The sequence below is a fragment of the Curtobacterium sp. YR515 genome, assembly GCF_900113095.1.
Classification (GTDB): Bacteria; Actinomycetota; Actinomycetes; order Actinomycetales; family Microbacteriaceae; genus Curtobacterium.
On sequence record NZ_FOOD01000001.1, the window covers coordinates 569,097 to 680,766 of the forward strand.

The 111,670-nt window shown below is 71.5% G+C and carries 114 protein-coding genes, 1 tRNA gene and 2 pseudogenes (2 of these 117 only partly in view); 45 read left to right on the forward strand and 72 right to left on the reverse strand.

All coding sequences use genetic code 11. The features are described from left to right. Together BM028_RS02655 and BM028_RS02660 are read left to right on the forward strand one after the other, a co-directional pair. A protein-coding gene (locus BM028_RS02655; RefSeq protein ID WP_092384379.1) for a DUF7507 domain-containing protein crosses the window boundary here: on the forward strand, positions 1 to 265 show its final stretch. The gene continues 1,586 nt to the left of window position 1, outside the view; only the last 265 of its 1,851 coding nucleotides appear in the window; its start codon lies beyond the left edge, outside the window; the stop codon is at positions 263 to 265. Between the two features lie 165 nt (positions 266 to 430). Continuing rightward, the gene (locus BM028_RS02660) at positions 431 to 1,420 is read left to right on the forward strand and encodes a carboxypeptidase-like regulatory domain-containing protein (protein WP_092384381.1); all 990 of its coding nucleotides are present in this window, start codon (positions 431 to 433) and stop codon (positions 1,418 to 1,420) included. A 13-nt stretch (positions 1,421 to 1,433) separates the two neighbouring features. Here BM028_RS02660 and BM028_RS02665 read toward each other — a convergent pair whose 3' ends face one another. After that, positions 1,434 to 1,937 (reverse strand): AAA family ATPase, encoded by a 504-nt coding sequence (locus BM028_RS02665; protein ID WP_217647216.1) that lies wholly within the window; start codon positions 1,935 to 1,937, stop codon positions 1,434 to 1,436. A gap of 78 nt (positions 1,938 to 2,015) precedes the next feature. On the opposite strand from BM028_RS02665, the gene BM028_RS02670 reads away from it, so the two are divergent. Beyond that, a complete protein-coding gene (locus tag BM028_RS02670; protein ID WP_092384383.1) occupies positions 2,016 to 3,263 on the forward strand; it encodes an MFS transporter in 1,248 nt (415 codons plus the stop codon). Positions 3,264 to 3,289: 26 nt separating this feature from the next. Here the strand turns inward: BM028_RS02670 and BM028_RS02675 are convergent, their stop codons facing one another. The 7 genes from BM028_RS02675 to BM028_RS02705 all read right to left on the reverse strand — a co-directional run bounded on the left by BM028_RS02675 (position 3,290) and on the right by BM028_RS02705 (position 10,397). Further along, positions 3,290 to 3,793 carry a pyridoxine/pyridoxamine 5'-phosphate oxidase gene (locus BM028_RS02675; protein WP_083414033.1) on the reverse strand — a complete coding sequence of 168 codons (504 nt, stop codon included), beginning with the start codon at positions 3,791 to 3,793 and terminating at the stop codon, positions 3,290 to 3,292. Positions 3,794 to 3,891: 98 nt separating this feature from the next. Continuing rightward, positions 3,892 to 4,722 (reverse strand): creatininase family protein, encoded by an 831-nt coding sequence (locus BM028_RS02680; protein ID WP_070416832.1) that lies wholly within the window; start codon positions 4,720 to 4,722, stop codon positions 3,892 to 3,894. Positions 4,723 to 4,730: 8 nt separating this feature from the next. Then, positions 4,731 to 6,095, reverse strand: coding sequence for an FAD-binding oxidoreductase (locus BM028_RS02685; protein WP_092384385.1), 1,365 nt, complete (start codon positions 6,093 to 6,095; stop codon positions 4,731 to 4,733). A gap of 86 nt (positions 6,096 to 6,181) precedes the next feature. Then, entirely contained in the window at positions 6,182 to 7,369 is a 1,188-nt protein-coding gene (locus tag BM028_RS02690) for a nitrate ABC transporter substrate-binding protein (protein ID WP_071303113.1), read from the reverse strand. 70 nt (positions 7,370 to 7,439) lie between these two features. Beyond that, positions 7,440 to 8,309 (reverse strand): ABC transporter permease, encoded by an 870-nt coding sequence (locus tag BM028_RS02695; protein WP_071295296.1) that lies wholly within the window; start codon positions 8,307 to 8,309, stop codon positions 7,440 to 7,442. Continuing rightward, a complete protein-coding gene (locus BM028_RS02700; protein ID WP_254789361.1) occupies positions 8,309 to 9,076 on the reverse strand; it encodes an ABC transporter ATP-binding protein in 768 nt (255 codons plus the stop codon). The genes BM028_RS02695 and BM028_RS02700 overlap by 1 nt, the downstream gene beginning before the upstream one ends. A gap of 37 nt (positions 9,077 to 9,113) precedes the next feature. Next, entirely contained in the window at positions 9,114 to 10,397 is a 1,284-nt protein-coding gene (locus BM028_RS02705) for an amidohydrolase family protein (RefSeq protein WP_092384386.1), read from the reverse strand. Positions 10,398 to 10,584: 187 nt separating this feature from the next. Between BM028_RS02705 and BM028_RS02710 the strand changes: the two genes are divergently transcribed. After that, positions 10,585 to 11,202: a helix-turn-helix domain-containing protein gene (locus tag BM028_RS02710; protein ID WP_071295298.1), complete on the forward strand. Its 618-nt coding sequence runs from the start codon at positions 10,585 to 10,587 to the stop codon at positions 11,200 to 11,202. Continuing rightward, positions 11,199 to 12,152: a PDR/VanB family oxidoreductase gene (locus BM028_RS02715; RefSeq protein ID WP_092384388.1), complete on the forward strand. Its 954-nt coding sequence runs from the start codon at positions 11,199 to 11,201 to the stop codon at positions 12,150 to 12,152. Before BM028_RS02710 ends, BM028_RS02715 begins: the two co-directional genes overlap by 4 nt. A gap of 9 nt (positions 12,153 to 12,161) precedes the next feature. On the opposite strand, the gene BM028_RS02720 is transcribed toward BM028_RS02715, so the two are convergent. After that, on the reverse strand, positions 12,162 to 13,559 hold the full coding sequence (locus BM028_RS02720) for an amidohydrolase family protein (RefSeq protein ID WP_092384390.1): 1,398 nt from the start codon (positions 13,557 to 13,559) through the stop codon (positions 12,162 to 12,164). A 169-nt stretch (positions 13,560 to 13,728) separates the two neighbouring features. On the opposite strand from BM028_RS02720, the gene BM028_RS02725 reads away from it, so the two are divergent. Further along, positions 13,729 to 15,027: an amidohydrolase family protein gene (locus BM028_RS02725; protein WP_092384392.1), complete on the forward strand. Its 1,299-nt coding sequence runs from the start codon at positions 13,729 to 13,731 to the stop codon at positions 15,025 to 15,027. Positions 15,028 to 15,047: 20 nt separating this feature from the next. Here BM028_RS02725 and BM028_RS02730 read toward each other — a convergent pair whose 3' ends face one another. The 3 genes from BM028_RS02730 to BM028_RS02740 are packed head-to-tail and all read right to left on the reverse strand — an operon-like array spanning position 15,048 to position 19,632. Next, a complete protein-coding gene (locus BM028_RS02730) occupies positions 15,048 to 16,040 on the reverse strand; it encodes an XdhC family protein (RefSeq protein ID WP_092384394.1) in 993 nt (330 codons plus the stop codon). Beyond that, positions 16,040 to 18,817, reverse strand: a complete 2,778-nt coding sequence (locus BM028_RS02735; protein ID WP_092384396.1) for a molybdopterin-dependent oxidoreductase — start codon at positions 18,815 to 18,817, stop codon at positions 16,040 to 16,042. Before BM028_RS02735 ends, BM028_RS02730 begins: the two co-directional genes overlap by 1 nt. Next, a complete protein-coding gene (locus tag BM028_RS02740; protein ID WP_092384398.1) occupies positions 18,814 to 19,632 on the reverse strand; it encodes an FAD binding domain-containing protein in 819 nt (272 codons plus the stop codon). Before BM028_RS02740 ends, BM028_RS02735 begins: the two co-directional genes overlap by 4 nt. A gap of 284 nt (positions 19,633 to 19,916) precedes the next feature. Between BM028_RS02740 and pucL the strand changes: the two genes are divergently transcribed. Together pucL and BM028_RS02750 are read left to right on the forward strand one after the other, a co-directional pair. Continuing rightward, on the forward strand, positions 19,917 to 20,861 hold the full coding sequence (pucL, locus tag BM028_RS02745; protein ID WP_092384929.1) for a factor-independent urate hydroxylase: 945 nt from the start codon (positions 19,917 to 19,919) through the stop codon (positions 20,859 to 20,861). 14 nt (positions 20,862 to 20,875) lie between these two features. After that, the gene (locus BM028_RS02750; RefSeq protein WP_092384931.1) at positions 20,876 to 21,427 is read left to right on the forward strand and encodes a nucleotidyltransferase family protein; all 552 of its coding nucleotides are present in this window, start codon (positions 20,876 to 20,878) and stop codon (positions 21,425 to 21,427) included. 26 nt (positions 21,428 to 21,453) lie between these two features. On the opposite strand, the gene BM028_RS02755 is transcribed toward BM028_RS02750, so the two are convergent. From BM028_RS02755 to BM028_RS02775, 5 genes are all read right to left on the reverse strand, one after another. Beyond that, positions 21,454 to 21,975 carry a hypothetical protein gene (locus BM028_RS02755; protein WP_139219730.1) on the reverse strand — a complete coding sequence of 174 codons (522 nt, stop codon included), beginning with the start codon at positions 21,973 to 21,975 and terminating at the stop codon, positions 21,454 to 21,456. Between the two features lie 97 nt (positions 21,976 to 22,072). Continuing rightward, positions 22,073 to 24,583 (reverse strand): OpgC domain-containing protein, encoded by a 2,511-nt coding sequence (opgC, locus tag BM028_RS02760; protein WP_092384933.1) that lies wholly within the window; start codon positions 24,581 to 24,583, stop codon positions 22,073 to 22,075. Beyond that, the gene (locus BM028_RS02765; RefSeq protein ID WP_175495967.1) at positions 24,580 to 24,993 is read right to left on the reverse strand and encodes an ATP-binding protein; all 414 of its coding nucleotides are present in this window, start codon (positions 24,991 to 24,993) and stop codon (positions 24,580 to 24,582) included. The genes opgC and BM028_RS02765 overlap by 4 nt, the downstream gene beginning before the upstream one ends. Further along, entirely contained in the window at positions 24,990 to 27,011 is a 2,022-nt protein-coding gene (locus BM028_RS02770; protein ID WP_071295305.1) for a glycosyltransferase, read from the reverse strand. The genes BM028_RS02765 and BM028_RS02770 overlap by 4 nt, the downstream gene beginning before the upstream one ends. Positions 27,012 to 27,308: 297 nt before the next feature. Beyond that, the gene (locus BM028_RS02775) at positions 27,309 to 28,028 is read right to left on the reverse strand and encodes a TetR/AcrR family transcriptional regulator (protein ID WP_071295306.1); all 720 of its coding nucleotides are present in this window, start codon (positions 28,026 to 28,028) and stop codon (positions 27,309 to 27,311) included. A gap of 125 nt (positions 28,029 to 28,153) precedes the next feature. Here BM028_RS02775 and BM028_RS02780 point away from each other — a divergent pair, with 125 nt between their 5' ends. Continuing rightward, a complete protein-coding gene (locus BM028_RS02780; RefSeq protein WP_092384404.1) occupies positions 28,154 to 29,080 on the forward strand; it encodes an NAD-dependent epimerase/dehydratase family protein in 927 nt (308 codons plus the stop codon). Between the two features lie 80 nt (positions 29,081 to 29,160). On the opposite strand, the gene BM028_RS02785 is transcribed toward BM028_RS02780, so the two are convergent. The 3 genes from BM028_RS02785 to BM028_RS02795 form a co-directional block, all read right to left on the reverse strand. Beyond that, complete coding sequence (locus BM028_RS02785; protein WP_175495968.1) at positions 29,161 to 30,477, reverse strand: fibronectin type III domain-containing protein; 1,317 nt, start codon at positions 30,475 to 30,477, stop codon at positions 29,161 to 29,163. 336 nt (positions 30,478 to 30,813) lie between these two features. After that, positions 30,814 to 32,658: a DEAD/DEAH box helicase gene (locus BM028_RS02790; RefSeq protein ID WP_070416850.1), complete on the reverse strand. Its 1,845-nt coding sequence runs from the start codon at positions 32,656 to 32,658 to the stop codon at positions 30,814 to 30,816. A gap of 114 nt (positions 32,659 to 32,772) precedes the next feature. Then, complete coding sequence (locus BM028_RS02795; RefSeq protein ID WP_071303102.1) at positions 32,773 to 33,249, reverse strand: MarR family winged helix-turn-helix transcriptional regulator; 477 nt, start codon at positions 33,247 to 33,249, stop codon at positions 32,773 to 32,775. Positions 33,250 to 33,359: 110 nt separating this feature from the next. On the opposite strand from BM028_RS02795, the gene BM028_RS02800 reads away from it, so the two are divergent. Both BM028_RS02800 and BM028_RS02805 read left to right on the forward strand, forming a co-directional pair. After that, positions 33,360 to 35,459, forward strand: coding sequence for an MDR family MFS transporter (locus BM028_RS02800; RefSeq protein WP_175495969.1), 2,100 nt, complete (start codon positions 33,360 to 33,362; stop codon positions 35,457 to 35,459). A gap of 71 nt (positions 35,460 to 35,530) precedes the next feature. Beyond that, positions 35,531 to 36,121, forward strand: a complete 591-nt coding sequence (locus BM028_RS02805) for a TetR/AcrR family transcriptional regulator (protein WP_092384408.1) — start codon at positions 35,531 to 35,533, stop codon at positions 36,119 to 36,121. Between the two features lie 304 nt (positions 36,122 to 36,425). Here BM028_RS02805 and BM028_RS02810 read toward each other — a convergent pair whose 3' ends face one another. After that, positions 36,426 to 37,277: an SDR family NAD(P)-dependent oxidoreductase gene (locus tag BM028_RS02810; RefSeq protein ID WP_092384410.1), complete on the reverse strand. Its 852-nt coding sequence runs from the start codon at positions 37,275 to 37,277 to the stop codon at positions 36,426 to 36,428. A gap of 88 nt (positions 37,278 to 37,365) precedes the next feature. Here BM028_RS02810 and BM028_RS02815 point away from each other — a divergent pair, with 88 nt between their 5' ends. After that, entirely contained in the window at positions 37,366 to 37,938 is a 573-nt protein-coding gene (locus BM028_RS02815; RefSeq protein WP_254789362.1) for a TetR/AcrR family transcriptional regulator, read from the forward strand. 16 nt (positions 37,939 to 37,954) lie between these two features. Here the strand turns inward: BM028_RS02815 and BM028_RS02820 are convergent, their stop codons facing one another. The 8 genes from BM028_RS02820 to BM028_RS02850 form a co-directional block, all read right to left on the reverse strand. Further along, the gene (locus tag BM028_RS02820; RefSeq protein ID WP_092384412.1) at positions 37,955 to 38,191 is read right to left on the reverse strand and encodes a hypothetical protein; all 237 of its coding nucleotides are present in this window, start codon (positions 38,189 to 38,191) and stop codon (positions 37,955 to 37,957) included. 156 nt (positions 38,192 to 38,347) lie between these two features. Next, on the reverse strand, positions 38,348 to 38,530 hold the full coding sequence (locus BM028_RS02825; protein WP_092384413.1) for a hypothetical protein: 183 nt from the start codon (positions 38,528 to 38,530) through the stop codon (positions 38,348 to 38,350). Between the two features lie 52 nt (positions 38,531 to 38,582). After that, positions 38,583 to 38,798: a hypothetical protein gene (locus BM028_RS02830; protein WP_092384415.1), complete on the reverse strand. Its 216-nt coding sequence runs from the start codon at positions 38,796 to 38,798 to the stop codon at positions 38,583 to 38,585. Positions 38,799 to 39,093: 295 nt separating this feature from the next. Beyond that, entirely contained in the window at positions 39,094 to 39,690 is a 597-nt protein-coding gene (locus tag BM028_RS02835; protein ID WP_092384417.1) for a recombinase family protein, read from the reverse strand. Between the two features lie 6 nt (positions 39,691 to 39,696). Then, positions 39,697 to 40,503, reverse strand: a complete 807-nt coding sequence (locus BM028_RS02840) for a Fic/DOC family protein (protein ID WP_254789363.1) — start codon at positions 40,501 to 40,503, stop codon at positions 39,697 to 39,699. Between the two features lie 43 nt (positions 40,504 to 40,546). Further along, positions 40,547 to 40,747, reverse strand: a complete 201-nt coding sequence (locus BM028_RS02845; RefSeq protein ID WP_254789364.1) for a hypothetical protein — start codon at positions 40,745 to 40,747, stop codon at positions 40,547 to 40,549. Positions 40,748 to 41,037: 290 nt separating this feature from the next. After that, positions 41,038 to 41,229: a hypothetical protein gene (locus BM028_RS18150; protein WP_139219731.1), complete on the reverse strand. Its 192-nt coding sequence runs from the start codon at positions 41,227 to 41,229 to the stop codon at positions 41,038 to 41,040. 12 nt (positions 41,230 to 41,241) lie between these two features. Continuing rightward, positions 41,242 to 44,229 carry an RHS repeat domain-containing protein gene (locus tag BM028_RS02850; RefSeq protein WP_092384419.1) on the reverse strand — a complete coding sequence of 996 codons (2,988 nt, stop codon included), beginning with the start codon at positions 44,227 to 44,229 and terminating at the stop codon, positions 41,242 to 41,244. 747 nt (positions 44,230 to 44,976) lie between these two features. Here BM028_RS02850 and BM028_RS02855 point away from each other — a divergent pair. The 6 genes from BM028_RS02855 to eno all read left to right on the forward strand — a co-directional run bounded on the left by BM028_RS02855 (position 44,977) and on the right by eno (position 49,092). After that, positions 44,977 to 45,483, forward strand: a complete 507-nt coding sequence (locus BM028_RS02855; protein ID WP_055950132.1) for a universal stress protein — start codon at positions 44,977 to 44,979, stop codon at positions 45,481 to 45,483. Then, complete coding sequence (locus BM028_RS02860) at positions 45,468 to 46,223, forward strand: 2,3-bisphosphoglycerate-dependent phosphoglycerate mutase (protein ID WP_082473850.1); 756 nt, start codon at positions 45,468 to 45,470, stop codon at positions 46,221 to 46,223. The genes BM028_RS02855 and BM028_RS02860 overlap by 16 nt, the downstream gene beginning before the upstream one ends. 89 nt (positions 46,224 to 46,312) lie before the next feature. Next, complete coding sequence (locus BM028_RS02865) at positions 46,313 to 46,723, forward strand: FluC/FEX family fluoride channel (protein WP_055950235.1); 411 nt, start codon at positions 46,313 to 46,315, stop codon at positions 46,721 to 46,723. Next, positions 46,720 to 47,091 (forward strand): fluoride efflux transporter FluC, encoded by a 372-nt coding sequence (locus tag BM028_RS02870; RefSeq protein WP_055950129.1) that lies wholly within the window; start codon positions 46,720 to 46,722, stop codon positions 47,089 to 47,091. Before BM028_RS02865 ends, BM028_RS02870 begins: the two co-directional genes overlap by 4 nt. Beyond that, positions 47,088 to 47,603 carry an inorganic diphosphatase gene (locus BM028_RS02875; protein WP_435081088.1) on the forward strand — a complete coding sequence of 172 codons (516 nt, stop codon included), beginning with the start codon at positions 47,088 to 47,090 and terminating at the stop codon, positions 47,601 to 47,603. The genes BM028_RS02870 and BM028_RS02875 overlap by 4 nt, the downstream gene beginning before the upstream one ends. A gap of 154 nt (positions 47,604 to 47,757) precedes the next feature. Beyond that, positions 47,758 to 49,092 (forward strand): phosphopyruvate hydratase, encoded by a 1,335-nt coding sequence (gene eno, locus BM028_RS02880; protein ID WP_082473849.1) that lies wholly within the window; start codon positions 47,758 to 47,760, stop codon positions 49,090 to 49,092. Here the strand turns inward: eno and BM028_RS02885 are convergent. Beyond that, on the reverse strand, positions 49,077 to 50,003 hold the full coding sequence (locus BM028_RS02885) for a LysR family transcriptional regulator (RefSeq protein ID WP_055950124.1): 927 nt from the start codon (positions 50,001 to 50,003) through the stop codon (positions 49,077 to 49,079). The two genes, eno and BM028_RS02885, sit on opposite strands and share 16 nt — an antisense overlap. 69 nt (positions 50,004 to 50,072) lie before the next feature. On the opposite strand from BM028_RS02885, the gene BM028_RS02890 reads away from it, so the two are divergent. From BM028_RS02890 to BM028_RS02910, 5 genes are all read left to right on the forward strand, one after another. After that, on the forward strand, positions 50,073 to 51,239 hold the full coding sequence (locus tag BM028_RS02890; RefSeq protein ID WP_254789365.1) for a TDT family transporter: 1,167 nt from the start codon (positions 50,073 to 50,075) through the stop codon (positions 51,237 to 51,239). Then, positions 51,236 to 51,808 (forward strand): uracil-DNA glycosylase family protein, encoded by a 573-nt coding sequence (locus BM028_RS02895; RefSeq protein WP_055950118.1) that lies wholly within the window; start codon positions 51,236 to 51,238, stop codon positions 51,806 to 51,808. Before BM028_RS02890 ends, BM028_RS02895 begins: the two co-directional genes overlap by 4 nt. Positions 51,809 to 51,948: 140 nt before the next feature. After that, positions 51,949 to 52,551 carry a recombinase family protein gene (locus BM028_RS02900; protein ID WP_092384421.1) on the forward strand — a complete coding sequence of 201 codons (603 nt, stop codon included), beginning with the start codon at positions 51,949 to 51,951 and terminating at the stop codon, positions 52,549 to 52,551. A 6-nt stretch (positions 52,552 to 52,557) separates the two neighbouring features. Continuing rightward, on the forward strand, positions 52,558 to 53,949 hold the full coding sequence (locus tag BM028_RS02905; protein WP_092384423.1) for a Mu transposase C-terminal domain-containing protein: 1,392 nt from the start codon (positions 52,558 to 52,560) through the stop codon (positions 53,947 to 53,949). Next, on the forward strand, positions 53,946 to 54,758 hold the full coding sequence (locus BM028_RS02910; protein ID WP_055950112.1) for an AAA family ATPase: 813 nt from the start codon (positions 53,946 to 53,948) through the stop codon (positions 54,756 to 54,758). Before BM028_RS02905 ends, BM028_RS02910 begins: the two co-directional genes overlap by 4 nt. A 362-nt stretch (positions 54,759 to 55,120) precedes the next feature. On the opposite strand, the gene BM028_RS02915 is transcribed toward BM028_RS02910, so the two are convergent. The 11 genes from BM028_RS02915 to BM028_RS02965 form a co-directional block, all read right to left on the reverse strand. Further along, on the reverse strand, positions 55,121 to 55,627 hold the full coding sequence (locus tag BM028_RS02915; RefSeq protein ID WP_092384425.1) for a flavin reductase family protein: 507 nt from the start codon (positions 55,625 to 55,627) through the stop codon (positions 55,121 to 55,123). A gap of 39 nt (positions 55,628 to 55,666) precedes the next feature. Further along, a complete protein-coding gene (locus BM028_RS02920) occupies positions 55,667 to 57,388 on the reverse strand; it encodes an MFS transporter (RefSeq protein WP_254789366.1) in 1,722 nt (573 codons plus the stop codon). 1 nt (position 57,389) lies between these two features. Next, positions 57,390 to 58,715 carry an NtaA/DmoA family FMN-dependent monooxygenase gene (locus BM028_RS02925; RefSeq protein WP_254789398.1) on the reverse strand — a complete coding sequence of 442 codons (1,326 nt, stop codon included), beginning with the start codon at positions 58,713 to 58,715 and terminating at the stop codon, positions 57,390 to 57,392. Positions 58,716 to 58,720: 5 nt separating this feature from the next. Then, positions 58,721 to 59,410, reverse strand: a complete 690-nt coding sequence (locus tag BM028_RS02930; RefSeq protein ID WP_092384427.1) for a cysteine hydrolase family protein — start codon at positions 59,408 to 59,410, stop codon at positions 58,721 to 58,723. Beyond that, positions 59,407 to 60,471 (reverse strand): LLM class flavin-dependent oxidoreductase, encoded by a 1,065-nt coding sequence (locus BM028_RS02935; protein WP_092384429.1) that lies wholly within the window; start codon positions 60,469 to 60,471, stop codon positions 59,407 to 59,409. Before BM028_RS02935 ends, BM028_RS02930 begins: the two co-directional genes overlap by 4 nt. An 80-nt stretch (positions 60,472 to 60,551) precedes the next feature. Then, positions 60,552 to 61,694 (reverse strand): ABC transporter substrate-binding protein, encoded by a 1,143-nt coding sequence (locus BM028_RS02940; RefSeq protein WP_092384431.1) that lies wholly within the window; start codon positions 61,692 to 61,694, stop codon positions 60,552 to 60,554. Between the two features lie 225 nt (positions 61,695 to 61,919). Next, entirely contained in the window at positions 61,920 to 62,765 is an 846-nt protein-coding gene (locus BM028_RS02945; RefSeq protein WP_083295048.1) for an ABC transporter permease, read from the reverse strand. 13 nt (positions 62,766 to 62,778) lie between these two features. Further along, a complete protein-coding gene (locus BM028_RS02950; RefSeq protein ID WP_092384951.1) occupies positions 62,779 to 63,606 on the reverse strand; it encodes an ABC transporter ATP-binding protein in 828 nt (275 codons plus the stop codon). Between the two features lie 175 nt (positions 63,607 to 63,781). Then, positions 63,782 to 64,195 carry a hypothetical protein gene (locus BM028_RS02955; protein WP_092384433.1) on the reverse strand — a complete coding sequence of 138 codons (414 nt, stop codon included), beginning with the start codon at positions 64,193 to 64,195 and terminating at the stop codon, positions 63,782 to 63,784. 21 nt (positions 64,196 to 64,216) lie between these two features. Then, entirely contained in the window at positions 64,217 to 64,645 is a 429-nt protein-coding gene (locus BM028_RS02960) for a hypothetical protein (RefSeq protein ID WP_092384435.1), read from the reverse strand. Further along, positions 64,642 to 65,220, reverse strand: a complete 579-nt coding sequence (locus BM028_RS02965) for a nucleotidyltransferase domain-containing protein (protein WP_175495970.1) — start codon at positions 65,218 to 65,220, stop codon at positions 64,642 to 64,644. The genes BM028_RS02960 and BM028_RS02965 overlap by 4 nt, the downstream gene beginning before the upstream one ends. A gap of 240 nt (positions 65,221 to 65,460) precedes the next feature. Here BM028_RS02965 and BM028_RS02970 point away from each other — a divergent pair, with 240 nt between their 5' ends. Beyond that, entirely contained in the window at positions 65,461 to 66,609 is a 1,149-nt protein-coding gene (locus BM028_RS02970) for an ATP-binding protein (protein WP_092384439.1), read from the forward strand. 29 nt (positions 66,610 to 66,638) lie between these two features. Here BM028_RS02970 and BM028_RS02975 read toward each other — a convergent pair whose 3' ends face one another. Continuing rightward, the gene (locus tag BM028_RS02975; protein ID WP_070416862.1) at positions 66,639 to 67,406 is read right to left on the reverse strand and encodes an SDR family NAD(P)-dependent oxidoreductase; all 768 of its coding nucleotides are present in this window, start codon (positions 67,404 to 67,406) and stop codon (positions 66,639 to 66,641) included. Positions 67,407 to 67,474: 68 nt separating this feature from the next. Here BM028_RS02975 and BM028_RS02980 point away from each other — a divergent pair, with 68 nt between their 5' ends. Then, the gene (locus BM028_RS02980; RefSeq protein WP_092384441.1) at positions 67,475 to 68,053 is read left to right on the forward strand and encodes a TetR family transcriptional regulator; all 579 of its coding nucleotides are present in this window, start codon (positions 67,475 to 67,477) and stop codon (positions 68,051 to 68,053) included. A 77-nt stretch (positions 68,054 to 68,130) separates the two neighbouring features. Here BM028_RS02980 and BM028_RS02985 read toward each other — a convergent pair whose 3' ends face one another. Beyond that, on the reverse strand, positions 68,131 to 69,078 hold the full coding sequence (locus BM028_RS02985) for an aldo/keto reductase (protein WP_092384443.1): 948 nt from the start codon (positions 69,076 to 69,078) through the stop codon (positions 68,131 to 68,133). Between the two features lie 105 nt (positions 69,079 to 69,183). On the opposite strand from BM028_RS02985, the gene BM028_RS02990 reads away from it, so the two are divergent. Genes BM028_RS02990 through BM028_RS03000 form a run of 3 tightly spaced genes read left to right on the forward strand, consistent with a single transcriptional unit; the run spans position 69,184 to position 70,609 of the window. Further along, complete coding sequence (locus tag BM028_RS02990; RefSeq protein WP_254789367.1) at positions 69,184 to 69,783, forward strand: acyl-CoA-like ligand-binding transcription factor; 600 nt, start codon at positions 69,184 to 69,186, stop codon at positions 69,781 to 69,783. A gap of 17 nt (positions 69,784 to 69,800) precedes the next feature. Further along, positions 69,801 to 70,217, forward strand: coding sequence for a VOC family protein (locus BM028_RS02995; RefSeq protein ID WP_175495971.1), 417 nt, complete (start codon positions 69,801 to 69,803; stop codon positions 70,215 to 70,217). Then, entirely contained in the window at positions 70,214 to 70,609 is a 396-nt protein-coding gene (locus BM028_RS03000; protein ID WP_092384447.1) for an arsenate reductase ArsC, read from the forward strand. Before BM028_RS02995 ends, BM028_RS03000 begins: the two co-directional genes overlap by 4 nt. 15 nt (positions 70,610 to 70,624) lie before the next feature. On the opposite strand, the gene BM028_RS03005 is transcribed toward BM028_RS03000, so the two are convergent. The 11 genes and pseudogenes from BM028_RS03005 to BM028_RS03055 all read right to left on the reverse strand — a co-directional run bounded on the left by BM028_RS03005 (position 70,625) and on the right by BM028_RS03055 (position 81,281). Next, the gene (locus tag BM028_RS03005) at positions 70,625 to 70,894 is read right to left on the reverse strand and encodes a hypothetical protein (protein WP_070416867.1); all 270 of its coding nucleotides are present in this window, start codon (positions 70,892 to 70,894) and stop codon (positions 70,625 to 70,627) included. Between the two features lie 25 nt (positions 70,895 to 70,919). Next, the gene (locus BM028_RS03010) at positions 70,920 to 71,423 is read right to left on the reverse strand and encodes a flavin reductase family protein (protein ID WP_071295318.1); all 504 of its coding nucleotides are present in this window, start codon (positions 71,421 to 71,423) and stop codon (positions 70,920 to 70,922) included. Then, entirely contained in the window at positions 71,420 to 71,938 is a 519-nt protein-coding gene (locus BM028_RS03015; RefSeq protein ID WP_092384449.1) for an NADPH-dependent FMN reductase, read from the reverse strand. The genes BM028_RS03010 and BM028_RS03015 overlap by 4 nt, the downstream gene beginning before the upstream one ends. Before the next feature lie 159 nt (positions 71,939 to 72,097). Beyond that, positions 72,098 to 73,273 (reverse strand): annotated as a pseudogene (locus BM028_RS18720) (NtaA/DmoA family FMN-dependent monooxygenase); the annotation flags it as partial. Continuing rightward, the gene (locus BM028_RS03025) at positions 73,252 to 74,520 is read right to left on the reverse strand and encodes an NADH:flavin oxidoreductase/NADH oxidase (RefSeq protein ID WP_217647218.1); all 1,269 of its coding nucleotides are present in this window, start codon (positions 74,518 to 74,520) and stop codon (positions 73,252 to 73,254) included. The gene BM028_RS03025 and the pseudogene BM028_RS18720, both read right to left, overlap by 22 nt. Beyond that, positions 74,520 to 75,854, reverse strand: a complete 1,335-nt coding sequence (locus BM028_RS03030) for an NtaA/DmoA family FMN-dependent monooxygenase (RefSeq protein ID WP_022907949.1) — start codon at positions 75,852 to 75,854, stop codon at positions 74,520 to 74,522. Before BM028_RS03030 ends, BM028_RS03025 begins: the two co-directional genes overlap by 1 nt. Positions 75,855 to 75,896: 42 nt before the next feature. After that, complete coding sequence (locus BM028_RS03035; protein WP_092384453.1) at positions 75,897 to 76,673, reverse strand: ABC transporter ATP-binding protein; 777 nt, start codon at positions 76,671 to 76,673, stop codon at positions 75,897 to 75,899. After that, positions 76,670 to 77,518, reverse strand: coding sequence for an ABC transporter ATP-binding protein (locus tag BM028_RS03040; RefSeq protein WP_092384455.1), 849 nt, complete (start codon positions 77,516 to 77,518; stop codon positions 76,670 to 76,672). The genes BM028_RS03035 and BM028_RS03040 overlap by 4 nt, the downstream gene beginning before the upstream one ends. A 19-nt stretch (positions 77,519 to 77,537) precedes the next feature. Further along, the gene (locus tag BM028_RS03045) at positions 77,538 to 79,160 is read right to left on the reverse strand and encodes an ABC transporter substrate-binding protein (protein WP_092384457.1); all 1,623 of its coding nucleotides are present in this window, start codon (positions 79,158 to 79,160) and stop codon (positions 77,538 to 77,540) included. 85 nt (positions 79,161 to 79,245) lie between these two features. After that, complete coding sequence (locus BM028_RS03050) at positions 79,246 to 80,151, reverse strand: ABC transporter permease (RefSeq protein WP_092384458.1); 906 nt, start codon at positions 80,149 to 80,151, stop codon at positions 79,246 to 79,248. Continuing rightward, positions 80,151 to 81,281 carry an ABC transporter permease gene (locus BM028_RS03055; RefSeq protein WP_022907944.1) on the reverse strand — a complete coding sequence of 377 codons (1,131 nt, stop codon included), beginning with the start codon at positions 81,279 to 81,281 and terminating at the stop codon, positions 80,151 to 80,153. Before BM028_RS03055 ends, BM028_RS03050 begins: the two co-directional genes overlap by 1 nt. A gap of 254 nt (positions 81,282 to 81,535) precedes the next feature. Between BM028_RS03055 and BM028_RS03060 the strand changes: the two genes are divergently transcribed. From BM028_RS03060 to BM028_RS03070, 3 genes are all read left to right on the forward strand, one after another. Next, positions 81,536 to 82,264, forward strand: a complete 729-nt coding sequence (locus BM028_RS03060) for a GntR family transcriptional regulator (protein WP_022907943.1) — start codon at positions 81,536 to 81,538, stop codon at positions 82,262 to 82,264. A gap of 89 nt (positions 82,265 to 82,353) precedes the next feature. Further along, positions 82,354 to 83,163: an Ltp family lipoprotein gene (locus BM028_RS03065; RefSeq protein WP_083295050.1), complete on the forward strand. Its 810-nt coding sequence runs from the start codon at positions 82,354 to 82,356 to the stop codon at positions 83,161 to 83,163. Positions 83,164 to 83,223: 60 nt separating this feature from the next. Then, positions 83,224 to 83,658 (forward strand): VOC family protein, encoded by a 435-nt coding sequence (locus tag BM028_RS03070; RefSeq protein WP_092384460.1) that lies wholly within the window; start codon positions 83,224 to 83,226, stop codon positions 83,656 to 83,658. 6 nt (positions 83,659 to 83,664) lie between these two features. Here BM028_RS03070 and BM028_RS03075 read toward each other — a convergent pair whose 3' ends face one another. After that, on the reverse strand, positions 83,665 to 84,618 hold the full coding sequence (locus BM028_RS03075) for a manganese catalase family protein (protein ID WP_092384462.1): 954 nt from the start codon (positions 84,616 to 84,618) through the stop codon (positions 83,665 to 83,667). A gap of 166 nt (positions 84,619 to 84,784) precedes the next feature. Between BM028_RS03075 and BM028_RS03080 the strand changes: the two genes are divergently transcribed. Further along, a complete protein-coding gene (locus tag BM028_RS03080; protein WP_139219732.1) occupies positions 84,785 to 85,753 on the forward strand; it encodes a helix-turn-helix transcriptional regulator in 969 nt (322 codons plus the stop codon). Positions 85,754 to 85,762: 9 nt separating this feature from the next. Further along, a complete protein-coding gene (locus BM028_RS03085) occupies positions 85,763 to 86,638 on the forward strand; it encodes a DUF808 family protein (protein ID WP_092384466.1) in 876 nt (291 codons plus the stop codon). 51 nt (positions 86,639 to 86,689) lie between these two features. Here the strand turns inward: BM028_RS03085 and BM028_RS03090 are convergent, their stop codons facing one another. Then, a complete protein-coding gene (locus tag BM028_RS03090; RefSeq protein ID WP_070416879.1) occupies positions 86,690 to 87,529 on the reverse strand; it encodes a glycoside hydrolase family 16 protein in 840 nt (279 codons plus the stop codon). Between the two features lie 187 nt (positions 87,530 to 87,716). Between BM028_RS03090 and cmtR the strand changes: the two genes are divergently transcribed. Together cmtR and BM028_RS03100 are read left to right on the forward strand one after the other, a co-directional pair. Next, a complete protein-coding gene (gene cmtR / locus BM028_RS03095) occupies positions 87,717 to 88,070 on the forward strand; it encodes a Cd(II)/Pb(II)-sensing metalloregulatory transcriptional regulator CmtR (RefSeq protein WP_071295328.1) in 354 nt (117 codons plus the stop codon). After that, positions 88,067 to 88,750, forward strand: coding sequence for a cation diffusion facilitator family transporter (locus tag BM028_RS03100; RefSeq protein WP_071301769.1), 684 nt, complete (start codon positions 88,067 to 88,069; stop codon positions 88,748 to 88,750). The genes cmtR and BM028_RS03100 overlap by 4 nt, the downstream gene beginning before the upstream one ends. A gap of 15 nt (positions 88,751 to 88,765) precedes the next feature. Here BM028_RS03100 and BM028_RS03105 read toward each other — a convergent pair whose 3' ends face one another. The 3 genes from BM028_RS03105 to BM028_RS03115 form a co-directional block, all read right to left on the reverse strand. Then, complete coding sequence (locus tag BM028_RS03105; protein ID WP_254789368.1) at positions 88,766 to 90,727, reverse strand: potassium transporter Kup; 1,962 nt, start codon at positions 90,725 to 90,727, stop codon at positions 88,766 to 88,768. Between the two features lie 401 nt (positions 90,728 to 91,128). Continuing rightward, the gene (locus BM028_RS03110; RefSeq protein ID WP_092384468.1) at positions 91,129 to 92,016 is read right to left on the reverse strand and encodes a serine hydrolase domain-containing protein; all 888 of its coding nucleotides are present in this window, start codon (positions 92,014 to 92,016) and stop codon (positions 91,129 to 91,131) included. 156 nt (positions 92,017 to 92,172) lie between these two features. Continuing rightward, entirely contained in the window at positions 92,173 to 92,577 is a 405-nt protein-coding gene (locus tag BM028_RS03115; protein WP_070416883.1) for a hypothetical protein, read from the reverse strand. A 141-nt stretch (positions 92,578 to 92,718) separates the two neighbouring features. On the opposite strand from BM028_RS03115, the gene ppk2 reads away from it, so the two are divergent. The 5 genes from ppk2 to BM028_RS03140 all read left to right on the forward strand — a co-directional run bounded on the left by ppk2 (position 92,719) and on the right by BM028_RS03140 (position 96,831). Next, entirely contained in the window at positions 92,719 to 93,627 is a 909-nt protein-coding gene (gene ppk2, locus BM028_RS03120; protein WP_070416884.1) for a polyphosphate kinase 2, read from the forward strand. 72 nt (positions 93,628 to 93,699) lie between these two features. Then, entirely contained in the window at positions 93,700 to 94,515 is an 816-nt protein-coding gene (locus BM028_RS03125) for a glycosyltransferase family 2 protein (RefSeq protein WP_092384470.1), read from the forward strand. After that, positions 94,512 to 95,348 (forward strand): endonuclease/exonuclease/phosphatase family protein, encoded by an 837-nt coding sequence (locus BM028_RS03130; RefSeq protein ID WP_175495972.1) that lies wholly within the window; start codon positions 94,512 to 94,514, stop codon positions 95,346 to 95,348. Before BM028_RS03125 ends, BM028_RS03130 begins: the two co-directional genes overlap by 4 nt. After that, entirely contained in the window at positions 95,345 to 95,968 is a 624-nt protein-coding gene (locus tag BM028_RS03135) for a DUF2238 domain-containing protein (protein ID WP_092384474.1), read from the forward strand. Before BM028_RS03130 ends, BM028_RS03135 begins: the two co-directional genes overlap by 4 nt. Positions 95,969 to 96,066: 98 nt before the next feature. Further along, entirely contained in the window at positions 96,067 to 96,831 is a 765-nt protein-coding gene (locus tag BM028_RS03140) for a carboxymuconolactone decarboxylase family protein (protein WP_092384476.1), read from the forward strand. A 100-nt stretch (positions 96,832 to 96,931) separates the two neighbouring features. Here the strand turns inward: BM028_RS03140 and BM028_RS03145 are convergent, their stop codons facing one another. From BM028_RS03145 to BM028_RS03160, 4 genes are all read right to left on the reverse strand, one after another. Beyond that, positions 96,932 to 97,768 carry an alpha/beta fold hydrolase gene (locus tag BM028_RS03145; RefSeq protein WP_092384478.1) on the reverse strand — a complete coding sequence of 279 codons (837 nt, stop codon included), beginning with the start codon at positions 97,766 to 97,768 and terminating at the stop codon, positions 96,932 to 96,934. A 60-nt stretch (positions 97,769 to 97,828) separates the two neighbouring features. Further along, the gene (locus tag BM028_RS03150) at positions 97,829 to 98,545 is read right to left on the reverse strand and encodes an alpha/beta fold hydrolase (protein ID WP_071295148.1); all 717 of its coding nucleotides are present in this window, start codon (positions 98,543 to 98,545) and stop codon (positions 97,829 to 97,831) included. Positions 98,546 to 98,683: 138 nt separating this feature from the next. Beyond that, positions 98,684 to 101,407, reverse strand: coding sequence for an AAA family ATPase (locus BM028_RS03155; RefSeq protein WP_092384480.1), 2,724 nt, complete (start codon positions 101,405 to 101,407; stop codon positions 98,684 to 98,686). Positions 101,408 to 101,531: 124 nt separating this feature from the next. Next, a complete protein-coding gene (locus BM028_RS03160; RefSeq protein ID WP_092384482.1) occupies positions 101,532 to 102,275 on the reverse strand; it encodes an IclR family transcriptional regulator in 744 nt (247 codons plus the stop codon). Positions 102,276 to 102,376: 101 nt separating this feature from the next. On the opposite strand from BM028_RS03160, the gene BM028_RS03165 reads away from it, so the two are divergent. Next, entirely contained in the window at positions 102,377 to 102,991 is a 615-nt protein-coding gene (locus BM028_RS03165; protein WP_092384484.1) for a nuclear transport factor 2 family protein, read from the forward strand. Continuing rightward, complete coding sequence (locus BM028_RS03170) at positions 102,988 to 104,439, forward strand: amidohydrolase family protein (protein ID WP_092384486.1); 1,452 nt, start codon at positions 102,988 to 102,990, stop codon at positions 104,437 to 104,439. The genes BM028_RS03165 and BM028_RS03170 overlap by 4 nt, the downstream gene beginning before the upstream one ends. A 25-nt stretch (positions 104,440 to 104,464) precedes the next feature. On the opposite strand, the gene BM028_RS03175 is transcribed toward BM028_RS03170, so the two are convergent. Further along, positions 104,465 to 104,536: transfer RNA gene (locus BM028_RS03175), tRNA-Gln, on the reverse strand. An 80-nt stretch (positions 104,537 to 104,616) separates the two neighbouring features. Between BM028_RS03175 and BM028_RS03180 the strand changes: the two genes are divergently transcribed. The 3 genes from BM028_RS03180 to BM028_RS03190 all read left to right on the forward strand — a co-directional run bounded on the left by BM028_RS03180 (position 104,617) and on the right by BM028_RS03190 (position 107,011). Then, positions 104,617 to 105,111: a MarR family winged helix-turn-helix transcriptional regulator gene (locus BM028_RS03180; RefSeq protein WP_070416944.1), complete on the forward strand. Its 495-nt coding sequence runs from the start codon at positions 104,617 to 104,619 to the stop codon at positions 105,109 to 105,111. 123 nt (positions 105,112 to 105,234) lie between these two features. Next, positions 105,235 to 106,560, forward strand: coding sequence for a D-alanyl-D-alanine carboxypeptidase/D-alanyl-D-alanine-endopeptidase (locus BM028_RS03185; protein ID WP_254789369.1), 1,326 nt, complete (start codon positions 105,235 to 105,237; stop codon positions 106,558 to 106,560). A 10-nt stretch (positions 106,561 to 106,570) separates the two neighbouring features. Further along, positions 106,571 to 107,011: a VOC family protein gene (locus BM028_RS03190; RefSeq protein WP_092384490.1), complete on the forward strand. Its 441-nt coding sequence runs from the start codon at positions 106,571 to 106,573 to the stop codon at positions 107,009 to 107,011. A gap of 6 nt (positions 107,012 to 107,017) precedes the next feature. Here the strand turns inward: BM028_RS03190 and BM028_RS03195 are convergent, their stop codons facing one another. The 8 genes and pseudogenes from BM028_RS03195 to BM028_RS03225 all read right to left on the reverse strand — a co-directional run. Continuing rightward, positions 107,018 to 108,364: an ABC-F family ATP-binding cassette domain-containing protein gene (locus BM028_RS03195; RefSeq protein ID WP_441294439.1), complete on the reverse strand. Its 1,347-nt coding sequence runs from the start codon at positions 108,362 to 108,364 to the stop codon at positions 107,018 to 107,020. A 56-nt stretch (positions 108,365 to 108,420) separates the two neighbouring features. Further along, positions 108,421 to 108,889: pseudogene (locus tag BM028_RS18915) on the reverse strand (ATP-binding cassette domain-containing protein); the annotation flags it as partial. Between the two features lie 157 nt (positions 108,890 to 109,046). Then, on the reverse strand, positions 109,047 to 109,445 hold the full coding sequence (locus tag BM028_RS03200; protein WP_070416948.1) for a PLDc N-terminal domain-containing protein: 399 nt from the start codon (positions 109,443 to 109,445) through the stop codon (positions 109,047 to 109,049). 22 nt (positions 109,446 to 109,467) lie between these two features. Continuing rightward, entirely contained in the window at positions 109,468 to 110,112 is a 645-nt protein-coding gene (locus BM028_RS03205) for a hypothetical protein (protein WP_092384494.1), read from the reverse strand. Between the two features lie 34 nt (positions 110,113 to 110,146). Beyond that, positions 110,147 to 110,590 (reverse strand): molybdenum cofactor biosynthesis protein MoaE, encoded by a 444-nt coding sequence (locus tag BM028_RS03210; protein ID WP_092384496.1) that lies wholly within the window; start codon positions 110,588 to 110,590, stop codon positions 110,147 to 110,149. Next, the gene (locus BM028_RS03215) at positions 110,587 to 111,099 is read right to left on the reverse strand and encodes a molybdopterin-binding protein (protein WP_092384498.1); all 513 of its coding nucleotides are present in this window, start codon (positions 111,097 to 111,099) and stop codon (positions 110,587 to 110,589) included. Before BM028_RS03215 ends, BM028_RS03210 begins: the two co-directional genes overlap by 4 nt. Further along, positions 111,096 to 111,590, reverse strand: a complete 495-nt coding sequence (gene moaC, locus BM028_RS03220) for a cyclic pyranopterin monophosphate synthase MoaC (RefSeq protein ID WP_092384500.1) — start codon at positions 111,588 to 111,590, stop codon at positions 111,096 to 111,098. Before moaC ends, BM028_RS03215 begins: the two co-directional genes overlap by 4 nt. After that, positions 111,587 to 111,670, reverse strand: partial view of a molybdopterin molybdotransferase MoeA gene (locus BM028_RS03225; protein ID WP_254789370.1) — the 3' end only. The gene runs 1,146 nt beyond the window's last position; only the last 84 of its 1,230 coding nucleotides appear in the window; its start codon lies off the right edge, out of view; its stop codon occupies positions 111,587 to 111,589. Before BM028_RS03225 ends, moaC begins: the two co-directional genes overlap by 4 nt.

Here is a 111,670-nt window from a genome sequence, read left to right on the forward strand (position 1 = left end):
CGGCGAAGCCGACGGCGGACAGTCGTCCGGCTCGGGCCGACCGGGTGACAGCAGCGCGACACCGGGTGTCGTCGTGGGGTCCGCGGACGCCGCGCAGTCCGGTGCCGACCGCTCCCCGGACGCGGCGGACGGGCGCGACACCGGCTCGGACGTCGGCGCGCTCGCCTACACCGGCGCGGAGCTGCTGCCGCTCGCCGTCGGGAGCGTGCTCGTCCTCGTCGCGGGACTCGGCATCTGGACGGCGGCGCGTCGGCGACGCGCCTGATCCGGCCGCCGGGTCGCGCCGTGTGACGCGATCCGGTCCAGGAGGCGCGGTGCGGCTCGCGACGCGACCGTCGCGCCGGGCGCGGTGCGGGTCGGACCCGCACCGCGCCTCCCGTGCGCGTACAGTCCCACGCAACACGTGGCTGGCGGGCGATCGGGGAACGCGATGCGACAGATCATCGGGACGACACTGGTCGTGGCGCTCGCAACGGCCGCGCTGATCGGTGTGGCGCCGCCGGCGAACGCGGCCGCGTCGGGCACGATCGCCGTGCAGCTCGCGACGCCGGACGGCACCCCGATCCGGCTGGCGGACGTCGAACTCGCCGCGATCGGCACCGACGCCGTCGTCGGGACCGCCACCACCGACGCCGACGGCACCGCGACGTTCGCCGGCATCCCCGCCCCGGACACCGTGACGGTCACCACACGGCAACTCCCGCCGCGCGGAACGGAGACCTACGCCCCCGGACTCCGTTCGGACATCGCGGTCCGTGGTGGCACGACGGTCGCGGTGACCGTGCCGCTCGTCCGTGGCGCCACCGTGCAGGGTGGGGTGGTCGGCCCCTCGGGTCCCGCTGCCGGACGGCTGATGTACGCGTGGAACGAGGACACCTCGCAGGTGTTCCGGACGACCTCGGACAGCGCGGGACGGTACCGGTTCCTCGGGTTGAGCACCGGTCAGTACCGCATCGAGGCGTACGCCAGCGGCACGGCGTCGCCCGCCGTGTGGAAGACGCGGGTGTACCAGCAGCGGGGGACGCTCCCGGCGTCGCAGGTGACGTTGTCGCAGCACTACGCGCACAGCGACTACGACCTGGCCGTCTTCGCGAACACGGCGTCCCGCACCCCGTCGCCACAGCTCAGCGGCGCGAACGTCGTGGTGACGGAGGCGACGAGCGGGGCGTCCTTCTCGACCCGGTTCTCGACCCTGCTCGACGACGAGCAGACGGCCCAGTTCCAGATCCCCTCCGGGCAGTACGTGGTCGAGCTCCGGACGACGGCGACGACCACGACGCCGGCGGGTTCCCTGTGGCTCGGCCGTCCGGGAGGCGTGTACCGGTACGTGACCGACCGGGCGCAGGCCGTCCCGGTGAAGGTCGTGTTCGGCGGGTTCAACGGGTGGGGTGGAACGGTGCCGGAGGCAGCGTCGCGCTGACCGGCGACGTTCGTCAGCCGGACGCGCTCGCGGACGACGCGATGGCGATCAGGTCGGACACCACCTCGTGCAGCGGTCGAGCCGCGTCGAGTTCGTGCGTGCATCCGGCGCGGAGGAGCGGCTCCACCTCGACGAGATCCGCCTCGATCATGCGGCGCTCGAGCGCGGTCTTCCCGTAGGGGTTCGTCGTACGGCGCGCGACCCGATCGAGCATCACCTCGAGCGGAGCGCTCAGGAGCACGATCGCATCGAACCGGTCGGAGAACTCGGACTGGTTCCGGACGCATCCCTGGACGAAGAGCGAGCGGTCGTCCACCGCGTCCAGGAGCCCGGAGATCTTCGCCTCGACCCACATCCACTCGCCCTGGTGCGCTTCGTCGGGTGGGTCCGGCAGCGCCCGGTACTCGCGCCACCCGGGTTCATCGGTGTCCACGACCCGGTAGCCGTGCGTCGCGAGCTCGATCAGCGCGGACGACTTCCCGGTTCCCGACATCCCGGTGATCAGCACCTTCGACACAGCACCACACTAGGACCACGGTCGAGCGCTGACGGCTGTGCCCTTGCTCACGGTGTCACGGTCTGACAGCGTTGGCACATGGGCGACGACGTGACCACGCTCCGTCGGGTGCCGGGCTTCCTCCCCTACTGGTCGGCCGCGACCGTCTCGTCGTTCGGATCAGCCGTGAGCGCGGTCGCCGTGCCGGTCCTCGTGGTGACGGTGCTGCATGCCAGCCCGTTCGAGCTCGGTCTCGTGAACGCTGCCCAGTTCCTCCCGTACGCCGTGTTCGGTCTGGTCGTCGGCGCGTCCGTCGACCGCTTCCGGCGGAAGCCGCTGCTGATCTGGGCGAGTATCGGTCGCGGCGTGAGCCTCGGTGCGATCCCGGTGCTGTGGTCCACCGGGCTCCTGAACCTGTGGGCGACTGCGGCGGTGCTGTTCCTGTTCGGCATCCTGTCCGTCGTGGGGTTCGCGGCAACGCAGTCGCTCCTCCCCAGGATCGTGCCGCGCCCGCTCCTCCTTGCGGCGAACGCGCGGGTGGACCAGAGCGACGCGGCGGCGCAGACGGCGGGCCCGGCGCTCGGCGGGGTCCTGGTCAGCATCGTGACGGCGCCGGTCGCGATCGCGCTCGACGCGGTGAGCTACTTCGTCGACGCGTTCCTCATCGCCCGGGTCCGCGTCGTCGAGCACCAGCCGGCGCGGCCGGCCAGGACGAGCCTCCGGAGTGACATCGTGGACGGTCTGCGCTGGACGTACGGCAACGCAGTGCTCAGACCGCTGGCCCTGTCCACCCACGTCTGGTTCCTCGCCAACGCCGCCGGCCTGACGGTGTTCGCGACCCTCGCCCTCCGCACGCTCGCGCTCCCCGCAGCGCTGTACGGGGCCGTCATCGCCGTCAGTGGGATCGCGATGCTCGTCGGCGCGACCGCTGCGACACGCCTCGGCACCCGGTTCGGCGCCGGCCGGACGATCATCGCCGCACGAGCCGCCTACCCGATCGCCTGGGCGGCCATCACGCTCGTGACGCTCGGTACCGGCGGTGCAGCACGGCCGACGACGGTCGTGGTCCTGTTCGTCGCCTTCGCCCTGCACGGTGCCGCAGCAGGCTGCGAGAACGCGAACGAGATGGTCCTCCGCCAGACCGTCACACCGGATGCCCTCCTCGGCCGGGTGAACGGCACGATGCGCAGCGCGAACCGGACGCTCGCCGCGGTGGGAGCAGTGGGCGGGGGTGCCCTCGTGACCCTGACCGGGGACGGCTTCGCGCTGCTCGCCGTGACGGTCGTGTTCGCGGCCGCCGTCGTCGTCGCTGCGTGGTCTCCACTGCCCAGCGCCACCGTTCGCTAGGAAGGTTCCACCCGACACAGGGGTGGTCACCCCGGCCAGGACTCCCGCGACCACGACCCGTCCGGGCGCCGGTGGTAGGCGAGCCGGTTGCTCGCCGCGTCCGTCGCCCCGCGCCAGAACACCATCCGAACCGGTGTGAGTGCGAACCCAGCCCACGTGCTCGGCGGCTCGAGGTCCGTGCCGGCCCGTTCGCGGCCGAACGCCGCCCAGGCCTCCCGGCGCCGGGCCGGTGTGTCCGCAGCGGACGCGTGGTCGTTGACCCACGCGAGCACCTGCAGGTACCGCGTCCTGGCCGCGTAGGCCGCACGGGCCTCGTGGTCGGAGACGGGCGCCACGTCACCGACCACGACGAGCTGTCGCGCGGCCTCGGGCCAGTGCAGGGTCACCGCGGCACGGGGCACCGCCGCGAGTTCGGCGGCCTTGCGGCTGCGCGAGTCGGTGTGGAAGTGCAGGCGCTCCCCGTCGAACAGGGAGAGCAGGACCGTCCGGGCGTCGGGGTAGCCGTCGAGCCCGACGGTGGAGAGGGTCATGGTCGGACCCGGGGCGTCCGCCGCCGCAGGGAGCCAGGATGCCGCGAGGGCCAACGGGTCCGTCGGCACGGGCTCATCGTCGACACCTCGCGGCACGGTCACGAGACCGCAGCGTCGGCGGGGCGGGCCACCGCCGGACGGCTCACCGCCGGGTCGAACCGTGCGATCTCGTGCAGCGACGCCACGGCCTCGGCGACGGAGTGCTCCCAGAGGACGGCACCGTACGACGCCGTCGCCCGGCTGGCGTCGCCGACGACCCCGGGGGTCCCGAAGTCGTCGGACAACCACCCGAACGACACCGGGCCGCCGTTGAACGCGATCTTCTCGAAGCCGGCGATGTGCTCCGGCACCCATCGCTCCGCGAGCGACATGTCGACCAGGTCCGGGCGCAGGTGCAGGATCATCGACGTCTCCGCGGCGCCGCCGTGGATCCCCAGCCCGAGCTCGTCCGCGTCCTCGCCGTCCGGGCCGGGGACGCGCGCGAGGGTCGGCATGAGGAACGTCTTCAACCCGTAGCGCTTCCGGATCTCACGCAGGGCGACCTGCAGCAGCGCGACGTTGCCGCCGTGCCCGTTGGCGAACACCAGGGTGCCGGCACCGGTGAGGGCGACCGCGCGGCCGATCTGCACGGCGGTGTCGAACATCGTGTCGCTGTCGAGCCACACCGTGCCGGGCGCCCAGCTGTGTTCGTCGGACTTCGTGAACGACAGCGTCGGGAGCTGCCAGACGTCCAGTCCCTCGGCAGCGGCCTGCTCGACCGCCGCCCCGCCGATGTGCTCGGCGAGCAGGTGGTCGGTCAGGAGCGGCAGGTGCGGGCCGTGGTGCTCGACGGCGCCGGTGGGCTGCACGACGATCGTGTCCGGCCCGAAGCCCGCCGCGACGGCCGGACCGGACAGTTCCGCGAGCCGACGCGAGCGGACCGTACTCACTCCGGCGCTCACTTGCCGAACCCCGGGACGACGGGCTGCGCGGACGCGGTGGAGCCACCGCTGACCACGAGCGACGGGTCGATGACGTGCCCGGGGTTGAGCAGCCCCGCGGGGTCGGTGCGCTGCTTCAGCGCCACGAGCTCCTCGACGCCGTGGTCGACGTAGTACTGGTGCGGGCTGTGCACCCGGACGCCGAGTTCGCGGAGCACCGGGTAGCCGGCGTAGACGTCCTCGGCCCCGGTGTACGGCGCGGTGAGCATCCCGATCGGTCCGACGTGCGCAGCCTCGATGTGGAGCATGCCGCCGGGGTAGACGGCCTCGACCTCGGCGATCCGGTCGATGAGCGCCTCGCCGCCGACCTCGACGTGGAAGTACTCGGTGTCGCTCGTGTTCCGCTTCAGCCACCAGATCGGGTGGTTGTACGACAGCATCGACACCTTCGTGGTCTGCTGCAGGCCCTCGCGGACGTCCAGGACCTCACCGCCGGCGGCCTCGATGCGTGCTCGGGCCTCGTCGAGCACGACGTCGTCGATGATCGCTCGCAGGCTCGCACGGTCGTCGGGGACGGCCAGGTCGGACGGCAGCGTCGCGGCGATCTCGGCGCGGTCGGCGCTCACGAGCCGCGGCACCGGGTCGAGTCCGCGCAGCGTGCGGACAGCGACGAGCGCGTCCTCGAAGGTGGGGAACGCCGCGTAGACGGCTCGCCACTCCTGCAGCGGCTCGAGCCGGACGGTGGCGCGGGCGATGACGCCGGCGGTGCCGTAGGTGTGCACGAACGGCTGCGCCTCGTCGCCCTCGACGTGCAGCAGCACGTCGGCGCCGGGGAGCGCGACGTCGAGCGCCGTGACGAAGCCCTGCCAGTTCGACCCGTGCGCGATCGACCCGGTGCCGCCGGAACCGCCGGACAGGAAGCCGCCGATGGTCGACTGCGCGGTGGACGGGTACATCCAGAGCTGCTGGCCCGTGGCAGCGGCCGCCTGTTCCAGGGCGACCATGGACGCGCCGGCCTCGGCGGTGATCCAGCCGTCGCCGACCTCGACGACGGCGCGTGCCCGCGACGTGTCGAGGACCAGGCCGCCGTGCAGCGGGATGCCCTGGCCGTAGTTGCCGGTGCCCTTCCCGCGGGTGGTGACGGGGACGCCGTGCCGGACCGCGACCTGCAGGGTGGCGGCGATGTCGTCGGCGCTGGCCGGCGACGCGACGAGGTCGGCGAGGCCGAGGGGCAGCTGCTCGCTGAGGATGGGACTCATGGTGGCCTCGTCGACGGAGGCGCGGGCCCGCGTGCGCTCGTCGGCGCTCACGCCGCGCTCACCGAGCAGTGCGACGAGCTCGGCGCGCAGCGCCTCGACGGAGGTGGGGGTGACGGTGGTCATGCTCACTCCTGGTGGGTGGGTGGTGCGGGGACGACGGACGGGAGGCGCGGGGCGGCGTGGCACCGCGCCTCCCGTCCGCTTGTTGGTCAGGAACCCAGACCGATGGACTTGTCGAGGAACTCGTTCGTGTACAGGTCGGAGGGCTTCAGGCCGCTCTTGACGTCACCGGTGCCGGCGAAGACGGGCGTCGCCTTGGCGATGAAGTCCTGCATGCGCTGTTCGTCCATCGACCCGATGTAGCCGTCGGTGTCCTTCGCGAGACCGAGCTTCACCATCTGGGCCGCGGCGAACGCGCCGACCTTCGAGTCGTAGGTCCAGCCGTTGTTGTACTGCTGCACGAGCTTCGTGATGAGGTCGTTCGTGGCGCCCGGGGACTTCAGGTAGTCCACGTCGGCCTGCTGCATGACCGGCACGAGCTTCTGCAGGCACGGCTCGAGCTTCTTCAGGTCACCGGTGCGGACCGACATCGCCTCGGGGTAGGGGTTCCACCCCGTGCTCGAGACGAGCGCGTAGTCGACCTTCTTGCCCCAGGCCGCGACCTGGTTCTGGTAGATGTACGGCTCGGCGGTCGCGAAGCCCTGCTGGGCGTCCTTGCCGCCTGCGGACACGAACTTCGACGGGGTGCCGTCGTAGCTGCCGTCGAGGACCTTCTTCGGCAGGATCCCGGACTGCTCCAGGTAGGTCATGTACGCCGCACCGTTGAAGTAGCGGACGACGCCGCCGTCCTTCTCGAGGGCCTTGCCGAGGCCCTTGATGCTGTCGACCTCCGGGTACGTCTTCGGGTCCCACATGATCGACATCGGAGACTGGTCGTTCTCGGCGAACACCGCCGTGGTGGGCAGGTTGCCGGAGAACTGCACCTGCTCGTCCGTGGACATGTACCCGAGGGTGATGTCCTTGTCCTGGTACATCTGCGACGCGACCTTGGTGTAGCCGATCGCCGGGCCGCCGGCACGGATCTCGAGCTTGACGCCGGTGCTCTTGCCGTTGGCGTAGAGGTCGCCGGTGACGGTCTTGCCGGAGGAGTCGATCACCGGGTTCGGGCCGAGCATCTGGTAGAGGTGGCCGTGCTCGCCCTCGGGGTTCCAGTCGGTCTGGACGACGACGGTCGCGGGGCACGCGCCGGCGAGGTCGACCTTCGGCCCGGAGGCGGTCGACGAGGTCGCGGCGGTCGTCCCGGTGCTGCCGGACGACCCCGCCGCGCAGCCGGTGAGGGCGATGGCGGTGGCGGCGAGGGCGGCGGTGGCGACGCCGAGGCGGGAGGTGGTGCGCATGGAGGCTCCGTTCGTGGTGCGGGTCTCGTGGTGCTGTGGTGGGAAGGGGTGTGGGTTCTGGGGGGGGGGATCAGCTGAAGTCGTGCCAGCGGCCGACGGCCAGACGGCCGATCAGGCCGAACACGAGGAAGACGGCGACGCCGTAGAGCGAGGCGATCAGGATGGTCGCGTACAGCTCGGGGCCCATCAGGCGCGATGCGGTCACCTGGATGAGGACGCCGAGCCCGGGGTTGCCGCGCTGGAAGAACTGGTCGCCGACGATCGCCCCGATGACGCTCAGCCCGGCGGAGGTGCGCAGGCCGACGAAGATCGACGGCAGCGCGGCGGGGAACTGCAGCTTCACGAGCTGGGCGAACCGGCCGGCGCGCTGCAGCTGGAACAGCTCACGCTGCGCGCGGTCGGCGGACTGCAGTCCGAACAGCGTGTTCGACACCATCGGGAACAGCGCGATCATCACGGTGACGATCACGCGGCTGACGAACTCGTAGCCGAACAGGGCGCCGATGAGCGGCACGAGGGCGAGGATCGGCACGCACTGCAGCACCACCGCGTACGGGTACAGCGAGTTCTCGAGCCACTTCGCCTGCGCCATCGCCATCGCCCAGACGACGCCGATCACGATCGCGAAACCGAGGCCGGTGAGCGAGACGACGGTGGTGCGTCCGAGGGCGGACCAGAGGTCGGAGCCGAACGTGGACGGCGACCCGTCCGGCATCGTCGGCGCGACGATCGCCTTCGCCACGAGGTGCGGGTACGGCACGAGGAAGGCCAGGCCGCGGACGTGGTCGTAGTACGCGGCCGCCGCGTACCAGATGCCGACGAGCACGGCGAGGACGACGACGGGTTGCCACCACGCGATGCCGCGGCGGGCCCGAGGAGCGGCGCGACGGGCCGCGGCGCGGACCGCGCGGGTCTCGGCGGCCTCCTGCAGGGTGACCATCAGCGGTGTCCTTCCCGGAGCGCGTGCGAGACCTCGCCGACCAGTTCGGCGAACTCGGGTGTGAAGCGGATGTCGGGGTCGCGGGGCATCGGGAACGGCACGTCGAACCGGCCGACGATGCTGCCGGGGCGCCCGGACATCACGATCACCTCGGTGGAGAGGTACACGGCCTCGGACACGGAGTGCGTGATGAAGAGCCCGGCGAACTGCTGCTCGACGAAGAGCCGGAGGAGCTCGTCGTTGAGGCGTTCGCGGGTGATCTCGTCGAGGGCACCGAACGGCTCGTCGAACAGGAAGAGCTCCGGGTCGAGGGTGAGCGACCGGGCGAGCGAGACCCGCATCCGCATGCCGCCGGACAGCTGCTTCGGCAGGTTCGTCTCGAAGCCGTTCAGGCCGACGAGCTCGATGGCGTGGGCGGCCTTGGCGGCTCGCTCGGCCTTCGGCACGTGTCCGAGCTCGGCGAGCAGCTCGACGTTGCCCTGCACGGTGCGCCAGGGCAGGAGCGTGGCGTCCTGGAAGACGTAGCCGATGCGGTCGGCCGCGACACCGGCCGACCCGTCCGACGCGGTCTCGAGGCCGGAGGCGATGCGGAGCAGCGTGGACTTGCCGCAGCCGGACGGGCCGACGACCGAGACGAACTGGCCGCGGTCCACGGTGAGGTCGACGCCCTGCAGGGCGATGGTGCCGTTCGGGAAGGTCATCTCGACGTTGCGGAAGTCGAGCAGCGTGTCCGTCGTGGCGACGGGTGGCGGGGCGGTGGTGGTCACGATCACCTCGGGTTCTCGGTGCGGGCGGGCGGAGGGGTCAGGCGGGGACGGCGGCCGCGGCTGCGGCCGGCGCGGCGACGGTCCGTCGCACCTCGGTGCGGGCGACGAGTCGTCCGCGGGACAGGACGATGCGGTCGGCGGGGGCGTTCGCGACGGCGTCGGTGACGCTCGTCGCGGCCACGGCGAGCAGGTCGGCGCGCCGCCCGGGGACGGGACCGGCGGCCGGGAGGCCCATCACGCTCCGGGCGGTGTCGCTCACCATCGCGTACGCCTGGTCCGGCGTCACGTGGCCGGCGGAGACGAGCAGCGATGCGGTCTCGAAGGCGTCGCTCCGGCCGACCGGGTTGAAGGGGTCGCGGACGTTGTCCGCCCCAGCGGCGACGCGGACGCCGGCGTCGAGGAGCGCCTGGATGGCGGTCAGTCCCCGCGGCGTGGCGACCGGGTACTGCCAGCCCTGCAGGTACAGGTTCGTGATCGGCAGCGTGATCACCCCGAGGTCGGCTGCGGCGACGTCGGCGACCACCTCGGCGAGCCGCTCCGGCCCCAGGGTGCCGAGCCGGACGCAGTGCCCGGCGGAGTACTGCCGGTCCCGTCGCAGCGAGCGGGATGCCCGGGCGTAGTGGTCGAGGGTCACCGGGCCGTCGAGGCTCTCGTCGGCGTGCAGGTCGACGCCGAGGCCCCGTCGGTGGGCGATGGCGAGGAGCCGGTCGACGTCCGCGAGGGGGTCCTCGGCGAGGTGCGGGGCGCCGCCGACCAGGTCCACGCCGAGGTCGAGCACCGCCTCGACTTGCTCGTCGGGGGCGAGCGGGCCGGCGAGGGCGACGAGCTCGATGTCCATCAGGCCGGCGAGTTCGTCGCGGACCTGCACGAGGGCACGGGCGCCGCGCAGGGCCTGCTCCGTGGTGGCGGGCCGGTCGGCCGCGCTGTGTCGGCCGCTGAGGACGTCGACGTGACTCCGGACGGCCGTGGTGCCGGCGGCGAGCAGCGTGAGGGCGGCGGTCCGGGCCCGGTCGGCGATGTCCTCGACGGTCATGGTCGTCGCGTGCGCGGTCCACGAGACGATCGCGGCACCGAGGTCGCCGAGCGGCGGCCGGATGACGTCGGCGCTGAGGGCCTTGTCGAGGTGGGCGTGCGGTTCTGCCGGTGCGGTCAGGAGCAGCCGGCCGCCGAGGTCGATCGTCTCCTCCGCCGGCGCCGCGAGGGTGCCGGCCGGGGCCACGGCGGAGACGGTCTCGCCGTCGATCGCGACGTCGACCGACCGGCCGTCCGGCAGCAGCGCGGAGCGCAGGAGGGCGATCGGGCGGGGCACTGACGAGTCCATCCGGAGCCTCTCGATCGTGTGTGAGAATGTTGATCGCATCAACATCTCCGATGCTAGGGCGGCAGTGTTTCCCTCTCGTTTCGAGGCGGTTGCCGTGTGTGACGCCCGCCCCGACGCGACCGGGAGCGGGAACGAGCGTTCCGGCCGAGCGGTCGGGACGGCCCCACCGAGGACGAGAGGAGCGCGCGTGAGCACCGGCACCACCACCGAGACCGACCGCGTCGTCGACGACCAGACCCAGCGGATCGGTGAGCACATCCGTGCCCGTCGACGCGCCGCACGACTGACGCTCGTCCAGGTCGCCGAACTGACCGGGCTGTCGCACCCGTTCCTCAGCCAGGTCGAGCGCGGGCACTCCCGCGCCAGCATGGTGTCCCTCGAGAAGATCGCCGCGGCGCTCGGCACGACCCAGGTCGAACTGCTCGCCGCCGGTGCCCCCGAGCGACCGGAGCACGAGGTCCGCCTGCCCGAGGTCATCCGTGCCGGCGAAGGCGCCCGCGGACCGTTCTCGAGCGGCGAGGCCCGGCTGCTCGTGCACGCCGGCCCGCACGCGTTCGAGCCGCTGGAGTGGGTCGGCGACAACACGGACCTCGGCGAGTACTTCGAGCACCACGAGGACGAGTTCCTCACCGTGCTCGCCGGCCGCGTGCACCTCGACCTGCGCGGACGGGAACCGCTCGACCTCGGGCCCGGCGACTCGGCGTACTACCGCGGCGGCACCGGCCACCGGTGGTGCAGCGCGGACGGCAGCCGCTTCCACATGATCGTGGTCAAGGAGACCCCGCGCGCCGGAGCGATCGCGTGAACGCCGTGCCGGAGCGTCGGCGGCTGCGCGTCGCCGCCCGCCACCAGGTCGCCACGGACGTCGTCGCACTCGACCTCGCCCCGGTCGACGGCCCGGCACTGCCGGACTGGGAACCCGGAGCGCACGTCGACCTCGAGGTCTCCCCCGGGACCGAGCGCCAGTACTCGCTCGTCACGACGACCGCCGACGGGCACTGGCGCATCGCCGTGCTCCGCGAGCCCGACGGCCGCGGCGGATCGGTCGCCGTGCACGAGGGGCTGGCGGTCGGCGACGAGGTCGTGGTGGCCGGGCCGCGGAACCACTTCGGCCACGACCCGGCGCGCCCCGCGGTCTTCGTCGCCGGGGGCATCGGGATCACGCCGATCCGGTCGATGATCGCCGCCGCCGAACGCGCCGGCACCCCGTGGGAGCTCCACTACGCGGGGCGGTCCCGCGACCGCATGGCGTTCGTGCACGAGCTCGTCGCCGCGCACCCCGACCGGGTCGTCGTGGCGGCGGCCGACGAGGGCGTCCGGCTCGACGTCGACGCGCTCCTCGCCGCACCGCGCGACGCGGTCGTGTACTGCTGCGGGCCGCGCGGGCTCATGGACGCGGTCGAGGCCGCCGCCGCGCACTGGCCGGCGGGCAGCGTCCGCGTCGAGCGCTTCGAGCCCGCCGCGGACGTCGACGCCCCCGGCGAGGCCTTCGAGGTCGAGCTCACGGTCACCGGCGTCACCGTGACGGTTCCAGCCGACCGGACCCTGCTCGAGGTCGCGGAGGACGCCGGCGCCTTCGTGCTCTCGTCCTGCCGGGAGGGCACGTGCGGCACCTGCGAGACCCCGGTGCTCGAGGGCGCGGTCGAGCACCGGGACACCGTGCTCAGCCCCGAGGAGCAGGCCGACGACCGCACCATGATGGTCTGCGTGTCCCGCGCCCGGCGCGGCTGCCCGCGACTGGTGCTCGAACTCTGACCGGACGGACTACGGACGCTCGGTGCCGTCGAGCGGGCCGCCGGTGAGCGCGGACAGGCGCTCCAGGCCCGCTTCGGCCACGAGCTGCCGGGCGAGCGGACGCGCCCGTTCGACCGCCTCACGCACGTCCACCCGGGTGACGTCGCCGTCCGCGACGCTCAGCTCGCCGTCCACCCAGACGTCGCGGACCTCGCGGCTGCCGGCGACGAAGACCACCGCCTGGTAGGGGTCGTGGACGTTCGCGAGGGTCGGGGAGTCGCCGTCGAGGACGACCAGGTCCGCGCGCTTGCCCGGCTCCAGCGAGCCGATCTCGTCCTCCATGCGCAGGGCACGGGCGCCGCCGATCGTCCCCATCTCGAAGGCCTCGCGGGCGCTCATCGCGGTGGCCTGCAGGTCCCGCACCCGAGCGAGCAGCGCGGCCGTCTTCATCGCCTGCAGGAAGTCCTGGGAGTCGTTCGACGCCGGGCCGTCGACCCCGATGCCCACCGGGACGCCGAGCGCACGGAGTTCCGCGATCGGGGCGATGCCGCTGGCGAGGATCCCGTTCGCGACCGGGTTGTGGGCCACGCCGACGCCGTTGGCCGCGTACCGCTCCCGGTCCTCGCGGTCCACCCAGACGCTGTGCGCGGCGATCACCGGGACCTGGAACATGCCCGTCGCCTCGGCGTGCCCGATGGCCGTCCGTCCGGTGCGCTGCCGGGCCGCGGTGACCTCCTCGCGCACCTCGTGGAAGTGCACGTGCACGCCGTGGCCGCCGGCGACCGCGTAGTCGACGTGCTCCTGCCAGGTGTCGTCCGTGTACCGCCCGATCGACGAGACGCCGACCCGGAACGTGCTGTACCGGCTGGCGGCGGCGGCCTCGCGTAGGGCCTCGAACTCCTCCAGGATGGGCGTCGCGCCGAAGTCGCGGTCGACGTCGCCGGAGCCGAACGACACGACCCCGCGCAGCCCGAGGTCCTCGAGCGCCTGCACCACACCGGGCGTCGCCGGTTCGTCCGGCACCGGGTCGGCGCAGAACATGTCGTTCGCCGTCGTCACCCCGCTCCGGAGCAGCTGGATGCCCTGCAGCACCGTGCCCGCGTACGCCTTGTCCCGGGTCATCACCGGGTTGACCCGCCCGATCAACGCCGTGAGCCACTCCCACAGCGTGTACTGCGAACCGATCCCGGTGATGAGCCCCTCGCTGAAGTGGCCGTGGGTGTTCACGAAGCCGGGCGTGACGATGTCGTACGCACTGCCGCGCACCGGTGCGTCCGGGTGGGCCGCGGCGAGGTCGGCGTACGTGCCGACCGCGGCGATCCGGTCGCCGTCGAGGAGCACGGCTCCGTCGCGGATCGCGGCGGACGTGGCAGCGCCGTCGGGTGCTGCGGTGAGCACCCATCCGGCGCGGATCAGGGTCTGCGTCATGGGGCGAACCTACGGTCCGCGTGTTCCCCGGGTGTTTCCGCCCGGTTACCCCGCGATGCCGACCGAGGGTCCTGGAACGCCGGGACCGAGCAGCCACGCCGTCCGTGCGCACCCCGTCCGAGCGCACCCCGTCACGGACCGGAAACAGGGGACTGCTAGAAACACCACCATGCTGACCGTCACCGGAGCCCTCCGCGTCCTCGTCGACCCCCGGACCGAACGGGAGGGCGACGTCGTCGTCGACGACGGCAGTGACCTCGTCACCACCCTCGACGCATCCGGGTGCGTCGTCACGGCCGGTCTCGTCAACGCGCACCACCACCTCCTCCAGACCGCGTTCCGCACCCTGCCCGGGACCCGCGGCGTGCCGATGGCGGACTGGCTCCCGACCATGGCCGCGGCGTACGGACGGGTGGGGCACGACCCCGAGCTGTACGCACTGGCGGCGTCCGCCGGAGCCGCGGAGGGCCTCCTGTCCGGCGTCACGACGATCGCCGACCACCACCTGAACTGGCCCGCGGAGGCGACCTCGGACGACACCGTCGCGCTCGCCGCGGCCACCGTGGGCGCGGTCCGCGGTCTCGGCGGTCGGGTCGTCTTCGTCCGCGGCTCGGCACGGGACGACCCGGACCGCGCGGCGGCCTCGGCGGACGCGATCGCGTCACGACTGCTGCACGACGACGCCGTCGGCGGCGTGGACCCGGACGGCGGGCTCCAGGTCGCCGTCGGTCCGGCCGGCGTGCACTCCGACGGCGAGGCGACCTTCCGCGCGCTCGGCGAGGTGGCGGCGCGACACGGACTCCGCCGGCGGACCCAGGCCAACGAACAGGTCGACACCGCGATCGCGCTCGAGCGCTACGGCCGTCGGCCGCTCGACCTGCTCGAGGAGTGGGGGTGGCTCGCGCCGGACGTCACGATCGCGCACCTCTGCGACGTCACCGACGACGAGATCGCCCGGCTCGCGGCAGCGGGCGTCACCGCCACGCACGCACCCGGGTGCGACGTGCCGATGGGCTGGGGCATCGCTCCCGTCGCACGGCTCGCCGCGGCCGGGGTCCCGGTCGGTCTCGGCACGAGCGGTGGCGGCAGCAACGACGCCGGACACCTGCTCGCGGACGCCCGGCTCGCCATGCAGGTGTCGGCGCTCGTCGGGCCGCAGCTGCCGGCGCGGCAGGTGCTCGGCGCGGCGACGGAGGGTTCCGCGGCGGGGCTCGGGCGCCCGGAGCTCGGGCACCTCGGCGCCGGGAGCGCGGGCGACCTGTGCGTGTGGGACGTCTCCGGGGTGGCGGACGCGGGAGTCGCCGACCCCGTCGCGGGACTCCTCTGGGCCGCCCCCGGGCGGCGGCCCCGACACGTCGTCGTGGGTGGGCGCGTGGTGGTGCGCGACGGGGCGCTCGTCGGGGCGGACGAGCGGGAGATCGCCGCGCGGCTCGCCGAGCGACTGGCCCGGACACCCGCCGTCGCCTGACCCGATCGTGCGCCGCCGGCTCAGCTCGCGGACACCGCCCGGCGGTGGATGGGACCGGCACCGTCGACGAGCGCCCCGCCGCCGGCGCCCGTCCGGACCGCGATCACCTCGGCCATGATCGCGACCGCCATCTCCGCCGGCGTCGTCGCACCGATGTCGAGCCCGATCGGGGACCGCAGCCGGTCGGTGTCCGGCGTCCCGAGCGCCCGCAGCTCCGCCATCCGGCGCGCGTTGGTCGTGCGGGAGCCCATCGCCCCGACGTACCCGGCACCCCGTCGGAGCGCCGAGTCGACCACAGCCGCGTCGAACCGGTCGTCGTGCGAGAGCACCACGACGGCGGTGGTCGCGTCCACCGGCAACGCCTCGACCACACGCGTCGGCCAGCCCACGATGCGTTCGTCGGCGGCCGGGAAGCGCTCGTCGGTCAGGAACACCGGCCGCGGGTCGACGACCGTCACGGCGTAGCCGAGCACCGCCGCCGTGTTCGTCAGGGCCACGGCGAACTCCACCGCGCCCACCACGATGCACCGCGGCCGGACGTCGGCGCGCTCGACGAAGAGCCGGCCGCCGCAGCCGTCGGGGACGTGCACGACCGCGCCGAGCGTCGCCGGGTCGAGCGAGAGGCCGAGTGACGTCGGCACCCCGGACGCCGCGCGCCGGAGCGCGTCCACGACGTCGGCGTCGTCGGGACGGACGCGACGGACCAGGACCTCGACACGACCGCCGCAGCGGAGCGCCGGTGCCCACATCGCGTCGACGTCGTCCGGGTCGTCGTCGAACCCGAAGCGTTCGAGCACCGCCTCGCCGGTCTCGAGGACCTGCTCCGCCGTGTCGAACAGCGCCCCCTCGACGCACCCGCCGGAGATGGTGCCGACGACCTGGCCGCCGGGCAGGACGGCCATCGACGAGCCGACGCCGGTCGGCGCGCTGCCCGTCATCGCGACGGCCGTCGCGACGACCACGGGGTCCCCCGCGTCGAGGGCGGCCAGGAGGCGCGGTGCCAGTTCGAACATCACGCACCTCCGGCGTCGGTCGCGTCCTGGAGCATCGCCCAGACCCGGTCGCGCGTCATCGGCAACCGGTGGGGGCGCACGCCGACGGCGTCGCGCACCGCGTTCGCGACGGCTGGCGCGACCGGGTTGTACGGCGCCTCGCTCATCGACTTCGCGCCGAGGGGGCCGAGCGGGTCGTGCGTGTCGGCGAAGCGCACCTCGGTGCGGGGCACGTCGGAGATCTTCGGCACCCGGTACGCCCGGAACGCGTCGGTCGTCACCCGGCCGGTCTCGTCCAGCACGACCTCCTCGTAGAGCGCCGAGCCGATCGCCTGCGCGGCGCCGCCCTCCACCTGGCCGCGGAGCTGTTCGGGGTTCAGGACGGTGCCGGCGTCCACCGCCTGCACGCTGTGCAGCACGCGGACCTCACCCGTCGGCCGGTGCACCGCCACCCGGGCGCCGTGCACGGTGAACGCGAGCGACCGTGGCGTGCCGTCGTGGCTGCCGTGCGCGACGAGCGGGCCGTCGGCGAGCAGCTCGGCGTGCCCGACGAGCTCCTCGCCGACGCGGACGCCGTCCGGCCCGATCGAGACCGCCGGCCCGAGCGGACCCGACGCGGTCCGGGGCGTCCGGGCGGCGACGATCCCGAGGGCGCGCCCGGTCATGTCCTCCCGCAGTGCCTGTGCCGCGGCGTACAGCGCCTTGCCGGCGACCACGACCCCGGCGGACCCGAACGCCCCCGTGTCGTGCCGGGCAGCGTCGGTGTCCGACTGGTGCACGTCGACCCGGTCCGTGGTGGTGCCGAGGGCGGTGGCGACGAGCTGCGTGTGCACCGTCGTCGTCCCGTTGCCGAACTCGGCCGTGCCGACGGCGATGCGGTACCGGCCCTCCGCCGTGGCCTCGACCGACACGTGCGCGTGGTGCCCGCGCGGCGGCATCGTCGCGATCGCCGCGAGGGCGACCCCGGTGCCGAACGCCCAGTCGCCCGAGTCGTCCAGCGGCGGACCGTCCATGCGTGGGACATCGGGCACCGGCGCGCGGAGGGCGTCCTCCACCAGGTCGATGCACTGGTCGAGTCCGTAGCTGCCCTCCCAGCGCAGGTCGTCCTGCTCGTCCGGGTCCGTGACCACGAGGGGGTCTCCGGGGACCACGACGTTCCGCCGCCGCAGGTCGAGCGGGTCGATGCCGAGCTCCCGGGCGAGCTCGTCCATGGCGGACTCGATCGCGAACACGACCTGGCCGAGTCCGTACCCGCGGAACGCCCCGGACGGCAGGTTGTTCGTGTACACGGACTCCGCGTCCACACGCTTCGACGGGCACCGGTAGACGGCGACGGACTCGCTGACGGAGTGGAACATGACACCGATCCCGTGGTTGCCGTACGCGCCGGTGTCCATGGTCTGGTCGACGTGCAGTGCCGTCAGGTGCCCCTCGGCGTCGGCACCGAGCCGGACCCGCACGCGCATCGGGTGCCGGGTCGGGGCGATCGTGAACTCGTCACGCCGACTGAACTCGTACTGCACCGCGCGACCGGTCCGCAGCACCGCGAGGGTGACCAGGTCCTCGGTCAGCAACTCCTGCTTCCCGCCGAACCCACCGCCGACGCGCTTCGCGATGACACGGACTCGGCTCGGGTCGAGGCCGAACACGTGCGCGATCTCGTCCCGCACCAGGAACGGGACCTGCGTCGCGGTCCGGAGCACGAGCCGCCCGTCGCGGTCGACGGACCCGCGGGTCGCGTGGGTCTCGAGCGCGGCGTGCGAGACGCGGCCCGTGGTCCAGGTGCCCTCGACGGTGGCCGCGGCCGTCGCCAGGGCTCCGTCGACGTCGCCCGTCTCACCGTGCAGGGCGGCGACCACGTTGCGGCCCGGCTCGGCGATCCGGTGCTCCTGGGTCGTCTTGTCGGCGTGCAGGAGCGGAGCGCCGGCGGCACGGGCCGCGTCCGGGTCGTGCACGCTGGGCAGCACCTCGTAGCGCACCCGAACGAGGGCGCAGGCCTGCTCGGCGATCCGGACGCTGTCCGCGACCACTGCGGCCACGCGCTGCCCACGGAACCGGAGCACCCGGTCGAGGACCCGGGTGTCGTCCGGGTCGTCCAGGCGGGACTCGTGCCGACCGGTGGAGAACAGCACGCCGGGGTCGTCGTGGTGCGTGAGGACGGCGTGCACGCCCGGGAGGGCTTCGGCCTCCGCCGTGTCGATCGACACGATGCGGGCGTGCGGGTGCGGGCTACCGAGGACCGCGAGGTGCAACAGGCCCTCGGTCCGCCGCACGTCGAGCGTGTACTCCTCGCGTCCGGTCACGATCGCCATCGCGGCGGGAGCGGCGACCGACGTGCCGATCGCCTGACCGGCGGGCGCGCACGCCGTGTTCGCGACCCCGTCCAGGGCGTCCTCGATCGCCCGGTACCCGGTGCACCGGCAGAGGTTGCCCTTCAAGGCGCGGTGCCGGTCGGCCAGGGCGTCCTCGTCGAGCGTGGACGCCGTGACGACGTACCCGGCGGTGCAGAAGCCGCACTGGAAGCCCGGCGCCTCGGCGAACGCGCGCTGCACGGGGTGCGGGTCCTCCGGCGTGCCGAGCCCAGCCGCCGTGGTGACGGCACGACCCGCCATCCGGTGCGCCGGCGTGATGCAGGAATGGACCGGCACACCGTCGACGAGCACCGAGCACGCCCCGCAGTCGCCCGCGTCGCAGCCCTTCTTCACGGACGTCACCCCGTGCTCGCGGAGCAGGGTGCGGAGGACCTGACCGGGCTGCGGTTCGGCGTCCACCGTCGCGCCGTCGACCTCGAACCTCATGCCGCACCGCCCGTCGTCCCGAGCGCCTCGGCGACGAGCTCCGCCGCGAACCGCCGGCTCACCGCGCGCCGCCAGTCCGGGGATCCGTGCGGGTCGTCGTACCAGGCGTCGTGTGCCTCGAGCCGTGCGTCGACCTCCGCGGCGGTCGGGACCCCGGCGTGACGGAGCACGAGCGGCCGCGGGGTCGCCCCGGTCACGACGAGGACGAAGCCCGACGCCGACCACCGCGCCGTGACGAGTGCGCCGGTCCGGCCGTGCGGGCTGAGGGACACCCGGCGGAACCCGGTGCGGGACACGAGTGCCGCCCGTGGCACGTCGAACGCCCGGATGACCTCACCCGGCGCGAGGTCGGTCGTCCGCGGCCCGGTGACCAGGTCCGCCACCGGGACCCGGCGCTCCCCGCCGTCCGGCGTCCAGACCTCCGCGATCGCGTCGAGCGTCACGAGCAGCGCGGTGATCGCCCCCGCCGGGAGGGCGACCGCGACGTTGCCGCCGACCGTCGCCTGGTTCCACACCTTGAACGACGCCAGCAACGCGTTGGCGCACCGGTCGACGAGCGGCCAGGCACGCCAGTCGTCCTCGGGCGCCACGCGCAGCAGCGACGCGATCGTGCACGTCGCGGCGATCCGGAACCCTCCGGCGCTGCGCTCGGTGTCGCGCCACCCCAGTGCCGTGAGGTCGACGAGCCCGGTCAGACCCGGCTGCTCCTCCGAGTACAGCCAGGTGCCGCCGGCGAGGGGATGCTCACCGGGACCGAAGGAGAGGTCGTCGCGGTGCGACGGTGTCCGCACGGTGCGGACGGAGACGAGGTCCATTGCAGGGTCCGATCGGGATGGTGGGACGGGTGTCGGTGGCGCCGTCGGACCGTCGTCCGTGCGCGATCATCCCGCGGTTCCACGCCGAGGACCGCCGGGGTGCGGATGTGTGCGCCACGGGGCCCTCCTCGATCGGGTGCGTCGTGGCGGCAACGCTATGGAACGGGTGTTTCCGTGTGGTTACGGGCGTTCGACGGCTGCGTCACGACCGGGCCGTGGCCGCTGACGGAGCTCGTGACCTGTTCGACCCACCGCCGAAACACGCGGGTGTCATCGTCGCCTCCATGGAGATCACCGACGTCCAGCCAGTCCCCACCACCACGACCGTCCACCTCGGTGCGAACCAGTACGGCAAGGCCGAGGTCCGGCTCGTCCGGGTGACGCGCGACACCGACCGGCACGAGATCGAGGACCTGACCGTCACGACCCAGTTGCGCGGCGCGGCGCTCGCCGACTCGTACACCGAGGGCGACAACGCCAAGGTCGTCGCCACGGACACGCAGAAGAACACGATCTACGCCTTCGCGAGGGAGCACGGGGTGGGCACGCCGGAGGAGTTCCTCCTGCGCCTCGGCCGGCACTTCAGCACCGCCTTCGACTGGTACGACGGCTCCACCCTGTCCGCCGAGCAGCACACGTGGGAGCGGATCGTCGTCGACGGCCGGGAGCACGACCACTCGTTCGTCCGGGCCGGCCGCGGGACCCGCACGGCCGTGGTGCAGGTCGACGGCGACGACGTGCACGTGCTCGCCGGGGTCACCGACCTGACGGTCCTGAAGTCGACCGGCAGCGAGTTCCACGGGTTCCCGCGCGACGGGTACACGACGCTCGCGGAGACCGACGACCGGATCCTCGCGACCTCGGTGACGGCCCGCTGGCGCTACACGCCCGAGGCGGTGGCGGCGGGCATCGACTACGACGTCGTGTACGCCGGCGTCCTCGACCGCATGCTCGCGACCTTCGCCGAGCTGCACTCGCTGGCGCTGCAGCAGACCCTGTTCGCGATGGGCCGCTCGGCGATCGAGGCGTTCCCGGAGATCGCCGAGGTGCGGTTCTCGATGCCGAACAAGCACCACTTCCTGGTCGACCTCGCACCGTTCGGCCTGGACAACCCCGGCGAGGTGTTCTTCGCCGCCGACCGGCCCTACGGCCTCATCTCCGGCACCGTCGTGCGCGACGGCGTCGCCGAGGCCCCAGCCGCGTGGACGTCGGTGCCGGCGTTCGTGTGACGGAGGTGGTGGGCGTGCTGCTCGCCGCCGGTGCGGGGACGCGGATGGGGCGGCCGAAGGCGCTGGTCGCCGAGCCGGACGGCACTCCGTGGCTGCACCTCGGCGTCGACGCGCTCCTCGTCGGGGGCTGCGACCGGGTCGTCATCGTCCTCGGCGCCGCCGCCGCCCGGGCGCGGGCGCTCGTGCCCTCCGTGGACGGGGTCACCGTCGTCGTCGCGGACGACTGGGCGGCGGGTCCGGGCGCGTCGCTCGCCGTCGGGCTCGCGGCCGTCACCGGTCCGGCGACGGCGTGCGTCTCCCTCGTCGACCTGCCAGGCCTCCCCGCGTCGGCCGTCCGGCGGGTGATCGGCGACGGTGACCACCCGGCGGCGCTCCGCCGCGCGGTCCACCACGGCGTGCCGGGACACCCGGTGGTCGTCGGCTCGGAGCACCGCGCCGCACTGGTCGCCGCGCTGTCCCGCGACCCCGCGCACGGCGCCGGGCCGTGGCTCGCGTCGTCGGGCGCGGAACCCGTCGAGTGCGGCGACCTGTGGGACGGTCACGACCAGGACCACCCCCGCTGCTAGCGGGGGTCGCGGTCACCCGTCACGTCTCACTGGACCGACCGCTCACGGCGGTCGAGTTCGGTCAGCATCGCGTCCGTCCGGCGGACCGCTCGAGGGGCAACGATCAGGGAGGCGACCAGCATGACGAGGAAGAGGCCGACGAAGATCCAGGAGAGCGGTTGCCCGGACGCTGCGAGCCAGACGGAGAGGCCGGTCATCGGAACGTACAGCAGCGGGGCCGCCCATCGCAGCGGGCGGTCCTGGTTCCGGTGCTGCTGCACCGCGCGTCGCCATCCCTCGACGTCGACGTCGGGAGGGACGACCCCGCGGCGGACTGCTCGACGGAAGCCCGCGTCCTGCAGGACGGTGCCGTACCCGCGCCGCAGCCGGATGAGGAAGATCGCCATGACGATGCCGTACGCGGCACCCGTGATGGCGGAGATCACGGCTCGCTCGACAACGTTGAGCTCCGGCATCACGACGATCGTCACCAGGAACCACAGGCCGCCGAACGCGACGGCGAGCGCCAGCGCAGCCAACCACCACGGCCACCGTCTCATCAACCCCACACGACCAGCCTTCCAGACACGGGCGCACCGCGACCAGCTGACGGACAGGAGGCGCGGTGCGGGCCCGCCCCGCGCCTCCTGTCCGTTATGCAGCGCGTCAGCGCGGGATCACCGAGAACAGGAACCGCGTCCGCACCATGTACCAGGCCAGCAGGATCAGCAGGGTGTGGGTCGCGAAGCCGATCCAGCCGTTGCCCCAGTCGACACCCGGGATCGACGCGATCGCCAGCGCGAAGAACACCTGCCAGACGAACACGTAGAGACTCGCCTGCCCGATCGGGACCCACAGCCATCCGATGGCCTTCGCGATCGGCTTCCAGAACACGGTGAGGATCGCGTACGACACGATCGCGAAGAAGGCGATGTCGACCAGGCGCCCCCACTGCAGGTCGACGCGCTGGTAGGCGGTGTTGTACAGCTGGTCGTACATCGAGGCCGGGAAGGGCACGGGCGTGAACCCGAAGTGGTCGCCCGCCCAGACGTATACCAGGAACAGCGCGTACCCGCCGATGCCGACCCCGACGAGGACCTTGCCGAGGCGACCGGTCAGTGCGCCGATGATCTGCCGACGGTAGTACCCGAGCACGAGTCCGTGGGTGAACACGACCTGCCAGGTGAGGAGCGGGAAGACCGCCTCGAACTGGGAGTTCAGCGGCCGGAACTCCGGGTTGAGCGCCTGGTAGACGTAGAGCGCCCAGCTGACGATGAGCAGCGCCCACCAGAACCCGCGGCGGATCACCCACATGAACGCCGGGATGAACAGGCTCAGCACCACGAAGAGGCCCATGATGTTGAACGGCCACGGGCCCATCTCGAGCAGCAGGAACTGCCGGATCGCGTACCAGGGCGGCGGGTACGCCAGCAGCTGCATCGCGTTCGGGTAGAGGTCGTACACGCGCCCCTCGGCGCCGACTCCCCCGGTGCCGGTCCCGCGGTCGGTGAAGGTGGTGATCGCGTCGGTGTTCAGGAACGGCACGAAGCTCAGCGCGAAGACGACGAGGATCACCCCGAGCGTGACGAGGTACTGCTTCCGCGCGCGTTTCCACGCCCCGATGGCGGCCGCCCACTCGCCGAACTTCTTGATGGCGAACGGGTAGGTCATGCCGAGGACCATGCCGGACAGGAACACGAACATCTCCGCGCCGGTGATCGCGCCGACGGCGTGCAGCGTGATGTACGAGTACGGTCCGCCGATCTCGATGTGGGTGATCACCACGGCGAGGATGATGAACCCGCGAAACAGGTCGAGCCGCAGGTCGCGCCCGGGCTTGCCGTCGTCGGGGTAGCGCCAGCTCGGCAGCAGCCGACCGAACAGGCCGCTCAGCAGGAACACGACCGCGAGGCCGACGGCACACCAGACGATCCAGGCCATCTGGTCGCCGCCGGTGTCGTACTGCTGGTCGGTCGCCGCGGCGCCGTCCCGTGGCGTGACCTCGTCCGTCACGGGTCCGAACACGAAGTCACCCGCGCGCTCGAGGTCGGTGCGGAACGAGCCGGCGATGCCGGGCACGGCGGTGTCGCGCCAGTCGGCCACGCGGTTGCCGGCCTCGGGTTCGCGGCGGTTCGTCTCGAGGAACGTCACGCCGCGGATCAACGGGCGGTCCTGCACGGCGGCGATCACCTGTCGCCACCAGCCCTGCTTCACCGGGAGTTCGTCGGCGCCCCGGAGCGAGTGGTCGTACAGCGCCCCGGTGTCGAGCAGCATCGGCCGGTCGTCGGCCACGGCGAAGCGGTCGTAGAAGCTCCCCTGCTGTCGCTGCTCGTAGCCCCAGGTCTCGTCGAAGCGTGCGGAGACCTCGCCGGCCTCGGGGACGTCGTTCCGGGTGAGCGGGACGTCTCGGCCGGCTGCCTCGGTCGCCTTGCCCTTGCCGAAGTACAGCATCGACAGCCCGACCCAGTCGACCGAGGCGTCCCCGGGCCAGTACGGCTCGTAGGGGTCGTCGGCCGCGGTGAGCTGTCCGTCGCCGTTCGTGTCGAGCTTCGAGACGTCGGTCGCGGAGAGGTCCTGCAGCCGGCCGGCGGACTCGCCGAAGGGGTAGCCCGCACCGTAGGACGGGGACCACACCATCAGCGCGTCCGAGTTGCCGCCGTGGACCGCGGTCGCGAGCGTCCGGAAGGCCGTGACGAACTGCGTCGGCTGCTGGCCCCACCGCACCCACGTGCCGTTCATCTGCGGGGCGAACCGGACGAGCACCTGGGTGTCGTACTGGCGGTGGACCTCTTCGAGCAGGGCGTTCGCCGCACGGGCGTCGGCCGCGGTGAGGGACCGGAGCGACTGGTCGGGCTCGAGGCTCACCACGAGGACGGCGCCCTGCGTCGCGGCAGCGCGGGTGGCCCGGAGGAACTCCTTGCGGGCGCTGCGGTCGAGCGGGTACTGGATCTCCACGCCGTACATCGACGGTGTCGCACCGAGTCGTCCCGCGTACCCGGCCGGTGCGTCGTCGCCCCAGTCGATGTCCGGTCCGAACCAGGTCTTCCCGTCGGACGGCGCGATCGACGCACCGCTCGTCGCGGCAGCCTGCACCGCCGACGCCGGCAGCGCGCCACCCAGGGCGAACGTCGCGAGCACCACCAGGAACGCGACGAGCCGGGCAGCGGTCCGGCTCACCGTGCGCACACCAGGGTCCAGACGTTGTGACCGCCCTCGTGTCGGTGCTCGAGCCGGTCGAGCGCGGCGATCGCGAGGGCCAGGCCCCGACCGCTCTCCTCGTCGGCGTCGGCCATCGTCACGGCAGCGAGGTCGATGTCGACCGGCAGCCCGTTGTCGGTGAGCACGGCGACGAGCTCCTGGTCGGTCGCGTCGAGTTCCACGGTGTAGCGCCGGCCGGCTTCCTGGTCGGCGCGGCGGGTGTGCTCGACGATGTTCGCGGCGATCTCGGCGAGGGCGGTCTCGAGGCCGAAGCGGAGCCGGACGTCGTCGATGCCGAGGGTGTCCCACCACGCGCCGAAGCGGTCCTGCACCTCGTCGAGGGACGCCGACACCGCCGGGACGTCGAACTCGACCCGCGCCGGGCTCACAGGGGTCCCCCGGCCGTGCTCGACTCGTGCTCGGACTGCGCCGTGCCCGGTCCTCGGTAGAGCACGGCCCGGATGACGATGCTGAAGATGAACAGGTCGAACACGACCCATGCGGTGTTCACGAGCGGCGCGATGCCGGACGCCTGGCCGGTCAGGTACCGGATGCCGATCAGGATCAGCGCCGCCACGAGGGCCCCCATCGCGATGAGCTGGGGCTTCACGAGGTCCCACCGCGGCTTCTGCTCGGACTCGTCACGGACCTTCGGGGTGACCCGGAAGCCCAGCGGCTTGCCCCGGAACACGTTCTCGAACGCACTCGTGACGGACTCGATCCAGACCGGGAACAACGCCAGCGAGTACTGCTGCCCGCGCCACGTCGGTCTGCCGGCCGCCACCACCCAGAAGAGCAGCTGGTTGAGGACGAGGAACGGGATGAGCCGGACGAAGAAGTCGACGCTGTACGCCTGGACCGGCACGACACCGAAGGACAGGCAGAGCACCGGGGCCGCGATGTAGACGATCGCGGCGAAGCCGGACAGGTAGCTCCACATCGTCGAGAAGTACATGAGTCGCTGCCCCCACGACAGGCCCTTCTGCACGAGCGGGTTCTCGCGGAAGAAGACCTGCATGGTGCCCTGCGCCCAGCGGAGCCGCTGCACGAGCATGGTCGGCAGGTCCTCGGGTGCGAGGCCCTTCGCCAGGATCTCGTCGTGGTAGGCCGACTTCCAGCCGAGGCCGTGCAGGCGCATGGCGGTCGCCATGTCCTCGGTGACCGAGATCGTCGCCAACGGCATGATCGGCTGGGCCTCGTCGTCGCGGTTGACATCGAGCGCCCGGGTGAGCACGGCGATGGACTCGATCGCGGCGACCGGTGAGGCGTCGCGGCGGCCGAGGACGTCGAGTGCCGCGTCGTCGAGGCCCGCGAAGGTGTTCGCGTCGGTCGACATCGCCGCGAGCTCCTGCAGGTCGTTGCGGACCGATTCGAGGTCGGACGCGGCGAACCGGTAGGAGATCGTGTCGATGCCGCGTTGGAAGTCGTAGGTGACGTCGCCGAGCGGCTCGCCCCGCTGGACCTGGTCACGGGCGCGGTCGACCACGGCCTCGGCCTCGTCGAGCGCCCCGAGCACCCGCGGGTCGGTCTCCGTCTCGCGTGCTCGGGCGAGGAGCTTCCGGGAGGTCTTGATCGTCCGCGCGACCGAGGCCTCGACCTCGCGCACGTACCGGGTGACCCCGAGCTGCATGAGCGCCTCGCGCCGGAGGATCGCGTTCGACCCGCAGAAGAACGCGGCGTTCCACCCGTCCTTCGACTGCTGGATCGGCCCGTAGAACAGGGGCGCCTGGCTGCCGAGCAGGTCGGCTTCGGGGACGTTCTCGAACCACTGCGGCGTCTGGACCAGCGCCATCCGCGAGTCCTTGAAGTACCCGAGCGTGCGGTCGAGGATCGACGGTTCCGGGACCTGGTCGGCGTCGAGGATGAGGAGGAACTCCCCCTGGGTCGCGAGCAGGGCGTTGTTGAGGTTCCCCGCCTTGGCGTGCCGCGGTCGGTCGATCCAGTCGGCGCCCCGGGTGATCACGCCGATCCCGAGCGACTCGGCGGCGGCGCGCATCTCCGGACGGTTGCCGTCGTCGAGGATCCACGTGGTGTGCGGGTGGGTGATCGCCTTCGCCGCCGTCGCGGTGCGGACGACGAGGTCGACGGGCTCGTTGTACGTCGTGATGAAGACGTCGACGGTCACGGGGTCCTGCGGCGGGGTCGGCGGTTCCCCGCGTTCACGGAGCCGCCAGGCCCCGAACGCGAAGAGCAGCGAGTCGATCACGCTGTACGTCTCGGCGAGGATCAGCGGGACGGCGATCCACCACGAGTGCCAGTTCACCGAGGCGGCCCAGCGCCAGACGATGTAGTTCACGCCGGCGATCGAGGCGAGCAGGGCGACGGTCCGGACGGCGACGAGGCGCTTCCGGGGTGTCCCGGTCGTGAGACGGCGGCGGTCCTGCCGGCTGACGTCGAGCGCGGTCACCGGGTGCCCCCGACGACGGCGTCGCCGAACGTGCTGCGTCGCAAGCGAGCCTCCCTGATCCGTCGGCCCCCGGCCGCGGCGCGCGCCCGAGGGTGGTGGTCCGTCCGGGGAGACTCCAGGTGGGCCGTCCCGAGCGTGGACTCGGTCGTCGGGTACGACCGGGGCCCACGACCTGTCTACCGCAGGAACGGGCCCCCTGTCAGACCGGCACCCCGCTCTGGGGACAAGAGGACGCGGCCGACGGACGACGCGACCCGCGACCGGCGCACTGCGCGACCCGCAGCGCGCGCGACCCCGTCAGTCGAACTCGGCGACGAACCCGAGCCCCTCGGCCAACCGCGCGACGACCTCGTCGAAGTACGCCGCACCGTCCGACACCGAACCGACGAAGTGCCCGAACAACTCGAACGACACCGTGCCGAACACCGTCGTCCAGGCCATCAGCGTGCGGACGAGGACCTCTTCCGGCAGCTCCGTGCCGAACGCCCGCAGGGACGCCACCCCGTCCGCGACCGCCGCAGCGACGAGCCCCGGACCCGATCCGGCCGGGAGCGGGGCACGGTACCCCGGGTCCGCCACCGCGTCCGCGACCACCCGCACGATCGTGAGCGTCGTCCGCGACGCCGGGTCCACCGTCGACCGCGGCGCGACGTACCCGGGCACCGGCGAGCCGAACAGGAGCGCGAAGTCCCCCGGGTGCGCGATCGACCACGTCCGGATCGCCCGGCACACCGCGACCCACCGAGCCCCGGGTGCCGGTCCCGCTGCCGCCTCGGCTGCCTCGACCGCGCCGCCGAGCTCGTCGTAGTCGGCGATGAGGAGCGCCGTGAGCAGGTCGTCGCGGCTCGGGAAGTACCGGTACACGGCCGACGACACCATCCCGACGTCACGGGCGACGGCGCGGAGGCTCAGTTGCGACGGCCCCTCCTCGGTGAGCCGGACCCGGGCAGCGGCGAGGATGCCGGCCCGCACGGTCTCGCGTGCGAGGGATCGTGCAGTGGGCGCCTTGTCCGTCATGCCTCCACCATGGCACGAGAGAGCACTGCACACAATCGAGAGCACTGCTCTTGCAATTCAGCGACCGCTCGTGCATGCTGAGAACCGAGAGCGGTGCTCTCGCAAACAGACGAAAGCAGGAAGCCATGTCGCAGCACCACGTCGTCATCGGTGCCGGTCCGGTGGGCCGTCACGTCGCCGCACTCCTCGCGGAACGGGGCGAGCGGGTCACCGTCGCCACCCGATCCGGCCGGGACACGGGTGTCTCCGGCGTCGAGCACCTCGCCCTGGACGCCTCGGACGCCGACGCGCTCACCCGGGCGACCGAGGGGGCCGCTGCCCTCTACAACTGCGCCAACCCCGGCGACTACACGCAGTGGGAGCAGACCTGGCCGCCGCTCGCGACCGCGCTGCTCACCGCGGCCGAGCGGACCGGCGCGGTGTACGCCATCACCGGGAACCTCTACCCCTACGGCCCCATCGACGGACCGATGCGCGAGAGCCTGCCGGACGCCGCGACGGACCACAAGGGCATCCTGCGGGCACGGCTCTGGGCCGACGCACGCACGGCGCACGAGGCGGGACGGCTGCGTGCCGTCGAGGTCCGCGCCTCGGACTACGTCGGCGCCGGCATCGGCGAGAACGGCCACATCACCCGCGTCCTGCCGGCAGCGCTGCAGGGGAAGGCGGTGTCGATGATCGGCCGGACCGACCTGCCGCACACCTTCACGGACGTGCTCGACGTCGCCCGGATGCTCGTCGCGGCCGCGGCGGACGAGACCGCCCACGGACGCACCTGGATGGTGCCGAGCAACGCGCCGCGGTCGCAGGTGCAGGCCCTCACCGAGGTGCTGGCCGCGGCGGGGAAGCCCCCTGTGACCGTCCGGCGTCTCCCGGCCGGCATGCTCAGAGCGATGGGGCTGGTCTCACCGATGATGCGCGAGATCGCCGAGATGAGCTACCAGTGGACGGCCCCGTACGTGGTCGACGACTCGGCGGCCCGAGCCCACTTCGGCATCGAGCCGACCCCGTGGGACGAGGTGTGCCGACGGACCGTCGAGGGCGTCGCCTGAACCGGCTGCGCACTGCATGACGGGAGGCGCGGTGCGAGCCCGCACCGCGCCTCCCGTCAGTCACCTGGTCGGGTCCGACCTCAGATCACCAGCAACCGCGAGAACTGTCCGGCGGACAGCCGCTGCGCCACGCCGCCTGCGGCGTCCAGCCGCCAGAGGCCGGTCGTCGGGCCGGCGCTCACGTCGAAGAACAGGTCGCCCGCTTCGTCCGCCGCACCGATCCAGACGCCACGGCCCTGGGCGGTCACGCCGCTCGTGGTCTGCTCGGTGGTCGTCCCGTCGGCCGTCCGCGAGGACAGCGAGGTGATCGTCTTGTCGGCGGTGCAGCCGCCGGGGCTGCCCTCGCTCGGAGCGGCGCACCACCCGGCGGACTTGGCGGACACCAGCGCCCGACCGTTCGTCGCCGCGTAGGTGAAGCCGATCCGGGACTCCGCCGAGACGAGCTCGCTCGAGCCCTTCGCCAGCAGGACCCAGCCGCTCGCGCCGGAGGCGCCGGTCGAGAGGTAGTTGACGTAGAGGTTCCCGCCGCCGTCCGCGATGACCGCCGCGAAGATCCGGTAGCCGGTCTCGGGGATCGACCGGGTGGTCCGGACGCCTGTCGGCGACACGGAGACGACCTTCGTCGCGGCGCCCTGGGTCCCGAAGGCCACGGCCGAGACCGTGCCGTCGCGCCCGACCGCCCAGCCGGAGCCGGCCGAGGGGATGATCGCCGTCGGTGCTGCCCCGGACACCGGGAGCTTCGTGATCGCACCGGAGACCGAGTCGACCCAGTACAGGTTGCCGGCGACGTCCGAGCGGAGGTCCGCCGTGAGGTGCAGGCCGGTCGCCACGGTCCGGGCAGCGGCACCGCCGGCCGGGTACATCACGATCGAGGTGCGGTCCAACGAGGGCACGAACACGTCGCCCACGTCGTCCGCCGTGAAGCCGGCGGCGTTCGGCGCGATCGTGGTCGGGGCGGACGTGCCGGAGGTCGGGAACCGCACGACCGAGCCCGCGCCGTCGAGTGCGAACAGGGACTGCACGGTCTGGACCGACCCGGGCGCGGTGTACCGCACCGAGACGGCCTTGCCCGTGCCCCGGGTCCCGACCGCACGGACCGAGAACGTGTACGCGGTGCTCGCGGTGAGGTTGCCGAACCGGTCGGACCGCGCGCTGGCCGGGAGCCGGTCGACGCCGGCGTCCGGCTGCTGCTGCGCGGGCGAGACGGTGACGCGCCAGCTGGTGACCTTCGCGCCGGACTTCGGGAGTCCCCAGGTCACGGTCGCGCTGTCCGCGGCTCCGGTGACGCGGACGGAGGTCGGTGCGCCGGGCACCGACGAGGGTGCGGCCGTCGCCGGCGCGGCTCCCCCGATGACGAGCGCCACCGCGGCTGCGGCGGTCAGTACGGCTCTGAACACGTGCGTTCCCCTGTTCGTCCCGTGGTCCATGCGCCACGGCTACGGACATCAGAGCACCGGTCGGACCTCGCCGACCCGTCGGCGCCGGGATCGTGCGGACCGTGCAGGCCCTCATGCGTCATCCCGCAACCCGCGGGCCGGGGAGCGGCGCTTCGCCAAAGCGACACGCTGCCGCCGGACGTCCGCGCCACAGTGTCGCTCTCGCGGCACGGACGGCGGCGGCCCCCTGTGCGCTGTCGCTTTCGCGGGGACGTGTGCTCCCGCACCGACGGAATGCCGGAACGACGGGAGGCGCGGTGCCAGCTGGCACCGCGCCTCCCGTGAAAAGAACGCGCGTCAGTGACGCGGCTTGCGCTCCGCACGGTCGTCGCGGTCGTACCGACGCGGCCCGCGGTCGTCACGGTCCCGACCACCGGCACGCGGCCCACGGTCGTCGCGGTCGTACCGGCGCGCCCCGCCACCGCCACCACCACGGCGGTCCGGCTTGATCTCGATGAGCTTCCCGCTGATCCGGGTGTCCGTCAGCCGGTCGAGCACCCCGGCGTCCATGTCGGCGGGCAGCTCGACGATCGAGAAGTCCGGGCGGATCTGGATCGCCCCGAAGTCGTCACGGCGCAGGCCACCCTCGTTCGCGAGGGCACCGACGATCTGGCGCGGCTCGACGCGGTGCCGACGCCCGACCTCGATGCGGTAGGCGGTCATCGGCTGCGAGCGGCGCGGGCCACGGTCGGCCCGGTCGCCACGGGCACCGCGGTCGTCGTCACGGTCACGGCGGTCGCTGCTCCGGCCGTCGCGGTCGACGCGGTTCCGCAGCTCGTCGGCCTTCGGGTCGAGCAGCAGCGGGTCCTCGCCCTGCGCGACGACGGCCAGCGCGGCGGCGACGTCGTCGGCCGGGACGTCGTGGTGCTCGACGTAGTGGGCGATGATGTCGCGGAACGCGGTGATGCGGTCCTGCTGCTCGAGCGCCGCGGTGATCGCGTCGTCGAAGCGGGTGAGGCGCGTCTCGTTGACGTCCTCGATCGTCGGCAGCTGCATCTGCGTGAGCGGCTGCTTGGTGTGCCGCTCGATCGCGGACAGCAGGCGTCGCTCGCGCGGGGTGACGAAGCTGATCGAGTCACCCGAGCGGCCGGCGCGACCGGTGCGACCGATGCGGTGCACGTAGGACTCGATGTCGACGGGGATGTCGTAGTTCACGACGTGCGTGATGCGGTCGACGTCGAGACCGCGGGCGGCGACGTCGGTGGCGACGAGGATGTCGAGCTTGCCGGACTTCAGCTGGTTCACCGTGCGCTCGCGCTGGGCCTGGGCGACGTCACCGCTGATGGCCGCTGCGGCGTACCCGCGCGCGCGGAGCTTCTCGGCGAGGGTCTCGGTCTCGCTCTTCGTGCGGACGAAGATGATCATGCCCTCGAAGTCCTCGACCTCGAGGATGCGGGTGAGCGCGTCGACCTTCTGCGGGTACGACACCATGAGGTACCGCTGCGTGATGTTCGCCGCGGTCTTCGTCTTCGTCTTGACCGTGATCTCGGCCGGGTCGGTGAGGTACTGCTGCGAGATGCGGCGGATCTGGGCCGGCATCGTCGCGGAGAACAGCGCGACCTGCTTGTCGTCCGGGGTCTCGGCGAGGATCGTCTCGACGTCCTCGGCGAAGCCCATCTTGAGCATCTCGTCGGCCTCGTCGAGCACGAGGTACTTCAGCTCGGACAGGTCGAGCGTGCCCTTGGCGATGTGGTCCATGATGCGACCGGGCGTGCCGACGACCACGTCCACGCCGCGGCGCAGGGCGGACAGCTGCACGCCGTACGCCTGGCCGCCGTAGACGGGCAGGACGTGCACGTGCTTCATGTGGGAGGCGAACTGTTCGAACGCCTCGCACACCTGCAGGGCGAGCTCGCGGGTCGGCGACAGCACGAGCGCCTGCGGCACCTTGCTGCCCGCCTCCATGCGGGACAGGATCGGCAGCGCGAACGCCGCGGTCTTGCCGGTTCCGGTCTGCGCGAGGCCGACGACGTCGCGCCCCTCGAGCAGGGTCGGGATCGTGGCCTCCTGGATGGCGGAGGGGGTCTCGTAGCCGATGTCCTTGACGGCCTTGAGCACAGCATCGCTCAGGCCGAGGTCGGCGAAGGTCACCACTGGCCCGTCGTCGAGGGTCTCAGTGGTGGTGGCGGTGTCCGTGCTCATGCGGAAACGGTATCTCGAATACGGCGCGAGCAGTGACGGTCTGGAGGATCGGGGCGGGCCCGCACCGCGCCTCCCGTCCGCCTCCTGGTCACGTCACGGGCGCGTGCCGCGTGGTCAGGACGCGTCGCGCCGGTCCGTGGCGCCGATCCCGAGGACCGCGTCGGCGCGGTCGTTGAGCCGGGCGAGGAGCCCGGCGAGGGTGTGCAGCTCCCCCGTGGCGAACGCCCCCGTGAGGTCGTCGAACACCTCGGCGCCGGCGACGTCGAGCGTGTCGAGCAGCGTCCGGCCGGCCGGGGCGATCGAGACGAGGCTGGCGCGTCCGTCGGCCGGGTCCGGGGCGGTGCCGAGGTACCCGGACTCGACGAGCGATGCCACACGGCGGCTGATCACGGGGCGCGACAACCCCGTGGCGTCCGCGATCGCCATCGACCGGACCGCCCCGAAGTGGTCGACCGCCCGCAGGATCACGCGCGCCGTGGGGTCCAGTCCCCCGCGCGACTCGATGAGCGACGACCGCAGGGTCTGCCGGACCCACAGCCGGTCGAGCTGCGCGCGCAGCAGTCGCTCGGCGTCGTCCCGGTCCTCGGTCATGCCGGACAGCGTAGCGGCCACATTTAGTTGCTTGTCGGAAGCAATGGATGTATCGTTGCGCGGCCTGCAAACTTTCACAGCAGGAAACACAGCACGAAGCAAGGAGCTCGATGACCGCCACCGCACCCGTCCCGGTGCAGCACGGCCGACGCGCAGCCGGGGTCCCCACGGACTCCGCCGCACCCGGCCAGCAGCCGCTGATGACCCACCGCCAGATCCTCCTCGTGATCTACGGGCTGATGGCGGGCATGTTCCTGTCCTCGCTCGGCCAGACGGTGTTCGGCACGGCGATCCGGACGATCGGTGACGACCTGCACGGGCTCGACCAGCAGGCCTGGGTGACGACCGCGTACCTCATCACCTCGACCATCGCGACGCCGATCTACGGCAAGCTCTCCGACATCTTCGGGCGCCGGCCGCTCTACATCTTCGGCATCGTGGTGTTCATCCTCGGCGCCGTGCTCTCGTCGATGTCGACCTCGATGCTCATGCTCGCCGGCTTCCGCGCCGTGCAGGGCATCGGTGCCGGTGCGCTGATGTCGCTGCCGCTCGCGATCATGGGCGACATCCTCGCTCCGCGCGAACGTGCCAAGTACCAGGGCTACTTCCTCGCCGTGTTCGGCATCTCGTCCGTGATCGGCCCGCTCATCGGCGGCCTGCTCGCCGGTTCCTCCGAGATCCTGTGGATCACCGGCTGGCGCTGGGTGCTCCTCATCAACGTGCCGATCGGCATCGCTGCCCTCGTCATGGTGCTCGTCTTCCTGCACCTGCCGAAGGTGCACGGTGGCGACACCGCGAAGCCGAAGGTCGACTGGTGGGGCGCGACCGCCGTCATCGTCACGCTCGTCCCGCTCCTGCTCGTGGCCGAACAGGGCCGCACCTGGGGCTGGGGCTCGGCCGCCGCGATCGCCTGCTACGTCATCGGCGTCGTCGGCCTCGTCGCGCTGCTCCTCATCGAGTCGAAGATGGGCGACGCCGCGATCATCCCGCTGAAGCTCTTCCGCTCCGGCACGTTCTCGATGGCGACCGTCATCGGGTTCCTGGTCGGCTTCGCGATGTTCGGTGCCATGCTCACCATCCCCCTCTACCTGCAGATCGTCGTCGGCCTGACCCCGACCGAGTCCGGCTTCGCGACGCTCCCCCTCGTCGGCGGGCTCATGATCGCGTCGATCACGAGCGGCCAGATCGTCGCGCGGGTCGGCCGCTACCGGATCTTCCCGGTGATCGGCACGGCGCTGGTGTCCTCCGGCTACGTCGTCCTGACGTTCATGAGCATCGACAAGCCGCTCTGGTTCCTCATGATCGGCATGTTCCTCATCGGGCTCGGGCTCGGATCGGTCATGCAGTCGCTGACCCTCGCGTCGCAGGGCTCGGTCGAGGCCCGGGACATGGGCGTCGCCACGTCGTCCGCCACGTTCTTCCGCCAGATCGGTGGCACGCTCGGCACCGCCGTGCTCCTGTCGATCCTGTTCTCGGTGATGCCGTCGAACATCCTGCACGCGACCGCGAACCAGAAGGACCTCGGCGCAGCGCTCGACGCGGCGACGAACCCGACCGTGGCCACCGCGCCCGCGAACCGGGGCGTGATGGACGAGATCTGGACCCCGATCGTCACCCCGCTCGAGCAGAACGTGCAGGCCTCGCTCGACGACGTCACCGCCCAGGTGCAGCAGTCGACCGCGAGCGCCCCGGCCGCCGTGCAGGCCCAGGCCCTCGCCGCGGCAGCCGACCAGGCCCACGCCTCGGTGCAGGACGGCAAGCTCGTCGTCGACTGGTCGGACACGGCGCAGCGGTCCTACTGGGTGGGCGAGCTCACCCCGGCCGTGGCGAAGCAGGTCTCCGACGGCAGCGGCTCCGGGTCGAGCACCATGAGCACGAACGACACCTCGTTCCTGACCGGTGCGGACAGCCGGCTCACCCGGCCGTTCATGGCGGGCTTCAACGCCTCGTCCGTGACGATCTACTGGGTCGGTCTCGGTGTGATCCTGCTCGCCTTCGTCCTCACCTGGTTCTTCCGGGTGCCGCCGCTCCGTCAGCGTTCGGCGCTGCAGGAGCGTGCGGACGCCGCGGGTGCGCAGCGCTCCGACGACGACCGGCTCTCGGCGGAGGACGAGCTCGAGACGGCCGCCGGCTTGGCCGCCGCCGAGGCGGGCTCCTTCACCGGCCCGATGACCGGATCCACCCCGACGCAGCCCGCGCAGCGCCGGTGACCGACCGGGGCGCCCGTCCGCTGTCCCCCTTCGTGGACGGGCGTCCCACCCCACCAGCACCAGGAGCCACCGTGACCACCACCCCCGCGACGACGACGGCGACGGAGCCGTGCTCGCTGCGTGAACGGAAGAAGCAGCAGACCCGCTCGGCGCTGCACGACGCCGCACTGACGCTCGTCTCGGCGCACGGCCTCGACGGGGTGACCGTGGAGCAGATCTGCGCCGACGCCGACGTCTCCCCCCGGACCTTCTTCAACTACTTCTCCTCGAAGGCGCACGCCGCGCTCGGGCTCGACACGGTCGAGGTCCCGCCGGCCGCCGCGACCTGGTTCGCCACCGCCGAGGGGCGCTTCATCGACGACCTGTGCGGCCTCGTCGCCGCCACCGTGTCCCTCTCGCAGGACCGGCGCCGGATGAAGGAGCTGCTCGCGCTCCGCCCGGAGATGGCCCCGATGGTCATGCAGTGGATGGCCGAGTCCCGGCAGTCCCTGCTCGCCACGGTCGGCACGCGGACCGACGAGCAGACCGCCCGCACCGCGGTGGCCCTCGTCATGTCCGCGCTGTCCGAGGTGGCGCACCGCGAGACCGTCGGCGGGCCGGACGAGCTCGCGGTCCGACTGCGCGCCGTGGTCGGCGAGATGGGCGCGCTCGCGTCCGCCTGACCGGACGTCTGCCTGCGTGGACCCGCAGGCCGTTTCGGCATCCCGCAGGAGTCCTCCCACCGGGCGCGAAGGCTGCCTACGCTCCTCGCACCGGCCGCACCCGACGGCCGGTGCCCTCGCCCCGCGGCGCGCAACGGCGCGTGTCGCGGGGCGACCACGCAGGGTGTGTTCTTGCGCTCACCGACAGTTCACGCGCGCACCGGCCCGTGGACTGTCGCCCAGCGCGTGGAGACGGTACCGCTTGTCGGACGGGAGGGACGGTGCCGGCTCGCACCGCGCCTCCCGTCCGTCAGACGGTCGCGTCTCAGGCGCGTGCCAGCGGGTCCAGCTGCTCCGGCGTCGCATCGGCCGCCTGCGTCGACCGGCTGAGCGCCTCGTGCCGCTCGTCCTCGGCCAGGAGCGCGCGGCCGGCGGCCGTCCCGTGCTCGAACGCGTCAGGGCCGACGAGCAGGCGGAGCGGCGGCTCGTCCATCGCCACGACCTGCAGCACGAGCTCGGCGACCAGGTCCGGGTCGCTCGCACCGATGCTCGTGCCCCCGTGCATCCGTGCGGACCCCCCGACGGTCGCCTCGTACTCCGGCCGGACCGGCGCGACCGTCATGGACGACCCCGCCCAGTCGGTTCGCATGCCGCCCGGCTCGAGGACGGTGACGCGGATGCCGAGGGCGCCGACCTCCTTCGCGAGCACCGAGGAGAACCCGCCGACGGCCCACTTCGCGGTCTGGTACGCGCCGAGCCCCGGCGTCGACATGCGCCCGCCGACGGACGAGACCTGCACGATGTGCCCGGAGCCCTGCTCACGCATGACGTGCACGGCCTCCTGGCTGAGGGTCACCACGCCGAACAGGTTCGTCTCGACCTGGGCGCGGAAGTCGGCGGGGTCGACGTCCTCGATGCTGGCGAGGTTCGCGTACCCGGCATTGTTCACGAGGACGTCGAGTCGGCCGAAGCGCTCGACCGCGGTGCGGACTGCTGCACGGGCGGCGTCGGGGTCGGTGACGTCGAGCGCGACGGGGACGAGCTCCGCGCTGGTGAGGTCGTCGAGGGCGTGGAGGTCCCGGACCCCGGCGACCACCTGGTGACCGGCGGCGAGGGCTGCGGTGACGATCGAGCGGCCGAGGCCCCGCGAGGCACCGGTGACGAGGAAGACGGACATGGTGTTCCTAACTGACTGGTTGGTTGACAGCACTCATGGAACACCTCCGGTGCTCGCTTGTCAACCGTCCGGTTGATAACCTGAACGGATGCCGATGCCCCGCGACGCCGACGCCACCCGCGCCCGACTCCTCGTCGCCGCCCGCGACGAGTTCGCCGCGGTCGGGATCGCCGGCGCGCGCGTGGACCGGATCGCCGCAGCCGCCGCGAGCAACAAGGCGCAGATCTACCACTACTTCGGCAGCAAGGACGGCCTGTTCGACGCGGTCTTCGACGCGATGGTCGCTGAGACGCTCGACGAGGTCACGATCGACGCCGACGACCTGCCCGAGTACGCCGGACGCCTGCACGACTCCTACGCGCACCGACCCTGGGTGCAGCGCCTGGCGACCTGGTACCGGCTCGAGCGGGGCGACACCTCGCACCCGATCGACGCCGTCGTGCGGAGCAACGCCGCCAAGCTCCGGGCGGTCGAGGACGCACAGCGGGACGGTCGGCTGCCGACGACGTTCTCGGCGGCGGAGCTCCTCGGGATCGTCATCCACACCGCTGCGCTGTGGAGTGGTGCGACGCCGGAGTACGCCCGACTGACGGACGAGGTGGGGGCGGCGCGGCGGCGGGAGGTCGTCGTGGCGACGGTGGCGGCGGTGGTGCGGGGCTGAGCGGGTCCTTCGGCGCTCAGCCGCCCGTCGCGGCGAACACGCCGAGCACGATGCCGACGCAGAGCATGGCGATGCCCAGGGCCCGGAAGAGTGCCGTGGGCAACTGGGCGTGACGATCGGCTGCCTTCTTGCTCTGGACGATGCGCATCTGTCGCTGCAGGAAGTCGTGCATCGCCTCCGGCGACACCGCGATCGCGCAGCCGAGGAGCACGAAGGCGCCGCCGAGGACCCAGAGCGCCAGCGCGTCAGTCAACGACGTTCACCGGAGGAGCAGCGCGCCGGCGACGAGCATGACGAGTGCGATCACGACTGCGATCAGCCGTCCACGGTCGGAGGGCGGGTGGTTGCGATTCCGCTGCACCACCCACGGGATGCACGCCAATCCGCCGACCGGAAAGCGCGAACGCCGTCACTTGTTCCTGGCTCGCCACGAGACCACGACCCCGAACAACACGTACACGCCGAACAAGCCCGCGAGCGCGCCCCAGATGGCCACGCCGGCGTCAGCGCGACCGGGCGAGAGGAGCGTGACCACACCGAGTGCGATCGCGACCAAGGCGATGACCGTCGGCAGCAGGAGGTTTCCCTTCATCCTGAACATCGGAAGCCCCTCTCCGGGCGAGGTGTCCGACCCCCGGACGGCATCAGATCACCACGGTGAGGACGAAGAACACTCCGACCATCGCGACGAGGATCCCGAAGACCCGCACCACCCGGACTGAGGAGATCTCGGCGGCGTTCTGCCCGAGCAGCGGACGAAGAGATGCCTTCATCGTGCGCGAGATCGGTCGCGGGATGAGCGCGCACAGCAGCCCACCCGAAGCGGCGAGCAGACCGACGATCACGATGGACAGCGGCATGTGTTCCCAGGGAAGTTCGTGGCGGCTCCTCATCGCTTCGTGCCGAGCCGACGAGCACAGTGAGGAGACGGCCCTGTGCACGCATCGTGAACGCTACCGAGCTTCCCTCGCTCCTGCTCGCCCCGTGCTGGGAGGCTGGTCGACGACGACTAGTCCTCGAGCGTGCGTCTCGTCGCGCAGTTCCAGCGCGAGCTCCGCCGCGCACGTGACGCTCTCCGCGCCCCACGGCACGAACAGCACCCGCGATCCCAGCCGGCCCGCAAGCTCATCAGTCCCCATCGGTGTGCCCCGTCCCCTAGGAGGCCTGCGCCACCGGCGTCAGGTCCTCGACCTCGTGTGCGTCGTCATCGTCGGCCAGCGCGCGGCGCACGGACGACATGCCGACGCCGAGGGTCGTCGCGATCGTCTGCCACGTCTCCTTGTCGGCCCGCATCCGTCGCGCGATCGCGATGCGCTCCGGCGTCATGACCGTGGGCCGGCCACCGCGGCGGCCGCGATCGCGCGCGGCCGCGAGGCCGGCGCGGGTGCGGTCCGAGATGATGCGCCCGTTCATCTGCGCGAACGCCGCGCAGATGTGGAAGAACAGCTCGCCGCCGGCTGTCGTGGTGTCGAACGGCTCCGTGAGCGAGCGGAACTGGATCTGCCGCTCTTGGAGCTCGGTCACGATGTTCACGACGTCGGTCATCGACCGGCCCAGCCGGTCCGTCGAGTAGACCAACAGCACGTCGTCCGCGCGGAGGTGCTCGAGGCAGCGGCGCAGCCCGGGACGGGCGGTGTTCTTCCCCGTCGACTTGTCGGAGAAGATCGTGTCCGCGCCGGCGGCGCGCAGTGCGTCCTCCTGCGATCCGAGGTTTTGATCCAGGGTGCTCACCCTGGTGTACCCGACGATCACGCCGTCCTACCTTCCGAGGTCCGTGGTGTTGCCGCGACTGGTTCCCAGCCCGGTGCTGCGTGCCGACGTCGCCCGCTCGACGCCCGGCGGCAGCGGTCGCGTCGCCTCAGTCGCGGGACGGCCGTTCTGCCGGGCGAGCATCTCGACGATGCGTTGCTGGTCAGCCGTGAGCGTGGGGACCTGTCGGCCCTGCTCCCCCGGCGTCATGAGCCGTTCGTGCAGGTAGTCCGCCAGGCCGCACTCCTGGCCCGCGACGGCGTTCAGCCGGTGGGCGCGGAGCTCGTCGACGTTCACGCGCTGCCAGTCGATCGGGTGGCCCGCACGCTCAGCGAGCGTGCTCACGTAGAAGCTCTGCGTACGGGTGTTGCCGTCCCGGTACGGGTGAATGGCGGAGAGCTCACCCCACCGGTCCGCGAGCCGGTCAGCGAACGCCCTCGGGTCCAGCCCGGTCAGGTAGTCCTCCCGGTCGAGCTTCCGGAACAGGCCGGCCATGTTCTCGTCGATGTACTCCGGTCGGCAGTACGGGATGCCCGTGCCGGTGGCCTGCACGTCGACGTCGCGGGTGCGGCCGGCGATGTTCGGCGCGATGCGCTCGAACATGCGCTCGTGAATGCTCCGGAGGTAGCCGGCATCCGGACGATCCGGGATCGGCTCGTTCGACAACTCCGCCATCGCGGCGGAGGCGTAGTCGTTCGTCGCCTGGTCGAGCCGGGCCTGGTCCCGGATGCCCTTGGAATTGATGAGCACACCCCCGCTGCCCGGGTAGGTGTACTTGTCGTCGTCGCTCACGTTGATGTTGATGTAGTCAGTCACGCCGATGGACATGCGGCGAAAACGACGCAGCTGCTCAGTGCGGTCAGCCCTGGGCGTACTTCGCGTCGAGCTCGTCGTACGCCTGCTCCAGGGTGAGATCCCCGTCGAGGATGCGACGGGCCCGCCCCAGCGCCTCGGCGTCCGGGAAGTGCCCCGCGAGCTGCTGGCTCTTCTCGATCATCGCCATGGTCTGATCGACGTCGACCTGACGGCCCGTGCGGTGCTCGGTCTTGGTGGCCATCATCACTCCCCTGCTCGGCATCCATTCTACCAAATTGCCCGAAAACGTTCCACATCCGTTTTGAGCAACAGAGGAGTTCGCAACGGTTCGAGCATGCGCCCGGTCCATCTCTCAGGTATCGCCTCGGGCCGTCCGGCTGCGCGCACTGGACGCGGGTGAACGGTAGCTGAGGAAGCCGTAGTCATGCCAGAAGCGCCCCGCCGCTTCGGCGAGGCGCTTCTGGTGACATGGCTACCGAGACCACTCAGGGTCGTCCTGGCATCAGCTCAGGGCGCTCTTTCTTCAGCTCCCGGTCACTTCTGACTTCGACGTCGGACCCATACGAAGAAACCCGCTGCGGAAATGAGCAACCCTAAACCAAGGCCGACCGGGGGGATGATCGATCCTCCCTCGGGGATGCCGCTGATGAGGAACGTGAAGAACACGAGCGCGATGACTAGGCCACCGACCGCATATATCAGTGGAATGTTCTGGTACTTGTTCATAAATGACCCTTCTCAAGCGCAGGCGAAGACGCCGGCAACGCCGGTAGCTACGCCGGTCAATTGACCAGTAACCCCTGCGACCGCGACGCTTGCGACGAGGCCTCCAACGACAGCTCCGGCCAGCACTCCGAAGATCGTCGCCACTCCCACGAACGCTAGTCCGCATCCAATCTGAGTACTCGTGAGCTGTCCCGTCGGGTCGTAGCCGTTGATGGGGTCGCTGGCCGCGTAGGCGTACCGGTTGCCGTTGGCAGGATCGAGGGGCGAGTCGAGAGTGTCCTGCTGGGTCCAGGCCCCGATGTAGGGGTTGTACCAGCGTTGCCCGAACTTGACCAGGCCGGTGGCAATGTCCTGGATACCTGCCTTGAACGTGAAGGGGTTCGCGGGGAGCCCGTCACCGCCGCCGTCGTGGGTGACGGTTTCGGTGCCGTACGGGTCGAAGCTGTGGGAGAACGCGGCCGCGTCGTCGACCAGCAGCGCAAACGGGTTCCCGGTGCCGTCGTAGGCGTAGAGCCCGGTGACGTAGGACGGGGTTGCCAGTGCAATGGGTTGCCCGGTCTTGGAGTCGTTGATGATGTTCGAGCGTTGCCCGTTCCGGGTGGAGGTCACCAGGGTCGGGTTGCCGTTTTGGTCGGCACGGCCGTACATGTACGTCCTGGTGTCGCCGCCTGCGGTGGAGAGGGAGAGCAGGGACTTCTGGTCCGCGCCGGCGTACGTGTAGGTGGTGGTCTGGGAGCCGTTGTGGACGGCGGTGGTCATCTGCTCGGCGCCGTTGTAGGTGAACGTGTATTCGGGGGCGGCGATGAGGTTCCCGGCACCGTCGTACGCGTACCCGGTGGTGCTGATCTGGTTCGCGGCGTTGTAGGTGAGCGTCTGGTTGGTAGTGACGGTGCCGCCGGCGGTGGTGAACTTCGAGCCGGTGCGGTTGCCGCGGACGTCGTAGGTGAAGTCCCACGTCCCGGCGGTCGCGGAGCCGCTGCCGGCGGTGACGGTCTTCGTGACGCGGTTGCGGTCGTCGTAGGTGTAGGTGGTGGTCTGCCCGGTGAGGTTGTCGGTCACCCATTGCACATTTGACCGGTCGTTCGTGGTGGTCGTGCCGCAGGTGGGTGCGGCGCTGGTGGTGTTGTAGCAGTACTGCAGGTCGTAGATGTGGCTGTTGTCCGTCGCGGATGGGCCTACCCAGCCCTGCGTTTCGGTGATGCGGCCGCTGCTGTCGTAGTCGGTGTGGGTGCGGCTTGCCCAGGTGCTGTTGTCGGCGTTCGCGTCGGTGTAGGTGTCGGTCCGGCGGCCGTTGGCGTCGGTGATGAAGTGGAACTCCTGGGTGCCGCTGCTCGAGGTCGACGGGGTCGTGGTCGAGGTGAGCACGCCGGAATCGTCGTAGGCGGAGGTGGCGGTGCCGTCGGGTCCGGTGACGGAGGTCTGGTTGCCGGCCTTGTCGTAGGTGTAGGTGACGGTGCCGTTGGCGGTGTTGGAGGTTGCGAGGACGTTGCCGAGCTGATCGACCGTGTTTGTCAGCGTCCCGGATCCGGAAGCCTGGGTGAGCAGGTGCCCGGCGGTGTCGTAGGTGTTCGTGACCGTCGGTGTGCTGTCGGAGAAGCTGGTTGTCAGGACACGATCGTCACCGTCGTACGTGTAGGTGGTGCTGCGGCCGGCACCGTCGGACGCGGACTGGATGCGACCGAATGCGTCGTACGTGTACGCGCGAGCGCCGAGCGCGGCGGACCCGGTGGTCGGGGTGAAGGTGACCGGCGTGATGCCCGTGAGCTGCTTATTCGTGTACGAGTACGTGGTCTTGTTCGTCCCGTTGCCCGGAGCGGTGGCGGTCGCGACCTGCCCGGCGGTGTAGGTCAGCGTCGCGGTCGCGGCCGTCGCCCCGGAACCGCTGCTGCTGGTGAGCTGGTTCCCAACACCGTCGTAGGTGAGGTTGGTCACGTTCCCGGCGTCATCCGTGGTCGTTGCGGGCAGGTACGCAGTCGCGGCGGGCGTCGCGTTGTAGCCAAGCTGTTGGGAAGCCCCACCCGCGGAGGCGACCTTCGTCAGCGACTGGCCGCTGTTCGCCCCGTACGTTGCCGATGCGGTCGGTGTGGACCCGGAACCGATCGTCGCTGACGTTGGTGCGTAATTCGCGTTATAGGTCTTCGAGCGGACCCGTCCGGCCGCATCGGTGACGCTGTTGACGAGCTTCTGTGTCGCGTTCAACGCGTAGGTGATGTGCGGCACCGCGGACACCGCTGACGTGGTGTCCGTGTTCGGTCCGGCGACCAGGGTCGACGTCGACGATGCGTAGCTCAGACGGGTCGTCGACGCTCCAGCGGCCCCGGACGTGGTGTTGGACTGCACGACCTGGGACACCTTGTGTGTGGTGCCGGAGTAGCTGATCGTCGTCGTCGCGCCCGTCGGGCTGGTGATCCCGGTCAGGTCGGTTCCCGAGTAGGCGAACGTCGTGGTCTTGCCCGCACCATCGACGTAGGAGGTGAGATTCCCGGAGGTGTCCTTGATCCACTTCACCGTCCGGGCAGTCGACCCGCTCCCCTGTGTCAGCGTGTAGGTACGGGTCGTGCTGCTGTACGCACCGGACGCGGTCTTAGCCGCGGCGGTCCCCGCCGTGCTGACGATCGACGTCGGCACGCCGGACGTGTTCGTGATCGTGATCGTGTTGCCGTTCTTGTCCGCCACCGACACCGGCTGGCCGTTGGTGTCGGACTTGATCACCTGCCCCGTCGCCGGGTCCGTCATCGTGTACGTCGGGTTCGTCGTCGCGGACGCGACGAGCTTGCGGAGGAACCCGGCCGGTGCGGTGAACGTCGTGCTCGTTGCCGAAGGGAACGTCCACGTTGCGCCATCTGCAGCCGTGTACACGACCGCCCCGGAGGCCCCCGACGAGAACGTGCCCGCACCACCGATACCCGCGGACCACCGAGCCGCCTGCTGCGTACTCGAGCTCGCGGCCTGCCACCCCAGCGAGTTGTACGTCTGCGTGATCGCGTTCGTCCCGTTCACGCCTGGCAACGCCAGGCCCGCGGTCGTGACCTCGAGGTTTCCCGTGGCGACGTCAACAGCGACGCCAACCTGATCCGACACCGGGAATGGCAGCGACGTCGCGGACGGACGAGCTCCCGTCAACCCGGTGGTCGTCGGCCCTGTTGGGATCGCGGCATGCGCTGCCTGCGCGACACCTCCCACGAGCGCGACACTCACGACGCCGACAAGCGCGGTCTTGATGGCAATGGACGATGCGGACGCCGAACGGCGTGGAGCAAGAAGCACGAAGTTCCCCTAGAACAACTGAGCCAGTAACGCGGGTGGAGCTCGGCGCCGAACAGCAGGCGACCGCTCGTGAGGCATGGAACGCCCGCACCGCCCGTCGACCATGACGTCGGCTCAGATGAGGGTTAATCGGGAACCTACAGACCGATCCGAATGGTCTGACATCCCCCAAACGGGGGATGCAATCTGCTCGAAAACGCCGTCGGACCATTGCGAGCAGCACTGGGTTTCGGCAACGAGTTTTGGACAGGTATGAACCCGGCGCTGTGGGCAGCTTCGCTCCGTGTCGTCGGAATCGCTTCCTTCGGTGTCGGGACGTCGCGGGTGCGCGAGACGGCCCGCGTGACTTGGGGTTCGGGTGCATACTGGTGGTGTCTTCGGACCCGGTAGTGGGGCTTGCCGGACCCAACCTCGACAGTTGTCGACAACAGTCCCTATCTCAGCTGGTCGCGCTTCTGCGCGCCTGAGGTAGGGAGTGTCATGACAGCACCAATCGGTACCGGACCGGTCGTCGTCGGCGTCCTGCCCGGCCTCGCTCCGGGGGTCATCGAGGTTGCGTCGTCCATCGCGCGCCGCTTCGGTACGACGCTGGTGTGCGTCAGCGTGGATGCATCGCTCATCGATGCCGGTACGCGCTCGGACGGGTCGGTGATGGTGGAACCGATCGACCCTGACACCGCTGACGCGACACCGCAGGGCTTGTCGGACAGTGACGAGGCGGCAGTACGTGCTGCCGCAACGACCTACGGCGTCGACGTCACGTTCGTCCCGGGTGTCGGGGATCCGAGCCGGGCACTGTCGCAGGTGGCCGAAGACCGCGACGCGGCGATGCTGGTCGTCGGGGCCAGGACGGGAGCGGGTCGAATCGCGGAGTTCTTCACGGGGTCGGTCGCGGCACGGCTGACCCATCAGCAGCACCGTTCAGTGCTCGTAGTGCCCGTTGATCCGGTCGGGTTCGATGCCCCACTGCCATGGGACACCCCGTGACCGGCCAGCTTGTTCTGCTCCGCCACGGACAGAGCACTGCGAACGCTGCCGGCACCTTCACCGGCTTGCGAGACGTCGCGCTGACCGAACAGGGCACCGCCGAAGCGAATCGGGCTGGGTTGCTACTTCTGCATGCGGGCATCCGACCGGACCTCGTGCTCACGTCGACGCTCGAGCGGGCGCTCCATACGGCGGAGCTCGTCACCGACGTCCTCGGACGTGATGCGCCGATCGAGTCGACGTGGCGGTTGAACGAGCGGAACTACGGCGCCCTCACCGGCATGTCCAAGCAGAATGCGCAAGCGGCGTTGGGGGCGGAGCAGTTCTTCGCTGTTCGCCGGACCCGCACGGGTCGGCCGCCACGCATGTCGATCCGCGCGTGGCTGGCGCTCCGGCGGACGACGGCGCTTCGTGGACTGCCGTGGGCGGCAGTTCGTCGAACCGAGACACTCTCCGACGTCATCCGCCGGGTCCAACCCGTCCTGTCGGACCGCATCACCCCGGCACTCCGCGACGGGCAGACAGTGCTCGTCGTCGCGCACGGCAACTCACTGCGGGCACTGTGTGCCTGCATGGACGGCCTGACTGACGGTGAGCTCGCGGACCTGAACCTCCCCACGGGCGAACCCCTGATCTACCGGTTCGACGGCGACGGCGGGTTCTGTCCGCGGGGTGGGAAGTACCTGCACCCGGCAGCACGAGCAGCAGCGGCAGCGGTCGCTGCGGAAGGTGGAACATGACCTCCCGAACGGACACGGACCTGCCCGATGGGCAGCTCCCGCCCGACCCGGACATCGACGCCAACGACCCGGAACGTATCGCCCGGCCAGTGCATCTGCGGTGGCGGTACCTCGGTGTCGTCGCACTCGGCGGCGCCATCGGTACCGCCGCACGCGACGGACTCAGCACCGCGTTCCCCGCTCAGCACGGAGTGTCCTGGGCGATCTTCTGGATCAACATCGCCGGCGCGCTCCTACTCGGTGTGCTGCTGGAACACCTCGCGCATCGCGGACCTGACGAGGGTCGCCGCCGGACACTGCGCCTGCTTCTGGGGACTGGTGTCCTCGGCGGGTTCACCACCTACAGCACCCTCGCGACCAGCACCGCGGTGTTATTCCTCGACGGCCGAGGGTTGGCCGGCACCGGGTACGGGCTCCTGACGGTCCTCGCCGGCGCGATCGCCACCGGTGGCGGCCTCGCGATCGCGGGCTTGGTCCGACCGAACGGAGCCACATCATGAGCGCCCTGGCCTTCCTCAGCGTCGCTGTCGCTGGCGGTGTCGGCGCGGCCGCACGGTTCTTCCTGGATGGTGCGATCAACCGGGGTCGGCAGTTCCGGCTCCCGGTCGGGACGCTGACGATCAACATCACCGGCTCGTTCCTGCTGGGCTTGATCACCGGCGCCGCCGGTCACCTCGGCGCTACCCCCGTCGCGGTGCTCGGAACAGGGCTCATGGGTGGCTACACCACGTTCAGCACCGCCAGCTTCGAGACCGTCCGCCTCGCACGCACCGGCCGCACCACCGCGGCTGCCGTGAACGGGCTTGGGATGCTCGTCGTCTCCGTCGCCGCAGCCGCCGGGGGCGTCACCCTCGGCACCCTCACTTGACCATCCGACTCGGAGAAGAACAGCTCATGCACTTCGACATCACGATCGAGATCCCCCGCGGCAGCGGCAACAAGTACGAGGTCGACCACACCACCGGACGGATCCGCCTGGACCGGGCGGTGTTCACCAGCATGGTGTTCCCGCAGGACTACGGCTCGATCGACGACACTCTCGGCGATGACGGCGACCCCCTCGACGCGCTCGTGCTGCTGCCCCGGCCCACGTTCCCCGGCGTCGTCATCGACGTCCGCCCGGTCGGGATGCTCCGCATGGTCGACGAGAACGGCGGCGATGACAAGATCCTCACCGTCCCCGCCGGAGACGTCCGCTTCGACCACGTCCAGGACATCACCGACGTCGCCGAGCCGGTCCTGGTGGAAATCGAGCACTTCTTCGCCCACTACAAGGAGATCGAGCACGGCAAGCACGTCACCACCAACGGGTGGGCGAACCGTGTCGACGCCGAAGCCATCATCCGCGCCGCACAGGAACGGTTCACCCCGCACCCCTGACCGGCACCCGCGCACCCGCGCACCCGCGCACCATCCAGTGCGCGCCCTGAACCGCCGCGGGGAGGCAACTGGCGCCCAGTGATCGCCAGGAGGTCGTCCCTCCGCCTCCCCGCGGCCCACACCCGCACGACGAACCCGAAAGGCGACAACCGCCATGAACGACTACATCAGCAACGTCCACCACACCACCCACCATCAGGGCGAGTACGTGACCCACACCAGCCGCCCCGTCACCATCAGCAGCCTGCACGGCTCCCGGATCCTCGACTCCCGCGGCTACCCAACGATCCAGGTGCATCTCGAGCTCGAGGACGGCACCGTCGTCACCGGCGACGCCCCCGCAGGCGCATCCACTGGCGCGCATGAGGCTGTCGAGCTTCGCGACGGCGGCAGCAGCTACGGCGGCCGCGACGTGAGCCAGGCACTGCACCTCATCACGGCGGACGTCGCACCGATGATCACCGGCCAGTCGTGGACCTCAATCGGGCAGGTCGACGCCGCCCTCGCTGCCCTCGACAGCACCCCGAATTACCGCCGGCTCGGCGCGAACAGTGTCGTCGCGACCTCGATCGCGATGGCACGCGCTCTCGCCGCCGCAGCGGAGCTGCCGCTCTGGCGTTGGATCGCAGACGTCACCGGCAGCACGCCTCGCTTGCCCGTCCCGCACTTCAACGTCCTCAACGGCGGAGCGCACGCAGCGAACGCGCTCGACTTCCAGGAGTTCATGATCGCCCCGGTGAACGCCGACACCATGACCGACGCGGTTCGGATCGGGTCAGACGTCTACCACGCACTGGCGGCACTGGTCCGGGAACGGTTCGGCAGTCTCGGTCTCGGCGACGAAGGTGGCTTCGCGCCATCGATCGCCGCGCCCGAGGAGGCCCTCGACCTCCTCGTCGCCGCGATCAGTGCCGCTGGCTACGAGCCCGGCGTCGACACCGTCGCGATCGCACTCGACCCGGCGGCGAACGAGTTCGCGCTCGGTGACGGTAGCTACCGGGTCGTGGACCGCCGGCTCGACCGCGCAGGCATGGTCGACTACTACCGCGACCTCATCAGCCGGTATCCGATCCGGAGCATCGAAGACGGCTTCTCCGAAGATGACCACGGCGGCTGGAAGGCGATGTCGTCCGCGCTCGGCGGCATGCTCCAGATCGTCGGCGATGATCTCTACGTCACCGATCCGCAGCGCATCCGCGACGGCGGGAAGGACGGGCTCTCGAATGCAGCGCTCATCAAGCCGAACCAGATCGGCACCGTCTCCCAGACCCTCGACGCGATCGGCGTCGCACGCTCGCTCGGGATGCGGAGCATGGTGTCGCACCGGTCCGGGGAAACCACCGACACGTTCATCGCGGACCTCGTCGTCGGCAGCGGAACCGGACAGATCAAGTCCGGCGCCCCCGCCCGCGGAGAACGCGTCGCGAAGTACAACCGGCTCACCGAGATCGCGGAGAACAATCCGGAGCTGCCCTACGGGCTGCGCTGACCCCGACCGGCCACCTCGTGGGCGACGCGCAGGAAAGCAGAACCAGCTGGCTGGGGCTCTCCCGACCAGATCGCCCGCAACGGCCGGGCAAGTGGCGGCCCGGCGAGCGGGACCCGCACCAGCGACCCGTCGTTGATGTCGGCGGCGACCGTGCGAAGGCTCATCACCGCCGGTGCGATTCCGGCCTGTGCGTTCGCCCGGATGATGCTCGTGGTCTCCAGCACCGCGGCCGGAACCGACATGCTCAAACCGGCCTCCCTGAGCCATGCGGCGAGGGTCGCGCGAGTCCCGGAACCTTCTTCCCGCAGGAGCAGAGCCGTCGCCGCCAGGACCTCCGCAGTGATCCCGGTCGACCGAGCCCAGGGATGGTCCGGCGCAACGACGACCGCGAGCTCATCGTCCGCGATCACCTGCGCGGACACACCTGCCGCCACCACCGGGGTCTCCGTGAACCCGAGGTCCGCGCCACCCGACTGCACGAGATCCGCCACCGCGGCGGAGTTGCCCGCGATCAGACGCACCCGCACGTCGGGTTCACGGCGGCGGAATTCGAGCAGCCAGCCCGGCAGCAGCAGCTCCGCGATGGTCTGTGACGCCGCGACGACGAGCGAACCCGTCGGAGCCCGCAGCACAGCCACTCCTGCCTCGAGGTGGCGAGACGCGTCGAGGACCGGTCCGGCCAGCCCGACGACGAGCCGGCCGGTCTCGGTCAGCACCGACCCCGTGGTCGAGCGGTGCACCAACAAGTGACCGACCATGCGCTCGGCGACCCGGATCCGAGCAGACACTGCCTGTTGCGTGACGCCGAGCGCTCCAGCGGCAGCGGAGAGCGAGCCGGTCTCGGCGACGCGTGCGAGCACGTCGAGTGTGTCGAGGTCGAGCGTTCGGTCCGTGAGTCGCCGTAGTGTCACAATCAACGATTGTGCCCCGCCAAGAGGTTCCCGGTACCGCCAGAGGCAGGATTCGCGCAGGCTTGGCCCATGACAACGCTCCGCACCGACCCTGCACCCGCGAACGGTAGCCAGCTGCCCCAACGGCCGCAGACGGCGTTGTTCCGCGATCTGGAGCGGCCGGGCCTGATCGTGTCGAATCTCACACCGAACTGGTTCGCGTCGATCATGGGCACGGGCATCGTCGCCGTCGCAGCTGCGTCACTCCCACTGCAGTTCCCGGGACTCCGGTTCGCGGCGACGGTCGTGTGGGCGATCGCCGCGGTGTTCCTCGTCGCCCTCACGATCGCGACGGTGCTGCACTGGATCCGCTACCGGAGCACCGCAGCCGGGCACCACCTCAACCCGGTCATCTCCCACTTCTACGGCGCACCACCGATGGCGTTCCTCACCGTCGGCGCCGGGACACTCCTGCTCGGCAAGGACTGGATCGGCCTGCCCGCCGCCGTGACCATCGACTGGGTCCTGTGGACCATCGGCACCATCGGAGGACTGCTCACGGCAGTCCTGGTGCCGTACCTGGCGTTCACCCGCCACGAGAACAAGCCCGACTCCGCGTTCGGCGGTTGGCTGATGCCGATCGTCCCGCCGATGGTGTCCGCGTCCACCGGCGCGCTCCTCCTGCCCTACGCCCCCGCCGGACAGTGGCGCGAGACACTGCTGTGGTCCTGCTACGGCTTCTTCGGCCTCAGTCTCGTGACGTCGCTGGTCGTGATCACGTTGATCTGGAACCGGCTCGCGCTCCACAAGGTCGGTGCCGCCGGAATGGTGCCGACCCTGTGGATCGTCCTCGGACCGGTCGGACAGTCGATCACGGCGGTGAACCTCCTCGCCTCGAACGCCCCCACCGTCGTCGACGAATCCACCGCCCACGCGCTCCTGATCGTGGCGCTGGTGTACGGGTTCGCGATGCTCGGCTTCGCGCTGCTGTGGACCGTCATCGCCCTCGCCGTGACTGTCCGGACCGCCCGCGAACACCTGCCGTTCAGCCTGACCTGGTGGTCGTTCACGTTCCCCGTCGGCACCTGCGTCACCGGACTCAACGGGCTCGCCCTGCACTCAGGCCTGACCGTCGTTGCCGTCCTCGCCGTCATCTACTACGCCGGCCTCGTCGCCGCATGGATCACCGTTGCCCTTCGCACCTTTCACGGATCCGTCATCCGTGGCACCCTGCTGGCACCGCCACAGCCGGCATGAGTACCCCCGAGGAACTCGCTGACGTTCGATCGCTGAACGGTCTCGCGGAGACGTGGCGGACCGCGCCCGACGGCAGCCGACGGTTCGTCCCGAGCTTCGACCCACGATCCGGCGGCAGGTCCAGCCGCGTCCTGGTCCTGATGCAGTCGCCCGGCCCCCAGACCATCGCCGCAGCGCACGCAGCTATCTGCAGCGAGGACAACCCGGGCCCGACCGCGGCCGCGTTCCGAGCAGCCCGTATCGAGTCCGGACTCGCACGCGGCGAGTACGTCCGCTGGAACCTCATCCCATGGGAACTGCCCGACCGCGTGCGACTCGCGGACATCGACGAGGGGCGGCATGCCCTTGCCACACTGCTCGCGGCCCTCCCCGCGCTCACTGCGATCGTCACGTACGGGGCCGTCGCCCTCGACGGCGTCATGCGACACCTCACCCTGGACGAGCACCCCCGACTCCTCCCGGTCATCGCAGCACCACATCCGTCTCCCGCCAACGGCCGCCACCGCTCGGAACAACACTTCCGTTCCGTGCAAGCACTCCGGCTCGCCGCGCGAGCGCAACAGACGTAGCAAATACGAACGATTCCGCTACAACTATCCGTACCGGCGGTCAGTCAGGGTGCGAGGCGCCGTGTCTTGTAGCGGAACCCAGTCCCGGAATCTACGTGCCGCCACTACCCCTCCTGGTCGAGTTTCGCTACGTTCTTCCCATGGGTCACCTTCTCGGGTACGCGCGCGTGTCCACCACAGACCAGGACGCGTCGCTGCAGATCGACGCGCTCAACGCCGCTGGCTGCTACCGCGTGTTCGTCGACACCATGTCCGGGTCGCTCCAACACCGGCCCGAGCTCGACAAGCTCCTCGACCAGCTCCGCCCCGGCGACACTCTTGTCGTCTGGCGACTCGACCGGCTCGGCCGGTCCATCCGGCACCTCATCGATCAGCTGCACGCTCTCGCCGAGCGCGGGATCGGGTTCCGGTCCCTGCAGGAGACCATCGACACCACCTCGCCCGGCGGCCGGCTCGTGTTCCACGTCTTCGCCGCGTTGGCGGAGTTCGAACGGGACCTCATCAAGGAACGCACCAACGCCGGCCTTGCCGCCGCTCGAGCCCGCGGCCGCACCGGCGGCCGACCATCTCGGCTCTCGGTGGACCAGGTGCGGACCGCGCGCCGGCTCTACGAGCAGCAGGACATGACCGTCGCGCAGATCGGCGACGTGCTCGGCGTTAGCCGCACCACCATCTACCGTGCACTCGCGAAGCACGCCGAGCCCGTCGCGGCGCGACGAACCAAGCCTTCCCCAACGATGTAGCTGGCCATGGACGCGAGCGAGCGGTGGGGCATCCTTCGACTGCACGTCGAGGACGCCATCCCGCTCGCCACCCTGGCCCGCACCACGGGCGTCGCTGAGCGCACCCTGCAACGCTGGCTGGCCCGCTACCGAACCGGCGGATACCCGGCTCTCGCCGACGGCACCCGCACCGATCACGGCGCCCGACGGACGGCACCGGAACTGGTGCGCCTGATTGAGGGGCTCGCACTCACCAAGCCACGACCCTCGATCGCCACGATTCACCGCCAGGTCGACAATTACTGCACCAAACGAGGTCTCTCGGCGCCGTCATACTCCGTTGTGCGGTCGATCGTGAACGGGCTTGATCCCGGGATGGTGACGCTCGCGCTTGAGGGGCCCGGGTCATATCGGGACAAGCACGAACTGCTGCTCCGACGTCGTGCGGATCGCCCCAACGCGATCTGGCAGGCGGACCATACGATGCTCGACCTGCTCATCGTCGGACCCGACGGCAAGCCCGAACGGCCGTGGTTGACGGTGATCCTCGACGACTACTCCCGCGCGGTCTGCGGGTACATGGTGTTCCTCGGCGCCCCATCCGCCGCGAACACCGCGCTCGCGCTCCGGCAAGCGATCTGGCACAAGCCGGAACCGGACTGGCCTGTCTGCGGGATCCCAGACGTGCTCTACACAGACCACGGGTCCGACTTCACCAGCCACCGAATCGGCGACACCGCCGCCGTGCTGCACCTCCGCATCATCCACTCGCAGGTCGCTCGCCCCCAGGGCCGCGGGAAGATCGAGCGGTTCTTCGGCACCATCAACACCGAGCTGCTCCCAACGCTCCCCGGCCACCTCGCACCCGGATCCTCGGCGCCGACGCCGGCGCTGGATCTCGCCGGTATCGACAGTGCCATCAACACGTTCATCCGCCGCTACAACGCCCGCATCCACCGCGAGCTCCGGAAGAGCCCACTGGAAGCGTGGATCGCAGACGGGTGGCTGCCACGAATGCCGGACTCCCTCGAGCAGCTCGACGGGTTCCTGCTCACCGTCCCGACCACGCGCGTCGTGCAACGAGACGGCATCCACTTTGAAGGGCTCCGCTATACCGCAACCACTCTCGCACCCTTCGTGGGCAGCACCGTCAGCGTCCGGTACGACCCCCGCGACGTCACCGAGATCCGTGTCTTTCACCGCGACGCGTTCCTGTGCACCGCGATCAGTACCGCGCATCAGACCGAGACCATCAGTCTCAAGCAGATCCAGGCCGCCCGGAACGCGCAACGAAGAGCCCTGCGCGGGCAGATCCGCGAACGCATCGCGATCGTCCGCCCGACACCCGATGATCACACCCCACCAGCACCCGCACCGGATCAACCGCGACTAAAGACCTACGAGGAGGACCGGTCATGACGAGCCAGTTCATAATCACGAAGGAACACCGTCGCTTCGCGGAGTTCGCCGACGCCGTCCGGAAGCAGAACACCATCGGCGTCTGCTTCGGCCCCGCTGGCGTCGGCAAAACCCTCTCCGCACGCCGCTACGCCCACTGGGACAGCATCGGCCCGTTCATCGCCAGATGGGCCGCACGCAGCGAAGACGACACGAAGATCTACGCCGCCGCCCACCGAGCCCGCACCGTCTTCTACACGCCCGAGGTCTCCGCCACGATGCGCGCCCTGCAGGACGACCTCCGGCACGACATGCTCCGCACCGAACGCTGCATCGAGGAACACCTCCTGCACCAGGGTCGCCACTTCGACCACGCACACGGCCCCAACCCGTCCCTGCTCGAGCTGATCATCATCGACGAGTCCGAACGCCTCACCGGCAACGCGATCGAGTGGCTCCGCGACCAATACGACCGCACCGGCATCGCGATGATCCTCATCGGCATGCCCGGCATCGAGAAGCAGTTCAGCCATTACCCGCAGCTCTACAGCCGCCTCGGTTTCGCCCACCAGTACCGTCCGCTCGGCCACGACGAGCTGCTCTTCGTCCTCGAACGTCAATGGCGCAAGCTCGGCAAGACGCTCGACCCCGACGACTTCACCGACGCGCAAGCCATCGCCGCCGTCGAACGCATCACCCGCGGCAACTTCCGGCTCCTTGAGCGCCTCCTCCCTCAGATCCAACGCGTCCTGAAGATCAACGAGCTCGACGTCATCACCAACGACGTCGTCGAGGCCGCCCGCAGCACCCTCGTCATCGGCACCACCTGACCGGACACCGATCGCAGCGAAAACGACGACTCAGAGTGAGGCTGCTCACAACCCGGCGCGTCGCGGATCCCAGGCCACCTGTCCACAAACGATCGTTTCCGGGGTGAGCGAACAGACCTCGGACCCGGACGTCAGTCGCTCTCGCGGCCACGTCCGACATGATCCCGCCTCTTTGTCGCGTGTCGGGCCGGTACTCCCACGTGCAACAGCTGAGTGCGGGCCCGTGGCGTCGTGGTCATACGCCGCTTTGCAGGAGCGGTCGGTGCCACAAGCGGCGGCGTTGTACGCGTTCCACGCCGTCGTGACTCAGCCGCCCGTCGCGGCGACGGCATCGCATGGCCTCCGCGCCGGAGCCGACGTGACTACGGCTGCGCGTCGACGACGACCCTCGAGCGCGCCGGCCGGTGCCAGACGAGCGCCGACCGTGCGGCATCCCGCGCGACCCTGAGGACACGGAGCACCACGATGTCGTGGTCGCCCGCGCGGTGGACACCCTCGACCGAGCACTCGAACCACGAGTGGGCACCGTCGAGGAAGACCGCACCGGACCCGGCGGCGGCGTACTCGATGCCGTGCAGGCGCCGCGCACGGTCCCGCGACGCCAACTGCGCCGTGTGCGGCCCGTGTCCGTCGCCGAGCACCGAGATGCCGAGCGTCGGCGCTGCTGCGAGGTCGGGCCACGTCGTGGACGAGTGCTGCACGGCGATCGTCGCCAGCGGCGGGTCGTAGGAGACACCGACGGTGAAGGACGTCGCCACCATCACCACGGGGGAACCGTCGACGCACGCGGCGATCGCGGCCACGACGGAGGGCACCTCGGCGATGGCCTCACGGATGTCGAGCGGGTCCTCGATGAAGTGGTCGTGCACGGGGTCCTCCTCGGGGAACGAGTGGTCGGGGACGAACGGTCAGGAGCGGGCGAGCACGGCACGGGCCCGACGCTCGTCGGACCGCATCGCGGCGACGAGCGCGTCCGGCCCGCGGAACGTGCGCTGGCGTCGGATGCGCCGACCGACGGTGAGCTCGACGACCGAGCCGTACAGGTCGCCGTCGAAGTCGAGCACGTGGATCTCGACCGTGCGCGGTCGGTCCGGGAAGGTGCTGTTGCTGCCGATCGACACGAGGGCCTGCCGTGGCGGAGCGCCGACGGGAGCCGCGAGCCACCCGACGTAGACCCCGTCGACGGGGACGGGAGCAGCCGACTCGTCCTCGGGCCGCAGGTTCGCGGTGGGGAACCCCAGGTCGTGCCCGACCCCGGCACCGTGGACGATCACGCCGGTCAGGACGACCGGGGCACCCGGACGGCCGGACAGCGCACGCGCGGCGACCACGGCACCGCAGGCCACGAGCGCGAGCGCACCGAGCGCGACCGCGTCACCCGCCGTGGCGAGCAGCACGGCCGTCGCGGTGCTGCCGAGCACGGCGCCGAGCTGCTTCACGGTGTTGAAGACGCTCGATGCCGCCCCGACCGTCGCGGGACCCGCACCGAGGACCGCGGCGAGGGAGAACGGCGACCAGACGAACGCGTTCGCGATCCCGAACCCGGTGAAGGCCGCGGCGATCGTCCAGAGGGGCGCCGCGGCACCGACGAGCACCGCGGTCAGTGCCACCGACACGACGAGCAGGACGGCTCCGACCGTCGCGGTCGCCCGGGGCCCGGCGGTGTTCGTCATGCGGCCGACGAACGGCGCCGAGGCGAGGCACGCGACCCCCATCGGCACGAGCACGAGGGCCGCCGATCCCGCACTCAGCCCGCGGGTCTGCTGCAGGTCGAGCATGAGCGGGATCGGGGCGGACCCGACGCAGAACGACGCGGCCGTGGCGCCCCACGACCCGGTCACGAAACCGCGGTCGCGGAAGAGGGCGAGCGGCACGAGGGCGCGGTCGCCGGCACGCCGCTGCCGGACGAGGACGGCTGCCACCACCGCGGCGCCGAGCAGGACCGCACCGCCACGGGCGACCGGGTCGGCGAGCAGCCCGGTGTCCGTGCCCTGCACGCCGACGACCACGCCGAGGACCCCCACGGTCACGCCGACGACGGCGAACAGGGGCAACGGGACCGCGATGCGCCGCGAGACGGGCACGAAGCGGAGGACCGCGATCGCCGTGACGATCCCGACGGGCACGTTCACGAGGAACACCGACGGCCACCCCCACGCCTCGACGAGCAGCCCGCCGACGATCGGCCCGGCGACCGTCGCCGCCCCGCCGCCGGCGCTCCAGACGGCGAGCGCGACGGCGAGCCTCGGCGGTTCGAACAGCGACCGGATCACGGTCAGGCACTGCGGGGTGAGCAGCGCAGCGCCGAGGCCCTGGACCGCACGCCAGGCGACGAGGGCGACGATCCCGGGCGCGGCCGCGCACCCGACGGAGGCGATCGTGAAGACCGCGAGCCCGACGAGGTACACGCGCCGGTGTCCGAACCGGTCGCCGAGCCGGCCCGCCACGAGCAGCGGGACGGCGAACGCGAAGAGGTAGGCGCTGTTCACCCACACCGACGTCGACGCGTCGGCACCGAGGTCACGCCCGAGGTCGGGCAGGGCGACGGACACGATCGTGCTGTCGAGCAGCAGCATGAAGAAGCCGAGGCAGAGCCCGCCGAGCGCGAGCCACCGACGGGCCGGGGTCACCTCACACCGCCAGGTTCTCGCGGAGTGTGGCCCCCGGGTACCGCGGCGCGAGGGCCCCGCGGCAGCGGAGCTCCGGCACGAGCAGTTCGCTGAGGTCGGCGAACCCGGACGGCATCCCGAGCGGGCTGGACAGCATGTAGCCGCCCCGCCCACCGGTCGCGGCGAAGTTCTCCTGGAGGGCGTCGGCCACCCCCGCGGCGTCGCCGACGAGCATGTGGTCGAGGCCGGTCGCGGCGCGCCACCCGTGCTCGAAGAAGTCGTCTCGGTCCATCGTGTGGTCCTCCCCGAACTCGGCGACCAGGCTGCCGACGAGTCCGGCCGGGCTCGCCTGGGCGGCGACGATCTCGTCGCGCAGGTCCCCGAGCCGAAAGGAGGCCGGCAGCGTCGAGAAGTCGTACCCGGCGTTGTGCGAGATGAAGGTCCCGACGGCCTCGCGGTTCCAGAACGACAGGAGCGAGTCCCGTCGGGCCTGGGCTTCGGCGACCGTCGCGCCGACGATCACCTGGGTCGCCCAGAGGATCCCGACCCCGGCGGGGTCCCGTCCGGCGTCCGTCAGTGCCGCGTCGAGGGCGTTCCGGTGTCGGAGCTGCCCGGCGACGCTCGCCCCGAACCCGAACACGAGGTCGGCGAACGACGCACTCGCGGCGATGCCCCGCGGCGAGTTGCCGGCCTGCACGACGACCGGGTGGCGCTGCGGACTCGGGACGCTGGCGAGCGGCCCCCGCACCTTGAAGAACCGGCCGTCGTGGTCGATGGGGTGCACGCGCGACGGGTCGGCGAAGCGCCCGGTCGCCCGGTCGCGGACGATCGCGTCCGGCGCCACGGAGTCCCAGAGCGCACGGCAGACGCCGATGAACTCCTCCATCCGCTCGTACCGGAGGTCGTGGTCGATCAGGTGGTCGGAGCCGTAGTTCGCGGCGTCCGCACCCCGCGAGGACGCGACGACGTTGAACGCCATCCGGCCGCCCGTGACGTGGTCGAGCGAGTTGAGCAGCCGTGCGGTGGAGAACGGGTGCGTGAAGGTCGACGAGTAGGTGAGTCCGAACCCGATGTGCTCGGTCACCGTCGACATCGCCGCGATGACCGGCGACATGTCCTGCCGGGGCCACTGGATCCCCCACTCGACCGCCGGGTCGATGCTGCCGCGCCACGTGCTCGGGACACCGGAGCCGTCGCCGAAGAACAGCATGTCGACGCCGGCGCGCTCGGCCGTCCGGGCCACCTCCATGTACATGCGGACGTCGGGGAAGTCCTGGCCGACCCAGCTGCCGGGTGCCGCCCAGCGCCCCTCGGTGTGGGTGAAGGACAGGTCGTAGGCGATGTGCATGCCGCTCACGGGGCACCCACCGGCGACGCCGCCCACGCCTGCCACAGCGCGGTGGTCTCGCCAGCGTCCGTGACGACACCGACGTTGAGCTCGATCATCGTGAGCGCGGCGTCGTGCACGTCGATGTCGTAGGCGGCGGTGGCGTCCGACGGCACCACGACGGGCCAGCCGAGCTGCATCGCGTCCTGCGCCGTCGCGAAGACGCAGCACTCGGACGTGAGGCCCACGACGGTCAGCCAGCCGATCCCGGCGGTGGTGAGCCGCGCCTCCAGGTCCGTGCCGAGGAACCCGCTGTAGCCGCGCTTGACGACGCGGGTCTCGCCGGGCGCCGGCGCCGTGCGGTACCACTCGGCGCCGGCGGTGCCGATGCGGCAGGGCTCGTCCTCCGGCATCGGTCCGTCGAGCGCACCGCCGCGCAGCCACGTGCTGCTGTGCCACGGGGCGGACGGGTCGCTGCCGAGCTCCACCCAGACGACGGGGACGCCGGTGGCTCGCGCCTCGTCGACGAGGGCGCCGATCCGGACGATCGCGGCGTCCACCGCGGCGAACGCACGGTCGTCGAGCCCGTAGCCGGCGATGCGCGCGGGTTCACCGAAATCGCGCTGCACGTCGACGACGACGAGCGCCGGCGTGCGGCCACCAGCGTCCAGCAACCGGGCGAGTCGCGGGTCGAGCCCGCCGCTGCCGCCGGTCACCGGACGACCGCCGCGTCGTGCTGGCGGAGTGCCGGCAGGACGGTCTCGCCGAAGCGCACCATGTCCTGGTCGTACTCGGGGAAGATCAGCATGAGGCCGTCGAGCTCGCCCCGGTCGACGATGTACTCGATGTGCTCCGTGACGGTCTCGGCGGAACCGGCGACGTACGCCGTCTGGAACGCGTCCTCACCGGCAGCACCGTCCGCCCACGCACGGGCCTGCTCGGCGGGGACGCCCCACGACGCCCGCATCGAGGCCAGTGCCTCGCGGTCGACGCCGGCACCCCACGCGCGCACCTTCCGCTGCGCTGCCTCGTCGGTCTCGTCCTGCACGACGGTGAGCATCGAGTAGGTCCGGCACACCCGACCTTCGTCGGCCGCGCGGTCGTGGACGTCGCGGGACAGGTCGCGCATCTCGTCGAGGCTGTCCGCCGCGAGGAACGCACCGTCGGCGTACTTCGCCTGGAACGCGCGAGCGGCCTCGGACTTGCCGGCGCTGATGATCGTCGGCCTGCTGGCCGGGTGCGGGCGGGACTCGCAGGCGTCGAGGTCGAAGTACGGCGTGTGCATCGTGACGCTGTCCTCGGTCCAGAGGCGGGTGACCGCTTCGGTCCAGAGCTCGGTCATCCGGTAGCGGTCGGCGTGGCTGAGGCCGGCGTCCCAGATCCCGAACTGCTCGAACTCGGCCGCGTAGGCCCCGTTGACGATGTTCATGCCCGCCCGACCCCCGGAGAGGTCCTGCAGCGTCGTGTACATCTTCGCCGCGACGGCCGGGTTGTGGACGTTCGCGTGCATGGTCGCCCAGATCTTCACGCGCTCGGTCGCCTCGGCGATCCCGGCCATCATCGTCATCGACTCGAGGGAGCGTCCCCAGTGGTCGGTGCTCCCGCCGAAGCCGCGCCACTTCGCCATCGACATCACGAAGTCGAGGCCGATCGCTTCGGCGTGCAGGGCTGCGCGCTTGTTCCAGGCGTAGGTCGCCTCGGGGTGGGGGGCGGTGTCGGAGAGCATCCATCCGCCGTTGCCGATCGGGAGGAAGATCCCGTACTCCTTCGCGGGCATGGTGCGCCGCCTCTCTGGTCGTTGCTCGGTGCGTGTCACGTCGTGCCGGGTGGGTCGCGCGTCCGCGCGACCCACCGTGGTCACGGCGCGGGCCAGACGGTCTCGCCGTCCTTCGTGATCGCGTCGATGTACTCGTTCGTGAACCAGCTCTTCGCGTCGTCCGCGGTCACCGAGCTCTCCACGATGTCGAACTGGTGCAGCATGTCGACGAGCTTCGACACGTTGTCGGGGTCGATACCCCCGAGCGGCTGGCCCGGCGTCGGGTTGTCCGCGATGACCTTCGTCTCGGTCGTCCAGATCTTCGCGTTCTGCGCCTCGTCGTAGGTCGCGCCGGAGAGCTTCGCGGCGTACCCGACGCACTGCTTCGTCTTCGCGGCGCTCGACGAGCAGAAGTCGTAGGCGTGCAGGGCGGCGCGCAGGACGTCCTCGACGGCGGTCGGGTGTGCCTTCGCGAACGCGGGGTTCACGGCCATCGCGCCGATCGACGAGGGGATCCCGTAGTCGACGGGCTGCCACACGGTGACGTCGTCGCCGGCGGCCTTGAGCAGGTTCGGCTCGTTCGACACGAAGCCGGTGAGCGCCTCGAGACCGTTCTGCTTGCGCGGCAGGACCGAGGGGTCGTAGCCCTCCTTCACGAGGGTGAGCGAGTCCCAGTCCACCCCGGCCTTCTCCATCATCGCCCGGACGGAGGCGGGGACGTAGCCCTTGTGGCCGACGACCTTCCCGTCGAGCTGCGGGAGCTTCGTGATGTCCTTGTTCGTCATCAGGATGTCGAGCCCGGCGTTCGAGTAGGACGAGATGCCGGTGATGTCGATGCCGTTCGCCCGGGCCTGGATGAGGTCCTGCTCCGCGACGGCCGACACGGTCGCCTGGCCGCTCGCGAGGAGCTTGGTGTTCTGCGCGGTGTCGCCCGAGCCGGGCTTGAGGGTGACGTCGAGGCAGAGGTCCTTGAAGTAGCCCAGTTCGTCGGCCGCGATGTACTCGAGGATCGACGCCGAGGACTGGTACTGGTAGCCGGACAGGTAGGTGATGGGGCCGGCGGCCTTGTTCTCCTTGCACCGTTCGGCGGAGATGGCGCTGCCCTCGGACGAGCCGGTGCCCGCGCTCGAGCCGGTGCTGCAGCCGGTGAGGGCGAGGGCCACGGCGGCGGTGGCGGCGAGGGCCGCGAGCGCGGCCGTGGTGCGGTGCGGGCGGGTGCGGTGCGGGTGGGTGCGGTGCTGCATGGTCACTCCTGTGGGAAGGGATGGGTGGTGCAGGGCGGGGGCGGGGCGGGGTGCGGGTCGAGTGGGTCGGGGTGGTCGCCGGGTGTCGGCCTGGAGGCGCGGCTGGCGTCGCGTGGGCAGGCTCGCGCCGGCGTGTGGTGCTGCTCGGCCGCGGGGCGGCGGGCGGTGCGGTGGCCGGGCGGGGCGGCGGGTGGCGGGACGGCGGTCAGCGGTCGGCGGTCGCCGTCAGTCGTTCGCGGTGCGGTGCCAGCGGAGGACCCGCCGCTCGACGAGCGAGATGAGTCCGAGCAGGACCACGCCCATCACCGCGAGGATCGCGATCGCGGCGTACACCACGGCGAGCTGGTTCATGGACGACGCCGTGCTGATCACGGTGCCGAGCCCGCCCGTCGAGCCCGACGCGGAGAGTTCCGCCACGACCGCGCCGATGATCGACAGCGGGAACACGATGCGGAGCGCCGCGAAGACGAACGGCAGGGCGTTCGGGATCCGCAGGTGCACGAGCATCTCGAGGCGGGACGCGTCGATCGTCCGGTACACCTGCAGCACGGGCTGCGGGACGGACCGGAGCCCGGCCGCGGTGTTGATGAGGATCGGGAAGAAGCAGATGAGCGCCGTGATCACGAGCTTCGGCAGCGGGCCGAACCCGAACGCCACCACCAGGGCCGGGGCGATCGCGACCAGCGGCGTCACGTTGAGGACGATCGCGATCGGCATCACCGCGCGGCGGACGATCGGCAGCTCGCTCGTCAGCACGGCGAGGACGAACGCGGCCACGAACCCGATGCCGAGGCCGACGAGCGACTCGACGAGGGTGATCCCGGCGTTCTGCAGGTAGTAGGGCAGCTGCGTGGCGAGGGTCTCCCCCACCGCGGGCAGCGGCGGCAGCAGGTACGGCATCGTCGTCGCGCCGATCTGCCAGAGCACGGCGAGGACGGCGAGCATCACGACGAGGGGCGCCCAGACCGTCGGACGGATCCAACCCGGGAGCGGCCGACGGGTCGCTGCGGCCTCGGACTCGGCGGTGGTGGTCGTGGCGGAGGCGGTGGAGGTCGTGCTGGTGGTGGTCATCGTGTCGTCTCCCTCAGGCCGCGTCCGTCGCACGCCACGCGCTGTGCAACCGCGTGCGGACGAGGTCCTCGTACTCGTGGAAGCGCCGTTCCTCGAACAGACGCTGGTTCCGCGGTCGCGGCAGGTCGATGTCGATGACGTCGACGATGCGCCCGGGGCGCGGCGCCATCACGACCACGGTGTCCGACATCCGGACCGCCTCGGACACCGAGTGCGTGACGAAGAGCACCGTCGTCCGCAGCTCGTCCCAGAGGTCGAGCAGCTGGTCCTGCAGGGCCTCGCGGGTGAACTCGTCGAGGGCCGAGAACGGCTCGTCCATGAGCAGGACGTCGGGGCGCAGGCCGAACGCCCGGACGATCGCCGCACGCTGCTGCATGCCACCGGAGAGCTGGGCGGGCAGCTTGTCCTCCGCCTCACCGAGCCCGGCCATCCGGAGCAGCTGTCGCATGTCCGGGCCACTGTCCGCACCGCGCTCCGCGAGGTCCTCGATGGCGGCGCGCCGACGACCGGCACCGGGGTTGACCCGTCCGGCGAGGGAGACGTTCTGCAGCACGGTGAGCCAGGGCAGCAGCGCCGGCGTCTGGGGCACGAGGCCGATGAGCTTCGCCGCGCACGCCTGCGCCGGGGTGACGCCGTGGACCTGCACGTCGCCGCGGTCGGCGGGCTCCAGGCCGGCGACGAGCCGCAGCAGCGTCGACTTCCCGCAGCCGCTCGGGCCGATGAGCGACACGAACTTCCCGGGCTCGATCGTCAGCTCGACGTCGTCGAGGGCCTCCATGGCGCTCGGACCGCTGCCGTACACCTTGCGCACCGCGTCCACCCGGACCGCTGCTGTGGTCATCCGTTCCTCCATACCGTGGGCGAGCACGCAGGCTCGGTCTCGTATGGCGGAGAGCGTGCGTCGCGAGCTCGGGTTCGTCTGCGACGCGGAAATCCGCTGCTGGTGACGAGGTTAGGACGCTCGTGTTACGGAGTCGGGCCACATGTGTTGCGAACGTGTGAACGACTGCACGAGGTCAGCGCTGCGAGGGCGCCGCCGTCCGCCCGTCCCAGACGAGCACCTCGATCCCGAGGTCCTCGGCGGCCACCGAGACCCACCCGGCGAGCGCCCGCGCAGCGGGTTCGGCGACGACGAGGACGGCCCGCTCGACCCCGGGGACGGACTGCCGCAGCCACAGCAGCTTGAACAGGTCGGCCATCACCTTGTTGCGCCAGGCCGGCTTGTAGGCGCCCTGGTTCGCCACGAGCTGCACCACCACGCGGTCGTCGGCGTCGATGCCCTCGACCTCGACCCGGGCACGGTCGAGCACGACGGTGCGGGGACGGAGGACGAGCCCGAGTGCGGTCCCGGTGTCGTCGAGCATCCGCCGCTCGACGGAGTCGGGGGCGAACCGGCCCCAGTCGGAGCGGGCGTCGGGGACCTCGGTCATGTCGGCAGTGTAGGCGGCCGCTCAGTCCGAGCGCGCCGCCGACTCCAGTGCCTCCGCCGCCGCTGCCGCTGCCGCGCGCACGATGTCCGTGTCACTCACGGACTTCGCGTTGTACTCGGCCTTGTTCTTCACGGCGAGGAGTACCTCGAGGTGCTTCGCGACCGCCTGGCCGGCCGCCGCTCGGAGCACCGGAACGGCCTCGTCGTGGGCACCGGTCCGCGAGTACCTGCCGGTCCTCGCGACGCAGATCGCGTCCGCCGCGGCGATCCCGCTCAGCACGCACTGCACGACGAAGGCGTTCGCGAACGGCGACGTCGAGGTGAGCACCCCCGACTCTCCCCCGAGCTCGCGCAGCGTGTCGGCAGCGTCGAGGAACTCGGTGGCCTTCGCGAGTCGGCCCCGGCGGAACGACTCGTCGCCCTGCGCGGTGGTGCCGGTACGCGGTGTCACCCGGCCAGCGTACGGAGCTTCCGGGACAGCCAACGACCATCACCTGCGATGGGAACACCGTCCCTGGCGACGGACGCGAGGAGCGGATCCGCAGCGTCGATCTCGCTCTCGTCGAAGACCACCTGACGCACGACGTTCCCGGTCCACCCCTGCGCGCGTTCGCACAGCGCGTGGATGGCGTCCTCCGCCTCGGGACGACGCCCGGCGATGACGACGAAGCAGAGGTCGAGGTCACTGTCCGGCCGCATCTCACCCCGGGCACCGGAGCCGAACACGGCCGCGTACCGGAGTGGGAGGCCGTCGCACCCGACGGTGAGCCGCTCGAGGAGCTCGCGCCGCATGTCCGCCAGCGCTCGGACCGCACCAGCGGCGAGGTGGTCGGGGTTCAGCGCGAACGCCTTCGTCCGTCCGGTCCGGAACCCGTTGACGATGCCCTGTTCCGTCAGCCGGTCGGCGCTGTTCCGCACACCGGCGTACGAGCGATCGGGCACGAGCCGACTGATGTCCGCGATCGTCATCGGTCCGGCCGCTCGGGAGAGCACCATCAGCACGTCACCGTCGATCGCAGTGGTCACGGAAGCGAACGGGCGCTGGAGCTGCATAATGGTAGAAAACTACCGCAATCGGTAGTTTTCTACCACTCCGCCCCCTGTTGGTAGATCCCCTCAGCATCCGTCGTTCGCGGAGTCGAGAGCGAACCGGCCCACTCCGGAGCGGGCGTCGGGGACCTCGGTCATGTCGGCAGTGTAGGCGGCGTCACCCGCGCCGATACACTGTTATGAAAGAGCAGTTTCATAACAATCGATCGAGGATTGATGCAGCCGAGTCCGTACACGCCCGGAGAAGTCGCACGGATCGTGCCCGGTCGCGCCCGGCAGCTCGCCGAGGTCGACGAACGCCTCTCGACGCTCATCGACCTCGGGCGGCTCGTCGGACGGATCCGCGTCGACCACGCCGCCCGAGGATTCGGGAAGACGTCGCTGCTCCGCGAGTACCAGCGACGCGCGTCGGCCCGCGGCGCGGCGACGGTGTGGGTGACCGCGGGCGAGGAGCAAGGACTCATCGCGCAGATCGCAGCGAGTGTCCACACCATCACGGACGGCTTGGCCGAGCACGTCAAGACCGGGCTGCGGGAACGGATCGAGACACTGCAGCTCTCGGTCGGGGTCCCCGGCATCGCGACCGCGACCAGCACGTTCCGACCACCGACCGACGGTGACCGTCCGGAGCAGTCCGGAGCGCGTGCTCTCGAGGCAGTGATCCGGGCGGCCGTCGCGGAACGACCACTGGTGATCCTGATCGACGAGATCCAGTCCGCCGATCCCTCGGGGCTCCGGACGCTGGTGTACGCCTGGCAGCATCTCCAAGCCGAAGGCGCGGACGTCCCGGCAGCCGTGTTCGCTGCAGGGCTCCCGAACGCACCCGAGACCATCGCCGGGATCGTCACGTTCAGCGAACGGCTTGCGTACCGCCCGCTCGGGCCGCTCCACCGCGAGGCCGAGGAGATCGCACTCATCGGACCCGCTCGCGCACTCGGGGTCCACTGGACGCAGCCCGCGGTCGACCGTGCTCTCGCGATCGCGCAGGGATACCCCTACTTCGTGCAACTCATCGCGGATTCGGCCTGGACGGCTGCAGGACGGCCCGATCCGGGAAGCGCCATCGAGCTCAGCGCGGTCGAGCACGGACGCGACGCGATGCAGGCGGACCTCGATGCCTTGTTCCGAGCACGATGGTCTGCATGCTCTCCGTCGGAACGACGCATGCTCGCAGCCATCGCTGAACACGGGGACGGGCCGGTGTCGCGCGCTGCGATCGCGGCATCGCTGAACACGGGCAGCAACCAGCTCTCCACGCCCCGTGCACGACTGATCGACAAGGGACTCATCCAGCCCGCCGACCGCGGCACGCTCGAGTTCACGATCCCGGGGTTCGCAGCGTTCGTCCGCGACAGCGAGACGTAGGCACCACCCCTCGCGGTCAGCTCCCCCGCTCAGACCACCGACCACCCGCCGTCGCTCGGCAGCACCGCGCCGTTCACGTTGGCCGAGTCGTCGCTGAGCAACCACGTGATCGCCGCCGCGAGCTGCTCGGGCTGCGCCACCGGCGGGATCGTCGTCTGCATGATCGGCCCCACCCGTCCGGCCGCGTACTCGCTGCGCATCGGCGCCTCGATGTTCGTCGCCACCGCACCGGGCGCGACGGCGTTGGCACGGATGCCCTGCGGCCCGTGGAAGAACGCGACGCTCTTCGTGAACCCGGCGATCGCGTGCTTCGACGCCGTGTACGCAGCACCGGCGGCCGACGCCCGGAGCGCCGCCTCGGACGCCACGTTCACGACCGCACCGCGTCCGGCGGCGATCATCAGCGGCAGGACCGCTCGGGTGAGCCGCATCGGCCCGGTGACGTTCACGCTGAAGACGCGGTCCCAGGTGGCGTCGTCGACCTCGCTCGGCGGGAGGAACGCGTCCATGATGCCGGCGACGTTCGCGAGCCCGTCGACCCGGTCGCCGGCAGCGGCGAGGAGCGCGTCGATCGTCTCCGGCGCGGCGACGTCGCCGATGACGGTCTCGACGTCGAGGCCGGCGGCGTCGACGAGTTCGGCGCGCAGCACATCGAGCCGTTCGGCGACGACGTCGGTGGCGATCACCCGCCCGCCCTCGTTCGCGATGCGCGTCGCCGTGGCGCGTCCGATGCCGGAACCCGCTCCGGTGACGATGATGGTCCTGCCGGTGAACCGTCCGGCGGTGGTGTCGGTCATGTCGTCTCCTCACTGAGAGGCGCTCGCTGCGCCACCACAGTTGTAGCACTCAGTGCCGAAAGGAATCCATGAGCTCGACGAGCGACCGGCCGACCGGACGCCCGCGGACGATCGACCCCGCCGCGGTGTCGCTCGTGGCCCTGCGGCTCTTCGACGAGCAGGGCTTCGACGCCGTTTCGATGGACGACGTCGCGACGGCCGCCGGGGTCAGCCGCCGCTCGTTGTTCCGGCTCTTCCCGAGCAAGGCCTCGCTCGTGTGGGGCGGCCTCGACGAGTTCGCGGTGCGTTTCACCGACGAGCTCCGCCTCCGGCCGACCTCCGAGTCCGCGTGGGTCGCGCTCCGCGCCGCGTACCGGGTCGGCGCCACGTTCCCGGACGACACGATCGAGATCACCCGCCACCGCCTGCGGGTCATCCGCGCGAACCCCTCCCTCGAGCGCGGTGGGGATGCCGCGTCCACGGCCCTGACCGGGGTGATCGAGCGGTTCGTGGCCGAGCGGGACGGCGGATCGGTCGACGACCTCGCGACGCGGGTCCGCGCACACGCCCTCGCAGCGGCGGCGAGCACGGCGCTCACGTGGTGGGCGACGCACGGCGAGGGCCGCCCCGAGGACGTCGTCGACGAGGCACTCGCGCTGTTCGGCTGACGGACGGGAGGGACGGTGCGGGCCCGCACCGCGCCTCCCGTCCGTCACCGGTCGCGCCCACTGCCCACCGACGCCCGTCAGACCCGGCTCTCGATGCGCTTGCCGCGCACGTCGCGCGAGAGCGCGTCGATGCGCGCCAGGTCGTCGGCCGTGAGGACGACACCGGCCGCCGCCACGTTCTGCGCGACCCGGTCGGGGTTCTTCGACCCCGGGATCGGGACGACGTCGTCCCGCTGCGCCAGGATCCACGCGAGGGACAGCTGCGAGAGCGAGACGCCGTGCTCGTCGGCGATCGCGGTCAGTGCCCGGACGACCGCGACGTTCTGGTCGAAGTGCTCCGGCGCCCACCACTCGAGCATGTGCCGGATGTCGTCCTCGGGGTAGGCGGACCGCGGCTGGACGGCCCCGCCCAGGAACCCGCGCGCGAGCGGTGAGTAGGCCACGAGCCCGATGCCGAGCTCGTCGACGAGCGGGAAGAGCTCCTCGGACTCCCGGGCGAACACGGAGTACTCGGTCTGGAACGTCGAGATCGGGTGCACGGCGTGGGCCCGACGGAGCTGGTCACCGTCGGTGTTCGAGAGCCCGAGGTACTTGACCTTGCCGGCCTGCACGTACTCCGCCATCACGCCGACGACGTCCTCGATCGGCACCGCCGGGTCGTGGACGTGCTGGTAGAGGAGGTCGATCGAGTCGGTGCCGAGATTCCGCAGGCTCTGGTCGACGACCTCGCGGATGTGCTCGGGACGGGAGTCGGGCGCCCAGTCGTCCGCGGTGAAGCCGAACTTGGTGGCGATGGTGACCTCGTCGCGGACGGGCGCCAGGGCCGCTCCGAGGAGTCGCTCCCCGGCACCCCACCCGTACATCTCGGCGGTGTCGAAGTGGGTGACGCCGAGGTCGTGCGCGCGACGGATCGCCGCGATGGACTCGGTGTCGTCGGCGGGCCCGTACGCGAAGACCGTCCCCATCGCGCCGTAGCCGATGGATCCGACCGTGAGGCCCTGGGTCCCGAGAGTGCGCTGCTGCATGTGCCGTCCTTCCGTCATGTCTGGCGATGCAGATGACACTGTACGCCCGTTCTGTCAGTCTCTGACAACTTGGTCATGTTCCGCCTCCCTCGGTACGATGCCGTCGTGGGTGAGACGAGCGCGCGGACCGGTCTGCGGGACATCACGCGTGAAGCCGTGCGCGCGCGGATCGCAGCGGTCGCCGTCGCCCGGTTCGACCGCGACGGGTTCGACGCCGTCACCGTCGAGCAGATCGCGGCCGAGGTCGGCATCTCGGCGCGGAGCTTCCACCGGTACTTCCCGGCGAAGGAGGACGCCGTCATCGGCGATCCACTGCGACACCGGGGTGCGCTCGCGGAGGCGCTCCGGGAGCGTCCGGACGACGAACCGGCCTGGACCGCGCTGCGCGAGGCGTTCGTCGGCATGATGGTCCGCGCCGACGAGGACCCCGAGTCCGGTCGGCGGTCGGTCCGCGTCATGATGTCGACGCCCTCGCTCCGCGCCCGCAACCTCGAGAAGCACCTCGCCTGGGCGGACGTCCTGACGCCGATCCTGACCGAGCGGCTGCGCGCCGGGGACCCCGACGGCGCCGAGCTCGGTGCGGCCGTCCTCGTGCAGGCCGCGCTCGGGTGCTTCGACGTCGCGATCGCCACCTGGTCCGTCACCGACGAGGACGCTCCGGCCCTGCTGCGCCGGACGTTCGACACGCTCGCCTCGGCGGTCTGAGCGGTAGGGTCCGGGGCATGAACGTGAACGGGCCCTCGCCCTACTTCCAGTTCGACGGCACCGCGCTCCAGGCACTCGGGCGCTGGCAGGACGTCTTCGGCGGCGAACTCAGCATCGCCACCTTCGCGGACTTCTCGCGCACCGACGGTCCCGCCGACGCGGTCGCGCACGGGCAGCTCACCGGCGGCGGCATCACGCTGTTCGCCGCCGACGCCCCGACCGGCGAGACCTCGTTCTCGGCGACCGGGCTGCTCTTCTCACTGCTCGGCGCCGCCGAACCCGACGTGCTCCGCGGCTGGTTCGACGACCTCGCCTCGGACGGCACCGTCGTGGACCCGCTGCAGGAACGCCCGTGGGGCGACTGGGACGGCACCGTGCGGGACGTCTTCGGCGTCACCTGGCTGATCGGCTTCGAGGCGGCGGCACTCGCGTGACCGACCGCCCCACCGTGCTCTTCGTGTGCGTGCACAACGCCGGCCGGTCCCAGATGGCCGCCGGCTACCTGCAGCACCTGGCGGGCGACCGCGTCCGGGTGTTCTCGGCCGGCAGCGAACCGGCCGACCGCGTCAACGCCGTCGCGGTCGAGGCCATGGCGGAGGAGGGCATCGACATCGCGACCGCCGTCCCCGCCGTGCTCGAGACCGACACCGTGCGGGAGTCCGACGTCGTCATCACGATGGGCTGCGGCGACGCGTGCCCGGTGTTCCCCGGGAAGCGCTACGAGGACTGGGAGCTCGACGACCCGGCCGGGCAGCCGATCGACCGCGTCCGCCCCGTCCGGGACGCCGTCCGCGCGCGGGTCGAGCAGCTGATCGCGACCCTCTGAGCAGGGACCCCGACGCTACCGCTCGTCGAGCGCCAGCAGCGGTGCCCAGTACGCATCGGGCCCGTCGGCGACCACGGCGTCCGGTTCGAAGCGGAAGCCGTAGCCGCGGACGAAGTCGAGGGCCGCTGCCTGCTCCCCCGCCGCGTCGTCGTCCGCCTCGTCGAAGAGGTACTCGCCGTGTCCCATCCGGACGCCCGAGTCGCTGATCACCGTGAGGTCCCAGCGGCCTTCCTCGGCACGTTCGATCCGCACGACGGCGGCCTGCTCAGCGGTGAAGTCAGCCATGCGGCGAGCATACGGACGTCACGCGTCAGGCGCTCAGCTTCGCGAACGACGACCGGTGCCAGACCAGCGGGCTGTGCGCGAAGTCGGACATCAGACCGTTCACGCGGAGCACGACGATGTCGTGGTCGCCCGCCGGGTACGTGTGCTCCACCGAGCACTCCATCCAGATCGGTGCCCCCTCGAGGAACACCGCGCCCGTGTCCGACACCGTCGTGTCCACGCCGACGAAGCGCACGGACTTGTCGCGTGAGGCGAGCTGCCGCGTGACGTTCTCGTGCCGTTCGCCGAGCACCGAGACGCCGATGGACTCCGCTCCGGCGAGCGCCGGCCACGTGGACGACGAGTGCTGCACGGCGAACATCACGAGCGGTGGGTCCTGCGAGACGCCGACGGTGAAGGACGACGCGACGAGCACGGTGGGGGCGCCGTCGACGATCGCGGAGAGTGCGGCGACGCCGCAGGGGAACCCGGAGAACGCCTGCCGGAGGAGCGTCGGGTCCGCGGACTCGGCGGTGTAGGGCTTGATCATGCGCTGGTGCCTTCCTTGGTCGGTGCGGATGCGGCGGCGAGGACGACGTCCCGCCAGCGGGCGAGCCAGCCCTCGGTCGACGACTCGTCGGTGTAGTGCTTGTCGTTCAGGTACAGCCCCTGCACGGGCACGGTGGCACCGAGCTCGACGAGCACGGGCTTGAGGAACACCTCGGGGGCCATGTGGTGCGCGGGACCGGCGCCGAGCATGAGCGGGACGGCGGTCACCCCGGCGAGCCCGTCGGCCGTCGCGAACTGGTCGAGGAACAGCTTCAGGACGCCCGTGTAGGTGGCCTTGAACGTGGGCGAGGCGACCACGACGAGGTCGGACGCGGCGACGGTCGCGACCGCGGCCTGCACTCCGGGGTCGCCCCAGCCGAGGATCCCCGGGCCGAGGGCGATGACGTCGACGACGTGGTCGGGCGCGGACCCGGTGAGTCGTTCGGCGACGATCGTCGCGGCCTCGAGCGTGTGCGAGCCGGGCTTGGGGTTGCCGGCGACGACGGTGGTGATCATGGCGACCGTTCCTCTCTCTCGGATCTCATCCAACGCCGTGGCGGTTACCCCGTCGTGAAGGTGCCGTTACCGTTCATTGCGCGAGCCGCCCTGGTGGTGACCACCCGGAAACCGCAGGTCAGGGGCGGAGTCGAGCCGCGCCTCCCGGCAACTCGCGTGTCAGAACGCGAGCAGGTTCTCGCGGAACGTCTCGTGCTCGTAGCCGCCCCTGACCAGACCGCGGCGCCGGAGCACCGGCGCGAGTCCGTCGCAGACCTCGGTGAGGTTCTTCCGGGTCACCGGGAGTCCGACCAGGAAGCCGTCGGCGCCGGAGGCGGCGATCGCCTCCTCCATCTGGTCGGCGACCGTCTCGGGGCTGCCGACGAGCCGGACCGATCCCGTGGTGTCGCGCTGCGCGGGGAGGGCCTCGCGGAGCGTCTTGCCGTCGGCCTTCGCCAGGAACGCCTCGATGACGCTCTGGTGCCCGTTGCTCTTGCCCTTGAGGTCCGCCGGGAGCGGTTCGTCGAGGTCGAACTGCGCGAAGTCGAACCCGGACGTGTACGACAGGTTCGCCAGCTGCGCGTCGATGTTCTCCCGGGTGGCGGCGAGCTGTCGGGCCTGTTTCGCCTCGGCCTCGTCGTCGGTGTCGGCGAGCACGGGCTCGACGAGGAACAGGATCTTCGCGTCCGTCTCCTCGCGGCCGAACCCGACCATCCGTCGGTGCATGTCGTCGACGTACTCGCGCATGGCGTCGACGCCCGGTGCCGAGGCGATGAGCGTGTCGGCGTTGCGCGCGCCGAGGTCGCGACCCGCCGGGGAGCCGCCGGCCTGGCAGACCACGGGGTGTCCCTGGGGGCTGGCGACCGTGTTGAGCGGCCCACGGGTGCGGTAGTACTTCCCCGCGAAGTCGGCGTACCGCACCTTCGTGTGGTCGGCGAAGACGCCGGTCGCCTCGTCGAGCACGAGGGCGTCGGCGTCCCACGTGTCCCAGAGCGCCCGGACCGCGTCGATCCACTCGTCGGCCATCGCGTACCGCTCGTCGTGCTCGAAGTGCTGGTCGTAGCCGTAGTTCTGCGCGGCCGCGTGCGGTGAGGCCGTGACGAGGTTGATGCCGACACGGCCGTGCGTCAGGTGGTCGAGCGTGGACATCAGCCGGGCCGCGAGGAACGGCGGGTAGAAGGGCGTCGCGGCGGTCGCGATGATGCCGAGGTGCTTCGTCGCGGCGGCGAGCAGCGGGACCAGCGGCATGGGGTCGTGCCGCACGATCGCGGAGCGCAGCGAGTGCTCGAACGAGGAGCCGAACACGTCGGGGAGGACGGACGAGTCCTCGAGCATCATGAAGTCGAACCCGGCCCGCTCGAGCGAGGTGGCGGCGTCGACGAAGAGCTGCGGGTTGGCGACGTCGTGGCGGACGTTGCCGGACCACTGCCCGTTCCAGCCGTAGACGCCGAAGCCGTAGCCGAGGAACCAACCGAGGTGGAACATGGGTGTGCCTTCCGTGGGAGGTGGTGTGGTGCCGGACGGTGCTGCGCCCGGTGGTACGGCAGCGGGTGGTAGTCGATGGCGGCGCCGAGCTCGGCGGCGGCGCGGAGTCCGAAGCGCGGGTCGCGCAGGAACTCACGGCCGACGAAGACGACGTCCGCTCGGCCCTCGGCGACGACCGCCTCGGCCTGGTCGGCTGTGGTGACCAGTCCCACCGCGCCGACCGGTGCACCGGTGGCGGCCCGCAGCCGTTCCGCGTGCCCGACCTGGTAGCCCGGGAACACCGGGATCTCGGCGTCCGGGACCATCCCGCCGGTGGACACGTCGAACAGGTCCGCGCCGGCGGCCACCGCCCAGGAGGCCGTGGTCGCCGTGTCCTGCTCGGTCCAGCCCCCGGGGACCCAGTCGGTCGCCGAGAAGCGCACCAGGATCGGGAACCCGTCGCCGAGGGCGGCGCGCAGGTCGCGGACGACGTCGAGCAGGAGGCGGGCCCGTCCGTGGAGCGAGCCGCCGTACTCGTCGTCGCGCGTGTTGGCGAGCGGGGACAGGAACTGGTGCAGCAGGAACCCGTGCGCGGCGTGCAGCTCGACGAACTCGAACCCCGCGTCGCGCGCCCGGACGCCCGCCGCGACGAACGCCCGGTGGATCCCGCGGACCTCGTCGGTGCTGAGTTCCCGCGGGGCCGCGTACCCGGTGTACGGCACGGTGGACGGTCCCACGACGAGCCACCCGCCGTCCGCCACGGGCACGGTGCCACGGACCCGGTCCCAGCTCCGCCCGGTGGACGACTTGCGACCGCCGTGGCTCAGCTGGATGCCGATGCGGACGCCCTGGTCGCGGACGAACGCGGTGGTCGGGCGCCAGGCGTCGCGCTGCGCGTCGTCCCAGAGCCCGAGGTCGTACGGCGTGACCCGGCCCTCCGGGGTGACGGCGGTGCACTCCGCGACGATCGCCCCGGCGCCGCCGAGCGCGAGCCCGCCGAGGTGCACGTGGTGGAACGGGGTCGGCATGCCGTCCCGGGCCTCCACCGTGAACATCGTCAGCGCGGGCACCCAGAGCCGGTTGCGGAACCGGGTGCCGCGCAGCTCGATCGCCTCGAACAGCGCCGGGGCGCCCGGCATCAGAACGCCCGCAGGTTCTCGCGGAGCGTCGTGCCGGTGTACTCGTCGCGGATGAGCCCCCGGCGGCGCAGGGCCGGGGAGAGGCCGTCGGCCACCATCGCCATGTTGAGACGGGTCGTCGGCATGTAGACGAGGAAGCCGTCGCCGCCGACGTGCTCCATGAACTCGCCCATCTTCGCCGCGACGGTGTCCGGCGAGCCGACGAACCCGAGGTCGTTCACCTGGTGCGAGGAGGCGACGACCTCGCGCAGCGTGCGGCCCTGCTGCCCCTCGAAGAGCTTCTCGATCGAGGTGTACTCGCCGTTCTGCTTCGAGATGTCGATGTCCTCGACCCGGGTGTCCGGGTCGATCGCCCCGAAGTCGATGCGACCACCGGACGTGTACGACATGTTCCAGAGGTTGTACTCGATCGCCTTGTCCGACGACATCGCGAGCCGGGCGGCCTCCGATGCGGCCTGCGCCTCGGCGTCGGTGGCGGCGATGGTCGGCGTGACGATGAACAGGAACTTCACGTCGTCCGGGTTCCGGCCGGCGGCGGCGACCCGGGCGCGCATGTCGTCGCGGTACGCCTTCGCGCTCTCGGGCGTCTTCGACAGGGCGATCATCGTGTCGTCGTGGAGCGCGGCGAGCTGCCGGCCCATCTCCGATCCACCGGCCGAGCAGATCGGGACGACGCCCTGCGGCCCCGGGATCGTGTTGAGCGGCCCGCGCGAGCGGAAGAACTCGCCGCGGTGGTCGATCGGGTGCACCTTCGTGTGGTCGGCGTAGACGCCCGCCACCGGGTCGGCGACCACGGCCCCCGGTTCCCAGGACCCCTGCAGGGCCTTGACGACGTCGGCCCACTCGATCGCCATCCGGTAGCGCTCGTCGTGGTCGAGGTGCTGCTCGTAGCCGTAGTTCTGGGCGACGCGGTCGGTGACGCTCGTCACGACGTTCATGCCGATGCGCCCCTCGGTGAGGTGGTCGAGCGTCGTGCCGAGGCGTGCGGCGAGGTACGGCGGGTACTGGATCGTCGAGAACGTCGGGACGATGCCGATGTGCTTCGTGGCCTGCGTCATGAGCGGGACGAGCGGCATGGGGTCGTTCTTCGGCGCCATGAACCCGCGCCGCAGCGAGGTGTCGGCGGTGCCGCGGTACGAGTCCTCGACCATCGCGGTGTCCTCGATGAGGATGTAGTCGAAGCCGCCGCGCTCGAGGTTCTTCGCGAGGTCGATGTAGATGTCGGGCTTCATCCAGTCGGTCACGTTCGTGCCGGTCCAGGGACCGTCGCCGTTCGTGTCGGACCAGGCCTGGATGCCGAAGCCGTTGCCGAGGAACCATCCGAGGTGGAACATGTGGAGCCTTTCGTGTGGGAGGGCGGGCGCGTCCGGGAGGGACTACGCCACGGGCTCCTCGACGGCCAGGTGGGCGTCGACGAGCTTCTGCGTGTACGGGTGTCTGGGGTGTTCGAGGACTTCGAGCGTGCGGCCGGACTCGACCACCTCGCCCTGGTTCATGACGACGAGCTCGCCCGTGATGAACGCGGTCGCCGGCAGCCCGTGCGACACGAACATGAGGCCGGCGCCGTGGTCGTTCGAGTAGCGCTTGAGCAGGTTGAGGACGACCCCCTGCACCGAGACGTCGAGCGCCGAGACGGCCTCGTCGCACACGAGCAGGTCGGGTCGGACGACCAGCGCCCGGGCGATCGACATGCGCTGACGCTGGCCGCCGGAGAGTTCGGACGGGTACCGGTCGACCCAGCTCGGGTCGATGCCGAGCTCCGTGGTGATCTCGCCGATCGCGGCGTCCGCACCGGCGACGTCGTGCCCGCCGAGGATCTGTGCCGGCGTCCGGAGCGACTCGCGGATGCGGTGTCGCGGGTCGAACGTCGAGGTGGTGTCCTGGGCGACGAGCTGCACCCGTCGTCGGTACTCGAGCCGACCGGCACGCGTCGACATGATCGACCGGAGGTCCCGGTCGTCCACGGTGATCGTGCCGGCGGAGGCCCGCTCGAGTCCGGTGACGATCTTCGCCATCGTGGACTTGCCCGAGCCGGACTCCCCCACGATGCCGACGCGCTGGCTCGCGCCGAGGACGAACGAGACGTCCCGGACAGCGGTCTTGCGGCCGTAGCGCCGGGCGACCCCGGTGGCCTCGATGCGGATGCCGGTCATGCCGCCGTTCCTTCCAGTCGGGCGCGGACCGACTCGAGCGTCGGCAGTTCGTCGAGCCGTGCGGACGCCAGGGTCGGCACGCACTCGAGCAGTCCACGGGTGTACGGGTGGGTGGCCTCGTCGAGTCGCGAGGACGGCAGCTGCTCGACGATCTCGCCCTGGTACATGACGACGACGAAGTCGGTGAAGCGCCGGCAGAGCTCGATGTCGTGCGTGATCACGAGCACCGCCGTCCCCTCCTGCTCGGCGAGGTCGACCATGAGCTGCATCGCACCGACGGCGAGCGATGCGTCGAGCGCGCTCGTGGGTTCGTCGGCGATGAGCAGTGCGGGCTTCGAGGCGAGCGCGATGGCCATCATCACGCGCTGCCGCATCCCGCCGGAGAGCTCGTGCGGCTCGGCACCCATGACCCGGTCCGGGTCGGTGATGCCCACGGCACGGAGCCGTTCGAGGGCATCGGCGGTGGCGCGTCGCTTCGACACCCGCTCGGTGGCCCGGAGCACGGCGACCAGCTGGCTGCCGATCGTCCACACCGGGTCGAGGGACGACATCGCGTCCTGGAAGATCATCGACAGCCCGGGGGTCCGGACCGGGATCCGACCGGCCGGCCCGGTCCGCTCGATCGAGCTGCCGTCGAGCTCGAGGGTCTCGACCTCGACGGTCCCGGCGTCGAGGAACCCGGCGATGGCGCCCGCGAGGCTCGTCTTGCCGGAGCCCGACTCACCCACGACGGCGACGCGTTCCCCGCGCCGGACCACGAGGTCGGCGTGGCGGACGGCGTGGTTCGTGCCGTAGGTGACGTTGAGGTCCGTGACCCGGAGGACCGGGGCCGACTGGTCGTTCATGGTGTCTCCCTGTCGTCGCTCAGCTCGAGGCGAGCTGCAGCTGCGAGTAGTCGATGACGTTGTCGGAGCGGAACACGTACCCGTCGACGTCCTTCGCGAAGGCGTTGAGCGGCTGCACGTAGTTGATGTAGATCGTCGGCATCTGGTCCTGCAGGACCTTCTGCGCGGCGTTCCAGTACTTGCCCGCCTCGGCCCCGGTCGGGTCGCCCGCGGCGTTGCCGTCCGCGATGGCCTGGTTGAGCTCGGCGTTGTCGAAGTCCGGCCAGTTGATGGCGGAGCCCGGCGTGTAGAAGAGCGACAGGACGTAGGGCGGCGACTGCACGACCGCGTAGTCGCGGCCGAGGGACGCCTCGAACGTCTTCGCGGCGAGTCCGGCCTGGAAGGTCGACGAGTTGACCGTGTCGATGGTCATGTCGAAGCCGGCGTCCTTCACCGCGGTCTGGATCTGGACGGCGGTCTCCTGCAGGTCCGGGACGGAGTTGTTCACGGTGAGGGTGAACTGCACCGGCTCGGTGTACCCGGCGTCGGCCAGGATCTTCTTCGCCTCGGACGGGTCGGTCTCGTTGGCCGTGAGCCCGCTGCCGTCGAAGCCCGGGTCGGCGTCGGAGAGGATGCTCGAGATGGAGTCGGCCCGACCGTGGTAGACGTTCTCGTTGATCTTGTCGTAGGGGATCGCCGCGGCGAGTGCGCGGCGGACGGCGACGTCCTCGAACGTGCCCTTCGTGGTGAGGAGGGGCATGTACACGTACGCGTTCGTCGGCACGTCGAACACCTGCGCGGCGTCGGCGTCCTTGAGCTCGACCTGGTCGGCCGGACGGAGCTGGGCCGCGATCTGCGCGTCGCCGGACTTCACCAGGTTGGCGCGCTGGCCGGCGTCCGCGACCACGCGCTGGACGATCCGGGCGATCGACGGCTTGCCTTCGGCGTACCCGGCGTTCGCGGTGTAGATCGTCTGCTCACCGGGCGTGTAGGTGTCCACCTTGTAGGCCCCGAAGCCGAAGTTCGGGTGCGTGCCCGACCACTTGACGGCCCACGGGTCGCTCGACGTGGTGTGCTCCTTGAGCACCTTCGCGTCGTAGATGTTGTAGCCGACGTTCGCGAGCAGGGACAGGGCCGTGTAGCCGTAGCTCGCCTTGTCGAGCGTGAGGGTGACGGTCTCGTCGTCGACCTTCGCGAACTGGTCCGGCTTCGTGATGAACGGGGCGCTGATGAACGGCACGATGCTCGTCTCGACGGCGAACTTGCGCTGGATGCTCCAGATCACGTCGTCGGCGGTGAGTGCGTTGCCCGCCGTCGACTTCGCGTCCGTGTCGAGGTGGAACGTGTAGGTGAGGCCGTCGTCCGAGACGTCGTAGCTCTTCGCGAGGACCGGGGCGAACTTGTTGTAGTCCTCGTGCTCGGCCTGACCGCCGGTGCCGTCGACGTACTCGTTGCGGATGAGCGAGGCTCCGGTGTTCTTGAAGAACTCGGCGGCCTCGTACCCGGTGGCGCTGGTCTCGTACGAGAAGCTCTGCGGCTGGGCCGCGGTGACGATGACGAAGGCGCTGGAGGCGGCGTTCCCGCCGGCGCTGCAGGCCGCGAGACCGAGGGCGCCGACGACCGCGATCGCGGCGGCGGCGATGGTGCGTTTCATGTTCAGCATGGGCAGGGGTCTCCTGGGGAAGGGGATGGGACGGGAGGGACGGTGTGGGTGGGGAGGAGGGGGCGCGTGGGGCGGGTGGTCGCCGTCAGACCCGCGATCGGCCGACGAAGGCCGCGACCAGGACCGAGGCGGACCAGACGGAGAGGCCGAGGGCGGCAGCAGGGAAGAGCACCGGCCACCACCGCCCCACCGCGGCGTCCGGGGCACCGGCGGCGAGCATGGTGCCCCACTCCGCGGTCGGTGTCGGGATGCCGACGCCGAGGAAGCCGAGGGCGGCGCAGAAGATGATCGCCATCCCGAAGATCGTCGAGGTGTTCTCGATCGTCGTCCGGGCGGAGTTCGGCAGCACGTGCCGGAGGAGCAGGCGCAGTTCGGACTCGCCGGACATCCGGGCGGCGTCGACGTAGCCGTCCGACCGCGTGCGGAGGACCTCGGTGCGCATCAGCCGCGCCTGGAACGGGATGAGGACGATCGCGAGGGCGAGCGTGATCACCACGGCGTTGCGTCCGAAGAACGACACGATCACGAGTCCGGCGATCATCACCGGGATCGACTGCACGAGGTCGACGGCGCGCCCCAGCAGTCGGGCCACGAACCCGAGCACGGTGCGGTCGCCCTGGTACATGCCCGAGACCAGCCCGATCACGATGGCGACGACGGTGGCGATGACCGTGATGCAGATCGCGATCACGATGTCGAGGCGGAACGCGGTCATCACCCGGGAGTAGACGTCGAGGCCGTTCGCGTCCGTGCCGAACCAGAACTCCCCCGACGGGGCCTCCGACTGCCCGCCGACCACCGACGTGGCCGGGTGGTTCACCAGGTACGGCCCGACGACCGCGAGCACGACGAGCACGGCGAAGGGGACGAGCCGGAGGACGAAGCCGGTGCGCCCGGCCGGCCGACCGACGCGACCGTCCTGCGTCGAGCGGGTGCTCCCCGCTCCGGTGGTCGTCGGCTCGGGCAGCGCGGTGGGGGTGTCGAGCGCCATCAGGCGTCCTTCCCGGCGACGCCGGCGCGCCGCCTCGAGTCGAGGAGCATCGTGACGATGTCCGTGACGAGGTAGATGACGAGGCACATCGCCGCGGTGACGAGGAGGAACGACCGCAGCGCGAAGACGTCGGAGGCGTTCACCGCGTCCACGGCGTACTGCCCGAGTCCGCCGAGACCGAAGAGCGACTCGAGGACCACCGCGCCGCCGAGGAACAGGCCGAACAGCATGCCGAGCGTGGCGACCGCCGAGGGGAGCGCCCGGCGGTAGATGCTCGCGAGGACCGTCCGGCGGGACGCTCCGGACGCCACCCGGAACCGGGTGGCGGGGTCGTCGATCGCCTGGTCCAGGTTGACGATGAGCATCTTGATGAGCAGCGGGGAGTGCGCGACGACCATCACGACGACGGGCAGCACGAGGTGCTGCGCGTACGACGCGAAGGCTGCCGGGTCCCCGGCGATGAGCGCGTCCACCATCGGGAAGTTCGTGACGGTTGGCGGCGCGATGAGCAGCGGGTCGAGGCGGCCGCTCGGCGCCGGGGCCCAGTGCAGCTCGGCATAGAAGACGAAGAGGAACGCGATGCCGATGACGTACTCGGGCAGCGCACCCGCCGACCGGGCGTAGGCGGTGAGCAGCTTCGCGAAGCGGTTGCGGCGGTGCGTCACGATGAAGTGCGCGGTCACGAGCGACACCGCCGAGGCGAGGAGCAGCCCCCAGAACACGAGCTCGAGCGTCGCCGGGACCCGGGTCGCGAGGTCTTGCGCGACCGGTCGGCCGGTGGCGATCGACGTGCCGAAGTCGAGGTGGGCGAGCTGCGTCAGGTAGGTGCCGAGCTGCTGGATCCACGAGCCGGTCAGCCCGTAGGACTCCCGCGCCTGCTCGAGCTCGGCGCCGGACAGGCGTCCGCCGGTGGCCGACACGACCGGGTCACCGGGGATGAGCTGCACGAGGAAGAACGAGACGAGGACGAACACCAGGACGTTGGCGACGGTCAGTCCGGCCGGGCGCAGGAACCAGAGGCGCTCCCGGACGCTTCGTCGCCTCGTCGTCAACGAGGTGTCGAGGGCGGCGAGACGCTCGGCCTCCGCACGGGTCGCATCGTCGACGATGTCGGGCTCTCTCACGGTCATGTGCCGGCCTTCCGTCGCATCGGGTGGTGGTCAGCAATGCTCGCGATCGTTCGTTTCCGACGACCGCTCCGGGTGTAACCGGATCATTAAGCGACCAGCGGCGAAAGGAAAGCCCAGGTGAGAGGGACTTCGTCCGACCGTTCACGCCGTTCGCGCGGTTCGGAGGAATCCGTTGCCCTGCGCGACGAGCGTCGTATACTCACTGCACCCGAGCCGCATCGTGGCGGTGAGATCCTGCGACGATCGGAGTCACGATGAGCGACACGCTGTCCGACCACCCGCGCGCGAAGGGCGGGTCCTCACGCGGCCGACAGATCTCGGCGAGACGGGTCCGCGACCTCATCACCGCCTCGATCCGCGAGGGGCACATCGCACCCGACGCTCCCCTCGCCGAAGAGGACCTCGTCACGCTGTTCGACACGAGCCGCGGGTCCGTCCGCGCCGCACTCGCGCAGCTCCGGGACACCGGGTTCCTCGAGCGCCGGCCGCGCGTCGGGACGAAGGTCACGCACCGCGGGGTCGTCGTGCCCCTCACCGACATCGACGCCGACAGCGAGCACGTCTACGTCGAGCGCTTCGAGGACCGCATCGTGCCGAGCTTCCCGCTCGTGCGCGAACGGCTCCGCATCGACGAGGACCACGTCCGGATGATCGAGAACCTGCTCGTCACCGACGACGACGTGATCGGACTCCGCGCCGCCTACTTCTCGGTGCGCTACACGCACTCCCCCGAGAGCCTGTCCGGGCCGATCAACATGACGACGGTGCTCCGCGACTTCTTCGACGCGTCGCGCGGCGAGGTGCTCGTCACCATCGGCAGCGAGGCGGCCGACGCCCACACGGCGAAGATGCTCGGTACCGAGGTCGGCGCGCCGCTCATCGTGCGCGAGGTCACGTACCACGACCTCGACGGCGTGCCGGTCCAGACCGTCTTCGACCGGTACCGCGGCGACCGGGTGCGGCTCGAGGGTTCCACCCTCTGACCCGGGAGGCGCGGCGCGCCCCGAACTGGGGCCGGGTGATCTGGCTCAACGAACATGAACCATCTCTCACCTTTGCGATACTGATCGGTATGACAACACCCGAGCCGCAGGGGGGCGGCACGTCACCGACTCCTCCCCCGTACCAGCCGCACGCCCCGGCAGGCCAGACCTTCGCTCCGTACCCCGGCGCCCCCACTCCGCAACAGCGCACCGCCGGACTCGCGATCGCCGCGTTGGTCGTCGGGATCGTGGCGTTCGTGTTCGGATGGGTCCCCGTGTTCGGCGCGATCGTCGGCGTGGTCGCCATCGTTCTCGGCGCGATCGCTCTCCGGAAGCGTCAGTCGAAGGGTCTCGCCATCACGGGCCTCGTCCTCGGCGCCGTGGCCACCATCACGTCGATCACCTTCGCGGCCGGACTCGGTGCGTTGGTCGGCACTGCATCCGACTCGGCGACGCAATCGTCCGTCGTCGCGGAGTCGGCCACCCCGGCGCCGGTCGCGGCCGAGGAGTCCGAGAGCGCCTCCCCCTCGGAGAGCTCCGAGTCCGAGCCTTCCGAGGCCCCCTCCGAGAGCACCGAGGCAGCACCCGCGACGCCCGTCGAGTACACCTCCGCCCTCGTCAAGGCCGAGAGCTACTCCGAGATGATGCACATGAGCAAGGCGGGCATCTACGACCAGCTCACCTCGGAGTACGGCGAACAGTTCTCCGCTGAGGCAGCGCAGTACGCGATCGACCACGTGCAGGCGGACTGGAACGCGAACGCGCTCGAGAAGGCGAAGAGCTACCAGGAGGACATGTCGATGTCCCCCGCCGCGATCCGCGACCAGCTGGTCAGTGAGTACGGCGAGAAGTTCCTGCCGGCCGAGGCCGACTACGCGATCGCGCACCTCAACGACTGACACCGGAACGAGCAGCGGAGGCCCTGTCGAACGACGGGGCCTCCGCTGTATCGTCTGCCCATGGCGACGGTGCGGCAGGTGCAGGTGACGTTCGACTGCGCGGACCCCGAGCGGGTGGCGCGCTTCTGGTGCGAGGTCCTCGGCTACGTGGTGCCGCCGCCACCGGAGGGGTTCGACTCGTGGGACGCCTTCGACCGGGCGCTGCCCCCGGAGCACCGCGGTTCGGCGTTCGCCTGCATGGACCCGACCGGCGTCGGCCCACGGTTGTTCTTCCAGCGCGTGCCGGAGGGCAAGGTCGTGAAGAACCGCGTGCACCTCGACGTCCGGGTCGGCAGCGGGCTCGTCGGCGCCGAACGGCTCGCCGCCCTCGACGCCGAGAGCGACCGGCTCGTCGCCCTCGGCGCCACGCAGTTCCGGCGCATGCTCGCCGACGAGGTCAACGAGTCGTGCATCGTCATGCAGGACGTCGAGGGCAACGAGTTCTGCCTCGACTGAGACCGGTCAGGCGACGGGGCCGTACACCGGCGTCTCGGCCTGGTCGAGCTCGAGCTCCGCGGTCTGCTGGATGAGTGCGAGCAGATCGGCGTCGAGCCCCGGCGCGAACTCCTCGAGCCGCTCCGGCGCGATGAACGACGGCACCCCGGCGGGTGCCTGCTCGGACGCGTCGAGATCGGTGCCGTCGTTCGACGGGGAGGCGCCGCGGAAGATCTTCGCGGCCTCGGACGCACCGTCGAGGTCGAAGCTGTACTGCTTGCTCTGCAGCCCCAGGTCGACGAGCGCCTTGACCTCGGGGAACGCCTCGGCGTTGGTCTTCGGGATCGGCAGGAGCTTCCCCCAGTCGACGCCGAGGGCCTCGAGCGCCTTCGCGTAGGCGTTCTCGTGCGCCTGGTCGCGCACGATCAGGTACGCGATGGTGCTGCGAGCGGTGGGGTTGTCGGTCATCTCGTAGATCCGGCACTTCTGCAGGCGGCCGGTCGACTCGAGCATGAGGTTGTACAGCAGGTCGAGCGGCAGGTTGCCGGAGTTGTACACGTAGCTGCCGCTCCACGGGTTCCCGGCCGCGTCGACCGGCAGGGCTCCCTGGGCACCGACGAGGTAGTGGTGGATGTTGCCCGTGTCGAGCGCGATGTGCAGCGGGGTCGCCCCCTTCGCCCCGGGGGTGTCGAGCGGGTCGGTGGGCGTGCCGGAGTACTCGGGAGCACCGTCGAGCAGCCGTGAGATCGTGGTACCGATGAGCTCGACGTGGCTGATCTCCTCGGTCCCGACGCCCTGGATGAGGTCGCGGAACGGCTTCGCGGCCGGACCCCGGAAGTTCATCGCCTGGAACAGGTACTGCATCATCGTGCGCATCTCGCCGAACTGCCCGCCGAGTCCCTCCTGCAGGGCGTTGGCGGCCGCGGGGTCCGGTTCGCCGTCGGCGATCTCGTTGATCCAGGTCTGTGCGTGGAAGTACATGTGGTCCTCCGTCCGAGCGACGGATCCGCCGCTGTCCTCACCGTCCTCGGCGGCGTCTGGCAGCCCGTACGGAACAGCCGCCGAACGCAGTCGCGTCCGTGGTCGGGTGCGCGAACTGCGTCGCGATGTGACCGATCGGGGACGACATGCGCGACACTGGTCGGACATGGTCCACGATGTCGCGCCGATCCACGTCGATCGCCGGGGGTCCTCCCTCGACGACGCCGTAGCGCTGTACGAGCGGGTGTACGACAGCCGTGACATCCACATCGGCGATGCTGCCCGCGACGGGTTCGCCTTCCGCTTCCGGGCCGTCGGCGACCAGGACGTGGTGGTGGGCACCTCGGACGTGGCGGCACGACGGTGGGGCACGATCGTCCCCGGTCACGACTACGTCCTGGCGTGGGCGACCGGCCCCGGCATGACGATCGACACCGGGACCCGCGACCCGGTGCAGCTGCTGCCCGGCATCCCGGTGATGTACCCGGTCGGTCGCGACTTCACGTTCGAGGGGCTCCCCTCGGGACAGCACTCGGTCCGGTTCGGTGGCGCGTTCCTCGAGTCGATCGCCGCCGCGCGCCGCGGCGACGACGAGCCGCGGCAGCTCGCGTTCCGCCGCACGCTGGGGGTGGACGCGCTGCGGCTGCTCCGCAGCCGGATCGGCGAGGCCGCACCGCGCCTCCTGGACCCGACGGCGCCGGAGACGGTCCGCGCACGCTGGAACCAGTCGATCGCGGACGCCGTGGCGGCGGCGTTCGACGCGACGCCGTCGTCGGCGCCCACGGTGGCGGTCGGGTCGTCGACGATCCGGTTCGCCAAGGAGTGGATGGTCGCGAACGCCCGCCGGCCGCTCACGGTCGCCCAGGTGAGCGCTGCTGCCGGGGTGAGCGCACGGGGACTGCAGGCGGCCTTCCAGCGGAACGTCGGCGTCCGGCCGATGCAGTTCCTGCGCGAGGCCCGGCTGCACGGGGTCCGCGCCGAACTGCTCGCGAGCGACCCCGAGCGCGTGACGGTCGCCGAGGTCGCGCTGTCGTGGGGGTTCAACCACCTCGGGCGGTTCTCCGGGTACTACGCCGAGGTGTACGGCGAGTCCCCCTCGCAGACCCTGCGCCGACGGGACGCGCCGAGGCCCTAGTCTGAGCGCATGTCAGTCGGTCTGCTCGCCATCGTCGACGACGTGCTCTCCGCGGCCCTCAAGGCCAGCGCCAAGACCGCTGGCGTCGTGATCGACGACGCCGCGGTGACCCCGCAGTACGTGCAGGGGCTCTCGCCCGCGCGCGAGCTGCCGGTCGTGGGGCGGATCGCGCTCGGCAGCCTCTTCAACAAGTTCGTCATCATCATCCCGCTCGCGCTGCTGCTCACGGCGTTCGCGCCGTGGGTGCTGCCGTGGCTGCTGCTGCTCGGCGGCACCTACCTGTGCTTCGAGGGGGCCGAGAAGGTGACCGAGTGGTTCGGCGCGCACCACGTCAGCGAGTCCGAGGAGACCGTCGCCGAGCCGAAGCTCGTGTTCGGGGCGATCCGCACCGACCTCATCCTCAGCACCGAGATCATGCTCATCGCCCTCGCCGGACTCGACCCCGACCTCGGGCTCTGGCCGACGCTCGGCGCGCTCATCGTCATCGGGCTGGTCATGACCGGGGCGGTCTACGGCGCCGTGGCCCTGCTCGTGAAGATCGACGACATCGGGCTGCAGATGATGAAGAACAGCGTCCGTCGCACGAGGCGGACGGGCGCGCGGATCGTCCGCGCCATGCCGACCGTGTTCCGTGTGATCGGCGTCGTCGGCACGGTGGCCATGCTCTGGGTGGGCGGACACCTCGTGATCGCGAACCTGGCGGAGACGTTCTGGCACGGCCCGTACGACCTGCTGCACGCGATCGAGCACGGCATCGAGGCGACCGGGCCGGTCGTCACGTGGATCGTGGACACCGCGGTGTCGGCAGTGGTCGGGCTCGTGCTCGGCCTGGTGGTCGTCGCCGTCGTGCTCGGCATCGGACGGCTGCGCGGCCGCACCCACTGAGCGGGCGCGGCCGCCCCGGCCCCCGCGTCGGTCAGCGGGGCCGGTGCCCGGTCAGTTCCAGATCGCGATCCAGTCCACGCTGACGTGCCCGACCGCGCTCGCCGGGATCGCCCCGCCGTTCGTGGTGGTCTCCGCCTGCATGGTCACGCGGAAGGCCGTCGTCGGCACCGCCTTGGTGGTCGACGAGACGAGCTTGCCGTCCCAGTAGAACCGGACGATGCCCTTGTCCCACTCGGTCGTCGCGACGTGCCAGCCGGTGCTGTCCGAGGGCGCGAAGGTCTCCTTGCCCGGTTCGAACCGCATGCCGAGCGGCGTCCAGCTGCCGGGCACCGCTGAGGCCGGGCGGGGGCGGGCACCGAGGTCGGCCTCGGGCCAGTCGATCTCGCCCTCGTTCCAGTCGTCGCTCGACGGCCAGAGGATCGTCGAGAACTTGTAGCCCTGGGTCTTCGTCGTCTTGTAGCGGATCGACACCCGACCCGTCTTGTGCGGGGCGTACCCGTCGGGCATGATCGCCGCGACGAGGGGCTGGCCCTTCTCGGTGTGCAGCGCGAAGTCGAGCACGCCGCCCTTCACGCTCAGGACCTTCGACGGCGCGTACTTCCCCTTGCCGGTCGTGTCCGTGAAACCGTCGTAGAGACCGATCCGCGGGTACGTCGCCGCGAACTTGCCGACCGGTGCCGCGCTGTCGAACCCGGCGCGGAACGTCTGCTTCCAGGTCCGGCCGTTCGTCGTGACGTTCGTCTTCGGGATCGTCCGGCCGTCCGGCACGGTCGAGGTCGCCTTCGACGAGGCGGGGAGGGCCGCTGCTCCGGCGGGCGCGCCGGCAGCGAGGCTGGTCGCGGCGACGAGTGCGATCGAGAGCGCGGCGACGAGGACGGACGGGGACCGCATGCTGACTGCCTCCTGCGTGGGGGTGTGCGTGTGTTGCGATGGCCGTGGTGCTTGTGCGATGGAGTATCGGGCGTCGCTGCTCGTCGGTTAGTCGATTCCCGGCCTGGATCCCCCGGCGTTCAGGTTCGCTGTACCCGACGTACCCGTCTACCCCCGATCGGTACAGTCCGCACTGTACTGTGGGTGCATGCTGCTCGTCGCACCGCGCCTCGAGGTGATGAACCGCCTCGGCCGCGCCCTCGCCGATCCGACCCGCGCGCGGATCCTCCTCCGCCTGCTCGAGTCACCCCGGTACCCCGCCGTGCTCGCCGACGACCTCGGGACCACCCGGGCGAACGTGTCGAACCACCTGGCGTGCCTCCGCGGGTGCGGGATCGTCGTGGCCGTTCCGGAGGGCCGTCGGACCCGCTACGAGATCGCGGACGCGCACCTCGCCCGTGCACTCGAGTCGCTCGTCGACGTCGTGCTGGCGGTCGACGACGGCGCGCCGTGCACCGACGACGCCTGTGCCGTGCCGCTCTGCTGCGGGCCGGGCGCATGAGTGCCGCGCTGCCCCTCGGGCCCCGTCCGACGGCCGTCCGGAGCGCGGTGCTGCGCCGCCGGATCCGATGGATCGTCGCCGCCACCATCACGTACAACGTCGTCGAGGCCGTCGTCGCGATCAGCGCCGGTTCGGTCGCGTCGTCCACCGCCCTGATCGGCTTCGGCCTGGACTCGATCGTCGAGGTGCTCTCCGCGGCCGCGGTCGCGTGGCAGTTCGCGGCGCCCGACCCCGAGCGGCGCGAACGGACGGCGCTCCGCGTGATCGCCGTCTCGTTCTTCGGGCTCGCCCTGTACGTCTCGGTCGACGCGGTGCTGACGCTGACCGGACTGCGCGAGCCGGAGCACAGCACGGTCGGCATCGTGCTCGCCGCGGTCAGCCTGGCCGTGATGCCGTTCCTCAGCCTGCTCGAACGGCGCACGGGCCGCGAGCTCGGCTCGGCGTCGGCCGTCGCGGACTCGAAGCAGACCCTGGTGTGCAGCTACCTCTCCGCCGCCGTCCTGGTCGGCCTGCTGCTGAACACCCTGTTCGGCTGGACCTGGGCGGACCCGGTGGCCGGGCTCGTCGTCGTGGTGTTCGCGGTCCGGGAAGGGCTCGAGGCCTGGCGGGGCGACGCGTGCAAGCAGCCCGTCGCCGCGCTCACCGGCGAGCGCGAGGTCGAGGCCTGCGACTGCTGCTGACGCGGGCGACGGTCGTCAGATCTCGACGTCGCTGCCCATCGTCACGGTACGGTGCGCCGGCAGCCCGAAGCGGGCAGCCGGGTCGGCGGCGTTGTGCGCCAGCCCGACGAAGAGCTTCTTGCGCCAGCCGACCATGCCCCGGTTCCCCGCCACCGGCCGGAGTGCGCCGCGCGAGATGAAGTACGACGCGTTCGCCATCTCCTCGGGGTCGACGTCGAGCACCTCGGCCAGGCAGGCCGCGTGCAGGGCCTTCGGCAGGTCCTGGTCGTCCGAGAAGCCGAACTTGATCGTGATGTGGTCGATGCCGTCGTCCTCGTAGCCGAGGTCGTCACGGAAGAAGGCCTTGGCGTGCGGCACGTGGGGCACGTTCGCGGTGATGACGGACACGATGACGACCGTCCGGTGCACCACGTGGTTGTGCTCGACGTTCGCCCGGAGCGCCAGCGGCGTCGTCTCCTTGTTGGGGTGCGGGAAGATCGCGACACCCTGCACGCGCGGGATGCCCTTCGTGTTGATCTTCTCGATGAAGTCGGCGAGGGACCCCTCGCGCTCCTTGCGCTCCTCCTGCACGAGCTGCCGGCCACGACGCCACGTCGTCATGAGCGTGATCACCGCGAGCGCGATCAGCAGCGGGACCCATCCGCCGTGCAGGATCTTCGACAGGTTGCCGGCGAGGAACGTCAGCTCGAGCCCGCCGAACGCCACCGCGGCGACGACGAGCTTCCACGTCTTCCAGTGCCACAGCGGCTTCACCACGAGCAGCAGCAGGAGCGTGTCGACGACGAGGGCACCGGTGACGGAGACCCCGTACGCGGTGGCGAGGCTCGCCGAGGAACGGAACGCGAGCATGACGGCCATCACGCCGATGAACAGCAGGAGGTTGACGGCCGGCAGGTAGATCTGGCCGCCCTCCTGCCGGGAGGTCTGCCGGATGGTGAGCGGCGGAAGCAGGCCGAGCTGCACGGCCTGGCGACTCAGCGAGAACGCCCCGGAGATGACCGCCTGGCTCGCGATGACGGTGGCCATCGTCGCGAGGATCACGACCGGGATCTGCAATGCGCTGGGGAAGAGCAGGAAGAAGGGGTCCTTCGCCGCCCCGGGCTGGTTGAGCACGAGCGACGCCTGGCCGAGGTAGTTCAGCACGAGGGCCGGGAAGACGACGAAGAACCAGGCGCGGAGGATCGGCGTCCGCCCGAAGTGGCCCATGTCGGCGTAGAGGGCCTCGGCGCCGGTGATGACCAGCACGACCGCGCCCATCGCGACGAACGTGATGTACGGGTGCGCGATGAGGAACGCGATGGCCCACGTGGGCGAGAGCCCCTGCAGGACGCCCGGGTGCGCCAGGATGTGCGGCACCCCGGCGGCGGCGATGACGACGAACCAGAGCAGCATCACGGGGCCGAACAGGTTTCCGACCTTGCCCGTGCCGACCCGCTGCACCGCGAACAGCACCACGAGGATGACCGCCGCGATCGGCACGATGAGGTGGCCGACGCTCGGGGCGGCGGTCTGCAGCCCCTCGACGGCCGAGAGCACGGACACCGCCGGGGTGATGACGGAGTCGCCGTAGAACAGCGAGACGCCGACGATCCCGATGACCAGGAAGATCGTCGCTCCCCCGCGGCGCTTCGCGTAGAGGCGTCGGGCCAGTGCGGCGAGCGCCATCACCCCGCCCTCGCCGTTGTTGTCGGCGCGCATGAGCACGAGGACGTACTTGATCGAGACGATGATCGTGATGCTCCAGAACATCATCGAGATCACGCCGTAGACGTCCTCCTGGTCGGCCTGCACGATGCCGCCGTCGATCGTGAACACGGTGCGCAGCGCGTACAGCGGGCTCGTACCGATGTCGCCGAAGACGACGCCGAGGGCGGCCAGGGCGAGGGCGGCGATGCCCTTCGCGGGGCCGTGGGTGCCGGCGTCATCGGAGGTCTCGGTCGTCGGGGTCTGAGAGCGGGTCTCGGTCACGCTCGTCACTTCCGTCTCTTCACCGTCCGTCCGACGGCTTCTTCGCCGTCGGGCGACGGCCGCGGATCATCATCGCACCCGTTCGGCCGGAGCGCTCGCAGCGGGCGCACATGCGCACTCCGGCGGGATCGGGTGCGTTCCCCGGACGAACCCGCCTCCGCCGGAGGAACCTGTGCGGGCCGGAATGCCCGGGGGCGCCGGACACCGCGCACGTCGAGGAACGCGGTCGTACCGTCGGGACAGGACTCCAGGAGGAACCATGAACTTCGACGGCTTCGACCCCGCGGGACTGATCGTCTTCTGCGTGGCGGTGGTGCTGGTCTTCGGCGGACTGATCTCGAGCCGACGGCGCCACTGACGCCCGGCCCTCGGCCCGCGACCCGCGGCCCTCGCCCCTCGGCCTGCGGCGTTCAGGCCCGGTCGGCCCGTTCCTCCGACTCCAGCTCCGTCGCGACGACCGCCGCGAAGGCGTCCGCTCCGAAGTGGTCGTCCGCCGTCACGGTGACGACCGTGTCGCCGTCGAAGAGCAGCATCTGCCCGTACGCGCCGTGCAGCCGCCAGAGTCGGCCGGGGCCGCCCCACCCCGCCATCGCGTACCGCTCGTAGCCGGGGCCCGTGCCGTCGCGCTCGACCCAGTCGGTGTGCATCGCGTCGCACCAGCGTGCGCCCACGATGCGTCGCCCCGCGGACTCTCCGCGGTCGCGCACCAGTCGGCCGATCCGTGCGAGTTCGCCGGTGCGCAGCGCCAGGCCCTCGCCGCCGGCGACGTACCCGTTCGGGCAGCGTGCCCACGGCACGTCCTCGATGCCGAGCGGGTCGAACAACCGCCGGGCGACGAACGCGCCCACGTCGCCGACCCGGGTCTCGAGGACCCGCATCGCCGTGTACGTGCTCGCGTTCGCGTACTGGAACACCCGGCCGCGCGAGGGGCGACCGAGGAACTCGGCCGCGAGGTCCGGCCAGTCGGTGAGCTCCGTCTCGGACCACGGCATGTCGACACCGCTCGTCATGGTGAGCAGGTGCCGGAGCGTGACTGCGTCCGTGCCCGCCCCGAAGCGGACGGCGGGCAGGAGGGTCGACACCGGGACGTCCACGTCGACGAGTCCGTCGTCGGCGGCGATCCCGGTGGCGAGGACCGCGATCCCCTTGGCGACGGAGTGGACCTCGCGCCGGACGTCGGGCGTCCAGTGGTGCTCGGCGGCGTCGTCCCCGACGAGGACGTGGAGGCCGTGGGCGGCGAAGCCGGTGTCGTCGACGTGACGGACGAGGGCGTCGAGGAGGTCGGTCGCGGTGCGCACCCGGCCATCCTCTCGCGGACGCGACCGCGAACGGACGCCACAGCGGACGGACGCCACCGCGAACGGACCGGACCGCAGACGGACGGGAGGCGCGGTGCCAGCCGGCACCGCGCCTCCCGTCCGTCATCGGGTCGCGTCGCGACCCGCACTCGGTCGTCAGCGACGGCGGAAGTAGCCGTTCGCGCCACCGACGAACATGAGGATGGTCGCGACGATGACTGCGATGCCACCGATCCAGCCGAAGGCGTTCGAACCGGACGCCGCGCCGACACCGACGTTGAGGACCTGCAGGATCGCGAGCACGAGCAGGACGATGCGCGCCCAGTTGCGGCCGTCGCGCATCTTGAAGACGATGATGAGCTCGACGATGGCGATGATGAAGCTGATGATCGCGCCAGCGACCACCGGCCCGGTCCCGACGGCGTTCGCTGCGGCCGCGCCACCGCCGCCCGCGACGAGCACGACGATGCCGCTGATGATGTTCGCGAGGACCACGATCAGCCAGATGATGAACGAGACGGTGACGGTGGTCGGACGTCCCGACCGGGTTGTTCCTGACATGCTTGCTCCTTCTGCCGCGATCGCGTCCAGCGACCTCACTGTGAACGTACAGCTCTGACGGAAGTTTGTCCGGTGTCCCTGCGGACGCGGCCGGGAAGCGCACGCCAGGATGGGGGTGCAGCACACCGACGAGGAGGACCCGTGGACAAGGCCCAGTACTCGCAGCCCATCCGGGAGTACATCGAGCAGCTCCGGACCGAGGGCTACAGCGTCGCCGACGGGCACACCGCCGACCCGGACCTCATCGACCCGTACGGCAACCCGGTCCTGACCTGGCGCGACGACTACCCCTACGACGAGCGCCTCGGCCGCGAGGAGTACGAGTACCAGAAGTACCACCTGCAGATCGAGCTGCTGAAGTGCCAGTACTGGCTCGAGGACACCGGGCAGAAGGCCGTCGTCCTCTTCGAGGGTCGCGACGCCGCGGGCAAGGGCGGCACCATCAAGCGGTTCACGGAGCACCTCAACCCCCGGACCTCCCGCGTCGTCGCGCTGAGCAAGCCGAGCGAACGCGAGCGCGGCGAGTGGTACTTCCAGCGCTACGTGCAGTACCTGCCGTCGGCGGGCGAGATGGTCCTGTTCGACCGCTCCTGGTACAACCGCGCCGGTGTCGAGCGGGTGATGGGGTTCTGCTCCGACGACGAGTACGAGTCCTTCATGACGCAGGTGCCGCAGTTCGAGCGGATGCTCGTCGACTCCGGCATCCACCTCACGAAGTTCTGGTTCTCGGTCACCCGCCGCGAGCAGCGCACCCGGTTCGCGATCCGGCAGCTCGACCCCGTGCGGCGCTGGAAGCTGTCCGACATCGACCTGCTCTCGCTCGACCGGTGGGACGAGTACACCGAGGCGAAGACCGCCATGTTCGCCCGGACGAGCAAGCGGTACGCACCGTGGACGATCGTCCGGTCGAACGACAAGAAGCGCGCCCGCCTCAACGCGATGCGGTACTTCCTGACGCAGTTCGACTACCCGGACAAGGCGGTGGACGTGATCGGCCGGCCCGATCCGCTCATCGTCCGGCGCGGGAAGCGGGACGTCGACGTGGAGTAGGGGCGACCAGGAGGCGCGGTGCCGGCCCGCAGCGCTGGGCGCGGTCGGAGCACTGCCTGGTTGGGTGGTCGCATGCGCCGCCCCGACACCGTCACCGTCGTCGTGCCGGTCCTCGACGACGCGGACCAGCTCCGCCGGTGCCTCGCGGCGTTGGCTCGCCAGACGCGGCTGCCCGACGAGGTGGTCGTCGTCGACAACGGCAGCTCGGACGACAGCGCGGCCGTCGCCTCCCAGGCCGGCGCCCGCGTGCTGCACGAACCCGTCCGGGCGATCGCCGCGGCGGCGTCCCGGGGCTACGACGCGGCGACGGGCACCCTGATCGCCCGGCTGGACTCGGACTCCTGCCCGGGTCCGGACTGGCTCGAGCGAGCGCTCCGGCACTTCGACGACGACCGCGTCGTGGCGGTGACCGGGCCGGGCGAGTTCCGCGGGCTCGGTCGTCTGGAGCGGGCGTTCTGGCACGTGGCGTACATGCGCGCCTACTTCGCCCTGATGACGGCGGCACTGTGGCGGCCGCCGTTGTTCGGTTCGAACCTGGTCATCCGGCGCCGCGCCTGGGAGGCCGTCCGGTCCCGCGTGCACCGGTACGACGCCGACGTCCACGACGACGTCGACCTGTCCGTGCAGCTCGATCCCGCGTGGCCGGTGGTCCTCGACCGTTCCCTCGTGATGTCCGTGTCGGGCGAGCCCGTCCGCGACCTGCCGGGCCTCGTCGTGCGCACGCGGAAGGCGCTCCGGACACTGGCGCTCGGCGGGTTCCGGATCCTGCCGGTCGTCCGGGCCGTGCGGCGCTGCTGGGCGACGCCCCGTGCCGTGCCCGGTGCCGTGGTCGAGCGCACCCTCGGGCCGGACGTCGTGGAACCGCTCGAGGAGGTGCCGGCGTCGTGAGCGACTCCCCGCTCGTCGGGCCGCGGTCCGCCCCGGACCTGCACGTCCTGTCCCTCAACGTCCGCCGACGCGTCCCGCACCGTCGGACCGACCACCCCGATGCCTGGACGCACCGCCGCGGTGCCGTGCTCGAGCTGCTCGGGTCCGAGTCCCCGCACCTCGCCGCCCTGCAGGAGGTCCTGCCCGACCAGGAGCGCTGGCTCACGGAACGGTTGCAGCCCCGGTGGACCGCGGTGCTCCGGGGTCGCGGGCGCCGTGGCGACGGGGAGCGCGTCGGGATGCTGGTCGACACCGACCGTCTGCGGATCACCGGCGAGCACGTCCGGGCGCTGTCCCGCCGGCCGGAGCGGATCGGGAGCCGGTCGTGGGGCACACTGTTCCCCAGGATCGCCGTCGGCCTCCGGCTCGAGGACCGCGTCACCGGCACGCGCTTCCTCGCCGTGTCCGTGCACCTCGACGTCGCATCGCCCCTGGCACGTCGGCGGTCGGCGGAGCTCCTCGTCCGATGGGCGGACGACGCCGGGCTCCCGGTCGTCGTGCTCGGCGACGCGAACGCCCCCGCCGACAGTGCTCCGCACCGGGTCCTCACCGACGCGGGGTTCGCGGACACCTGGACGGCGGCGGCCTCGCACGCGTCCGAGCAGTGGGGCACGCACCTGGGGTACCGCGCTCCCCGGCAGGACGGACGCCGGATCGACTGGATCCTGGCCCGCGGCGCCGACGGGGTGCGTGCCTCCGTGTCGGCGGCGGCCGTGTCGACGCGCCGACCGAGCGGGGTCTGGCCGTCCGACCACGCCCCCGTGCATGCCGTGCTCCGGTGGGAGGCAGCGTGACCACGACCACCGCGGACCACCGCGTGATCGACCGGCTCGGTGCGACGTTCCTCCGCCGACCCGGCGGCGCCGAGGTCGTCGCCGACGCCGTCCGTGCGGTGACGCTGCTGAGCCTCCCGGTCGCCACGATCGGGTGGGGCTGGATCGCGTTCGCCGTGCTCCTGCTCGCACTGCTCGGGGTCGTCGTCCCTCGCGTGCTCGGACTCCGACCCGCCGTCGACACCGCCGTGTGCGCGCTGGCCCTCGTCGCCGGGTGGAGCAGCGTCCTCGGCTGGTACACCTCGGTGTTCCTGTGGGACAAGGTCGTGCACTTCGTGCTGCTCGCCGCGTTGACCGCGGTGCTCTGGGTGATCGCGAGCGACACCGGGGTGCTGCGCACGCGCGACCGGGTCGGTCGGGTCCAGGCGGTCGTCGTCGCCGGTGTGCTGTCGCTGGCGATCGGATCCGTCTGGGAGATGTTCGAGTTCCTCGGGCACACCTTCCTCGACCCGACCATCTACGTCGGGTACGAGGACACCATCGGGGACCTGGCCGCCGACCTCGGGGGCGGGGTGCTCGCCGGGCTCCTGCTGCCGTGGGCCGTGCGGGACCGCCGGGTCGTCGCCGGACCGTCGTCCTGAGCCCATCCGGACCGCTCCCGCGCGCGGAGGGGTGCCCTGCCGGAGGGTGTCCCAGCGTCCCCTCCCACGGAGGCGACGCCGGTCCTAGCGTCGAGGGCATGCCAGCGAACCCAGCAGCCCAGCGCGAGCACGCCCAGCTCTTCCCGGACCACACCTCGACCCTCGCCGAGACCGACCCGGGGTTCGCGGCGTCCTTCGCCGACTTCGCCCTCGACGAGACCCTGCGCGACGTCGCGATCACCCGGCACGACCGACTCCTCGTCCAGCTCGGCGCGACGATCGCCGTCGGTGCGCACACCGAGTTCGCCGTCCTCCTCGGAGCCGCGCTCGCCAACGAGGTCACCCCCGTCGAGGCGAAGGAGGTCGTGTACCAGGCCGTCGCCTACGTCGGCTTCGCCCGCACCGTCGACTTCCTCACGATCACCGACGATGCACTCGTCGCCCGCGGCGTCGCGCTCCCCCTGCCTGATCAGCGCACGACCGACCCCGACACGCGACTGGCCCGCGGGCGCGAGGTGCAGGGACGGATCGTCGGCGCCGACCGGGTCGACCACATGTACGACGCCGCGTCGCCCGACACGGTGCACTTCCAGCGGTTCCTCTCCGGCAACTGCTTCGGCGACACGGTGGCGCGCGACGGGCTGGACCTCCGGACCCGCGAGCTCGTCACCTTCGCGATGCTCGTCGCCCTCGGGGGCGCCGACGCGCAGGTCCGCGGGCACGTTGCCAGCAACCTCGCCGTCGGCAACCACCGCCGGGACCTGCTCGACGTGCTCACCGTCCTGGTGCCGTTCATCGGGTACCCCCGCACCCTCAACGGCCTCGCGGTCGTCGACGACGCGGCGCCCGCGACGGACCGGTGACGGACTGGTGACGAACTGGAGGCGCGGTGCGGGTGAGCCGATCAGCTCACCCGCACCGCGCCTCCAGTCCGTCGACGCTGCGTCCGCAGCGTCAGTGCTCTCAGCTCCGGAGGAACGCGAGGATGTCCGGGTTGACGACGTCGGCGTGGGTCGTCAGCATGCCGTGCGGGTACCCCTCGTAGATCTTGAGCGTGGCGTCGGCGAGGAGCTCCGCCTGCTTCAGCGACGCGTCCCGGTACGGCACGACCTGGTCGTCGTCGCCCTGCAGGACGAGGACCGGAACGGTGATGGCCTTGAGGTCCTCCGTCTGGTCGGTCTCCGAGAACGCCTTGATGCCCTCGAGGTGCGCGAGGGCGCTGCCCGTCATGCCCTGACGCCACCAGTTCGCGATGACCGGCTCCGACGGCGTCGCACCGTCACGGTTGAAGCCGTAGAACGGGCCGGAGGCGACGGCCTGGAAGAACTCGGCACGGTTGGCGGCGAGCGCCTCGCGGAACCCGTCGAAGACCGAGATGTCGGTGCCGTCGGGGTTCGCCTCGGTCGTGACCATGAGCGGCGGCACCGCCGCGACGAGGACGGCCTTGGCGACCCGGCCCTGCGGCTGGCCGTACTGGGCGACGTACCGGGCGACCTGGCCGCCACCGGTCGAGTGGCCGATGTGGATCGCGTCGTGCAGGTCGAGGTGTTCGACCACGGCGGAGACGTCGCTCGCGTAGTGGTCCATGTCGTGGCCGGTGCCGATCTGCGACGAACGTCCGTGGCCGCGGCGGTCGCTGGCGATGACGCGGTAGCCCTCGGCCAGGAAGTACAGCATCTGCGCATCCCAGTCGTCCGAGGACAGCGGCCAGCCGTGGTGGAACACGATCGGCTGCGCGTCGTGGCTCCCCCAGTCCTTGAAGTAGATCTCTGCACCGTCGTCGGTGGTCACGTATCCCATGGTGGTCTCCCTGTGCTTGTTCGGTGGTTCTCGGTCGGTCGGTCGGTCGAGGGGCCGGGGTCAGCTGACCGCGGCGAGGGCGGTGGTGATGACCGCGGCGACCTCGGCGGGGTGGGTCTGCATCACGAGGTGGGGGGCGTCGATCTCGACGACCTCGCGGACGCCGGCGCGCTGGTACCCGAAGCGCTCGACGTCGGGGTTGATGGTGTGGTCGGCGCTGGAGACGATGCCCCAGGACGGCTTGGTCTTCCACGCGGCCGCCGATGCCGGCTCGCCGAACGCGACGGCGGAGAGCGGACGTTGCGACACCGCGAGCACCTGCGCCTCGGCCAGTGCGAGCCCGTCCGCGAAGACGGCGGGGAAGGCGTCGACGGCGACGGAGACGTCCGTGCCGGGCTCGCCGCCGTCCACGGGGTAGGGCGCGTACACGAGGTTCGCGGCGAGGTCGCTGTCCGGGAAGCCGCCCTGCAGGGCACCGAGGCTCTCGCCCTCCTCGAGCGCGTACGCGGCGACGAAGACGAGGCCGACGACGTTCTCGGCGACACCGGCCACGGTGAGGATCGCGCCGCCGTACGAGTGCCCGGCGAGCAGGACCGGTCCGTCGATCTGCTCGACGAAGGACCGGATGTAGGCCGCGTCGCCGGAGAGGCTGCGGTTGAAGACGGGCGGGACGAGGACGTGGTGACCCTGGTCCAGGAGGAGCCTCGTCACCGGGGCCCAGCTGGAGGCGTCGGCGAACGCTCCGTGGACGAGGACGATGGTGGGTGATCCGGGCATGGTGCGGTCCTTCCGGGTCCGCAGCGGGAGGCGCGGACCTGCTTCGTCGAGGGCGGTGCCTGGTGGCGCTGACGACGCTAGGGGCGCGCGGTGGAGCTGCACATCGGTCACGGTGACCGAGATGCGTTGCCGGATGACCTAGTCGCCGGACGAACCGGCCGCCAGGGCCGCGGCGAGCTCCTGCCGGGCCGAGATCCCGAGCTTCTGGAACGCCGCGTACAGGTGGGCCCCCACCGTCCGCGGGGAGACGAACAGGTGCTCGCCGATCGCCCGGTTGCTCAGTCCTCGTGCCGCGAGCGTGCAGACCCGGAGCTCCTGCGGCGTGAGCAGTTCGACGCCGCCGTGCCCCGCCGCCGCCACCCGCTGCCCGGTCGCCCGGATGGCGTCACGGGTCCGGTCCGCCCACGCCGGCGCGGGCATCGACTCGAACAGCTCGAGGGCGGCGTGCAGGGCGGCACGGGCGGTGTCCCGCCGACCCGCCCGGCGCAGGCGGCCTCCGAGGCGGAGCAGTGCACGGGCCTGCACGTACGGCACCGGCCACCGTTCGTGCTGCACGGACGCCCACGCCGGTTCGAGGTCGGCGTCGGGGACGAGTGCGAGCCGCGCGTGGTCGAGGGCGGCGCGGACGATCGGCGCGTGCCAGCGGGCGTGGAGCCGCTTGAGGTCCGCCGCCCGCTGCTCGGCGTCGGCCCGGTTGCCCGACTCCAGCGCGGCGTCGACGAAGTCGTGCGAGGTGATGACGGCGAACGTCGGGTTGAACGCGTCGTGGTCCGGATCGGCCAGTGCCCGGACGGATTCGAGTGCCTCGGCCGCGCGACCGGACACCAGGGACGCCGCCCCCGCGGCGCCGAGCAGGGTCGCGCGCATCGCACTCGACCGGAGCACCTGCGCCCCGGCAGCCGTTCCGCCCGCGATCCGTTCGGGGTCCGGCTGCTTGCCGTCGAGGGCATCGAACCACGCGAGCGCGCACCGGGTCGCGGCGGTGAACCCGTCGTCACCGAGGTCCCGTCCGAGCGAGGAGGCCTCCTCGGCGAGGACCCGCGCCCGCGCGAGGTCCCCACCGAGGAACGTGGTCATCGAGGTCCCCATGAGCGCCTGCGGAAAGGTGCGCAGGTCACCACGCGCCCGCATGCTCCGGACGGCACGGTCGAGGAGGACGCGTGCCGTCTCGATCTCCCCGACGAGGTTGAGCGCGTACCCGAGGTACCAGGCGGAGCCCTCGTCCTCGGCGGTCGGTGCGGCGGCGAGCGCGCGTTCCAGCACACGGTCGCCACGCACCACCGGCTCGGTCCGGGCCGCGAGCAGGATCGACCGGGGGTCGTCGTCCGGCAGGGCGAGCGCCTCGACCACGACGAGCATCGGGTCGCCCGGGTCCGGTTCGGCGGTGTGGTCCCAGGCGATCGCGGCGAGGTGCAGCAGCGCCGCGGTGGCGTGGTCGACCCCGCCGCCCTGCTGCATCTCGGAGACGGCGTGCAGGGCCGGCCCGAGGTCGCCCACCGCGAGCCCGGTCCGACCGGTGGGCAGGGTCTCGGCGACGAAGGCCGCGCGTGCTGCGAGGAGCCGGTCGGGCGCCTCGTCGCACGCTCGCTGCACCAGGAGCGAGGCGTCCGCGAGCCGTCCGGACAGCCCGGCGTGCTCCGCCGCGAGGATCCGCCGGCCGACGCGTCGGGCGACGTCCGAGGTCAGCTCGGCCGAGCGCTCGTACGCCCGGCTCGCGACGAACGGGTCGGACATCGCCGATCGCTCGTCGCCGATCGCGGCGATCTCGTCCGCGAGGTCGTCGTCGTGGCCGGTCGCCAGCTCGGCCCGCCACCAGACCGTGCGCGCGGGGTCGTGGTCGTGCTCGAGGACCAGGGAACGCAGGACCGCGGTGCGCTCCGTCGGCGACGCGGCGGTGAGGACCGCCGACTGCACGAGCGGGTGCCGGAACCGGATCGCGCGGGGCGCCACCCACTCGAGCAGCGACGACGCCGAGGCCTGCTCCGTCCACGTCGGCGGCGGGAACCTCCCGAGCGTCCGGGCGGCCACCCGCGCGGCTTCCTCGGCGCCGGTACCACCGGACAGGGCGACGGCGAGGATGGCCAGCCGGACGGGGTGGTCTAGCTCCGCGTACCGCGCGGCGAACTCCTGCTCCACCCGGCCCACCACGGGACGGTCGCGGGTCCGGTCCCCCGGTGTCGTGCGGCTGAGTTCGTGCAGCGCGAGCGGGTTCCCCTCGGCGCGGAGCACCAGGTCACGTCGCGCTTGGCCCATCGGCGCCCCGGGGACGGCGTCGAGCAGGCGGCCGGCGTCCGACTCGTCGAGCGGCGTCAGGTGGAGGCGCCGGACCGCGGGGTCGTCCGCGGTCTCGGTGTTCCGGGTCGTGATCACCATGACGATCGGGTCCTGGTCGACCCGCCGGGCCATCATCCGGATCGCCCACTCGGACGCGGCGTCCATCCAGTGCAGGTCCTCGGCGACGACCAGGACCGGGCCGTCCGAGGCGGCGTCGGAGACCAGTGTCAGCGCCGCCAGCCCGGCGAGCAGCGGCGACGGCTGGATCCCCGTCGCGAGACCGAACGCGACCTCGAGCGCACGACGCTGCGGTGCGGGCAGGTCGGCGATCCCGCTGCGCAACGGGTACAGGAGCAGGTGGAGCGCGGCGTAGGGCTCGGCCGACTCGGCGAGGGTCCCCGCGGTCGAGAGCCGTCGGACGCCGAGGTCGGTCGCGTGGCGGACCAGATCGGCGACCAGCGTCGACTTGCCGATCCCGGCCTCACCGTCGATGACGAACGCGGAGCCGCCGTCGTGGACGTCGCGGAGGGCGTCCCGCAGGGCGGAGCCCTCCCGCTCGCGCCCGATGACGGGCTGCGCCATCGTCATGTCGCCAGTATGGCAGCGGTGGGGCCGCCGGCGAAGGGCCCGGCATCGGACGGGAGGCGCGGTGCGGGCCGGCACCGCGCCTCCCGTCCGACGCGGTGCCGGACCACGGCACGGCGCGAGCGGGTCAGCGCGTCGCGTCGCGCGTGATCGCCCGTGCGCACGCGTGCAACGCGGGCACGACGGTGCTCGGCTCGGCGTGCCCGGTCGGCATCACGATCGAGAGGGCCGCGACGACGCCCGAGGCGTCCCGGATCGGCGCCCCCGCCGCGACGAGGGCACGCGGGGACCGCTGCGAGCCGACGGCGGCACCCGTCCGACGGACGGCCGACAGGTACCGGCGGAGCTCGACCGCCGACGTCACCTCGTCGACCGAGGTCCGCACGTCGAACGTCGTGATCGCACGCTCCTGGACCTCGTCGGGCGCGAACGCGAGCAGGACGAGTCCGCCGCCGGTCGCCGCGAGGGGCATCCGGCCACCGACCCGGTAGTCGACGCTCCGGGTCCCGCGCTTGGGCGAGACGCGCTCGACGAGGACCGCCTCGTCCCCCTCACGGACGCTGAGCATGGCGTGCTGTCCCGTCAGGTCGTGCAGGTCCTGGAGGTACGGCAGGGAGGCCTGGCGGAGCCCCACGCCTCGCGGGGCGAGCGACGACAGTTCGTACAGGCGCAGCCCGATCGTGAACCGGCCGTCGGCCCGGCGTTCGAGGGCGCCCTCGGCGACCAGGCTCCGCGCGATCCGCAGCGTCGAGTTGACGGGCAGGCCACAGCGACGCGCGAGTTCGCTCAGCGTCAGCGTCGGGTGGCGGTCGTCGAAGCACCCCAGGATCGCGAAGGCCCGACCGACCGTCCCCGTGCGAGTGTCGCCCACCGCTGCACCCTACCGCCGACGCCGTCTTCCGCTGAGTGGAAACCCACACCGAACCGCTCTCGCGCCGTCCTACGCTCGGCCCCCGGACGAAGGAGCAGATCGTGGACGACGTCACCGACATCAGTCAGCTCGTGCTGCGCGAACGCCAGGGGCGGGACCGCGGGCTGTGGGACCGCATGCGTGACGCGTGGGAGCCGGACGGCCGCGTGCGCATCAGCTGGTTCGACGGCAGCGCGCGGGACTTCGTCGCGGGGTCGATCGCGATGGCCGCCGGTGGGACGGCCGCCACACACCGGATGAGCCCGCCGGTCGTCGACCTCCTCGGTGACCGCGCGATCGTCGCCGCACCGGCGGTCATCGAGGTCCGCGCCGGACTGGGCGGCGCCGAGGTCGACCTGGCCTCCCGCGTCCGGCTGCTGTACCGCGCACGCCGGACCGGCACCGGCTGGCGGCTGGCCGCGATGACGTGCGTCTACGAATCCGACACGGTGACACCGACCGTTCCCGGCACCGTGCCGGACCTGTCCTCCGTCGCGGTCGACGACCGTCGGCCGTCGTACCGATGGCTCGCGACGGTCCTCGGGGCGACCGGCCACCGCATCGCCGACGACCTGCCCGGCACGGACCGGCCCGGGTCCGTCGAGGCGGTGGAAGCCGCCGAACAGGACTGGCTCGACGGCCACGATCGCGACGGCCGGGACGGAGACCGCGCATGAGCCGCTACGTCACCGCACCCACCGCCGACCACGACGTCGTCATCCGCGACGTCACCGTCGTCGACCCGCTCGACGGGACCGCCACGGCCGGGCAGGACGTGCGGTTCACCGGCGCGACCATCGCGTCGGTGTCCGCCACGTCGCAGACCGGGACGGCCGCGGGCCAGCAGGTCGTCGACGGACGCGGCCGGTTCCTGGTGCCGGGCTTCGCGGACATGCACGCCCACCCGCTCAACTCCCCGGACGACGTCGACGGCGCCTACGCACTGATGCTCGCGAACGGGGTGGTCGGGTTCCGCCAGATGTCCGGCTCGCCCGCCCTGCTGGCAGCCCGTGCCGCGGGTGCACTGCCCGCACCGCTCGGCGCTCCGGCGCTCCTCGCCACGCCGGGAGACCTCCTCACCCCCGTGAACGCGTCGACCGCGGAGGCCGCCGTCGCGACCGTCCGTGACCAGCACGCCCAGGGTGCCGACTTCATCAAGGCGGCCCTCGTCGGGCGCGATGCGTTCCTCGCAGCACTCGCTGAGGCAGGTCGGCTCGGTGTCCCGCTCGCAGGGCACCTCCCGAACGACGTGGACCCGCGCGAAGCGTCCCGAGGAGGCATGCGAGCGATCGAGCACCTCGGGCCCGGCGCGACCGTGTTCGCCGCGACGTCGTCCCGCGAGGCCGAGGTGCGATCCGCGGTCGGAGCGGCTCGCACGCCGAAGATCCCCACGGTCAGGCTGCCGGGCATGGAGCGCGTCATCGGTCGCGTGATCCGCGGCATCGTGGTGAACCCGGCCACGAGGACCTCGGACTCGTCCGCCCGCGCGCTCACCCTCGCCGACGACTCGTTCGACGAGGAGGCCGCCCAGGAGTTGGCAGCGCTCTTCGTCGAGCACGAGACCTGGCAGTGCCCGACCCTGGTCCGCCTGCACACGCAGCAGTTCCCGAACGCGCCGGAGCACCGACACGACGACCGTCGCCGCTACATCGCACCCGGGGAGCTCCGCTCGTGGGACCGGTCCGGCCGGAAGTTCGCTCGCCTCCCGACGGCGACCCGGGACGCCCTCGAGTCGCACTGGGCGGCCCAACTGCGCCTCGTCGGGCTCCTGGCCGCCGCGGGCGTCCCGATGCTCGCCGGGACGGATGCCGATGGTGCCGCCGGGGTGATCCCGGGCTTCGCGCTCCACGACGAGTTCGGGTACCTCGCCGACGCCGGTCTGGGACCCCTGCAGATCCTCCGGACGGCGACGTCCGACGCGGCGCGGTTCCTCGGGCTCGAGACCGAAACCGGACGCCTGGCCCCCGGGTCACGGGCGGATGCGGTGCTGCTCGCCGCCGATCCGATGACGAGTCACACGGCGCTGGGGCGCATCGACGGGGTGGTCCGGGCGGGGTCGTTCTGGGATCGATCGGCGCTGGACGGGATCCTCGAGCGGGTGGCGGGGGCGCCGGGGGCGCGCTGAGCGATCCTGCCCGCTGGGTGTCCGGCTCCGCCTCCAGGATTCGAACCCGGACCTAACGGCACCAAAGGCCGTCGTGCTGCCATTACACCAAGGCGGAACGCGCACGGAGGCGCCCGTCCATCCTCCCACGACCGCGGCGGCTGGCCGTGCAGCCCCTGCTTCCGCCAAGATGGTGGGATGCCGCAGGAGGACGAGGTCGACCGCATCGTCGCGGCGTGGGGTCGCGAGCGCGCCGACCTGGACTTCGGCCCGCTCGAGGTCCTGTCCCGCGTCGACCGGCTCGCCCGACACCTCGACCGTGCACGACGGGCGGCGTTCGACGCGAGCGATGTCGAGCCGTGGGAGTTCGACGTCCTGTCGGCACTGCGGCGGGCGGGTGAGCCGTACGAGCTGAGCCCGAAGACGCTCCTCCAGCAGACGCTGGTGTCGAGCGGCACGATGACGAACCGGGTGGACCGGCTGGCTGCCCGCGGGCTCGTCGCGCGTCGCACCGACCCGAAGGACGGCCGGGGGATCCTCGTGTCGTTGACCGCCGACGGGCGTGCAGCGGTGGACGCCGCGATCGCGGACCTGCTCGCCGCCGAGCGGGCCATCCTCGCGGGGGTGTCCGACACCGAGCAGGACCAGCTGTCGGGGTTGCTCCGACGCCTCATCCTCGGGCTCGGCGACTGACCCGACCGCCGAGCGGCTTCATCCGGCCACCGCGCGGCTTCATCCGTTCGGCCGAGTCCACGGGCCGGGCTTCGGTCGTCGGGTCGATGTGCGACGAAGCCGGCTCCGGCCACGATGATCGACGTGCCCAGACTCCGCGCCCTCATCCGTCGCCGCCGCTCCACCCTGCTCTTCGTGCTGGTGCTCCTGCTGCTGGCGGCGGGCATCACGGCCACGACCTCGGCCATCGGTGCGCAGCGCCAGGCGAAGGCGGCGGGCGAGCTCTGCACCGCGGACGACCTCGCCGCCCGCTGGCACCACGGTGCGCTGTTCCTCGACGCGCGATCGGCCCGGACGGGGAAGACGGTCCTGACGCACCGGGGTGACGAGCCGACGCAGACCGGCAGCACGATGAAGGTCGTGACGGCAGCCGCGGCGGTGTCCGCGCTCGGGCCCGACCACCGGTTCACGACCCGGGTCGTCGCGGGCACCGATCCGGGCGCGGTCGTGCTGGTCGGCGGCGGTGACCCGACCCTGAGCCGGCTGCCGTCCGGTCAGGACAGCGTCTACCCGCACGCACCGCACCTCGACGACCTGGCGCGGCAGGTGCTCGAGGCTCGTGCGGGCCAGCCGGTCACCTCGGTGCAGGTCGACACCAGCCTGTTCGACGGGCCGGCGTGGCACCCGAGCTGGCCGGAGAGCGCCCGGACCAGCGGCAGCGTCTCGAACATCACGTCGCTCATGGTCGACGGCGACCGCGACGACCCGACCGAGTCGTACTCACTGCGGAGCGCCGGGGCGGTCGCGCGCGCTGCGACGGCGTTCGCGGCACTCCTCGGGCCGGACGTCCGGGTGGACACGACCTCGGTGCCGGCGCCGTCCGGCGCGCAGGTGCTCGGGACCGTGCGGTCGGCGACGGTGTCGGAGCTTGTCGGGATGCTGCTCACGGACTCCGACGACACCCTCGCCGAGGGGCTCGCCCGCCACGTCGCCATCGCCGAGGGTGCCGGCCGCTCCTTCGACGCCGTGCAGGCCGGGAGCACGAAGGCCCTGGTGCGCTACGGGGTGCCGACCGGAGGCCTGCGCCTCGTCGACGGCTCGGGCCTCAGCCCCGACAACCGGGTACCCGCCTCGGCGCTCACCACGCTGATGCGCGCCGTCGCTGCGAAGCAGGACGGCCTCGGTCCGGTCGACGCCGGGCTCGCGGTCGCGGGACGGACGGGCACGCTCGGCGACGACGGCCGCTTCACCGGTGCCGCAGCAGACGCCCGCGGGCACGTCCGCGGCAAGACCGGGACGCTCGACGACATGTACGGCCTGACCGGGGTGACCGACGAGGTCGGCGGGGACCGCGTCGTGTTCACGGTCTTCGCCGAGGGCACGAGCGACCCCGGTGCCCGGAAGGAGATCGACGCCCTGGCAGCGGCGTTGTGGCGGTGCGGCGGACACGCTCCGGCGCTGCGGGGGTAGCCTCCGGGCCATGCACGCGATCACCCTGGCCGTCGCCGACGTCGCACGCTCGGCGGAGTTCTACCGCGCCCTGCTCGGGATCGACGGCAGCGGGGTGATCGGCACAGAGTACCCCGCGACCGACACCGAGGCGGGCGGCACCACGGCGATGTTCACGCTCGACGACGGACTCATCGTCAGCGTGTACGGCCGCGACGACATGGCGAAGGACTCCGGGACCGTCCTGGCCACCGCGCCGAGCAGCACGATCGGGCACTTCGTGGACAGCCAGGCCGACGCCGAGGCGTTCCTCGACCGCGCGCGGGCCGCCGGCGCGACGATGCTCGCGCCGCCGTACACGCGGCCGTGGGGCATGTGGTCCGGCTTCTTCCAGGACCCCGACGGGCACCTGTGGGAAGTCGTCGCGAACCCCGGCGGCGTGGCCCCCGAGGACGCGAAGCCAGCGGAGTAGACCCGCTCAGACCCCGAGCTGCTCCGCGACCTCGAGCCAGCGCTCCTCGAGCTGCTCGACCTCGGCCTCCAGACCGGCCAGGCGAGCCTGCAGCTCGCCGAGACCCGCGTAGTCCGACTGGTCGTGCGTCGCGAACTGATCGAGCAGCTGCTTCCGGTCGGCACCGACCTTCGCGATCTTGCGATCGAGCGCCGACAGCTCCTTCTCTGCCGTCCGACGCTCCGCGCCCGACAAGCCCGAGGCGGCCCCGGCCGACGCGCCGGGACCGGCCGGTGCACTGGACCCGGCCACGGCACCGGCCGAGCCGGTCCCGCCAGCCGTGTCGGGCCTCCCGGCAGACGCGGCGGCAGCCGCTGACGCGGTCCCGCCACCGGTGCCGGCCGCACGGAGCCGCATGTACTCGTCGACGCCGCCCGGCAGGTGCCGCAGGTGCCCGCCGAGCACGGCGTACTGCTGGTCGGTCACGCGCTCGAGCAGGTACCGGTCGTGGCTCACGACGAGGAGGGTGCCGGGCCAGGTGTCGAGCAGGTCCTCCATGGCGGCGAGCATGTCGGTGTCGAGGTCGTTCGTGGGCTCGTCGAGGATCAGGACGTTCGGCTCGTCGAGCAGGATGAGCATGAGCTGCAGGCGGCGCTTCTGGCCACCGCTGAGGTCCTTCACCGGCGTGGAGAGCTGCGCCGAGGTGAAGCCGAGCCGCTCGAGCAGCTGGGACGGCGTCATCTCCTTGCCGTCGGCGACGTAGCTCGTCTTCTTGCGGGCGACGACCTCGCGGACGCGGTCGTCGGCGAACTGCGCGAGGTCGGCGAGCTGCTGGTCGAGGACGGCGACCTGCACGGTCTTGCCGGTCTTGACGCGGCCGCTCGTGGGCTGCAGGCGCCCGGAGACGAGGCTCAGCAGGGTCGACTTGCCGGCACCGTTCGGGCCGAGGATGCCGGTGCGCTCCCCCGGCGCGATCCGCCACTCGATGCGGTCGAGGATCTCGGTGCCGTCGAACGAGACGCTGACGTCGAGCAGGTCGACGACGTCCTTGCCGAGGCGTGCGGTGGCGGTCTTCGCGAGGGCGACCGTGTCGCGGATCGGCGGCACGTCGTCGATGAGGGCGTTCGCCGCGTCGATGCGGAACTTCGGCTTGCTCGTGCGGGCCGGGGCGCCGCGGCGGAGCCATGCGAGCTCCTTGCGGGCCAGGTTCTGCCGGCGCTGCTCGCTCGCGGCGGCCTGCCGGTCACGCTCGACGCGCTGGAGGATGTACGCCGCGTAGCCGCCCTCGAACGGGTCGACGACGCCGTCGTGGACCTCCCACGTGTCGGTCGACACCGCGTCGAGGAACCACCGGTCGTGCGTCACGACCACCATTCCGCCCTGGTTCGCGGACCACCGGCGGTTGATGTGCTCGGCGAGCCACTGGATGCCCTCGACGTCGAGGTGGTTCGTGGGCTCGTCGAGGAAGAGGACGTCCCAGTCGCCGACGAGCAGGCGCGCGAGGGCGACACGGCGGCGCTGGCCACCGCTCAGCTCGTCCACCGACACGTCCCACGGGATGTCCGACACGAGGCCGCCGATGATGTCGCGGATCTTGGGGTCGCCGGCCCACTCGTGCTCGGCGAGGTCGCCCACGACGACGGTGCCGACGGTCTCGCCCGCGGGCAGGATGTCGCGCTGGTCGAGGTACCCGACGGTCAGGCCGCGGCGGTGCGTGACGCGGCCGCCGTCCGGTTCGAGGCGCTGGGACAGCAGGGCGAGGAGGGTCGATTTGCCGTCGCCGTTCCGGCCGACCACGCCGATGCGGTCGCCCTCGTCGATGCCGAGGGTGACGTTGTCGAAGACGACCTTGGTGGGGAACTCGAGATGCAGGTTCTCGGCGCCGAGGAGATGAGCCACCCGTCAAGGGTAGGCGGCGTGGCCGGGTGGTCGGTGCGGGAGGCGGTCCGCAGCGTGCGAGGTTCCTCGCTCCGTGGGACGGGCTGCGGATCGCACGGCGGGCGGGACCTCGCACCGTGCGTCCGTCAGGGGTGCGGCGCGGGTCGGGAGGCGCGGGTCAGGTCCCGGTGGTCGGCTCGCCCTCGCCTGCGGCTTCCTTCGCCCGCTTGAGGCGCGCCTGCGCCTCCCAGTACTCGATCTCGCGCTCGAGCTCGGCGAGCTCCTGCTCCGTGCCGCTCACCCGCTTGTCGCCGTGGGCGTTGCGGGCATCGCCGAGCGTGGCGTACCGGTCTTCGTGGCGAGCCGGCTCGAGGTACCGGCCGTGGTTCCGCTCGCCCGGCGCCCAGTCGTGTCCGACGGCGAACCAGACGATGCTGCCGACGACGGGGACGAGGACCACGAGGAGCACCCAGGCGAACTTGGGCAGCCCACGGATCTGGTCGTCGGTCTTCGTCAGGATGTCGATCAGGGCGAAGACCAGCAGGACCACGCCGGCCCCGTACAACAGCACGCTCATGGTCTCGGATTCTATGGATCGGCTAGGAACCGGCGCTACGCCCCGAACGCGTGCCGCGGTTGCGATCCGGCAACGGTCCGCTGCGGGGATCCACAGGGTCGCCGGCGAGGTACCGACGCGCGACGACGACGTCGCGGAACCCGAACCCGACCGCGACGGCGGCGGCGATCGCGGCGGCGAGGTAGAGCGGCCAGAAGAAGATGTTCGAGACCGCGACCGAGGTCAGGAGGACGAGCCCGCCGCCGGTGGACAGCAGGGCGCGGCCGCTGCTCGACTGCACCGCGGTCGCGAGCACCACGTCCAGCCGTTCGTCGGGAGCGTCCACACGTCCCCGGACCGCCCGGTCGACGGCATGCCGCTCACGGCCCGACAGCGACCGGGTCACGGGGAGTCGCTCGGGGTGTCGGCTCGATCGGAACGTCCGGCTCGAGTCGAGGATGACGACCGCGAAGCCGACGCCGACCCCGACGGTCGCCGCCACCCAGCGTCCGTCTGAGTCCGGTGCGAACACGAGTGCAGCGGCGATCAGCGCGAGGACCGCTGCTGCGAACGCGACGGTCAGCGTGGCGATGGGCAGGCGGCGCGGCGGCCGCGCGTCGAGCACGAGCCGTGCGCGTTCCTCGGCCAGCGCCCACCGGGACGCGGCCCGTGCTGCGGTGTCGGTCATCGCCCCCGATGCAACCAGATCGACTGAGGATCCGTCAGAGGGCGGCGACCCACTCGTCGGAGCCGTCGGTGAACCGCTGGTGCTTCCAGATCGGGACCCGCTCCTTCACGAGGTCGACGAGCGCACCGCAGGCAGCGAACGCCTCGGCCCGGTGCGGGGACGACACGGCTGCGGCGAGCGCCACGTCCCCGATGCCGAGCGCGCCCACGCGGTGCAGCACGGCGACGCGGACCTCGGGGTGGGTGTCGGCGATGGTCCGGGCCACCTCGGCGATGACCTCGCCGGCGCTCGGGTGCCGTTCGTACTCGAGCGCGGTCACGCCCTTGCCGCCGTCGTGGTCGCGGACGACCCCGGCGAAGGTGACGACGGCGCCGTCCTGGTCGGTGGCGACGACGGCCGAGACCTCGTCGACGGTGATCGAGCGGTGCACGACGTCGGCCACCACGACCCGGTCGCCGGCCGTCGCAGCGTCCGTCACGAGGCACTCCGCGGGGCGTGGCCCTCGCCCGAGACCTGGGCGAGGACGTGGTCGAGCAGGCCCTCGAGGACCGCGAGTCCGTCGGCGACACCACCGCGGGACCCGGGGAGCGTGACGATCAGGGTGCCGCCCCCGGCGATCCCCGCGATGCCACGACTGAGCAGCGCGGTCGGTCCTGCTCCGGCGAGTCCGCGGCGCCGGATCTCCTCGGTGATGCCGGGGAGCTCGAGGTCGATGAGCGGTGCGATCACCTCGGGCGTGCGGTCGGTCGGGGTGACGCCGGTCCCGCCCGTGGTGATCACGACCCGGGCGTCCGACAGGAGTTCGGCGGAGACCGTCTCGGCGATCGGGCCGCCGTCGGGCACGATGACCGGCTCGGCCACGGTGAAGGCTCGCTCGCGGAGCCAGCCTGCGATGACGGGACCGGTCCGGTCGAGCGCGGGGTCGACGGACGCCTGGGTCGACACCACCACGACGGCCGCCCGGCCCGTGGTCGGCTGCGAGGTCATCGGTTGCTCCAGTCCCCCGAGCGTCCGCCGTGCTTCTCGAGCACCCGGACGTCCGTGATCGTGGCCGTGCGGTCGACGGCCTTCACCATGTCGTACACGGTCAGGGCCGCGATGCTCGCGCCGGTCAGCGCTTCCATCTCGACGCCGGTCCGCGAGGTCGTCCGCACGGACACCTCGACGAGGACGCGGTCGTCGTCGCCGGTGATGTCGACCTCGACCCCGGCGATCGGCAGCGGGTGACAGAGCGGGATGAGGTCGGAGGTCTTCTTCACCGCCATGATCGCCGCGATGCGGGCGGTGCCGATCACCTCGCCCTTGGGCAGCGAGCCGTCGAGGATGCGGGCGACGACGTCGGGGCGGGTGACGAGGGTCGCGGTCGCGGTGGCGGACCGCGCGGTGACGTCCTTCTCGGAGACGTCGACCATGTGGGCGGTGCCGTCGGCGCGGACGTGCGAGAGTTCGTCGCCGCCAGGCAGAGTCGGGTCGGTCATCGGAGGCTCCAGACGGTCAGCGGGTCACCGGGCGCCACCGTGGCGGTGCCGATCGGGACGTGGACGAGGTGCGTGGCGGT

What these genes read in the sequence shown, in the direction of transcription:
- BM028_RS18150 (WP_139219731.1), bottom strand. Translation starts at nt 41,229, where the DNA reads ATGAACAAGTACCAGAACATTCCACTGATATATGCGGTCGGTGGCCTA.
- BM028_RS02740 (WP_092384398.1), bottom strand. Translation starts at nt 19,632, where the DNA reads ATGGACCTCGTCTCCGTCCGCACCGTGCGGACACCGTCGCACCGCGAC.
- BM028_RS02670 (WP_092384383.1), top strand. Translation starts at nt 2,016, where the DNA reads ATGGGCGACGACGTGACCACGCTCCGTCGGGTGCCGGGCTTCCTCCCC.
- BM028_RS02790 (WP_070416850.1), bottom strand. Translation starts at nt 32,658, where the DNA reads ATGAGCACGGACACCGCCACCACCACTGAGACCCTCGACGACGGGCCA.
- BM028_RS02985 (WP_092384443.1), bottom strand. Translation starts at nt 69,078, where the DNA reads ATGCAGCAGCGCACTCTCGGGACCCAGGGCCTCACGGTCGGATCCATC.
- BM028_RS02945 (WP_083295048.1), bottom strand. Translation starts at nt 62,765, where the DNA reads ATGACCACCACCAGCACGACCTCCACCGCCTCCGCCACGACCACCACC.
- BM028_RS02905 (WP_092384423.1), top strand. Translation starts at nt 52,558, where the DNA reads ATGGACGCGAGCGAGCGGTGGGGCATCCTTCGACTGCACGTCGAGGAC.
- BM028_RS03215 (WP_092384498.1), bottom strand. Translation starts at nt 111,099, where the DNA reads ATGACCTCGCAGCCGACCACGGGCCGGGCGGCCGTCGTGGTGGTGTCG.
- BM028_RS03145 (WP_092384478.1), bottom strand. Translation starts at nt 97,768, where the DNA reads ATGGGATACGTGACCACCGACGACGGTGCAGAGATCTACTTCAAGGAC.
- BM028_RS02730 (WP_092384394.1), bottom strand. Translation starts at nt 16,040, where the DNA reads ATGTTCGAACTGGCACCGCGCCTCCTGGCCGCCCTCGACGCGGGGGAC.
- BM028_RS02830 (WP_092384415.1), bottom strand. Translation starts at nt 38,798, where the DNA reads ATGCCGCTGTCCATCGTGATCGTCGGTCTGCTCGCCGCTTCGGGTGGG.
- BM028_RS03125 (WP_092384470.1), top strand. Translation starts at nt 93,700, where the DNA reads ATGCGCCGCCCCGACACCGTCACCGTCGTCGTGCCGGTCCTCGACGAC.
- BM028_RS03090 (WP_070416879.1), bottom strand. Translation starts at nt 87,529, where the DNA reads ATGCGGTCCCCGTCCGTCCTCGTCGCCGCGCTCTCGATCGCACTCGTC.
- eno (WP_082473849.1), top strand. Translation starts at nt 47,758, where the DNA reads ATGAACGACTACATCAGCAACGTCCACCACACCACCCACCATCAGGGC.
- BM028_RS02940 (WP_092384431.1), bottom strand. Translation starts at nt 61,694, where the DNA reads ATGCAGCACCGCACCCACCCGCACCGCACCCGCCCGCACCGCACCACG.
- BM028_RS02855 (WP_055950132.1), top strand. Translation starts at nt 44,977, where the DNA reads ATGACAGCACCAATCGGTACCGGACCGGTCGTCGTCGGCGTCCTGCCC.
- BM028_RS02685 (WP_092384385.1), bottom strand. Translation starts at nt 6,095, where the DNA reads ATGACCACCGTCACCCCCACCTCCGTCGAGGCGCTGCGCGCCGAGCTC.
- BM028_RS03200 (WP_070416948.1), bottom strand. Translation starts at nt 109,445, where the DNA reads ATGAGCGTGCTGTTGTACGGGGCCGGCGTGGTCCTGCTGGTCTTCGCC.
- BM028_RS02675 (WP_083414033.1), bottom strand. Translation starts at nt 3,793, where the DNA reads ATGACCCTCTCCACCGTCGGGCTCGACGGCTACCCCGACGCCCGGACG.
- BM028_RS02845 (WP_254789364.1), bottom strand. Translation starts at nt 40,747, where the DNA reads ATGATGGCCACCAAGACCGAGCACCGCACGGGCCGTCAGGTCGACGTC.
- BM028_RS03065 (WP_083295050.1), top strand. Translation starts at nt 82,354, where the DNA reads ATGACAACACCCGAGCCGCAGGGGGGCGGCACGTCACCGACTCCTCCC.
- BM028_RS03205 (WP_092384494.1), bottom strand. Translation starts at nt 110,112, where the DNA reads ATGACCGACACCGCAGCACGGGCCGCGTCCCGGTGGGCGCTGGCCGAG.
- BM028_RS03170 (WP_092384486.1), top strand. Translation starts at nt 102,988, where the DNA reads ATGAGCCGCTACGTCACCGCACCCACCGCCGACCACGACGTCGTCATC.
- BM028_RS03155 (WP_092384480.1), bottom strand. Translation starts at nt 101,407, where the DNA reads ATGACGATGGCGCAGCCCGTCATCGGGCGCGAGCGGGAGGGCTCCGCC.
- BM028_RS02870 (WP_055950129.1), top strand. Translation starts at nt 46,720, where the DNA reads ATGAGCGCCCTGGCCTTCCTCAGCGTCGCTGTCGCTGGCGGTGTCGGC.
- BM028_RS02935 (WP_092384429.1), bottom strand. Translation starts at nt 60,471, where the DNA reads ATGCCCGCGAAGGAGTACGGGATCTTCCTCCCGATCGGCAACGGCGGA.
- BM028_RS02890 (WP_254789365.1), top strand. Translation starts at nt 50,073, where the DNA reads ATGACAACGCTCCGCACCGACCCTGCACCCGCGAACGGTAGCCAGCTG.
- moaC (WP_092384500.1), bottom strand. Translation starts at nt 111,590, where the DNA reads ATGACCGACCCGACTCTGCCTGGCGGCGACGAACTCTCGCACGTCCGC.
- BM028_RS03025 (WP_217647218.1), bottom strand. Translation starts at nt 74,520, where the DNA reads ATGCCGGGCGCCCCGGCGCTGTTCGAGGCGATCGAGCTGCGCGGCACC.
- BM028_RS03115 (WP_070416883.1), bottom strand. Translation starts at nt 92,577, where the DNA reads ATGTCAGGAACAACCCGGTCGGGACGTCCGACCACCGTCACCGTCTCG.
- BM028_RS02815 (WP_254789362.1), top strand. Translation starts at nt 37,366, where the DNA reads ATGCCGATGCCCCGCGACGCCGACGCCACCCGCGCCCGACTCCTCGTC.
- BM028_RS03010 (WP_071295318.1), bottom strand. Translation starts at nt 71,423, where the DNA reads ATGATCAAGCCCTACACCGCCGAGTCCGCGGACCCGACGCTCCTCCGG.
- BM028_RS03085 (WP_092384466.1), top strand. Translation starts at nt 85,763, where the DNA reads ATGTCAGTCGGTCTGCTCGCCATCGTCGACGACGTGCTCTCCGCGGCC.
- BM028_RS02660 (WP_092384381.1), top strand. Translation starts at nt 431, where the DNA reads ATGCGACAGATCATCGGGACGACACTGGTCGTGGCGCTCGCAACGGCC.
- BM028_RS03195 (WP_441294439.1), bottom strand. Translation starts at nt 108,364, where the DNA reads ATGGTGGTCGTGACGCACGACCGGTGGTTCCTCGACGCGGTGTCGACC.
- BM028_RS02900 (WP_092384421.1), top strand. Translation starts at nt 51,949, where the DNA reads ATGGGTCACCTTCTCGGGTACGCGCGCGTGTCCACCACAGACCAGGAC.
- BM028_RS03180 (WP_070416944.1), top strand. Translation starts at nt 104,617, where the DNA reads ATGCCGCAGGAGGACGAGGTCGACCGCATCGTCGCGGCGTGGGGTCGC.
- BM028_RS02970 (WP_092384439.1), top strand. Translation starts at nt 65,461, where the DNA reads ATGCAGCCGAGTCCGTACACGCCCGGAGAAGTCGCACGGATCGTGCCC.
- BM028_RS02780 (WP_092384404.1), top strand. Translation starts at nt 28,154, where the DNA reads ATGTCGCAGCACCACGTCGTCATCGGTGCCGGTCCGGTGGGCCGTCAC.
- BM028_RS03070 (WP_092384460.1), top strand. Translation starts at nt 83,224, where the DNA reads ATGGCGACGGTGCGGCAGGTGCAGGTGACGTTCGACTGCGCGGACCCC.
- BM028_RS02995 (WP_175495971.1), top strand. Translation starts at nt 69,801, where the DNA reads ATGAACGTGAACGGGCCCTCGCCCTACTTCCAGTTCGACGGCACCGCG.
- BM028_RS03045 (WP_092384457.1), bottom strand. Translation starts at nt 79,160, where the DNA reads ATGCTGAACATGAAACGCACCATCGCCGCCGCCGCGATCGCGGTCGTC.
- BM028_RS03060 (WP_022907943.1), top strand. Translation starts at nt 81,536, where the DNA reads ATGAGCGACACGCTGTCCGACCACCCGCGCGCGAAGGGCGGGTCCTCA.
- BM028_RS02860 (WP_082473850.1), top strand. Translation starts at nt 45,468, where the DNA reads ATGGGACACCCCGTGACCGGCCAGCTTGTTCTGCTCCGCCACGGACAG.
- BM028_RS02975 (WP_070416862.1), bottom strand. Translation starts at nt 67,406, where the DNA reads ATGACCGACACCACCGCCGGACGGTTCACCGGCAGGACCATCATCGTC.
- BM028_RS03140 (WP_092384476.1), top strand. Translation starts at nt 96,067, where the DNA reads ATGCCAGCGAACCCAGCAGCCCAGCGCGAGCACGCCCAGCTCTTCCCG.
- BM028_RS02690 (WP_071303113.1), bottom strand. Translation starts at nt 7,369, where the DNA reads ATGCGCACCACCTCCCGCCTCGGCGTCGCCACCGCCGCCCTCGCCGCC.
- BM028_RS03040 (WP_092384455.1), bottom strand. Translation starts at nt 77,518, where the DNA reads ATGAACGACCAGTCGGCCCCGGTCCTCCGGGTCACGGACCTCAACGTC.
- BM028_RS02725 (WP_092384392.1), top strand. Translation starts at nt 13,729, where the DNA reads ATGCTGACCGTCACCGGAGCCCTCCGCGTCCTCGTCGACCCCCGGACC.
- BM028_RS03190 (WP_092384490.1), top strand. Translation starts at nt 106,571, where the DNA reads ATGCACGCGATCACCCTGGCCGTCGCCGACGTCGCACGCTCGGCGGAG.
- BM028_RS02695 (WP_071295296.1), bottom strand. Translation starts at nt 8,309, where the DNA reads ATGGTCACCCTGCAGGAGGCCGCCGAGACCCGCGCGGTCCGCGCCGCG.
- BM028_RS03075 (WP_092384462.1), bottom strand. Translation starts at nt 84,618, where the DNA reads ATGTACTTCCACGCACAGACCTGGATCAACGAGATCGCCGACGGCGAA.
- BM028_RS03100 (WP_071301769.1), top strand. Translation starts at nt 88,067, where the DNA reads ATGAGTGCCGCGCTGCCCCTCGGGCCCCGTCCGACGGCCGTCCGGAGC.
- BM028_RS02775 (WP_071295306.1), bottom strand. Translation starts at nt 28,028, where the DNA reads ATGACGGACAAGGCGCCCACTGCACGATCCCTCGCACGCGAGACCGTG.
- BM028_RS02980 (WP_092384441.1), top strand. Translation starts at nt 67,475, where the DNA reads ATGAGCTCGACGAGCGACCGGCCGACCGGACGCCCGCGGACGATCGAC.
- pucL (WP_092384929.1), top strand. Translation starts at nt 19,917, where the DNA reads ATGGAGATCACCGACGTCCAGCCAGTCCCCACCACCACGACCGTCCAC.
- cmtR (WP_071295328.1), top strand. Translation starts at nt 87,717, where the DNA reads ATGCTGCTCGTCGCACCGCGCCTCGAGGTGATGAACCGCCTCGGCCGC.
- BM028_RS02950 (WP_092384951.1), bottom strand. Translation starts at nt 63,606, where the DNA reads ATGACCACAGCAGCGGTCCGGGTGGACGCGGTGCGCAAGGTGTACGGC.
- BM028_RS02810 (WP_092384410.1), bottom strand. Translation starts at nt 37,277, where the DNA reads ATGTCCGTCTTCCTCGTCACCGGTGCCTCGCGGGGCCTCGGCCGCTCG.
- BM028_RS02895 (WP_055950118.1), top strand. Translation starts at nt 51,236, where the DNA reads ATGAGTACCCCCGAGGAACTCGCTGACGTTCGATCGCTGAACGGTCTC.
- BM028_RS03050 (WP_092384458.1), bottom strand. Translation starts at nt 80,151, where the DNA reads ATGGCGCTCGACACCCCCACCGCGCTGCCCGAGCCGACGACCACCGGA.
- BM028_RS02955 (WP_092384433.1), bottom strand. Translation starts at nt 64,195, where the DNA reads ATGACCGAGGTCCCCGACGCCCGCTCCGACTGGGGCCGGTTCGCCCCC.
- BM028_RS03030 (WP_022907949.1), bottom strand. Translation starts at nt 75,854, where the DNA reads ATGTTCCACCTCGGATGGTTCCTCGGCAACGGCTTCGGCATCCAGGCC.
- BM028_RS03015 (WP_092384449.1), bottom strand. Translation starts at nt 71,938, where the DNA reads ATGATCACCACCGTCGTCGCCGGCAACCCCAAGCCCGGCTCGCACACG.
- BM028_RS02800 (WP_175495969.1), top strand. Translation starts at nt 33,360, where the DNA reads ATGACCGCCACCGCACCCGTCCCGGTGCAGCACGGCCGACGCGCAGCC.
- BM028_RS02925 (WP_254789398.1), bottom strand. Translation starts at nt 58,715, where the DNA reads ATGCACATCGCCTACGACCTGTCCTTCACCCACACCGAGGGGCGCTGG.
- BM028_RS03005 (WP_070416867.1), bottom strand. Translation starts at nt 70,894, where the DNA reads ATGGCTGACTTCACCGCTGAGCAGGCCGCCGTCGTGCGGATCGAACGT.
- BM028_RS02735 (WP_092384396.1), bottom strand. Translation starts at nt 18,817, where the DNA reads ATGAGGTTCGAGGTCGACGGCGCGACGGTGGACGCCGAACCGCAGCCC.
- BM028_RS02910 (WP_055950112.1), top strand. Translation starts at nt 53,946, where the DNA reads ATGACGAGCCAGTTCATAATCACGAAGGAACACCGTCGCTTCGCGGAG.
- BM028_RS03055 (WP_022907944.1), bottom strand. Translation starts at nt 81,281, where the DNA reads ATGACCGTGAGAGAGCCCGACATCGTCGACGATGCGACCCGTGCGGAG.
- BM028_RS03150 (WP_071295148.1), bottom strand. Translation starts at nt 98,545, where the DNA reads ATGCCCGGATCACCCACCATCGTCCTCGTCCACGGAGCGTTCGCCGAC.
- BM028_RS02795 (WP_071303102.1), bottom strand. Translation starts at nt 33,249, where the DNA reads ATGACCGAGGACCGGGACGACGCCGAGCGACTGCTGCGCGCGCAGCTC.
- BM028_RS03080 (WP_139219732.1), top strand. Translation starts at nt 84,785, where the DNA reads ATGGTCCACGATGTCGCGCCGATCCACGTCGATCGCCGGGGGTCCTCC.
- BM028_RS03035 (WP_092384453.1), bottom strand. Translation starts at nt 76,673, where the DNA reads ATGACCGGCATCCGCATCGAGGCCACCGGGGTCGCCCGGCGCTACGGC.
- BM028_RS02705 (WP_092384386.1), bottom strand. Translation starts at nt 10,397, where the DNA reads ATGGACTCGTCAGTGCCCCGCCCGATCGCCCTCCTGCGCTCCGCGCTG.
- BM028_RS02825 (WP_092384413.1), bottom strand. Translation starts at nt 38,530, where the DNA reads ATGAAGGGAAACCTCCTGCTGCCGACGGTCATCGCCTTGGTCGCGATC.
- BM028_RS02720 (WP_092384390.1), bottom strand. Translation starts at nt 13,559, where the DNA reads ATGACGCAGACCCTGATCCGCGCCGGATGGGTGCTCACCGCAGCACCC.